General features: G+C 72.4%; 107 protein-coding genes, 5 tRNA genes, 1 pseudogene and 1 riboswitch (2 of these 114 running past the window's edge). Of the genes and pseudogenes, 46 read left to right on the forward strand and 67 right to left on the reverse strand.

Going from position 1 to position 110,166, the window contains the following annotated elements:
• On the forward strand, positions 1–292 hold the 3' portion of the coding sequence (locus ACZ66Z_RS09780; protein ID WP_469933453.1) for an IucA/IucC family protein. Its footprint begins 1,478 nt before the window's first position; only the last 292 of its 1,770 coding nucleotides appear in the window; the start codon falls outside the window, past its left edge; the stop codon is at positions 290–292.
• A gap of 187 nt (positions 293–479) precedes the next feature.
• On the opposite strand, the gene ACZ66Z_RS09785 is transcribed toward ACZ66Z_RS09780, so the two are convergent.
• A complete protein-coding gene (locus tag ACZ66Z_RS09785) occupies positions 480–2,108 on the reverse strand; it encodes a beta-N-acetylhexosaminidase (protein WP_469933454.1) in 1,629 nt (542 codons plus the stop codon).
• Between the two features lie 205 nt (positions 2,109–2,313).
• On the opposite strand from ACZ66Z_RS09785, the gene ACZ66Z_RS09790 reads away from it, so the two are divergent.
• A complete protein-coding gene (locus ACZ66Z_RS09790) occupies positions 2,314–2,589 on the forward strand; it encodes a hypothetical protein (protein WP_030210307.1) in 276 nt (91 codons plus the stop codon).
• 48 nt (positions 2,590–2,637) lie between these two features.
• Complete coding sequence (gene glmS / locus ACZ66Z_RS09795) at positions 2,638–4,455, forward strand: glutamine--fructose-6-phosphate transaminase (isomerizing) (RefSeq protein WP_469933455.1); 1,818 nt, start codon at positions 2,638–2,640, stop codon at positions 4,453–4,455.
• Positions 4,456–4,622: 167 nt separating this feature from the next.
• Here the strand turns inward: glmS and ACZ66Z_RS09800 are convergent, their stop codons facing one another.
• Together ACZ66Z_RS09800 and ACZ66Z_RS09805 are read right to left on the reverse strand one after the other, a co-directional pair.
• Entirely contained in the window at positions 4,623–5,186 is a 564-nt protein-coding gene (locus tag ACZ66Z_RS09800; RefSeq protein WP_469933456.1) for a GPR1/FUN34/YaaH family transporter, read from the reverse strand.
• 174 nt (positions 5,187–5,360) lie between these two features.
• Entirely contained in the window at positions 5,361–5,882 is a 522-nt protein-coding gene (locus tag ACZ66Z_RS09805) for a universal stress protein (RefSeq protein ID WP_015033782.1), read from the reverse strand.
• Positions 5,883–6,365: 483 nt separating this feature from the next.
• On the opposite strand from ACZ66Z_RS09805, the gene ACZ66Z_RS09810 reads away from it, so the two are divergent.
• The 6 genes from ACZ66Z_RS09810 to ACZ66Z_RS09835 all read left to right on the forward strand — a co-directional run bounded on the left by ACZ66Z_RS09810 (position 6,366) and on the right by ACZ66Z_RS09835 (position 10,919).
• Positions 6,366–6,731: a hypothetical protein gene (locus ACZ66Z_RS09810; protein WP_469933457.1), complete on the forward strand. Its 366-nt coding sequence runs from the start codon at positions 6,366–6,368 to the stop codon at positions 6,729–6,731.
• Positions 6,732–7,152: 421 nt separating this feature from the next.
• Positions 7,153–8,313, forward strand: a complete 1,161-nt coding sequence (locus tag ACZ66Z_RS09815; protein WP_469933458.1) for a helix-turn-helix domain-containing protein — start codon at positions 7,153–7,155, stop codon at positions 8,311–8,313.
• A gap of 284 nt (positions 8,314–8,597) precedes the next feature.
• On the forward strand, positions 8,598–9,023 hold the full coding sequence (locus tag ACZ66Z_RS09820; RefSeq protein ID WP_469933459.1) for a peptidase inhibitor family I36 protein: 426 nt from the start codon (positions 8,598–8,600) through the stop codon (positions 9,021–9,023).
• 107 nt (positions 9,024–9,130) lie between these two features.
• The gene (locus tag ACZ66Z_RS09825; RefSeq protein ID WP_469933460.1) at positions 9,131–10,072 is read left to right on the forward strand and encodes a hypothetical protein; all 942 of its coding nucleotides are present in this window, start codon (positions 9,131–9,133) and stop codon (positions 10,070–10,072) included.
• Positions 10,073–10,126: 54 nt separating this feature from the next.
• Positions 10,127–10,729, forward strand: coding sequence for an oligoribonuclease (gene orn, locus ACZ66Z_RS09830; protein WP_469933461.1), 603 nt, complete (start codon positions 10,127–10,129; stop codon positions 10,727–10,729).
• Positions 10,730–10,846: 117 nt separating this feature from the next.
• Positions 10,847–10,919, forward strand: a tRNA-His gene (locus ACZ66Z_RS09835).
• A 172-nt stretch (positions 10,920–11,091) separates the two neighbouring features.
• Here the strand turns inward: ACZ66Z_RS09835 and ACZ66Z_RS09840 are convergent.
• The 3 genes from ACZ66Z_RS09840 to ACZ66Z_RS09850 all read right to left on the reverse strand — a co-directional run bounded on the left by ACZ66Z_RS09840 (position 11,092) and on the right by ACZ66Z_RS09850 (position 14,834).
• Positions 11,092–12,600, reverse strand: coding sequence for a glycoside hydrolase family 18 protein (locus tag ACZ66Z_RS09840; protein WP_469933462.1), 1,509 nt, complete (start codon positions 12,598–12,600; stop codon positions 11,092–11,094).
• Between the two features lie 165 nt (positions 12,601–12,765).
• On the reverse strand, positions 12,766–14,139 hold the full coding sequence (locus ACZ66Z_RS09845; RefSeq protein WP_469933463.1) for a sensor histidine kinase: 1,374 nt from the start codon (positions 14,137–14,139) through the stop codon (positions 12,766–12,768).
• Entirely contained in the window at positions 14,136–14,834 is a 699-nt protein-coding gene (locus ACZ66Z_RS09850; RefSeq protein WP_469933464.1) for a response regulator transcription factor, read from the reverse strand. Before ACZ66Z_RS09850 ends, ACZ66Z_RS09845 begins: the two co-directional genes overlap by 4 nt.
• An 87-nt stretch (positions 14,835–14,921) precedes the next feature.
• On the opposite strand from ACZ66Z_RS09850, the gene ACZ66Z_RS09855 reads away from it, so the two are divergent.
• Positions 14,922–15,497, forward strand: a complete 576-nt coding sequence (locus ACZ66Z_RS09855; RefSeq protein WP_469933465.1) for a hypothetical protein — start codon at positions 14,922–14,924, stop codon at positions 15,495–15,497.
• A gap of 3 nt (positions 15,498–15,500) precedes the next feature.
• Here the strand turns inward: ACZ66Z_RS09855 and ACZ66Z_RS09860 are convergent, their stop codons facing one another.
• Both ACZ66Z_RS09860 and ACZ66Z_RS09865 read right to left on the reverse strand, forming a co-directional pair.
• Positions 15,501–16,367, reverse strand: coding sequence for a spermidine synthase (locus ACZ66Z_RS09860; RefSeq protein WP_469933466.1), 867 nt, complete (start codon positions 16,365–16,367; stop codon positions 15,501–15,503).
• Between the two features lie 70 nt (positions 16,368–16,437).
• Positions 16,438–16,881: a hypothetical protein gene (locus ACZ66Z_RS09865; RefSeq protein ID WP_469933467.1), complete on the reverse strand. Its 444-nt coding sequence runs from the start codon at positions 16,879–16,881 to the stop codon at positions 16,438–16,440.
• A gap of 225 nt (positions 16,882–17,106) precedes the next feature.
• On the opposite strand from ACZ66Z_RS09865, the gene ACZ66Z_RS09870 reads away from it, so the two are divergent.
• The gene (locus ACZ66Z_RS09870) at positions 17,107–18,396 is read left to right on the forward strand and encodes a tetratricopeptide repeat protein (protein ID WP_469933468.1); all 1,290 of its coding nucleotides are present in this window, start codon (positions 17,107–17,109) and stop codon (positions 18,394–18,396) included.
• 16 nt (positions 18,397–18,412) lie between these two features.
• Here ACZ66Z_RS09870 and ACZ66Z_RS09875 read toward each other — a convergent pair whose 3' ends face one another.
• A complete protein-coding gene (locus tag ACZ66Z_RS09875) occupies positions 18,413–19,009 on the reverse strand; it encodes a histidine phosphatase family protein (RefSeq protein ID WP_469933469.1) in 597 nt (198 codons plus the stop codon).
• Between the two features lie 143 nt (positions 19,010–19,152).
• Between ACZ66Z_RS09875 and ACZ66Z_RS09880 the strand changes: the two genes are divergently transcribed.
• The 7 genes from ACZ66Z_RS09880 to ACZ66Z_RS09910 all read left to right on the forward strand — a co-directional run bounded on the left by ACZ66Z_RS09880 (position 19,153) and on the right by ACZ66Z_RS09910 (position 25,505).
• Positions 19,153–19,992, forward strand: a complete 840-nt coding sequence (locus ACZ66Z_RS09880) for a phosphatase PAP2 family protein (RefSeq protein ID WP_469933470.1) — start codon at positions 19,153–19,155, stop codon at positions 19,990–19,992.
• Positions 19,925–21,049 carry a hypothetical protein gene (locus tag ACZ66Z_RS09885; RefSeq protein ID WP_469933471.1) on the forward strand — a complete coding sequence of 375 codons (1,125 nt, stop codon included), beginning with the start codon at positions 19,925–19,927 and terminating at the stop codon, positions 21,047–21,049. The genes ACZ66Z_RS09880 and ACZ66Z_RS09885 overlap by 68 nt, the downstream gene beginning before the upstream one ends.
• Positions 21,040–22,644, forward strand: a complete 1,605-nt coding sequence (locus ACZ66Z_RS09890; protein ID WP_469933472.1) for a hypothetical protein — start codon at positions 21,040–21,042, stop codon at positions 22,642–22,644. The genes ACZ66Z_RS09885 and ACZ66Z_RS09890 overlap by 10 nt, the downstream gene beginning before the upstream one ends.
• A 110-nt stretch (positions 22,645–22,754) precedes the next feature.
• A complete protein-coding gene (locus ACZ66Z_RS09895) occupies positions 22,755–24,086 on the forward strand; it encodes an AAA domain-containing protein (RefSeq protein ID WP_469933473.1) in 1,332 nt (443 codons plus the stop codon).
• A 170-nt stretch (positions 24,087–24,256) separates the two neighbouring features.
• Positions 24,257–24,613, forward strand: a complete 357-nt coding sequence (locus ACZ66Z_RS09900; RefSeq protein ID WP_391904247.1) for a hypothetical protein — start codon at positions 24,257–24,259, stop codon at positions 24,611–24,613.
• Between the two features lie 198 nt (positions 24,614–24,811).
• A complete protein-coding gene (locus tag ACZ66Z_RS09905; RefSeq protein ID WP_469933474.1) occupies positions 24,812–25,441 on the forward strand; it encodes a hypothetical protein in 630 nt (209 codons plus the stop codon).
• A tRNA-Lys gene (locus ACZ66Z_RS09910) sits at positions 25,432–25,505 on the forward strand. Before ACZ66Z_RS09905 ends, ACZ66Z_RS09910 begins: the two co-directional genes overlap by 10 nt.
• A gap of 50 nt (positions 25,506–25,555) precedes the next feature.
• Here the strand turns inward: ACZ66Z_RS09910 and ACZ66Z_RS09915 are convergent.
• Positions 25,556–26,806 (reverse strand): M6 family metalloprotease domain-containing protein, encoded by a 1,251-nt coding sequence (locus ACZ66Z_RS09915; RefSeq protein ID WP_469933563.1) that lies wholly within the window; start codon positions 26,804–26,806, stop codon positions 25,556–25,558.
• Positions 26,807–27,160: 354 nt separating this feature from the next.
• Between ACZ66Z_RS09915 and ACZ66Z_RS09920 the strand changes: the two genes are divergently transcribed.
• On the forward strand, positions 27,161–29,059 hold the full coding sequence (locus ACZ66Z_RS09920; protein WP_469933475.1) for a putative bifunctional diguanylate cyclase/phosphodiesterase: 1,899 nt from the start codon (positions 27,161–27,163) through the stop codon (positions 29,057–29,059).
• Between the two features lie 77 nt (positions 29,060–29,136).
• Here the strand turns inward: ACZ66Z_RS09920 and ACZ66Z_RS09925 are convergent, their stop codons facing one another.
• On the reverse strand, positions 29,137–30,831 hold the full coding sequence (locus ACZ66Z_RS09925) for a glycosyl hydrolase family 18 protein (protein WP_469933476.1): 1,695 nt from the start codon (positions 30,829–30,831) through the stop codon (positions 29,137–29,139).
• 241 nt (positions 30,832–31,072) lie between these two features.
• On the reverse strand, positions 31,073–32,164 hold the full coding sequence (locus tag ACZ66Z_RS09930; protein WP_469933477.1) for an LLM class flavin-dependent oxidoreductase: 1,092 nt from the start codon (positions 32,162–32,164) through the stop codon (positions 31,073–31,075).
• A gap of 294 nt (positions 32,165–32,458) precedes the next feature.
• On the opposite strand from ACZ66Z_RS09930, the gene ACZ66Z_RS09935 reads away from it, so the two are divergent.
• On the forward strand, positions 32,459–33,217 hold the full coding sequence (locus tag ACZ66Z_RS09935) for an IclR family transcriptional regulator (RefSeq protein ID WP_017237127.1): 759 nt from the start codon (positions 32,459–32,461) through the stop codon (positions 33,215–33,217).
• A 74-nt stretch (positions 33,218–33,291) separates the two neighbouring features.
• Positions 33,292–33,365 (forward strand) — tRNA-Lys (locus ACZ66Z_RS09940).
• Positions 33,366–33,440: 75 nt separating this feature from the next.
• On the opposite strand, the gene ACZ66Z_RS09945 is transcribed toward ACZ66Z_RS09940, so the two are convergent.
• The 6 genes from ACZ66Z_RS09945 to ACZ66Z_RS09970 all read right to left on the reverse strand — a co-directional run bounded on the left by ACZ66Z_RS09945 (position 33,441) and on the right by ACZ66Z_RS09970 (position 41,683).
• Positions 33,441–34,103 (reverse strand): response regulator, encoded by a 663-nt coding sequence (locus ACZ66Z_RS09945; RefSeq protein ID WP_469933478.1) that lies wholly within the window; start codon positions 34,101–34,103, stop codon positions 33,441–33,443.
• A complete protein-coding gene (locus tag ACZ66Z_RS09950) occupies positions 34,034–35,341 on the reverse strand; it encodes a sensor histidine kinase (RefSeq protein ID WP_469933479.1) in 1,308 nt (435 codons plus the stop codon). The genes ACZ66Z_RS09945 and ACZ66Z_RS09950 overlap by 70 nt, the downstream gene beginning before the upstream one ends.
• A gap of 73 nt (positions 35,342–35,414) precedes the next feature.
• On the reverse strand, positions 35,415–37,082 hold the full coding sequence (locus ACZ66Z_RS09955) for an AMP-binding protein (RefSeq protein ID WP_469933480.1): 1,668 nt from the start codon (positions 37,080–37,082) through the stop codon (positions 35,415–35,417).
• A gap of 81 nt (positions 37,083–37,163) precedes the next feature.
• Positions 37,164–37,757, reverse strand: coding sequence for a lytic polysaccharide monooxygenase auxiliary activity family 9 protein (locus ACZ66Z_RS09960; protein WP_469933481.1), 594 nt, complete (start codon positions 37,755–37,757; stop codon positions 37,164–37,166).
• 129 nt (positions 37,758–37,886) lie between these two features.
• Complete coding sequence (locus tag ACZ66Z_RS09965; protein ID WP_469933482.1) at positions 37,887–40,136, reverse strand: SPFH domain-containing protein; 2,250 nt, start codon at positions 40,134–40,136, stop codon at positions 37,887–37,889.
• A gap of 26 nt (positions 40,137–40,162) precedes the next feature.
• A complete protein-coding gene (locus tag ACZ66Z_RS09970) occupies positions 40,163–41,683 on the reverse strand; it encodes a peptidoglycan-binding protein (protein WP_469933483.1) in 1,521 nt (506 codons plus the stop codon).
• 184 nt (positions 41,684–41,867) lie between these two features.
• Here ACZ66Z_RS09970 and ACZ66Z_RS09975 point away from each other — a divergent pair.
• A tRNA-Lys gene (locus ACZ66Z_RS09975) sits at positions 41,868–41,941 on the forward strand.
• An 87-nt stretch (positions 41,942–42,028) separates the two neighbouring features.
• On the opposite strand, the gene ACZ66Z_RS09980 is transcribed toward ACZ66Z_RS09975, so the two are convergent.
• From ACZ66Z_RS09980 to ACZ66Z_RS10040, 13 genes are all read right to left on the reverse strand, one after another.
• The gene (locus ACZ66Z_RS09980; RefSeq protein WP_469933564.1) at positions 42,029–42,691 is read right to left on the reverse strand and encodes a class F sortase; all 663 of its coding nucleotides are present in this window, start codon (positions 42,689–42,691) and stop codon (positions 42,029–42,031) included.
• Positions 42,692–42,693: 2 nt separating this feature from the next.
• The gene (locus ACZ66Z_RS09985; RefSeq protein ID WP_469933484.1) at positions 42,694–43,296 is read right to left on the reverse strand and encodes a hypothetical protein; all 603 of its coding nucleotides are present in this window, start codon (positions 43,294–43,296) and stop codon (positions 42,694–42,696) included.
• Between the two features lie 74 nt (positions 43,297–43,370).
• Positions 43,371–44,150: an HAD-IIA family hydrolase gene (locus ACZ66Z_RS09990; RefSeq protein ID WP_469933485.1), complete on the reverse strand. Its 780-nt coding sequence runs from the start codon at positions 44,148–44,150 to the stop codon at positions 43,371–43,373.
• Positions 44,151–44,243: 93 nt separating this feature from the next.
• Positions 44,244–45,797: an alkaline phosphatase family protein gene (locus ACZ66Z_RS09995; RefSeq protein WP_469933565.1), complete on the reverse strand. Its 1,554-nt coding sequence runs from the start codon at positions 45,795–45,797 to the stop codon at positions 44,244–44,246.
• Between the two features lie 133 nt (positions 45,798–45,930).
• On the reverse strand, positions 45,931–46,992 hold the full coding sequence (locus tag ACZ66Z_RS10000; RefSeq protein WP_469933486.1) for a 2-aminoethylphosphonate ABC transporter substrate-binding protein: 1,062 nt from the start codon (positions 46,990–46,992) through the stop codon (positions 45,931–45,933).
• A gap of 14 nt (positions 46,993–47,006) precedes the next feature.
• Positions 47,007–47,804 carry an ABC transporter permease gene (locus ACZ66Z_RS10005; protein ID WP_469933487.1) on the reverse strand — a complete coding sequence of 266 codons (798 nt, stop codon included), beginning with the start codon at positions 47,802–47,804 and terminating at the stop codon, positions 47,007–47,009.
• Entirely contained in the window at positions 47,791–48,666 is an 876-nt protein-coding gene (locus ACZ66Z_RS10010; RefSeq protein ID WP_469933488.1) for a 2-aminoethylphosphonate ABC transporter permease subunit, read from the reverse strand. The genes ACZ66Z_RS10005 and ACZ66Z_RS10010 overlap by 14 nt, the downstream gene beginning before the upstream one ends.
• Positions 48,659–49,711 carry an ABC transporter ATP-binding protein gene (locus ACZ66Z_RS10015; RefSeq protein WP_469933489.1) on the reverse strand — a complete coding sequence of 351 codons (1,053 nt, stop codon included), beginning with the start codon at positions 49,709–49,711 and terminating at the stop codon, positions 48,659–48,661. Before ACZ66Z_RS10015 ends, ACZ66Z_RS10010 begins: the two co-directional genes overlap by 8 nt.
• On the reverse strand, positions 49,708–50,394 hold the full coding sequence (locus ACZ66Z_RS10020) for a phosphonatase-like hydrolase (RefSeq protein WP_469933490.1): 687 nt from the start codon (positions 50,392–50,394) through the stop codon (positions 49,708–49,710). The genes ACZ66Z_RS10015 and ACZ66Z_RS10020 overlap by 4 nt, the downstream gene beginning before the upstream one ends.
• Positions 50,391–51,512 (reverse strand): TIGR03364 family FAD-dependent oxidoreductase, encoded by a 1,122-nt coding sequence (locus tag ACZ66Z_RS10025; protein ID WP_469933491.1) that lies wholly within the window; start codon positions 51,510–51,512, stop codon positions 50,391–50,393. Before ACZ66Z_RS10025 ends, ACZ66Z_RS10020 begins: the two co-directional genes overlap by 4 nt.
• Before the next feature lie 114 nt (positions 51,513–51,626).
• On the reverse strand, positions 51,627–52,385 hold the full coding sequence (locus ACZ66Z_RS10030) for a GntR family transcriptional regulator (RefSeq protein ID WP_469933492.1): 759 nt from the start codon (positions 52,383–52,385) through the stop codon (positions 51,627–51,629).
• Positions 52,386–52,435: 50 nt separating this feature from the next.
• Complete coding sequence (locus ACZ66Z_RS10035; protein ID WP_469933493.1) at positions 52,436–53,362, reverse strand: hypothetical protein; 927 nt, start codon at positions 53,360–53,362, stop codon at positions 52,436–52,438.
• Positions 53,363–53,705: 343 nt separating this feature from the next.
• Entirely contained in the window at positions 53,706–54,791 is a 1,086-nt protein-coding gene (locus tag ACZ66Z_RS10040; protein WP_469933566.1) for an ROK family transcriptional regulator, read from the reverse strand.
• 68 nt (positions 54,792–54,859) lie between these two features.
• On the opposite strand from ACZ66Z_RS10040, the gene ACZ66Z_RS10045 reads away from it, so the two are divergent.
• Both ACZ66Z_RS10045 and ACZ66Z_RS10050 read left to right on the forward strand, forming a co-directional pair.
• Positions 54,860–55,948: a Gfo/Idh/MocA family oxidoreductase gene (locus tag ACZ66Z_RS10045; protein ID WP_469933494.1), complete on the forward strand. Its 1,089-nt coding sequence runs from the start codon at positions 54,860–54,862 to the stop codon at positions 55,946–55,948.
• Complete coding sequence (locus tag ACZ66Z_RS10050; RefSeq protein ID WP_469933495.1) at positions 55,945–56,421, forward strand: heme-degrading domain-containing protein; 477 nt, start codon at positions 55,945–55,947, stop codon at positions 56,419–56,421. The genes ACZ66Z_RS10045 and ACZ66Z_RS10050 overlap by 4 nt, the downstream gene beginning before the upstream one ends.
• Before the next feature lie 72 nt (positions 56,422–56,493).
• On the opposite strand, the gene ACZ66Z_RS10055 is transcribed toward ACZ66Z_RS10050, so the two are convergent.
• The 4 genes from ACZ66Z_RS10055 to ACZ66Z_RS10070 form a co-directional block, all read right to left on the reverse strand.
• Positions 56,494–57,351 carry a fumarylacetoacetate hydrolase family protein gene (locus tag ACZ66Z_RS10055; RefSeq protein WP_469933496.1) on the reverse strand — a complete coding sequence of 286 codons (858 nt, stop codon included), beginning with the start codon at positions 57,349–57,351 and terminating at the stop codon, positions 56,494–56,496.
• 137 nt (positions 57,352–57,488) lie between these two features.
• Entirely contained in the window at positions 57,489–58,208 is a 720-nt protein-coding gene (locus ACZ66Z_RS10060) for a YidC/Oxa1 family membrane protein insertase (RefSeq protein ID WP_469933497.1), read from the reverse strand.
• Between the two features lie 86 nt (positions 58,209–58,294).
• Complete coding sequence (locus ACZ66Z_RS10065) at positions 58,295–58,591, reverse strand: DUF6412 domain-containing protein (RefSeq protein WP_469933498.1); 297 nt, start codon at positions 58,589–58,591, stop codon at positions 58,295–58,297.
• Positions 58,592–58,696: 105 nt separating this feature from the next.
• Positions 58,697–59,227 (reverse strand): winged helix-turn-helix transcriptional regulator, encoded by a 531-nt coding sequence (locus ACZ66Z_RS10070; RefSeq protein WP_469933499.1) that lies wholly within the window; start codon positions 59,225–59,227, stop codon positions 58,697–58,699.
• A gap of 91 nt (positions 59,228–59,318) precedes the next feature.
• On the opposite strand from ACZ66Z_RS10070, the gene ACZ66Z_RS10075 reads away from it, so the two are divergent.
• Entirely contained in the window at positions 59,319–60,686 is a 1,368-nt protein-coding gene (locus ACZ66Z_RS10075) for an MFS transporter (RefSeq protein WP_469933500.1), read from the forward strand.
• Here the strand turns inward: ACZ66Z_RS10075 and ACZ66Z_RS10080 are convergent, their stop codons facing one another.
• On the reverse strand, positions 60,687–61,496 hold the full coding sequence (locus ACZ66Z_RS10080) for a class E sortase (protein WP_469933501.1): 810 nt from the start codon (positions 61,494–61,496) through the stop codon (positions 60,687–60,689).
• 63 nt (positions 61,497–61,559) lie between these two features.
• Between ACZ66Z_RS10080 and ACZ66Z_RS10085 the strand changes: the two genes are divergently transcribed.
• Together ACZ66Z_RS10085 and ACZ66Z_RS10090 are read left to right on the forward strand one after the other, a co-directional pair.
• Entirely contained in the window at positions 61,560–62,561 is a 1,002-nt protein-coding gene (locus ACZ66Z_RS10085; RefSeq protein WP_469933502.1) for an SEC-C domain-containing protein, read from the forward strand.
• 91 nt (positions 62,562–62,652) lie between these two features.
• Complete coding sequence (locus ACZ66Z_RS10090; RefSeq protein WP_469933503.1) at positions 62,653–65,790, forward strand: DEAD/DEAH box helicase; 3,138 nt, start codon at positions 62,653–62,655, stop codon at positions 65,788–65,790.
• Between the two features lie 21 nt (positions 65,791–65,811).
• Here the strand turns inward: ACZ66Z_RS10090 and ACZ66Z_RS10095 are convergent, their stop codons facing one another.
• Positions 65,812–66,525 (reverse strand): aspartate/glutamate racemase family protein, encoded by a 714-nt coding sequence (locus ACZ66Z_RS10095; protein ID WP_469933504.1) that lies wholly within the window; start codon positions 66,523–66,525, stop codon positions 65,812–65,814.
• A 178-nt stretch (positions 66,526–66,703) separates the two neighbouring features.
• Here ACZ66Z_RS10095 and ACZ66Z_RS10100 point away from each other — a divergent pair, with 178 nt between their 5' ends.
• Entirely contained in the window at positions 66,704–67,006 is a 303-nt protein-coding gene (locus ACZ66Z_RS10100; RefSeq protein WP_469933505.1) for a hypothetical protein, read from the forward strand.
• Between the two features lie 103 nt (positions 67,007–67,109).
• Here the strand turns inward: ACZ66Z_RS10100 and ACZ66Z_RS10105 are convergent.
• The 4 genes and pseudogenes from ACZ66Z_RS10105 to ACZ66Z_RS10120 all read right to left on the reverse strand — a co-directional run.
• Positions 67,110–68,378: pseudogene (locus ACZ66Z_RS10105) on the reverse strand (DUF445 domain-containing protein); the annotation flags it as partial.
• A 12-nt stretch (positions 68,379–68,390) separates the two neighbouring features.
• A complete protein-coding gene (locus ACZ66Z_RS10110) occupies positions 68,391–69,371 on the reverse strand; it encodes an ABC transporter ATP-binding protein (protein ID WP_469933506.1) in 981 nt (326 codons plus the stop codon).
• Positions 69,372–69,377: 6 nt separating this feature from the next.
• Positions 69,378–70,154 (reverse strand): ABC transporter permease, encoded by a 777-nt coding sequence (locus ACZ66Z_RS10115; protein WP_469933567.1) that lies wholly within the window; start codon positions 70,152–70,154, stop codon positions 69,378–69,380.
• 88 nt (positions 70,155–70,242) lie between these two features.
• Positions 70,243–71,043, reverse strand: coding sequence for an ABC transporter permease (locus ACZ66Z_RS10120; RefSeq protein ID WP_469933568.1), 801 nt, complete (start codon positions 71,041–71,043; stop codon positions 70,243–70,245).
• Positions 71,044–71,264: 221 nt separating this feature from the next.
• Here ACZ66Z_RS10120 and ACZ66Z_RS10125 point away from each other — a divergent pair, with 221 nt between their 5' ends.
• Positions 71,265–73,502, forward strand: a complete 2,238-nt coding sequence (locus tag ACZ66Z_RS10125; RefSeq protein ID WP_469933507.1) for a transglycosylase domain-containing protein — start codon at positions 71,265–71,267, stop codon at positions 73,500–73,502.
• On the opposite strand, the gene ACZ66Z_RS10130 is transcribed toward ACZ66Z_RS10125, so the two are convergent.
• From ACZ66Z_RS10130 to ACZ66Z_RS10140, 3 genes are all read right to left on the reverse strand, one after another.
• Entirely contained in the window at positions 73,496–73,816 is a 321-nt protein-coding gene (locus tag ACZ66Z_RS10130; RefSeq protein ID WP_469933508.1) for a DMT family transporter, read from the reverse strand. The two genes, ACZ66Z_RS10125 and ACZ66Z_RS10130, sit on opposite strands and share 7 nt — an antisense overlap.
• 32 nt (positions 73,817–73,848) lie before the next feature.
• Positions 73,849–73,910, reverse strand: a riboswitch (guanidine-III (ykkC-III) riboswitch).
• Positions 73,911–73,966: 56 nt separating this feature from the next.
• Positions 73,967–74,305, reverse strand: coding sequence for a GroES family chaperonin (locus ACZ66Z_RS10135; protein WP_030554720.1), 339 nt, complete (start codon positions 74,303–74,305; stop codon positions 73,967–73,969).
• Between the two features lie 46 nt (positions 74,306–74,351).
• On the reverse strand, positions 74,352–74,672 hold the full coding sequence (locus ACZ66Z_RS10140; protein WP_469933509.1) for a DUF3618 domain-containing protein: 321 nt from the start codon (positions 74,670–74,672) through the stop codon (positions 74,352–74,354).
• Positions 74,673–74,794: 122 nt separating this feature from the next.
• Between ACZ66Z_RS10140 and bcp the strand changes: the two genes are divergently transcribed.
• From bcp to ACZ66Z_RS10155, 3 genes are all read left to right on the forward strand, one after another.
• Positions 74,795–75,268 carry a thioredoxin-dependent thiol peroxidase gene (gene bcp / locus ACZ66Z_RS10145; protein ID WP_469933510.1) on the forward strand — a complete coding sequence of 158 codons (474 nt, stop codon included), beginning with the start codon at positions 74,795–74,797 and terminating at the stop codon, positions 75,266–75,268.
• A 131-nt stretch (positions 75,269–75,399) separates the two neighbouring features.
• Positions 75,400–76,896 carry a glycine betaine/L-proline transporter ProP gene (proP, locus tag ACZ66Z_RS10150; RefSeq protein ID WP_469933511.1) on the forward strand — a complete coding sequence of 499 codons (1,497 nt, stop codon included), beginning with the start codon at positions 75,400–75,402 and terminating at the stop codon, positions 76,894–76,896.
• Positions 76,897–77,044: 148 nt separating this feature from the next.
• Positions 77,045–77,674 (forward strand): HNH endonuclease, encoded by a 630-nt coding sequence (locus ACZ66Z_RS10155; protein WP_469933512.1) that lies wholly within the window; start codon positions 77,045–77,047, stop codon positions 77,672–77,674.
• A 133-nt stretch (positions 77,675–77,807) separates the two neighbouring features.
• Here ACZ66Z_RS10155 and ACZ66Z_RS10160 read toward each other — a convergent pair whose 3' ends face one another.
• Entirely contained in the window at positions 77,808–77,936 is a 129-nt protein-coding gene (locus ACZ66Z_RS10160) for a hypothetical protein (protein ID WP_469933513.1), read from the reverse strand.
• 223 nt (positions 77,937–78,159) lie between these two features.
• Between ACZ66Z_RS10160 and ACZ66Z_RS10165 the strand changes: the two genes are divergently transcribed.
• Together ACZ66Z_RS10165 and ACZ66Z_RS10170 are read left to right on the forward strand one after the other, a co-directional pair.
• Positions 78,160–78,558, forward strand: a complete 399-nt coding sequence (locus ACZ66Z_RS10165; RefSeq protein WP_469933569.1) for an HNH endonuclease signature motif containing protein — start codon at positions 78,160–78,162, stop codon at positions 78,556–78,558.
• Positions 78,520–78,595, forward strand: a tRNA-Leu gene (locus ACZ66Z_RS10170). Before ACZ66Z_RS10165 ends, ACZ66Z_RS10170 begins: the two co-directional genes overlap by 39 nt.
• Before the next feature lie 45 nt (positions 78,596–78,640).
• On the opposite strand, the gene rdgB is transcribed toward ACZ66Z_RS10170, so the two are convergent.
• The 4 genes from rdgB to ACZ66Z_RS10190 all read right to left on the reverse strand — a co-directional run bounded on the left by rdgB (position 78,641) and on the right by ACZ66Z_RS10190 (position 80,769).
• Positions 78,641–79,249 carry an RdgB/HAM1 family non-canonical purine NTP pyrophosphatase gene (gene rdgB, locus ACZ66Z_RS10175; protein WP_469933514.1) on the reverse strand — a complete coding sequence of 203 codons (609 nt, stop codon included), beginning with the start codon at positions 79,247–79,249 and terminating at the stop codon, positions 78,641–78,643.
• Between the two features lie 7 nt (positions 79,250–79,256).
• Positions 79,257–79,664, reverse strand: coding sequence for a hypothetical protein (locus tag ACZ66Z_RS10180; RefSeq protein WP_469933515.1), 408 nt, complete (start codon positions 79,662–79,664; stop codon positions 79,257–79,259).
• Between the two features lie 63 nt (positions 79,665–79,727).
• On the reverse strand, positions 79,728–80,459 hold the full coding sequence (gene rph / locus ACZ66Z_RS10185; protein ID WP_190160204.1) for a ribonuclease PH: 732 nt from the start codon (positions 80,457–80,459) through the stop codon (positions 79,728–79,730).
• 76 nt (positions 80,460–80,535) lie between these two features.
• Positions 80,536–80,769 (reverse strand): PTS sugar transporter subunit IIB, encoded by a 234-nt coding sequence (locus ACZ66Z_RS10190; RefSeq protein WP_123452717.1) that lies wholly within the window; start codon positions 80,767–80,769, stop codon positions 80,536–80,538.
• Positions 80,770–81,004: 235 nt separating this feature from the next.
• Here ACZ66Z_RS10190 and ACZ66Z_RS10195 point away from each other — a divergent pair, with 235 nt between their 5' ends.
• Together ACZ66Z_RS10195 and ACZ66Z_RS10200 are read left to right on the forward strand one after the other, a co-directional pair.
• Positions 81,005–82,321 (forward strand): PTS transporter subunit EIIC, encoded by a 1,317-nt coding sequence (locus ACZ66Z_RS10195; protein WP_469933516.1) that lies wholly within the window; start codon positions 81,005–81,007, stop codon positions 82,319–82,321.
• Between the two features lie 289 nt (positions 82,322–82,610).
• Entirely contained in the window at positions 82,611–83,876 is a 1,266-nt protein-coding gene (locus ACZ66Z_RS10200; protein ID WP_469933517.1) for a PTS transporter subunit EIIC, read from the forward strand.
• Between the two features lie 74 nt (positions 83,877–83,950).
• Here ACZ66Z_RS10200 and ACZ66Z_RS10205 read toward each other — a convergent pair whose 3' ends face one another.
• Positions 83,951–84,706: an MBL fold metallo-hydrolase gene (locus ACZ66Z_RS10205; protein WP_469933518.1), complete on the reverse strand. Its 756-nt coding sequence runs from the start codon at positions 84,704–84,706 to the stop codon at positions 83,951–83,953.
• Between the two features lie 202 nt (positions 84,707–84,908).
• Here ACZ66Z_RS10205 and ACZ66Z_RS10210 point away from each other — a divergent pair, with 202 nt between their 5' ends.
• On the forward strand, positions 84,909–85,385 hold the full coding sequence (locus ACZ66Z_RS10210) for a type II toxin-antitoxin system PemK/MazF family toxin (protein ID WP_469933519.1): 477 nt from the start codon (positions 84,909–84,911) through the stop codon (positions 85,383–85,385).
• Between the two features lie 13 nt (positions 85,386–85,398).
• Here the strand turns inward: ACZ66Z_RS10210 and ACZ66Z_RS10215 are convergent, their stop codons facing one another.
• The 8 genes from ACZ66Z_RS10215 to clpS form a co-directional block, all read right to left on the reverse strand.
• Positions 85,399–86,349: a PLP-dependent cysteine synthase family protein gene (locus tag ACZ66Z_RS10215; protein WP_469933520.1), complete on the reverse strand. Its 951-nt coding sequence runs from the start codon at positions 86,347–86,349 to the stop codon at positions 85,399–85,401.
• A gap of 5 nt (positions 86,350–86,354) precedes the next feature.
• Positions 86,355–86,633, reverse strand: coding sequence for a MoaD/ThiS family protein (locus ACZ66Z_RS10220; RefSeq protein WP_469933521.1), 279 nt, complete (start codon positions 86,631–86,633; stop codon positions 86,355–86,357).
• Between the two features lie 94 nt (positions 86,634–86,727).
• Positions 86,728–86,844 (reverse strand): putative leader peptide, encoded by a 117-nt coding sequence (locus ACZ66Z_RS10225; RefSeq protein ID WP_469933522.1) that lies wholly within the window; start codon positions 86,842–86,844, stop codon positions 86,728–86,730.
• Positions 86,845–86,944: 100 nt separating this feature from the next.
• On the reverse strand, positions 86,945–87,583 hold the full coding sequence (locus ACZ66Z_RS10230) for an HD domain-containing protein (RefSeq protein WP_469933523.1): 639 nt from the start codon (positions 87,581–87,583) through the stop codon (positions 86,945–86,947).
• Between the two features lie 222 nt (positions 87,584–87,805).
• Entirely contained in the window at positions 87,806–88,231 is a 426-nt protein-coding gene (locus ACZ66Z_RS10235) for a M67 family metallopeptidase (RefSeq protein WP_469933524.1), read from the reverse strand.
• A 98-nt stretch (positions 88,232–88,329) separates the two neighbouring features.
• Positions 88,330–89,766 (reverse strand): amino acid permease, encoded by a 1,437-nt coding sequence (locus ACZ66Z_RS10240; protein WP_469933525.1) that lies wholly within the window; start codon positions 89,764–89,766, stop codon positions 88,330–88,332.
• Positions 89,767–90,087: 321 nt separating this feature from the next.
• Positions 90,088–90,672 (reverse strand): DUF2017 domain-containing protein, encoded by a 585-nt coding sequence (locus ACZ66Z_RS10245; RefSeq protein WP_469933526.1) that lies wholly within the window; start codon positions 90,670–90,672, stop codon positions 90,088–90,090.
• Complete coding sequence (clpS, locus tag ACZ66Z_RS10250) at positions 90,672–90,977, reverse strand: ATP-dependent Clp protease adapter ClpS (RefSeq protein ID WP_041129438.1); 306 nt, start codon at positions 90,975–90,977, stop codon at positions 90,672–90,674. Before clpS ends, ACZ66Z_RS10245 begins: the two co-directional genes overlap by 1 nt.
• A 101-nt stretch (positions 90,978–91,078) precedes the next feature.
• Here clpS and ACZ66Z_RS10255 point away from each other — a divergent pair, with 101 nt between their 5' ends.
• Positions 91,079–92,407: a nicotinate phosphoribosyltransferase gene (locus tag ACZ66Z_RS10255; RefSeq protein ID WP_469933527.1), complete on the forward strand. Its 1,329-nt coding sequence runs from the start codon at positions 91,079–91,081 to the stop codon at positions 92,405–92,407.
• Positions 92,408–92,507: 100 nt separating this feature from the next.
• A complete protein-coding gene (locus ACZ66Z_RS10260) occupies positions 92,508–93,107 on the forward strand; it encodes a nicotinamidase (RefSeq protein ID WP_469933528.1) in 600 nt (199 codons plus the stop codon).
• 2 nt (positions 93,108–93,109) lie between these two features.
• On the opposite strand, the gene ACZ66Z_RS10265 is transcribed toward ACZ66Z_RS10260, so the two are convergent.
• Positions 93,110–93,421, reverse strand: a complete 312-nt coding sequence (locus tag ACZ66Z_RS10265; RefSeq protein ID WP_469933529.1) for a hypothetical protein — start codon at positions 93,419–93,421, stop codon at positions 93,110–93,112.
• Between the two features lie 122 nt (positions 93,422–93,543).
• Complete coding sequence (locus tag ACZ66Z_RS10270; RefSeq protein WP_469933530.1) at positions 93,544–95,952, reverse strand: immune inhibitor A domain-containing protein; 2,409 nt, start codon at positions 95,950–95,952, stop codon at positions 93,544–93,546.
• A 327-nt stretch (positions 95,953–96,279) separates the two neighbouring features.
• On the opposite strand from ACZ66Z_RS10270, the gene ACZ66Z_RS10275 reads away from it, so the two are divergent.
• The gene (locus ACZ66Z_RS10275; protein WP_469933531.1) at positions 96,280–96,537 is read left to right on the forward strand and encodes a hypothetical protein; all 258 of its coding nucleotides are present in this window, start codon (positions 96,280–96,282) and stop codon (positions 96,535–96,537) included.
• A gap of 53 nt (positions 96,538–96,590) precedes the next feature.
• On the opposite strand, the gene ACZ66Z_RS10280 is transcribed toward ACZ66Z_RS10275, so the two are convergent.
• On the reverse strand, positions 96,591–97,358 hold the full coding sequence (locus ACZ66Z_RS10280) for an RDD family protein (protein ID WP_469933532.1): 768 nt from the start codon (positions 97,356–97,358) through the stop codon (positions 96,591–96,593).
• A gap of 104 nt (positions 97,359–97,462) precedes the next feature.
• Positions 97,463–98,902, reverse strand: a complete 1,440-nt coding sequence (locus ACZ66Z_RS10285; RefSeq protein WP_469933533.1) for an RDD family protein — start codon at positions 98,900–98,902, stop codon at positions 97,463–97,465.
• A 311-nt stretch (positions 98,903–99,213) separates the two neighbouring features.
• Here ACZ66Z_RS10285 and ACZ66Z_RS10290 point away from each other — a divergent pair, with 311 nt between their 5' ends.
• Complete coding sequence (locus ACZ66Z_RS10290) at positions 99,214–99,705, forward strand: SsgA family sporulation/cell division regulator (RefSeq protein ID WP_469933534.1); 492 nt, start codon at positions 99,214–99,216, stop codon at positions 99,703–99,705.
• Between the two features lie 31 nt (positions 99,706–99,736).
• On the opposite strand, the gene ACZ66Z_RS10295 is transcribed toward ACZ66Z_RS10290, so the two are convergent.
• Positions 99,737–101,104, reverse strand: a complete 1,368-nt coding sequence (locus ACZ66Z_RS10295) for an FAD-binding oxidoreductase (protein WP_469933535.1) — start codon at positions 101,102–101,104, stop codon at positions 99,737–99,739.
• Positions 101,105–101,202: 98 nt separating this feature from the next.
• Between ACZ66Z_RS10295 and ACZ66Z_RS10300 the strand changes: the two genes are divergently transcribed.
• Complete coding sequence (locus ACZ66Z_RS10300; protein ID WP_469933536.1) at positions 101,203–102,594, forward strand: tetratricopeptide repeat protein; 1,392 nt, start codon at positions 101,203–101,205, stop codon at positions 102,592–102,594.
• A gap of 262 nt (positions 102,595–102,856) precedes the next feature.
• Here ACZ66Z_RS10300 and hppD read toward each other — a convergent pair whose 3' ends face one another.
• Positions 102,857–104,011 (reverse strand): 4-hydroxyphenylpyruvate dioxygenase, encoded by a 1,155-nt coding sequence (gene hppD / locus ACZ66Z_RS10305; RefSeq protein WP_469933537.1) that lies wholly within the window; start codon positions 104,009–104,011, stop codon positions 102,857–102,859.
• Positions 104,012–104,132: 121 nt separating this feature from the next.
• Here hppD and ACZ66Z_RS10310 point away from each other — a divergent pair, with 121 nt between their 5' ends.
• The 4 genes from ACZ66Z_RS10310 (at position 104,133) to ACZ66Z_RS10325 (ending at position 107,009) form a co-directional block, all read left to right on the forward strand.
• Positions 104,133–104,600, forward strand: a complete 468-nt coding sequence (locus ACZ66Z_RS10310) for an Lrp/AsnC family transcriptional regulator (protein ID WP_469933538.1) — start codon at positions 104,133–104,135, stop codon at positions 104,598–104,600.
• A gap of 111 nt (positions 104,601–104,711) precedes the next feature.
• Complete coding sequence (locus ACZ66Z_RS10315) at positions 104,712–105,293, forward strand: helix-turn-helix domain-containing protein (protein WP_469933539.1); 582 nt, start codon at positions 104,712–104,714, stop codon at positions 105,291–105,293.
• Between the two features lie 126 nt (positions 105,294–105,419).
• The gene (locus ACZ66Z_RS10320; protein ID WP_469933540.1) at positions 105,420–105,608 is read left to right on the forward strand and encodes a hypothetical protein; all 189 of its coding nucleotides are present in this window, start codon (positions 105,420–105,422) and stop codon (positions 105,606–105,608) included.
• A 27-nt stretch (positions 105,609–105,635) separates the two neighbouring features.
• Positions 105,636–107,009, forward strand: coding sequence for an MFS transporter (locus ACZ66Z_RS10325; protein WP_469933541.1), 1,374 nt, complete (start codon positions 105,636–105,638; stop codon positions 107,007–107,009).
• Here ACZ66Z_RS10325 and ACZ66Z_RS10330 read toward each other — a convergent pair.
• The 3 genes from ACZ66Z_RS10330 to ACZ66Z_RS10340 form a co-directional block, all read right to left on the reverse strand.
• Positions 106,942–107,736 carry a S16 family serine protease gene (locus tag ACZ66Z_RS10330; RefSeq protein WP_469933542.1) on the reverse strand — a complete coding sequence of 265 codons (795 nt, stop codon included), beginning with the start codon at positions 107,734–107,736 and terminating at the stop codon, positions 106,942–106,944. The two genes, ACZ66Z_RS10325 and ACZ66Z_RS10330, sit on opposite strands and share 68 nt — an antisense overlap.
• 186 nt (positions 107,737–107,922) lie before the next feature.
• Positions 107,923–108,564, reverse strand: a complete 642-nt coding sequence (locus tag ACZ66Z_RS10335) for an IclR family transcriptional regulator (RefSeq protein WP_469933543.1) — start codon at positions 108,562–108,564, stop codon at positions 107,923–107,925.
• 415 nt (positions 108,565–108,979) lie between these two features.
• Positions 108,980–110,166 carry the 3' portion of a DEAD/DEAH box helicase gene (locus ACZ66Z_RS10340; protein WP_469933544.1) on the reverse strand. The gene runs 610 nt beyond the window's last position, so the window shows 1,187 of its 1,797 coding nt (coding positions 611–1,797); the start codon falls outside the window, past its right edge — the gene reads right to left on this strand; its stop codon occupies positions 108,980–108,982.

Consider the following 110,166-nt stretch of genomic DNA (forward strand, 5'->3'; position numbering starts at 1 on the left):
CGTCTTCGACTGCTTCTTCCGCTTCCTGGGCTCGACCCTGGCGGCGGAGGGCGTCCTCGACGAGGACGACTTCTGGCGGACGGTCGCGGAGTGCGTGCGCGCCTACCAGGAGTCGAAGCCGGAACTGGCGGAGAAGTTCGCGCGGTACGACATGTTCGCGGAGACCTTCGCCCTCTCGGCCCTCAACCGCCTCCAGCTCCGCAACAACAGGCAGATGGTCGACCTGGCGGACCCGTCGGCGGCCCTCCAGCTGGTCGGCGACCTGGTGAACCCGATCGCCCGGTTCGCCTGACGTCGCCCCGAACCGATGCGAGCCCCGGCGGAGTACGGTCCTCCGCCGGGGCTCGCATCACCTTCGGGGCCTCACCGGCGGCGACCGGATCGAGCTCACCCGTTCCGGTGACGCGCGCGGCGCGGTGTCGGCGCCCTCCCCCGGCCGGGGCTCCCCGGCCGGGCGTTCCGCGTCTGCCCCTCGGCTCCTACTCCGCCGGCCAGGGCACCTCCGGCGAGCGGTACCAGGCGATGCCCAGCGCGTCGAAGCGGGGGGCCTGTTCGGCGAGGCGCTCCTTGTAGGCGTCCCAGTCGTGGGAGGACGCCGGGGACCAGCCGAGTTCGGCGATGCCCGGGAGGCGGGGGAAGGCCATGACGTCGAGGTCGCCGGTGGAGGCGAGGGTCTCGGTCCAGAGCGGGGCCTCGACGCCCCGGACGGCGTCCTCGGGGGCGCCGGGGAGGTAGGTGGAGGGGTTCCAGTCGTAGGAGCGTCGGACCTCGACGTAGCCGGCCCAGGCGAGGCCGAGCGGGGTGTCCTTGGTGTACTTCATGTCGAGGTACGTGCGGTCGGCGGGCGAGAGGATCAGGCCCGTGCCGTTGCGGGCGGCCGCGGCGACCCGTTCCTTCTCCTCGGCGGGGGTGCGGTCGAGGCCCCAGTACTGGACGAGGGCGCCCTTCGCGGGGGTGGCGCCGGTCAGCTGGTGCCAGCCGACGACGGTCTTGCCGTACTTGGCGACGACCGGCTGCACCTTGTCCATGAAGGCCACGTAGTCGGCGTGGCTGGTGGAGTGGGCCTCGTCGCCGCCGATGTGGAGGTAGCGGCCGGGGGTGAGGGCGGCCACCTCCCGGACGACGTCGTCGACGAAGTCGTACGTGACGGGCTTGGGCACGCACAGGGAGCTGAAGCCGACCTTGGTGCCGGTGTAGAGGGGCGGGGCGACGCCGTCGCAGGTGAGCTCGGCGTAGGAGGCGAGGGCCGCGTTGGTGTGGCCGGGCATGTCGATCTCGGGGATCACCTCCTGGTAGCGGGAGGCGGCGTACTCCACGATCTCGCGGTACTGCGCCTTGGTGTAGAAGCCGCCGGGACCGCCGCCGACCTCGGTGGAGCCGCCCTGGGTGGTGAGGCGGGGCCAGGAGTCGACGGCGATGCGCCATCCCTGGTCGTCGGAGAGGTGCAGGTGGAGGGTGTTGACCTTGTAGAGGGCGGCCTGGTCGATGAAGCGCTTGACCTCGTCGACGGTGAAGAAGTGGCGGGCGACGTCGAGCATCACGCCGCGGTGGGCGTAGCGCGGGGTGTCGGTGACGGTGCCGCCGGCGATCCTCCAGGGGCCCGGCTGGACGCTCTTGCGTTCGACGGCGGAGGGGAGCTGCTGGCGCACGGTCTGGAGGCCGCGGAAGAGGCCGGCGGGTTCGCGGGCGGTGAGGGTGAGCCCGTCGGGCGCGGAGCGGAGCCGGTAGCCCTCGGCGCCGAGGGCGGTCTCGTCGGGGTCGAGGCGGAGCCGGATGCCGTGGCCGACGGCGCGGTCGTCGACGACGGGGAGCGGGAAGCCGGTGGCGGGGCGGAGGAGTCCGGCGAGGTAGCGGCCGAGGGCCTGGGTCTCGCCGGAGTTCTCGTCGACGCCGATGCGGGTGGCGGCGGTGAGGGTGTAGGGCTCGCCCTCGGGGGTGACGGAGGCGGGCGCGGGCACGATGCGGCCGAGCGGGCGGACCTCGGGTTCGGCGGCGGCCCTGCCGGGTGCCTTGCCGTCGGTGCTGTCGGCGCCGGTGGCGGTCTCTCCGCAGCCGACGCCGGCGGTCGCGAACAGGAGCAGGAATCCGATCAGGCGCGGAATCGTCATGCGCTGTCTCACAGGCGGGCTCCCCTTCGGGTGATCGACACGTCCGTCGTTCTGTATATCCCTTCGGCCGTCCTGCGTACCGCCGCCCTCGCCCGGGGTCAAGGTCTGGACCAAGAAGCCGAAAAGCTGGACGGATCACGCCCTCCCTGCCCGAATTCGGGCAGGATTCTTGCGGAGGGCCGCGACGACCCCTCAGTATGCACGGGTGCTCGAACGCCGCCCGTCGCACGACGACCTCATCGACCACCTGGTCCGCAGCACCGCGCTCCAGCGCGGTGAGGCCGCCCGGGTGGTGCTCGACGTGCTGGCGTACTTCGACGAGACGACCGAGGAGTTCGTCCGCCGCCGCCACCGCGAACTGCAGTCCGGCGGCGCCGTGAACGCCGAGATCTTCGAACGGATCGCGGCGGAGCTGCCGCACCGGGCGGTGGCGCCGCCGGAGCTCTCGCTCCGGCAGCTGCGCCGCATCGTCTACGGCTGAGCTCCGTACGTCCGAGTACATCCACCAACCTGGAGGGGTTTCACCTTTATGTGCGGAATTGTCGGTTACATCGGTAAGCGCGACGTGGCTCCGCTGCTCCTGGAGGGCCTGGCCCGCCTGGAGTACCGCGGATACGACTCGGCCGGCATGGTCGTCACCAGCCCGAAGGCCTCCGGCCTGAAGATGGTGAAGGCCAAGGGCCGCGTCCGCGACCTGGAGGCCAAGGTCCCCAAGCGTTTCACCGGCACCACCGGCATCGCCCACACCCGCTGGGCCACGCACGGCGCCCCGAGCGACGTCAACTCGCACCCGCACCTGGACCCCGAGAACAAGGTCGCGGTCGTCCACAACGGCATCGTCGACAACGCCCAGGAGCTCCGCGCCAAGCTGGAGGCCGACGGCGTCGTCTTCGCCTCCGAGACGGACACCGAGGTCATCACCCACCTCATCGCCCGCTCCCAGGCCGAGACCCTCGAGGAGAAGGTCCGCGAGGCCCTCAAGGTCATCGAGGGCACCTACGGCATCGCCGTGATGCACGCCGACTTCAACGACCGCATCGTGGTGGCCCGCAACGGCTCCCCGGTCATCCTCGGCATCGGCGAGAAGGAGATGCTCGTCGCCTCCGACGTCGCCGCCCTGATCGCCCACACCCGCCAGGTCGTCACCCTCGACGACGGCGAGATGGCCACCCTCAAGGCCGACGACTTCCGCACGTACACCACCTCGGGCGCCTCCACCACGGCCACCCCCGAGACCGTCGAGTGGGAGGCCGCCTCCTACGACATGGGCGGCCACGACACCTTCATGCACAAGGAGATCTCCGAGCAGCCCGACGCGGTCGACCGCGTGCTGCGCGGCCGGATCGACGACCGCTTCTCCACCGTGCACCTGGGCGGCCTGAACCTCGACCCGCGCGAGGCCCGCACCATCCGCCGCATCAAGATCCTCGGCTGCGGCACCTCGTACCACGCCGGCCTCATCGGCGCCGGGCTCATCGAGTCCATGGCCCGCATCCCCGCCGACGCCGAGCCGGCCTCCGAGTTCCGCTACCGCAACCCGGTCGTGGACCCCGACACCCTCTACATCGCCGTCTCCCAGTCCGGTGAGACCTACGACGTGCTCGCCGCCGTCCAGGAGCTCAAGCGGAAGGGCGCCCGCGTCCTCGGCGTCGTCAACGTCGTCGGCTCCGCCATCGCCCGCGAGGCCGACGGCGGCGTGTACGTCCACGCCGGCCCCGAGGTCTGCGTCGTCTCCACCAAGTGCTTCACCAACACGGTCACCGCCTTCGCGCTGCTCGCCCTGCACCTGGGCCGCATCCGCGACCTGTCCGTCACCGACGGCAAGCGGATCATCGAGGGCCTGCGCAAGCTGCCCTCGCAGATCGAGGAGATCCTCAAGACCGAGGACCGGATCAAGGAGATCGCCGCGGAGTACGCCGGCGCCCAGTCGATGATGTTCATCGGCCGGGTGCGCGGCTACCCCGTCGCCCTGGAGGCCTCCCTCAAGCTGAAGGAGATCTCCTACATCCACGCCGAGGCGTACCCGGCCTCCGAGCTGAAGCACGGCCCGCTCGCCCTCATCGAGCCGGCCCTGCCGACCGTCGCGATCGTCCCCGACGACGACCTGCTGGAGAAGAACCGCGCCGCCCTGGAGGAGATCAAGGCCCGCAGCGGCCGCATCCTCGCGGTCGCGCACCAGCCGCAGGCGAAGGCCGACCACACCATCGTCGTCCCGAAGAACGAGGACGAGCTGGACCCGATCCTGATGGGCATCCCACTCCAGCTCCTCGCCTACCACACGGCGCTCGCCATGGGCCGTGACATCGACAAGCCGCGCAACCTGGCGAAGTCCGTCACCGTCGAGTAGGCCGCCCGGCCGAACAGGCCGCCCCGCCGTCACGGCCGAGGCGCGGCGCCCGGGCCTGTCCCCCGGACGCCGCGCCCCTCCGGGCCTGTCCCCCGGAAACCTCGGCCGGACACCGGCGGTCCCCCGTGCACACACCTCCCGTGCACGGGGGACCGCCTTTTCCGCGCTCAGCCCGCGGCCGGGGCACCGCCCGCCGAGCGGCGCAGGGCCATCGGCCAGCCGGCGACCGCGGCCGTGGCGCCGTACCAGGCCAGCAGGCCCGCCGCGGCGGCGACCCAGCCGCCCGCCTTCCCGAGGGCGCCGTTGTCGGCGAGGGCGCCGATGCCGAGCAGCAGCAGCGCGACGAACAGCAGCCCGTACACGCCCTGTCCGAAGAGCCCGCTGCCCGCGGCGGCCATGGTCAGCGTGAGCGCGAGGAGCGCCCACAGGAGCAGGAAGAGGCCCATGGCGTCGGCCGAGGCGTGCCCGCCGGCTCCGCTGCCCCAGGTGAACCAGAAGGCGCCGAGCGCCGCGTACGCCGTGCCTTCGCCCTTGGCGCCCGCGCGCAGGGCGAGCAGTCCGACGAGGAAGAGCGTCACGCCGCCGACCCAGGTGGCGAGACCCGCGGCATCCGCTGCCGCGACGTTGTCGATGACACCGGTTCCGCCCAGGCCGAAGGCCAGCAGGGTCAGTCCGAGTGCCAGGTGGCCGAGCGTGGAGGTGGTGTTTCCCGCGGCGACTTCGTTGTTCACGGCGGGCTCCCTTCAGGTGTGCAGTTGTCCTGCGTGAGCTGCTGTGTTCCGTGGCCTTTATGTACCCTTCACAAGCACACAATTCACCTGAGGAAGGCTGAATTTATGGCCGGATGACAGCAGTTGGGGGAGTGACCTGACGACCCGTACGGGACGGGGGGATCCGCGGACGCGTTACGGGATGACGATGACGGGCCGCTGGGCGCGGCGCGCGAGGCGGCCGGCGACCGAGCCGAAGATCCGGCCGACGATCCCGTGCGTGGAGCCGACCACGATCGCGTCGGCCGAGTACTCCCGGCCGACCTCCTCCAGCTCGTGGCAGATGTCCCCGCCGCGCTCGACCAGGATCCACGGCACCTCGGAGAGGTGCTCGGCGCAGGCCAGCTCCAGGCCGAGGACCTCGGTGCGGTGGTCGGGCACGTCGACGAAGACCGGGGGCTCGCAGCCGGCCCACACCGTGGTGGGCAGCCGGTTGGCCACGTGCACGATGATCAGGCCCGATCCGGAGCGGCGGGCCATGCCGATGGCGTACGCGAGGGCGCGCTCACTGGACGTGGAGCCGTCGAAGCCGACGACCACCCCGTGCCGGAAGGCCGGGTCGCAGGCATGACGTGGCTGTTCCACCGCGAGGGGGTCGACCGTGGAATCGGCGACGCGCTTGCGGTCCGCGGGTTCGGGGAATTCGTGACCGGCCATCGGTGTCTCGGCGAAGAGGGTCCTCGTGGGAAGGGACGGGGAAAGGGGGGACGAACGACGGGTGACGGCGGAGCTGTGTCCGGGAATCATCTTCCCAAGCCCATACCCCCAAGGGTACGGCGACACTCCTCTCCTGCCCAGAGCCCGCCGTGCCACCCCCGGCGTGCCCGCCGCTCGCGCGCGGCGTTCCAGGGAGCATGCACGAGGGGTTCGGGATCTGGCAATGCCGGATGTGCCCTACAGGCGTCCGTACGGGGGCCAAACGGACGTCGCCGAGAGTGACCGGAACGTTCCGCTCCTCGTTGCCACAGGTCCGACCCCCCACGGCCGCGGACCCGGCCCCACCGCCACCGCGGTCCCGTCCCCCCACCAGCGCAGACCCGCCCCACGCCCGCCGCGGGCCTCCGCGGAACCGACCCCACGGCCGTCCGAGACCCGGCCCCGCAGCCGCAGACCCGCCCCACCGTCGCAGGGAGACCGCCCGTGCCCGCACCATCGACCGCCGTCGGCCAGACCGCCCCCGCCCCCGGCACGTCCCGCGGCCGGCGCCGGGCCCCCGACCTCCCTCCGGCCGCCGGCGCGGACCCGGGGACGGGAAGGGGGACGGGAGCGGGGGGAGGCTCCGGGGCGGGCGCGGGCCCGGCGGACCAGGCCGGTGACGTCGTCCGCTGGGCGGTCTTCTGCTGCGCGCTGGTCCCCGTGGTGCTCGTCGTCTGCGGCGCCTCGCTCGGCGGGGCCGCCGGGACCGCGCTCGGGCTCGTCTCGGTGACGGCGGCCTGTCGGCTGCTGCTGCGCCGCTCGGAGTGCGGACTGCGGTCCGAGCGGGTCCGCACGGGGCGCCGGAGCTAGCCCCCGAGGGGACCGGAGCCGGCCCCCGCCCCCCTTCGAGTTGACAGGTTCGTACACCCGACCCCATATGTTTTCAGCCAACTTGACGTCGTCGGCGAGTCCTTGGCGGAACGGTTGGCCAAGCCCGGCGCCGAGGGCCCCGGAAGCCCCGTACCGGGGGCCCATACCCCCCGCGTACGGGGGCGTTCGTCGACCCGCCCCCTCCCCCGCGGCCGTCGGACGCCGGACTTCGCGATCGATCGCTTCACGCCAAGTTGCCTTGTCGACAATCCACCGGATGGAGAACTTGTCACGCCGGCGCCACGGGACGCAGTAGATTCGATCATGGGTACCGAAGACTGGGGTCTCGTGCAAAACCGAGGGGAAACGTGCAGGAGCGACACGACCAGGGAGACGCGAACACCGAGGGGGGCTTAGCGTCATGAGCCAGGACTCCGCCGCACCGGAGGCCGCACGGAAGCTGTCCGGGCGCCGCCGTCGCGAAGTCGTCGCGGTGCTGCTGTTCAGCGGCGGCCCCATCTTCGAGAGCTCCATCCCGCTCTCCGTGTTCGGCATCGACCGGCAGGACGCCGGAGTGCCCCGTTACCGGCTGCTCGTCTGCGCCGGCGAGGAGGGCCCGCTGCGGACCACCGGCGGGCTCGAACTCACCGCGCCGTACGGCCTGGAGGCCATCGGCCGGGCGGGCACCGTCGTCGTCCCGGCCTGGCGGTCGATCACCTCACCGCCGCCGCCGGAGGCGCTCGAAGCGCTGCGCCGCGCACACGAGGAGGGGGCCAGGATCGTCGGGCTGTGCACCGGGGCGTTCGTCCTGGCCGCGGCCGGACTGCTCGACGGCCGACCGGCGACCACGCACTGGATGTACGCGCCGACGCTCGCCAAGCGCTATCCGTCGGTCCATGTGGACCCGCGGGAGCTCTTCGTCGACGACGGGGACGTGCTGACCTCCGCCGGCACCGCGGCGGGCATCGATCTGTGTCTGCACATCGTGCGGACCGACCACGGCACCGAGGCCGCGGGCGCGCTGGCGCGCCGGCTGGTCGTCCCGCCGCGGCGCAGCGGCGGTCAGGAGCGCTACCTCGACAGGTCTTTACCCGAGGAGATCGGCGCCGACCCGCTGGCCGAGGTCGTCGCCTGGGCGCTGGAGCACCTCCACGAGCAGTTCGACGTGGAGACGCTCGCCGCGCGCGCCTACATGTCACGGCGGACCTTCGACCGCCGGTTCCGCTCGCTGACGGGCTCCGCCCCGCTCCAGTGGCTGATCACCCAGCGGGTGCTGCAGGCGCAGCGGCTGCTCGAGACCTCCGACTACTCGGTCGACGAGGTCGCGGGCAGGTGCGGCTTCCGCTCCCCGGTGGCGCTGCGCGGCCACTTCCGGCGCCAGCTCGGCTCCTCGCCGGCCGCGTACCGCGCGGCGTACCGCGCCCGGCGGCCGCAGGGCGAGGTCGGCACGGCGGTGCTCGAACCGGCGGTGCCGGCCCAGGGCCCGGCGGGACTCCGCAGGCCGCTTGAGCCGGGCAAGCCGCAGTCGGACGCGTACGCCTCCGGCCGGCCGGCCCTGCCGGGCCAGCGCAGCGCGCCGTAACAGGACCGCCGCCGCCACAAGCGGCGCGACGCAGGACCGACGGGCCCCCGGGGACACCTCCCCCGGGGGCCCGTCGGCGTCCTCGGCGGCATCGACGCGCGACCTCGTTCCCGGCCCGCCGTTCGCCCCTCCTGAACCCCGGTTCCTACCCGTGCGGCAGGAACACAAGCCTCCGCTCCCTATTGAAATGATCACCTTTCCGGGCGCCCGAAAGCGGTGACGTTGCGTCGTTTCCCCCGACATGGCCCCTGGTACTTTCGGGCTTTCCGATGAAAGGGAAATCGATGAACATCAGGCGCCTCTTCGCGTCCGGGGGCCTCGCCCTGGTCGTCGCCGCCGGGTCCACCCTCGCCCTCGCGGGCCCGGCCAACGCCGTCATCGGCTGCGCCGACTTCCACGCCTGCCTGTACTACAACTCCGACTACCAGGGAGCGATGTACAAGCAGGAGTACGACGTCCCGGACTACTACAACCGGTACTTCGAATCGAGCCTCGCCGGCAGCAATGGAAACGGAGTGGTGGTCAAGAACAATGCCGCCTCCGTGGACAACTGGGACAGGCTCAGCCGTATTCGCATCTACTACAACTCGAACTACAACGGCTCCTACGCCTACCAGACCATTGCGGCGAACGGCAAGGCGAACCTCAACGCCACGATGAAGAACAACAACGCCTCCGGAATGTTCATCGACTACGGCGGCAACAAGTGACGGTCTGACACAAGAGGGGCGTTCCGTCCGGACCCCGACGGGGTCCGGACGGAACGCCCCTCCCGCACTCTTCGCCCCGCACCACCGCCTCGAAGGAACCAGAACCCATGGGAACGCCCCTCCCCCGCGCCCTTTCGGCCGCCCTCCCGGCCGCGCTCGCGGCAGCCCTGCTCGCCGGCTGCGGCGGTCCCCCCGACGGGGCGGGCGGAACGGACCCGGGAATTCCCGCCGCGGTCACGGTGCCCAGAATCACCACGGCGGTGACCGACCCCGTACCCGTCGAGTCCTACCTGCTCTCCGAAGAGCAGTGGAACAAGCTCGGCAGGGCCGAATACGCGCTGCGCGCGCAGTGCATGCGGCGCTTCGGTTTCCCGTACGACGAACCCATGCTCACGGCTGATCCCTCCGGGCAGACCGTCTCCCAGTACCGCTACGGCAAGCTGGACCCCGCGAAAACCGCCGTGTACGGGTACAGGATGCCCCGAACCGATTCCGCCGGAAAGAAGGCCGCCGAGGAGCGGCCCGGGGAGATCGGCGCAAATGAGCGAATGATCCTCACCGGCACCGCGAATCCCGCGGAGAAGAGCGGAAAGGGCGGTCAGGACATCAAGGGTCAGAAGGTGCCCCGGGGGGGCTGCTTCGGCGAGGCGCGGCGGAAGCTGGGCGACTACGGGGACGCGCAGATCGCCGACGACGTGAATCTCGACAGCTTCGGGAAATCGCTCCAGGACGGGCGGGTGCTGGCCGTCTTCGCGAAATGGTCGCGCTGCATGGCGAAGAGCGGATACCACTACAAGAACCCGATCGAGGCGTCCGACGACGGGAAGTGGTCCGGCGAGACGGCCTCCCCGGAGGAGAGGACCGTCGCCACCGTCGACGCCGAGTGCAAGATCGAGCACAACGTGGCGGGCGTCTGGTACTCCGTCGACGTCGCCTACCAGAAGCAGGCGATCGAGGCGCACGCCGAGGAGCTCGACCAGGTGCGGAAGGCCATCCAGGAACAGCTGAAGGTCGCCTCCGAGGTCCTCGGGGGCCGAAGCGGCGCGTGATGCCGCGGCTCGCCCCCTGGGGCGAGACGCTGATCACGTCTTAGGGTAGGACGCATGAACGATCGCATGGTGTGGATCGACTGCGAGATGACCGGGCTCTCGCTGACGGACGACGCACTCATCGAGGTGGCCGCGCTGGTCACCGACTCGGAACTGAACGTGCTCGGCGACGGAGTGGACATCGTGATCCGCCCGCCGGACACCGCCCTGGAGACCATGCCCGAGATCGTGCGCCAGATGCACACGACCTCGGGGCTGCTCGACGCGCTCGCCGGCGGCACCACGCTCGCCGACGCGGAGGCCCAGGTCCTCGCGTACATCCGCGAGCACGTCAAGGAGCCGGGCAAGGCGCCGCTGTGCGGGAACTCGGTCTCCACGGACCGCGGCTTCCTCGCACGCGACATGCCCGCCCTGGAGAGCCACCTGCACTACCGGATCGTCGATGTCTCCTCGGTCAAGGAGCTGGCCCGCCGCTGGTACCCGAGGGCGTACTTCAACAGTCCGGAGAAGAACGGCAACCACCGGGCGCTCGCCGACATCCGCGAGTCCATCGCGGAGCTGCGCTACTACCGCGAGGCGGTCTTCGTCCCGCAGCCCGGCCCCGACTCGGAGACCGCGAAGAAGATCGCGGCCCGTCACGTGCTGCCCGCGGAATGACCGCCCGCTCGCGCCCCCGGAAGCCCCCGCGGAAAACGGTGGCGCGAGCACCCCTCGAAAGCCTGTAGACTTCTTCTCGGCCGGTCGGGGAAACCTTCGGGAAAACCGCCGGTCGTGGTGGGTATAGCTCAGCTGGTAGAGCACCTGGTTGTGGTCCAGGATGTCGCGGGTTCGAGTCCCGTTACTCACCCTGATGGCTCAGGCCCCGGTTCGGAAGAACTGGGGCCTGAGTCGTTCTCCCGTGCGGTCGCGCCGCCGAGGGGATGGGAGCGCGTCCACCCCCGGGAAAAGGGGACGCGCCCCGGTCGGCGGTGGGGTGGTTCCGGCCGGGGCGCGCGGTGTGGGGGGACTCGGGGGTCCGGTCACCGGTAGGCGCCGAAGGCCTTCGTGAAGGCCAGCGGCTGCTGGAGGATCGAGGAGCAGGTGGGGTCGGCGTAGGTCACGGCACCGGCCGCGCACTGCTTGTCACGGGCCGAGGACCACATCGAGAGCCGGCCGATCCCCTTGGCCCTCGCGAAGTCGACGAGCTGGGCGGCGTCCTCCACCGTGAAGACCTCGGACGAGACGTCGTTCACCCCGATCATCGGGGTGACGGCGACGGCCTTCCAGGCGGCCGCGTCGGAGAGGCCGAGGACGCCCTTGATCTGGGCCTGGGTCGCGGTCGCGGCCTGGACGGCGTACGTGCCCATGTCCCCGCCGTACGCCGGTCCGTAGTCCATCGCCATGACGTTGACGGCGTCGACGCGGACGCCGTTCCGCCGGGCGTCGGCCAGCAGGTCCACGCCCGGCTGGGTCAGGCCCTCGGGCATGACCGGCAGGGTGAAGGAGACGTCCAGGCCCGGGTGGGACTTCTGGAGCTGGGCGATCGCCTGGGAGCGGCGGGTGTTGGCCGCGGTGTCCGGCAGGGCCGCGCCCTCGATGTCGAAGTCGAGCTTGGTGAGCCCGTACCGGTCGACGACCTTGCCGTACGCGGCGGCGAGCGCCGAGGAGGTCGGGCAGTTCAGGGCCAGCTCGTGACCGGCGGCGCCGCCGAAGGAGACGCGGACGTCGCCGCCCTTGGCGCGCAGGGCGCCGATCTGGGCCGCGACCGCGTCGTTCGCGAGGTCGGTGACGCCGCCCCACAGCGGGGCGCAGGAGCCGCCGGAGGTGACGAAGGCGAGGTTGAACTCCTTCACGCCGGTGGCGTCGGCGGTCGCGAGCAGGTCGTACGCCGGGTAGAGCGAGGTGTCGACGTACGGGGCGTACAGGGCCCCCGTGGTCGCCGGAGGCGGCGCCGTGGTGGGGGTTCCCGTCGGGGTGGGCCTCACGGTCGCGGTGGCCGTCGGCTTCGGGGAGGCCGTCGTCGTGGGCTTCACGGTCGCGGTGGCCGTCGGCCTCGGGGGGGCCGTCGTCGTGGGCTGCCCGGTCGGGCGGCCGCTCGGGGTGGGGAGGGCGCCCCCGGCGGAACAGGCGGCCCCGTTGATGCGGCAGCCGACGGGATCGCCCGCCCGGCCTGCGGCGGAGGTGACGAAGCCGACGGTGACGGACCGGCCGGGCGCCAGCTGCTTGTTCCAGCTCGCGGGCTTCACGGTGACGTGGCCGCCGGAGACGGCGTGCTCGCCGTTCCAGAGGGAGCCGATGGTGGTGCCGGCGGGGAGGTCGAACTCCAGGGTCCAGTCGGACTGGACGGCGGACGTCTCGTTGGTGACGACGTACTGGCCGGTGTAGCCGCCGGTCCAGGAGCTGGTCCGGGTGTAGGCGGCGCCGACGGCGGCGGCCTGTGCGGTGCCGGTGAGCGCGAGGGCCGCGCCCCCGACGACGGCCGCCGCGACGACCGCTCCGACGACCTTGGTCCGTGTGCTCGTCCTGCGCCGGTGCGAACTGCTGCCCATCGCGTGCCTGCCTCTGCGTGCCGGGGTGTGGGGGTGGGGTGCGGCAGCACGCTAGCGACCGGAAAAAGGGCAAATGCCGTATCGGGGACGCCGGTCGGGATCCTTAGGCTCCGCTTAAGGGAGGCATCGGGACGCCGAAAGGTTGGGCCCGGAGGACCGGGGGCGTCACGCCCTGCGGCGGCGGCCGCGTCGGCCCCCGCCCCCGCCCGTACCGGCTCCGCGTCCGTCGAGGCTGATCCAGATCCGCACCTCGGTGCCGCCGAGGACCGAGTGGCCGATGCGGACGTCGCCGCCCGTCGACTCGGCCAGGCGGCGCACGATGTCGAGGCCGAGGCCGGTGGAGCCGTCGCGTCCGCTGCCCGCGCCCCGCGCGAGCGCGGCGGCGGGGTCGGCGATGCCGGGGCCCGCGTCGGAGACGAGGACGATGACGGCGTCCTCCCCGTTGTGGACGTCGAGGGAGAAGGCCGTGCCCTCGGGGGTGTGGCGGAAGACGTTGCCGAGCAGGGCGTCGAGGGCGGCGACGAGTTCGGGCCGGGCGACGGGGATGCGGACCGGGCGCTCGACGCCCGCGACCCGCACCCGGCGGCCCTCGTCCTCGGCGAGCGCCGACCAGAACTCCATCCGCTCGCGGACCACTTCGGCGGCGTCGCAGCCGGCGCCGGGGGCGGTGGCCTGGGTCTGCGGCTTCGCCTCGCGGGCCGTGCGGATGATGGTGTCGACCTCGCGCTCCAGCTGTTCGACGGCCGCGCGGGTCTGCTCGGCGGCCGGGGAGGAGCCGAGCGAGGCCGCGTTGAGGCGGAGCACGGTGAGCGGGGTGCGGAGCCGGTGGGAGAGGTCGGCGGCCAGCTCCCGCTCGTTGGCGAGGAGCTGCACGACCTGGTCGGCCATCGAGTTGAAGGCGACGGCGGCCGACTTGAGTTCGGGCGGCCCCTCCTCCGGGACGCGGGCGCCGAGCCTGCCCTCGCCGAGGTCGTGGGCGGCGCCGGCGAGCCGCTGGGCGGGCCGGACCATGCGGACGCCGAGGCGGTCGGCGACGGCGACGGAACCGACGACCAGGGCGACGCCGACGCCGGCGAGGACGAGCCAGGCGGTGGCGACGCCGTTGCTGACCTCGCCCTCGGGGACGAAGAGTTCGACGACGGCGACCTGGCCGCTGCTGAGCGCGGTGGGCTGGAGCAGGGCGAAGCCGCCGGGTACCTCGGCGATGGAGGCGCGGCCGAGGCTGCGGGTGGCGGCGAGCTCGGCCGGGTCGGCGCGCCGGGTGCCGATCTCCAGGGCGGTGCCGCCGGGTCCGGGGGCGGGCACGTGGATCGCGAGCCGGCCGACGGCCCCGTCCTCGGTGGTGGCGACGGCCTTGTCGAGTTCGTCGCGGTCGGTGGTGATCGCGAGGACGGGGGCGAGGCCGGCGGCCCGCCGTTCGGCGTTGGAGAAGGCCCGGTCGCGGGCCATCTCCTTGACGACGAGGCCGAGGGGGATCGCGAAGGCGAAGACGACCATGGCGGTGACGGCCAGGGACACCTTGACGAGCGCCCATCTCACGGCTGCGGCTCCCGGGGCGGTTCCAGCTTCACGCCGACCCCGCGCAGGGTGTGCAGATAGCGGGGCCGGGCGGCCGTTTCGCCCAACTTCCGCCGCAGCCACGACAAATGCACGTCGATGGTCTGGTCGTCCCCGTACGACTGCTGCCAGACCTCGGCGAGCAGTTCCTTGCGCGGGACGACGACGCCGGGCCGCCCGGCGAGGAAGGCCAGGAGGTCGAACTCGCGCCGGGTCAGGTCCAACGGCGTCCCGTCGAGCTCCGCCCGGCGGCGCAGCGGGTCGACGGTGAGCCCGCCGACGCGGAGGGCACGGGAGGGCGGTTGCTCGCCGACGGCGCGGGAGCGGCGCAGGACGGCGGCCATCCGCGCGGTGAGGTGGTCGACGGAGAAGGGCTTCACGAGGTAGTCGTCGGCCCCGGCGTGGAGGAGCCGTACGATCTCGGCCTCGTCGTCCCGGGCGGTCGCGATGATCACCGGGACGTCGGTGATCCCGCGCAGCATCTTGAGCGCCTCGGACCCGTCGAGATCGGGCAGACCGAGGTCCAGGATCACGACGTCGAAGCGGAAATGGGCGACCTCGCGCAACGCCTCCAGGGCCGTCCCGACGCTCCGTACGGTGTGGGAGGCTTCGGTCAGCTGCCGGATGAGGGCGGAGCGCACGAACTGGTCGTCCTCGACCACGAGCACACTTGCCATGGGCGGCACCGTACGCCATTCGGGTGAGGTCGTGAGCCATGTCCACCCTCCCGTACGGACCTTGGTCCGGTGGTGCACTATGTCCCGGTGCGAAGAGGACCCGTTCACGCCCTGGCCTGGTCGCTCGCCACCGGCGCGGCGGTCACCCTGTCCTGGTGGGGGGTGCACACGGTGCTGTCCGGCACGGTGTACGACCCGCCCCGCGCGCTGCCCCTCCCGGCCGGCCCCGTCATCGGGACGGCGGCCTCCGACGACGGCCCGGGGACCTCCGCCACCCGGCGGCCCGAGAGCGCCCCGCCCTCCGCGCCCGCCACCCCGACGCCCGTGCCGAGCGAGGTCCGCACGCCCCCGGCCGTCCCGTCCGCGTCCCCCTCGCGCCGCCCGGACCCCACGACGGGGCCGCCCGCCGCCCCCTCCTCGGGACCGGCCGCCGACTCACGGGTGAAGGCCTACGCCGTGGACGGCGGCCGGGTCACCTTCGACCTCGGGAAGACCTCGGCGGAACTGGTCTCGGCGACGCCCGCGTCCGGCTGGCGGATGCAGGTGTGGAAGCAGCCGACCTGGATCCGGGTCACCTTCACCCGGGACGGCCGCGAGCTGTCGGTCTTCTGCGTGTGGCACGACACCGCGCCCCGCGTGGAGGTCGACGACCGGCAGGCCTGAGCCTCAGCGGAAGGCGGACGCCGGGGGGACGGGCGAGGGCTTGGCGCTCGCGTCGGTGACGGGCGCCGCTCCCCCGGCGAAGTCGGCGAGCGCCCGGCCGTGCTCGACCCGGCCCGGGTGCGGGTCGGTGGCGACCCGGCGGGTCAGTTCGGCCACCGGCAGCTCGCGGTCCGAGGCGAGCAGCACCGCGTTGCCGAAGCGGCGGCCGCGCAGGACGGTCGGGTCGGCGGTGAGCGCCAGTTCGGGGAAGACGGCGGCGGCGGTGGCGATCTGGCCGCGCAGATGGGTCAGGGGCGGGCCGTCGGCGAGGTTCGCCGCGTAGAAGCCGCCGGTCCGCAGCACCCGCCGCACCTCGGTGAGGAACTCGGTGCTGGTCAGGTGGGCCGGGGTGCGGGCCCCGCTGAACACGTCGGCGATGACGAGGTCGGCCCAGCCGTCCTGGACCTTGGTGAGGCCGGCGCGGGCGTCGGTGGAGCGGACCCGGATGCGGGCCCCGGCGTCGAGGGGCAGTTCCCGGCGGACGAGCTGGACCAGGAGCGCGTCGAGCTCCACGATCTGCTGGGTGGAGCGGGGCCGGGTCGCGGCGACGTACCGGGCGAGGGTGAAGGCGCCGCCGCCGAGGTGCACGACCTGGAGCGGCCGGTTCGGCGGGGCGGCGAGGTCGGCGATGTGGCCGAGGCGCCGCTGGTACTCGAAGGTGAGGCGGGCCGGGTCGTCGAGGTCGACGTGCGACTGCGGGGCGCCGTCGATGAGCAGCGTCCAGCCGCGCGGGCGTTCCCGGTCGGGTATGAGTTCGGCGAGGCCGCCGTCGACGGTCTCGACGACGGGGACGGCCGTCGCCGCCCGGTCACGCTGCTTGTTCCTGGCCACGGGCCCATTATCGGGGCATGCCAGGTGGGCGGCTCAGTGGCGGTCGTCCGGGACGTGCCCGGCGGGCGGCTCAGTGGCAGCCGTCGGCCGCCTCGATGAGGCGGGCCGCCTCGCCGAGCGCCTCGCGCAGGACGGCGGGGTCGGTGACCGGGTCCGTGTCGCCCGGGGGCAGCAGCCAGCCGGCCGGGCGGGGCGCGTCGCCCGCCGGTTCGGGGAGCTCCGGCAGCTCGGGGAGGCGCAGGCCCCGCCCCGAGGTCCGCGTACAGGCGCTGCCCGGCATGTCCCAGGCGGCGGCGGTGCCGGGCGGCACCAGGAAGCCGAGGGTGTCGCAGGTGCCGTCGTGGACGACGGGGCCGACGGCGGGGACGGCGCCGCGGCGCAGGATGTCGACGGCCTCGAGTCCCTGACGGACCGGGACGGTCACCAGGTCCCAGGGCCCGGCGGCGGGCCGGGCCCCGTCGGCCTCCGGGGTGGACACGTGCCGCGTGGCCGCCTGCGAACCGATCTCCGACATGGGTGACCCCTCCTCGCTCCGGAGGAGACACGTTCCGTCTCTCCTCTACGGTTCAACGCCCGTGCGCGTCAACGGCTACGGCGGGATGCCGCCGCAAAGGATGGCAGTTCATGGCAGATCGCAGGCGAGATATCCGATTTGTAGCCAAACTCTGCGTAGGCGTCCGGTCACAGCAGGTACGTTCTTGCCGCCGGACATCCGGCAGCACCAGGAGAGGGCTCGGCCATGGCGATGTCACGGGCAGTTCCCAATCTCGCTTTCCGTCGGCTCCGCGGACAGCACTCCCCGGCGGAGTTCGCCGCGGCGGTCCGCCGGGCGGCGCGGGAGATCGGCGAACGGGTCGCGTGCGACGCCCGCTACATCGGGCGCGTGGAGGCGGGCGAGATCCGCTGCCCCAACTACGCGTACGAGCGGGTCTTCCTGCACATGTTCCCCGGTCTGAGCCTCTCCGACCTGGGGTTCTCCGCGCGGGAGACGGTGCGCGGCCGGCGGCAGGCCGTCCCGGCCGGGGCAGCGCCTCCCGCCGTCATCACCACCCGGAACGATGAGGAGAGCGACGTGCTGCGTCGCGCATTCATGACGAGCGGCTCCGCCACCCTGGCGGCCGCCTCGCTGGGACTCGGCGGCCCCGCCGTCACCATCCCCTCCCCCCGCGGCACCCACCGGATCGGCGAGACCGAGGTGCGGGCCGTCGAGGACGCCGTGCGGCGGATCCGGCTGCTCGACGACCGGCACGGCGCCGACGGGCTCTACAAGGTGGCCGCCCAGCCGCTCCGCACCGCGTACGCGCTCCTCGACGCCGGCACCATGGCCCGGCGCTCCACCGAGGACCGGCTGCACGCGGGCGCGGGCGAGCTCTCCCTCTCCGTCGGCTGGCTGGCCCACGACTCGGGCCGGCACGAGGACGCGCGCTCGCACTACGCGGAGGCGCTGGCCACCGCGCGCGTGGCGGGGAACGCGGCCCTGGAGGCGCACGCCTTCTGCAACACCTCGTTCCTGGCCCGGGACGCCGGCCGGTACCGCGAGGCGGTCCGGGCGGCCCAGGCCGGCCTGCGGGCCGCGCAGCCGCTGGACTCGGCCCGGCTGCTCTCGCTGCTCTCGCTGCGGGAGGCGGGCGCCTGGGCGGGGCTCGGCGACCGCTCCGCCTGCGAACAGGCCCTCGGCCGGGCGCACGACCACTTCGAGCGGGGCCCGGCCGAGGCCGACCCCGAGTGGATGTCCTTCTTCGGCGAGCCGGAGCGGGAGGCGCTGGAGGCCGAGTGCTGGTCGGCCCTCGGCGAGTGGGGCCGGGCGGCGCGCCACGCCCACCGGGCGGTGGTCCTGCAGAACCCGCACTTCGCCCGGAACCTCGCGCTCTACCGGGCCCACCTCGCCAAGGACCTGGCGCGCGCCGGCCGCCGGGACGAGGCGGCGGCGGAGGCGCGGCGCGTCGTGGACTCCCTGGACGGCATCGCCTCGGCCCGGATCCGCGACCTGCTCTCGGAGACCAGCCGGGTCCTGGCCGGCACGCGCTGACGCCCGGGCGCCCGGGTCACTGCTCCAGGTGGCCCGTGTCGTTCCAGCGCTCGATCGCCGGGGCGCCGTACGCCCAGCCGAGGACCGACAGGCTCGTCGGGTCCAGGCGGATGCAGGAGGCGAAGGAGACGTCCTCGCCGAGCCAGCGCGCGCCGATCGAGCGCAGGATGTGGCCGTGGGCGAAGACCAGGACGTCCCGGTCGGCGGAGCGGGCCCACTCCACGATCTCGTCGGCGCGGTCCGACAGCTGGGCGAGCGTCTCCCCCTCGGGGACGCCGTCGCGCCAGATGAACCAGTCCGGCTGGATCTTCCGGATCTCGGGCGGGGTCAGCCCCTCGTACGCCCCGTAGTCCCACTCCATCAGCGCGTCCCAGGGCCGGGCCCTGTCCCCGAAGCCGGCGAGCTCGCAGGTCTCGCTCGCCCGCACCAGCGGGCTGGTGCGCACCTCCACGTCGGGCAGTCCCTGCCAGGGGCCCCGGTGCAGGCGCTCGCCGAGCAGCTTCGCGCCGCGCCGCCCCTCGTCGAGCAGCGGTATGTCGGTCCTGCCGGTGTGCCGGCCGAGAAGGGACCACTCGGTCTGGCCGTGCCGGGCGAGCAGGATGCGCGGTGCCATGGGAAGGACGCTCCAGGGGTTTCACGGTGCGGACGTGCCTCTCCCATCATCGCCGACGTGAACGCGCGGTGGCGCCCGGGCAACCCCCGGGGACCGCCCTGCGTCCCCTCCCCCGGGCCGACCACCGACTGGGGGACACGTTCATGCGCAAGCCACGCTGGTGGGCGGAGCTGTCCCTGATCGCCGTCGTGTACGCGGCCTACTCGGGCGGGCGGCTCCTGGTGAAGGGCGACGAGCCCTCGGCCACGGCGCACGGGCTCGCGGTCCTGCGGTTCGAGGAGCGCCTCGGGATCGACGCCGAGCACCCGTTGAACCGGTTGTTCACGGACGTCCCCGCGCTCGGGGTCCCGGCGGACTTCGCGTACGCGTCGCTGCACTACCTGGTGACCCCGGCGGTCCTGGTGTGGCTCTTCCGCCGCCGCCCCGCGCACTACCGGGCCGCCCGCGCCTGGCTGATGCTCTCCACGTTGCTCGGCCTCGTCGGCTTCACGCTGCTGCCGACCGCCCCGCCCCGGCTCCTCGACGCGGCCCACGGCTTCACGGACACGATGGAGCGCTTCAGCGCGTACGGCTGGTGGGGCGGCGAGGCCAGCGCGCCGCGCGGGCTCGGCGGTCTGACGAACCAGTACGCGGCGATGCCCAGCCTGCACGTCGGCTGGGCGCTGTGGTGCGGGGTGATGCTGTGGCGGTACGGGCGGACGCCGCTCACGAAGGCCCTCGGGGTGGCGTATCCGCTGGTCACGTCCCTTGTCGTGATGGGCACCGCCAACCACTACCTGCTCGACGCGGTCGCCGGGGCGGCCGTGATGGGCGCGGGTCTGCTGCTCGCCCCGTACGCGCTGCGGATCGCCGACCGGATCGGCGGGAGGACGGAAGCGCTCCCGGTTGTCACCGGCGGATGCGAGACTTCCACGGGTGAGCGCATCCCTGGACAGCGGTCTGTCCCGAACACCGCAGACGACCAGCCGGCAGCAACTCGCTGAGCTGCGTGGACCGGGCGTCGTGCCGCGTCCGCTGGACGCGCGGGCCCTCGCGGCGCTGGCCGCCAATCCGGGCTGCCGGCGGCGGGCCGTCCTCGACGGGGCGGGCGTCGACAAGTCGGCGCTGGCCGCGAAGCTCGGCTCGCCGGCGCCGTTCGGGCAGTCGCAGTTCGCGATCGTGCGGGGCAACTCCTTCGAGGCGAAGGTCAAGGCGGACGGCGGGCGCGAACTGCTGCGCCTGATCGGCGTGGAGGAGCCGGGCGGGGTGTCCCTGCCCGACCTGGCGGCGGCCGGGCCCGAGGGACGGGTGGCGCGCACGGCGCTCGCCCTGCGCGAGGCGACGGACGCCGGGGCGTGGACGCTGCTCGACCACCCGCTGCTCGCCCTGGAGGTCGCCGGCGCCCCCGTCTACCTGGAGCCGGACGCGGTGGTGGTGCGCCCCGACGGCGGGTGGACGGTGGTGGAGATCAAGTCGTTCCCGATGATCGACGGTTCGGCCGACGCGGCGAAGGTGGGCGCGGCGGCCCGCCAGGCCGCCGTGTACGTGCTGGCCCTTGAGCGGGTGGCGGCGCGTACGGAGGGCGCGCGGGTCGCGCAGTCGGTGCTCCTCGTCTGCCCGAAGGACTTCTCGAACGTGCCGGCGGCCTCGGTGGTCGACGTGCGCAAGCAGCGGTCGGTGACCCGGCGTCAACTGGCCCGGCTGACCCGGATCGACGAGATCGCGCGGGCCCTGCCGGAGGGCATCAGCTTCGACGTGGTGGAGCGGACGCCGGAGGAGCTGACGGCGGCCGTGGAGTGCGTGCCCCACCAGTACGCGCCGGAGTGCCTGGCCGCCTGCGAGCTGGCCTTCCACTGCCGGGCGCGCTCCCGGGAGGCGGGCGCGGTGGAGACCCTGGGCCGTTCCGTGCGGGGGGAGTTGGGCGGCCTGACGACGGTCGGCGCGGTCCTGGCGGCGGCGCGCGGCGAGGAGGGCGACCCGGAGGACCCGGCGGTGGCGGCGCTGCGCCGGGCGCGGGCGCTGCGCGACGAGGCCCTGGCGGGGGTGCCGGGATGTCGCTGATCTCCACGCTCGCCCGGATGGAGGCCGTCGAGTCGGGCCGGGCTCAGCCGCTCGCCACGGTGCGGCACCGGCGGCTGTCCGCACGGCCGTTGGTCCTCGTGCCGCTGACGACGGCCGGTGAGGCGGGCGCCCCGCTGGGCGCGCTGGTCGGCACCGATCCCGAGGAGCCTCGGCTCCTGGTGGTGCCGCAACCCCGCGACCGTGACCTGCGGTTCGCGTTCCTCGCGGACCTGGCCGAGGAGGTCCTGCCGTACGTCGACTCGTTCACGGACGTCGTCGAGGCGGCGGAGCGCAACGAGGTCGACCCGGAGACCGGCAGGAAGGTGAAGGTCGAGGTCGAGCTGTGCGCCGACGCGCCGCAGCTGATCGTGCCGAGCCGGGCGGGCGTCGAGTACGTGCGGCTGCTCGGGCGGTCGACGCGGTTCCGGCGGACGGCCGAGCAGGACCCGGAGACGCCGTTCCCCGCGCCGCCGCGGGTGCCGCTGCTCGGCCGGTGGCTGACGCACTTCGGCGAGCGGGCCCGGGTGCCCGGCTCCTCGCTGCTCCTCGCGGCGACGGACCTGCTCAACCGGCACTGGGCGACCGGCCAGTCGTCCCTGGAGGACCAGCACCTGGGCGCGCTGCTCGCCTGGATCGACCCGTCCGACGCGGCGCGGGGCACTGCGGAGCCGGGTGCCGAGGCGGCGCTGCGGGCCGAGGTCGGCCGGGACGCCCGGGGGCAGCTGCTCTGCCCGCCCGCCGGTCCCGCGACCGATCCGGCCTTCGACAACAAGCTCCTCGCACCGGCGATCGAGCGGTACGACCGGGCCCGGCAGGCGCTCGGCGCGGCCGAGGACGGCGAGAGCGCCGACACGGGCCTCGCCGAGCTGCACGGGGCCGAGCGGGAGCTGCGCCGGCTGGTCCTCTCCCAGCTGAAGCCGACCTGGTACGCCGTCTGGCGGGCGATCGAGCTGCTGCGGGAGCTGCCGGAGGGCGCCAGGGTCGAGGACCGCTGGACCCGAGACCGCTGGTCCTTCACCGGCCACCGGGACCGGGTCGCGGCCGGCGAGCCGCCGCAGCCGCGCCGGGACGACGCCGTGACGGCGGCCTCGAAGCTCGCCGCCCGCGAGCAGGCGCAGGGCCAGCTGGAGGCGCAGGAGGCCCTGGACGATCCGCTGGTCCTGGCGGAGCGCCGCCTCGCGGGCGAGGCGTTCTCGGCCGAGGTGGTCGAGGTGACGATGGCGTGGACGGAGTCGAAGCGGCCCGCGCCGCGCCCGCTCCTCGCGGTCCGCACGGACGACCGGCCGCACCTGGGCGAGAGGACGCGGGTGTACCGCTCGCTGGACGGCAAGCCGCAGGCGGCGGAGTTCGTGCGGTACGAGGAGGACGGCTCGCTGCTCCTGCGGATCCTGGACCGGATGGGCCGGTCCAGGGAGCCGGCGGAGGGCTCGGTGCCGGAGAAGGGCGAGCGGATCGCCTGGACGCTGTTCGAGCACGAGCAGCGGGTCGGACCGAAGCTGCCGGCCCCGGAGGAGACGCCCTGGACGCACGGCGGCCCGCCCCGGGCGGACGCCGTGGAACCGCCCGACGCCGTGACCCCCGAGGACGTGCTGTGACCGCGCCCGGCTCCGTACCCCCCGAAGACCTGCCGTGACCGCGCCCGGCTCCGTACCCCCCGAGGACCTGCCGTGATCCTGTTCGACGCCGTGACCCCCGAGGACCTGCCGTGACCGTGTTCGACCCGTCCGCCGAGGCCGCCCGCGCGACCTCCGCCATCCTGGCGGACACCCTGCACGGCTCCGCGCGGGGCGTCGTCGTCGACTCCCCGCCCGGCGCCGGCAAGTCGACGCTCGTGGTCCGGGCCGCCCTGGAGCTGGCCGCCGCCGGGCGCCCCCTGATGGTGGTCGCCCAGACGAACGCGCAGGTGGACGACCTGGTGCTGCGGCTCGCCGAGAAGGAGCCGGAGCTGGAGGTCGGCCGGCTGCACTCGAGCGACTCCGACCCGTACGACAAGGCGCTCGACGACCTGGCGAACGTACGGAAGTCGGCGAAGGCGGGCGAGCTGGCCGGGCTGCCGGTCGTCCTGTCCACGGCCGCCAAGTGGGGGCACGTGAAGAACGTCGAGCCGTGGGCGCACGCGATCGTCGACGAGGCGTACCAGATGCGCTCGGACGCGCTGCTCGCCGTGGCGGGCCTCTTCGAGCGGGCGCTGTTCGTGGGCGACCCCGGGCAGCTCGACCCGTTCTCGGTGGTGGGCGCGGAGCAGTGGGCGGGGCTCACGTACGACCCTTCGGCGAGTGCCGTCTCCACGCTGCTCGCCCACAACCCGGAGCTGCCGCAGCACCGGCTGCCGGTCTCCTGGCGGCTGCCCGCCACGGCGGCGCCGCTGGTGTCGGACGCGTTCTACCCGTACACGCCGTTCCGCAGCGGCACCGGGCACGGGGACCGGAGGCTCTCCTTCGGGGTGCCCTCGGACGGTTCCGGTCCCGACCGGGTCCTCGACGAGGCCGCCGGGTCCGGCTGGGGCCTGCTCGAACTCCCGGCCCGGCACACCCCCCGCACCGACCCCGAGGCGGTCGGCGCGATCGCCCTGGTCGTGCGCCGGCTGCTGGACCGGGGCGGCGCGGCGGTCTCGGAGCGCTCGGAGACCCCGGTCCCGCTCACCCCGGACCGGGTCGCCGTCGGGACCGCCCACCGCGACCAGGCGGCGGCGGTCCGGGCGGCGCTCGCGGACCTCGGCGTCTCGGGCGTGACGGTGGACACCGCGAACCGGCTCCAGGGCCGCGAGTACGACGTGACGGTCGTCCTGCACCCGCTGTCGGGCCGCCCGGACGCGACCGCCTTCCACCTGGAGACGGGTCGGCTGTGCGTGCTGGCCTCCCGGCACCGGCACGCGTGCGTCGTGGTGTGCCGGGCGGGCGTGGCGGAGCTCCTCGACGAGCACCCGTCGACGGATCCGGTGCGGCTCGGGGTCGCGGTCTCGTTCCCGGACGGCTGGGAGGCGAACCACGCGGTCCTCTCCCACCTGGAGGAACACCGGGTCAGCTGGACGCCCTGAGCGCGATCGGCCCGGACGAGGAGTTCTTCGGCGGCCTGCGGCTGCTCCTGCCGGGTCTCGGCCGGACGGCGTAGGGGCGCGCGGAAAGGGCTTCGCGCTCTTGCGGGGCGCGGGACAATGGAAGACGGCCCGGGAGTCCGGGCCGTGCCTGTGCGAGGAGGAGAAGGACGATGGCGGAACCCGCGGAGCGGAGCGCACAGCGGCGGCTTCGGCCGGCACCGCTGATCTTCGAGCCTGCCGAGGCGACCGCCGATCCGGAGCACTTCTTCGACCTGGAGTCGATAGAGGACCCCCGCGAGCTGCTGTCCCGGGCGACGGAGCTGACCCTCGCGTTCCGGGCGGCGACGGACCGGGCGACCGAGTTCCAGGCGATCGCGGCCGCGCAGCTGGCGGATCCGCGCCGGTTCGACCGGCTGACGGCGGCGGACGTCGCCGAGCGGGCGGCGTGGACCGAGGACTACGCCCGGAAGATGATCGAGTTCGGCCGCGACCTGATCCGGACGAACGGGCAGCCGGCGGAGGACTGAGCCCCGGGTGCGGCCCGGAAGTCGGTGGGGAGGCCGAGCCGGCCGGAAAGGCCGTTCGCGTGGCTCGGAAGCGCACGTCTGACCGAAAAAGCACCCCTGGCATATGCCGAGGGGCACGATACCCCTCCCCCGCCCCTCCTGTCCGGGATTCCGGGAACCCTCGGCAATCGGGTGATCACACCCGGTAGACCTGGATCCATGACGACCTGGCTGCGCGACGAGACCCCGCACGACATCTTCCGGTTCCTCCGGCAGGGCGACGAGGGACGACACCAGACGGCCCGGGTCACCGCCGACGGGGCCGCCTGGCTCGCCTCGGCCGCCGGGGGCCGCGACGGCGCCGCGCTCACCCGCTGGGAGTCCCGCCCCGCCTCCCCGGCGGCGCTGCCCTGCGGGAGCGTCTTCGACGTCGTCAACGTGGACCCGGTCTTCGGTCGCCGGATGCTGGACCGGCTGTGGGAGGAGGGCCCGGGCTCGGGGCCCGTCGCGACGCACCGGGGCCGGATGATGCTGTTCGCCGCGCCGGGGACGGCCCAGCGGCTGCCGGCCCTGCTCGACTGGGAGGAGTGGAGCGAGGCGGTCGCCCGGCCGCTCTGTCACGGGCTCGGGGACGCGGTGACCGTGCCGGCGCTCGTGCCGTCCGGCTCCGCCGGGCCCCGCTGGCTGGTGGCCCCGGACACCCGGCATCCGTGGCTGCCCGGTCCCGAGGTCATGCTCTGGGCCTGCGTGCGGGCCGTCCGGGCGACCTCCGCCGCCGACGTGCGGGTATCGATTTTTCCTCCCGCCGATCCGGATGCTAATGTCTACGACGTCAGCAGGCGCCGCTAGCTCAGTTGGTTAGAGCAGCTGACTCTTAATCAGCGGGTCCGGGGTTCGAGTCCCTGGCGGCGCACAGACAGGAGAAGCCCCTCGCGGAAGCGAGGGGCTTCTCCGTCTTCCCGGTCACGCCCCTCCAGGAGGGGTGACCTTCACCGTCCAGACGCCCGCCCGGGTGCGGTCGGTGACCTCGACGCGGACCCCGGTCCCGGGCACGGTCAGGGTCTCGCCCTCCTCCAGGGGGGCGTCCGCGAGCGGCGGGTAGACGGAGCGCTCCGCGCACGCCTGGGTCGCCGGGTGGGCGTCCACGACCTCGACCGGGCCGTCGCCGGAGGCCGCGCTGCTGCGGACCCGGTAGACGAGCACGCCCTCGGTGCAGGTGCCGGCGTCGTTCCCGGCGCCGCTCCGGGCCTCGATCGCGAGGACGCTGTCGGGGCCGGTGCGGACGACGGCGAGCCGGGTGCCGAGGGTGCCGCCGGCCGGGGGCGGGGCGTCGACCGGCTCCAGGCTGACCAGCCGGGAGCCCGCGCCGTGGACGCAGGTGACCTGGGCGCGGGAGAGCCAGCCGAGCTTCCACTTGTGCCAGCCGAAGAGGTCCGGGGAGAGTCCGAACTGGCTGCCCATGACGTCCCAGTCACCCACATGGGTGTCCCAGTCGCCCTTGCCGTCCACCGGCCGGCGGTAGAGGTCGGGCAGGTCGAAGACGTGGCCGGTCTCGTGGGCGAGGACGTTGTGGTCGGGCGGGTGCCGCTCGAAGACGGTGACGACGCGCTTGACCTCGGTGCCGTCGGCCTCCAGCGGCTGCTCCAGGTTGACGACCTTGGTCGCGTCGGAGTCCACGCCGGGGGCGTCCGGGTCGGCGACCAGATAGACGATGTCGTACCGCGAGAAGTCGACGTCCTTGTCGGCGGCGGTGATCGCGTCGCGGAGGTAGGCGGCCCGCTTCCCGGCGTCCCAGTCCCGCCGTATGCCGTACTCCTCCGAGGAGTGCGGCATGCGGGTCCACTCGGGCCGGGGGTGCGGGCGCAGGTGGAAGCGCCCGTAGGAGGCGCGGTCGAAGTACTCGCTGGTGGCCGGGAAGTGGTCGGCGGCGAGTTCGGCCGGTTCGTTGAGCGGCGCGGAGTCCGGGAAGGACAGGAAGATCATGACCGCGTCGAGGTCCCGGTTCGGCCGGGAGTAGGCGCCGTTCCAGGTGTCGAGGCCGAGCGAGTGGTGGACGGCGGCGCGGGGCAGGGTGCAGGGACCCGCCGGGGACACGCCGACGGCGGGACCCGCGACGAGCCCCGTGGCGGCCAGGGCGGCGAGCGAGGTGAAGGCCGCCGCGCCGGCACGCAGGCGCGGCCGTTCCACTCCCCCGGGTGGCTGCTGAGCCCTCACGTGGACCTCCGGATCGGGAATGCGGGACACCCCACCCACCTTGGGATGGTTTGCGACGTTTCGCATGTTTCCGCTGCCCCGGTCGGGTGAGGGCATGCCACCGGGTCGACGCGACACGAGCGCACTTCAGCTCACGGAAAGTCACTTTCGATCATGCCCTCGACTGCCCGTGTCAGACCCGTGCAGAAACGATCGGGCGGGTCGGTCCGGTGGGCAGCCTCACAGCGCCGGAGGTCCCCCGGAGGCTCCTCGGAGCTGGAACGCTCCCCCGGCTGGCTCTATGATCGGCTCACTCTTCCTTGGCCGACCGTCCCGACCACATGTGACCGGCCCGACTGCACACGGGAGCGAGCGGTGAGCGGAACCCCCGAAGGACCGGTGCACCCAGAGCCACCGGAGACACACGCGGCCGAACCCGCACTCACGGAGCGTCACCTCGCGCGCCGGGCGGCCGAATTCCGCGACTACCGCGCCGCCTTCCGGATCGCCCAGCTCGCCATGGCCGTGATCGACGAGGACGGCGTCGTCATCGCCGCCAACGACTCCTTCGGCACCCTCCTCGGCGCCGAGCCCGCGGCGCTCCGGGAGCAGGCCGCGGCCGACCTCGTCGACCTCGCCTCCGACGGCCGCACCTGGCACGCCTACCGCGAGGTGCTCGGCGGTCGCCGCTCCCGCTTCCGCTGCACCCGCCGCCTCAAGCACGCCGACGGGCGCTCGCTGTGGGCCGAGGTCACCGTCGCCCCCGTGCCCGACAGCCGGCGCGTCCTGCTGTCGATCGCGGACATCAGCGAGCGGCGCGAGCTCCACGCCCGGCTGCGTCACCTCCAGATGCACGACCCGGTGACCCGGCTGCCCAACCGCGCGCTGTTCTTCGAGCGCCTCTCGGCGGCCCTGGAGGCCGCGGCCCAGGACGCCGCGGCCGCCGAGGCCCGTGGCCGGCACGGCTCCCAGGACTCCCCCCGGTCACATGAGTCGCATGAGTCCTACGAGTCGTACGGCTATGGCAGAACAGGGCGGATCGGTCTCTGCTATCTGGACCTCGACGGCTTCAAGGCGGTCAACGACACCCTCGGCCACCGGGTCGGCGACCGGCTCCTGGCCGCCGTCGCCACCCGGCTGACGGAGTGCGCGGACAGCGACGGCTACACCCGCAACGGCGGCCACCTCGTGGCGCGGCTCGGCGGCGACGAGTTCGCGATCCTGGTCGAGGAGTCCACCGGCACGGAACAACTGGCGGACCTGGCGCGCGCGGTGCTCGACGCGCTGCAGCACCCCTTCGACCTGGGCGGCCAGCGGCTCTCGGTCTCCGCCTCGATCGGCGTGGTCGAACGCGCGGGGGCCGGGACGACGGCGACCGCCCTGATGCAGGCCGCGGACACCACGCTGTACTGGGCGAAGGCGGACGGCAAGGCCCGCTGGACGCTCTTCGACCCGGAGCGCAACGCCCACCGCATGACCAGGCAGTCGCTCTCCTCCACCCTGCGGCCGGCCGTGGAGCGCGGGGAGTTCGCCCTGGAGTACCAGCCGCTGGTGGACCTGACCGACGGGGCGGTGCGCGGGGTGGAGGCGCTGGTGCGCTGGAACCACCCGCAGTTCGGCCCGCTCCCGCCGAATCGGTTCATCGGGATCGCCGAGGAGGACGGCTCCATCGTGGAGCTGGGCCGCTGGGTCCTCGCCACCGCCTGCCGCCAGGCCAGGCAGTGGCAGAAGGACCATCCGCGCGAGCGCCCGATCTTCGTCAGCGTCAACGTGGCGGTCCGTCAGGTCTGGGACTCCGACCTGGTCGCGGACGTGGCCGGCATCCTCGCGGAGACCGGTCTCGCGCCGCACCTGCTCCAGCTGGAGCTGACCGAGTCCGCGGTGATGGGCTCGAACGGCCGGCCGCTCCAGGCGCTCCAGGCGCTGAGCGACATGGGGGTGCGGATCGCGATCGACGACTTCGGCACCGGCTACTCGAACCTCGCCTATCTGAGCCGGCTGCCGGTCTCCGTGCTCAAGCTGGACGGCTCCTTCGTCCGGGGCTTCCAGGACGAGGAGCACGCCAACCCGGCGGACGAGCTGATCGTCGAGGCGCTCGTGCAGCTCGCCCACCGGCTCGGTCTCACCGTGACCGCGGAGTGCGTCGAGACGGCCGGGCAGGCCAGCCGGCTGCGCCGGATCGGCTGCGACACCGGGCAGGGCTGGCTGTACTCGCGGGCGGTGGCCCCGGACCGCATCGCCGAGCTGATCGGCACGGAACCGCTTCCCGTGTAGGAGCGGAGACGTGGAACTGCCCCCGGCCGGAGGGACATTCCGGGCGGGGGCAGTGGTTCGTTCGGGCGGTGGGGGGATCAGCAGGCGCCCTGGTCCTTCCAGACGCCCCACTCGCCGGTCGTGCCCGGCTCCTCGTTCTGGGTCCACCACTGGGCCTTCCAGGTGCGGCCCTTGTGGGAGACGAGCGAGCCGCCGGTGTAGACGGTGCCGGCCACGTACGGCGCGGTGGTGCAGCCGGTGGTGGGCGGCGTCGTCGGAGGCGTGGTCGGAGGAGTCGTCGGCGGGGTGGTGGGCGGCGTGGTCGGCGGGGTGGTCGGGGTCGTCGGGGACGAGCCGACCGCCGTCACGATGTCCTTGAAGAGCGTCGCGTTGGCGTCGAGGCCGAGGAGCGAGTACATCATCGCGCCGGCCAGGCCGCGGTTGTGGGCGTAGTCGGCGCGCGCCTGGACGGTGCGCTTGTCCAGGCCGGTGAAGAACTCGCCGTCCTTGTAGAAGTACGCGGACTTGGCCTGGTCGTCCCAGAAGGTGGTCGACGGGTTGTCGACGATGCCGCCGAGCTCCTTGTAGTACGCGATGCCGGCCGCCTGGCTCAGCGGGCGGGCGTTGGAACCGCCGGTCGCGGGCTGCGCGAGGCCGTTGGCGGCCCCGGCCGGGACGCCCTTCCAGCCGCGGTAGTAGAACTCGTAGCCGAGGGTCAGCTTGTTCGCCGGGAAGCCACCGGTGATGCCGTAGGCGGGCTTGCCGTCGATCCAGGAGTCGATCGCGTTCTCGATCGAGTACTTCTCGGTGCCCGGCTTGATGACGTCGGTCGGGTCGTTGGCGCCCGAGCGCAGCGGGGACTGGTGGTACGTGGGCCCGTCGCCGTCCCAGGCGCCGTGCATGTCGTACGTCATGATGTTCGCGTAGTCGAGGTACGCGCCGATCTTGTCCGTCTCGATGTTCTTGATCTTGTCCTGGCCGGCCGGGAGCGCGGCGGTCAGGAGGTACTTCTTGCCGCCGTGGGCCGCGCCGTACTCGTCGAGCTGCTTGCGGAACTCGGCGAGGAGGAGCGTGAAGTTCTGCTTGTCCTCGGGGGCGTAGTGGTTGCCGAGGTGGCCGTCGGGCGAGCCGGGGTACTCCCAGTCGATGTCGATGCCGTCGAAGATGCCGGCCGCGCTGCCGGGGCCGCCGTAGCCGCCCTCGACGGGCAGGTCGCCCTGGATGTACTGCTTGATGCAGGAGGCGACGAGCTTCTTGCGGCTCGCGTCGGTCCTGGCCGCGTCCGAGAACCACTTGGAGTAGGACCAGCCGCCGATCGAGATGTTGATCTTCAGCTTGGGGTGCTTCGCCTTCAGCTCCTTGAACTGGTTGAAGACGCCCACGATCGGCTGGTCCCACTTGTCGGCGACGCCGTCGACGCTGTCCGCCGCCGAGAAGGACTTCTGGTAGTCGGCGTACGAGTCGCCCGCGCCGTCGCCCGCGTTGGGGTTGTTGTCGTCGCCCGCGGCCTTGTTGGCCTCGAAACAGGTGAGGTCGGTCGGGTGGATGTTCCCGAACGAGTAGTTGATGACGTCCAGGCCCGCCGCGATGCCCCGCTCGTCGAGGTGCTTCGGGTAGAAGGCGTTCCCGTAGACGCTCCACTGGTCGTAGTACGCGATTTTCACGCCGCCCGTGGAGGCGGTGGTGCCGGCCGCGGCGGCCTGGGCGGAGCCGAGTCCGGCCGTGGCGGCGAGGGCGCCGGCGGCGAGGGCCGAGCTGAGGAGCGCGGCGATCAAGGGCTTACGGGGGTGCACGTGCTGCCTCCGGGAGGGGGTGGCGGTACGGAAGTTGGAGCAGTGATATCCGCCGCGCGAACAGCTCGTCAATGGTCTGAACCAGATTGAGGACTAGACCAATTCGACGAGGAAAGCCCTTGTCAGAGGGGTGAAGCACAAAAGAGAACCGCCCGCCACCATCGGTGACGAGCGGTTTAAGGTTCACTTAGGACGGGGGCGCGGCGCGTTCGGGGACGAACCACGCGACCCGTTTTCCCCGTTACTCCGGCAGCTCCGGCAGTTCGTACGCGTCGGCGATCAGCTCGTAGCTCCGGACCCGCTCCGCGCCTCCGTGCCCGTTGGCCGTGATCATCAGCTCGTCCGCACCCGTCCGCTTCCGGAGGTCGTCCAGGCCGGTGCGCACCTCGTCCGGCGTGCCGTGCACGACGTTCGCGAGCCAGCCGTCGACGAACTCCCGCTCGGCGGGACCGAACCCGTACGCCTCCGCCTCCTCCGGCGTCGGCACCAGACCCGGCCGGCCGGTGCGCAGCCGCAGCATCGCGAGCGCGCCGGCGAGGACCTGGCGGCGGGCCTGCGCCGCCTCCTCGGCGGCGAACGCCGAGACGCCGATCATCGCGTACGGGGCGTCGAGGGCCTCCGAGGGCCGGAAGGAGTCCCGGTACAGGTCGAGCGCCGGGATCGTGTTCCTGGCCGAGAAGTGATGGGCGAAGGCGAAGGGCAGTCCGAGCAGCCCGGCGAGGCGGGCGCTGAAGCCGGAGGAGCCGAGCAGCCAGATCGGCGGGCGCCCCTTCGGGCCCTGCACCGGCCCCGGCACGGCGTGGATCCGGGCGTACGGGTGCCCGTCCGGGAAGTCGTCGTCCAGGAAGCGGGTCAGCTCGGCCAGCTGCTCGGGGAAGTCGTCGGCCCCTTCGTTCAGCCCGTCGGACCTGCGCAGGGCGGCGGCCGTGGCCCCGTCGGTGCCGGGCGCGCGGCCGAGGCCGAGGTCGATCCGGCCGGGCGCGAAGGCCTCCAGGGTGCCGAACTGCTCGGCGACGACCAGCGGGGCGTGGTTGGGCAGCATGACGCCGCCCGAGCCGAGCCGGATGCGCCGGGTGTGGGCCGCGAGGTGGGCGAGGATCACGGCCGGGGAGGAGGAGGCGACCCCGGGCATGGAGTGGTGCTCGGCCACCCAGTGGCGGTGGAAGCCGCGTCGCTCGGCGAGCCGGCTCAGCTCGACGCTCGTGGCGAGCGCCTGGGTCGCGGTCCGCCCGCTGCCGACGGTCACCAGGTCCAGCACGGACAGCGGTACGGGCGCGCTGCCCCGCGCCTCTCCTCGAACAGCGTCGGTCACCTTCGGGACCCTCCTCGACATGCGTGCGGATACATCAGGACGACAACAGGAGGGTGTCTCCGCTTATTCCGCTCCCCCGCGGGCGGAAAATTTCTGCCGCCCGCCGATGGCCGAACACCACCGTCGACACCACCGCGCACGCCCCTGACCTGAGACTCTGCGCACCACTCATGACGTGGGCATATGCCAGGGTGTCGCGTCCCAGCCCAGGGGCCCGGTCCGCCGCATCATTCTCGCCAACAGCCGCCCCGTGAAAGGCCCTTGGCGGTTATCGTGGTACGAAAGCTTGCGGTCACAACCTGGTAGGGGGAAACCGTGGCGCTGAAGCCCGAGCCCACCGCGCCGTTCCACTCGGTGCAATACGCCCTGCGCGTCCTCGAGACGGTCTCACGGCACGGCGGCGGAGTGACAGACGTCCAGATCGCGCGCGAGACCGGCCTGCCCGTCGCCCACCTGTCCTCACTGCTCCTCATGCTCCGCCGCGAGGGGTACGTCGAGCAGGTCGCCGACGGCGCGTACGTGATCGGGGACTCCCTCGTCCTCCTCGGCTCCGGCCTGACCCGCCGCGAAGCCCTGGAGGCCAAGCTCCAGGAGACCCTGACCGAGCTCCGGGACTCCGTCGGCGCGGCGGTCTACATCAGCCGGTACATCGACGGCGAGGTGAAGATCACCCAGTTCGCCGACGGCCCGCGCACGCCCAAGGTCAACGAGTGGGTGGACTTCCGCTCGGCCGCGCACGCCAGCGCGGTCGGCAAGTGCCTGCTCACCCAGCTCGACCAGAACGGCCGCCGGGACCACCTCTCCCGGCACAAGATCGCCCGGCTGACCTCCCGGACGATCACCAGCGAGCGAATCCTCTTCTCGAAGCTCGACAGCCAGCCGGCGACCGTCCCCGTGCTCGACCTCCAGGAGTACGCGGTGGGCACGGTCTGCGCGGCCGTCCCGCTGACGGCGGGCTCGGCCGTGGGCTGCCTGGCGCTCTCCCTGCCGATCGAGCACGCCCACCGGCTGCGCGCGGCGGCGGACACGCTCAACCGGCGAGCCGCTCCGGTGGTGCTCTCGCTGGCGATCTGAGGCCGGGGACGGACGCGGTCCCGGGGTGGTCGGGAGCACCCCCCGGGACCGGGTAGTATTTTCTCTGTCAGCAGGCGCCGCTAGCTCAGTTGGTTAGAGCAGCTGACTCTTAATCAGCGGGTCCGGGGTTCGAGTCCCTGGCGGCGCACAGACGGGGAAGGCCCCTCACTTCGGTGAGGGGCCTTCTCGCATGCCGGGGGCCTTCCGGGGCCCGCGGGACCGGTCATGCCCGGAGGTAGGTGAGGACGGCGAGGACCCGGCGGTGGGTGTCCTCGGCCGGCGGCAGGTCCAGCTTCGCCAGGATGTTGCCGATGTGCTTGCCGACGGCGGCCTCGGTCACGACCAGACGGCGGGCGATCGCCCCGTTGGAACGTCCCTCCGCGACGAGGCCCAGGACCTCGCGCTCGCGCGGGGTCAGCGCCCCCAGCGGGTCCCGGTGCCGGCGCAGCAGCTGCCGTACGACCTCCGGGTCGACGACCGTGCCGCCGGCCGCGACCCTGGTCAGGGCGTCCGCGAACTCCTCCACCTGCCCGACCCGGTCCTTCAGGAGATAGCCGACGCCGGTGCCGTCGCCCGCGTCGAGGAGGTCGGCGGCGTAGCTGCGCTGCACGTACTGGCTGAGGACCAGGACCGGCAGGGCCGGCCGCTCGGCACGGAGCGCGACCGCCGCGCGCAGGCCCTCGTCCTGGAAACCGGGCGGCATCCGGACGTCGGTCACGACGATGTCGGGCTCGTGGGCGGCGACCGCCTCGCGGAGCGCGTCGGCGTCACCGACGGCGGCGACGACCTCGTGGCCGAAGCGGGCCAGGAGTCCGATCAGTCCCTCCCGGAGGAGGACGCCGTCCTCGGCGAGGACGACGCGGAGCCTGTCGGCAGTGCGGGACACGGGATCTCCACTCTCAGGAGGGTCGGCCCGCCCGGCGGGCTCATGATCGTCAGTGTGCCATCGAGGACGGCCATCCGGTCGGCGAGTCCGGTGAGACCGGAGCCGCGGGCCGGGTCCGCGCCGCCGTGCCCGTCGTCCTCGACGTCGAGCCGCAGGGCACCGCCCGTGTGCCGGGCGGTGATCCGCGCCCGGCGGGCGCCGCTGTGCTTGCCGATGTTGGCGAGGGCCTCGCAGCCGGCGAAGTACCCGGCGCTCTCGACGCTCGCGGGCAGCCTGGGCAGCGCGTCGACGTCGGTGTCGACGGGGACGGCGGAGCGGTCGGCGGCGTCGGCGAGCGCCGGGCCGAGCCCGTAGTCGGCGAGGACCTGCGGATGGATGCCGTGGATCAGCTCGCGGAGCTCCGTCAGGACCTGTCCGGCCTCGGCGTGTGCCTTGGCCAGCTGCTCGGCGAGCGGGCCGCCGGGCGGGGCGTCGAGCCGGGCCAGGCCCAGGGTCATGGTGAGGGCGACCAGGCGCTGCTGGGCCCCGTCGTGCAGGTCGCGCTCGATGCGGCGCCGCTCGGCCTCGAAGGCGTCGACGAGTCGGGCGCGGGAGGCGATGACCTCGCCGATCGCGCCCGGCCGCCCGGTCTCGCGCGGGGTGAGCAGGGCGCGGGCGAGGGCGGCGCGGGCGCCGGCGACGGCGGCGAGGGGGTAGGCGAGGGCGACGAGGAGGACGGCGCCGAGGAGGGCGGCGGCGAGGGCCTCGGGAGGGGAGGTGACGAGGTACGCCTTGACGACCTTGGCCTCGTGGCCGTCCACGGCGAGCTGGAGGGGGGCGCCGAGGAGGGCGAGGGGCAGGCCGACGCCCACGGCGAGGACGAGGAGGTCGAGCGGCCACAGGACGGTGGCGAGCAGCAGGGCGTACGCGAGCTCCCGCCAGGTGGCCTGCTCCGCCACCCGGGTCCGGAGCCAGGCGGCCAGGCCGGGCGCGGCGGGGACGCGGTGCGGGTCGGGGACGGGGTCCAGGTCGACGAGGCGGAGCCGCAGGCGCTCGGCGCGGCCGAGGGCGAGCCCGGAGAGGAGGAGCGGCGGCAGCCCGACGAGGAACAGCGAGAACACCCCGAGCACCAGGAGCACGGCCCCGGCCGCGGCCCCGACGAGCCCTCCGGACGCGAGGTATCCGACGGCCCTCCAGGGCCATGGCCCGAGCGGGAAGCGGGGACGGGTGAGTGCCTGCCAAGGGGTACGGGGGTCCATGAACGGCCACGGTAGGCGCGGGGGCGGGGGCGGGACGAGGGGGCTGGGGGGTGTCGCGGGGGTGGGGCCGGGCCTACCCGGCGGGCGGGGTGCGGCCGTGGCGGGCGTACTCCGCGCGGAGGGCCTCCCTCGCCGACGGGGTCAGGAGCTCGTAGGAGGCCCCCGGGCCCCGTCGCCACCAGACCGGGTCCTCGCAGTGGAAGCCCGCCCGGCGCAGGGCCACCCGGTGGATCTTGTTCGTGGCCGTGAGGGGCAGCTCCCGCGTCACGCGGACGAACCGCGGCGCCATCTTCGTGCCCAGGTCCGCCTGGACGGCCAGGAAGTCGGCGAAGGCCGCCGGGTCGAAGGCCCCGCCCTCCCGCAGGGCCAGCGCCGCCATGACCTGGTCGCCCGTCACCGGGTCCGGTATCGCGTAGACCGCGACCCCCGCCGCCCGGTCCCAGCGGGCGAGGATGTGTTCGATCATCGCCGCGGCCAGGTTCTCGCCGTCGACCCGCAGGCGGTCGTCCGTACGGCCCGCGAAGTAGAGGAAGCCGTCCGCGTCCCGGTAGAAGAGGTCGCCGGTCCAGTACCAGCCGCCGCGCAGCCGGGCCGCCTCCGCCTCGGGGTTGCGCCAGTAGCCCTCGAAGGGCGAGCGGCCCCGGTTGACGAGCTCGCCGACCGCCTCGGCGGCGTTGAGGAGCCGGCCCGTGGGCGAGAAGCGGGCCGGGGCGCACTCCTCGCCGGTGTCGGCGGCGACGACCGCCAGGTCGTCGCCCGGTGCCGCCCGGCCGATCGCGCCCGTCGGCGTGTCCGGGGTCCGCTGGATCGCCGCGCCGCCCTCGGAGGAGCCGTACCCCTCCACGAGCGGGACCCCGAAGCGTTCCCGGAAGCGGGCCGCGTCCGCCGCCCCCGCCTCCGTGCCGAAGCCGAGCCGCAGCGGGTGCGCGCGGTCGTCGGGGCCGGGCGGGGTGGCGAGGAGGTACTGCACGGCCCGGCCCACGTAGGTGAAGTACGTGGCGCCGAAGCGGCGCACGTCGGGAAGGAAGCGGGAGGCCGAGAAGCGGGCCCGCAGCGCCACCCCGGCCCCGGCGGCGAGCGCGGGCGCCCAGTCGGCGATCACGGCGTTGCCGTGGAACATCGGCATGCAGACGTAGTGGACGTCGTCCCGGCCGACCCCGAAGTGGGAGACGAGGGAGGCGCCGGCGGCGGCCAGGCGCCCCTGGCTGCACAGGGCCGCCTTCGGCGCGCCCGTCGAACCGGAGGTGAAGGAGAGCAGGAAGCGGCTGTCGGGACGCACGGGGCCGAGGGCGGCGTCGCCCGGCCGGGCGTCCCCGTAGGGGGCGAGGAGTTCCCGGTAGGCCTCGGTGTCCGTGACCAGGATCCGCAGGCCCGGCAGCGCGAGCCCGTCGAGGAGCGGCAGGTGGGCGCGCTGGGTGACGAGGATCCGGCACTCGGTGTGGAGGATGTCCCGGGCGAGTTCGGGACCGCGCCGGGTGGGGTTGATTCCGGCGACGGCGGCCCCCGCGAGGGCCGCCGCGCCGAGCCAGAGCGGGTACTCCGGCGTGTTGTCGAGCAGGATGCCGAGGTGTGGCTCACCCCCCGGCACGGCGGTGATCAGGTCCACGAGCAGTGCGGCCCGCGCGGCGGCGCCCGCGGCGACCTGGTGGTGGGTGAGGGTGTGGTGCTCGTCCCTCAGACCGGTCCGGTGGTCGCCCCACTGGCGCCGTACGAGCTCCGCGACGGTGTCCGCGCTCCTCATGGGCCGGACCATAACTGACGGCTCGTCAGAACTGAACCGTCGGAACCGAACCGTCGGAACCGACCTGTCGGAACCGGCCCGTCAGAACGTGACGTCCGAGCAGGCGTAGAAGGCGTTCGCGGTGTCCGCGATCGTCCACACCGCCAGGATCAGGTGCCGGCCCGTCTTGCCCGCCGGGATCGTCCCGGAGTGCGAGAGCGTCGCCGGCGGCTGCTGGTTGTTGTAGGGGACGGTCAGGAACGGCTGGGGGTCGAGCGCGGCCCGCGTCAGCTTCTGCGTCGGGTCCCAGCCGTTCCTGGTGATGTAGTACTTGAAGTCGGTGGTGCGGTGACGGGCCGTGAACTGCCAGCGGAAGCCGTAGCTCTGCCCCGCCGTGAGCCGGGTGGCGGGCCAGGCTCCGCCCCGCGGGTCGTCGAGCTGTGCGAACTGCGAGAGCCCGGCGGAGCAGATCTTCCCGTCGGCGGGACCGGCGGCGGGAAAGCCCTTCGGCCCCTCGACCGACTGCGGCTCCCACTGGATGGGGCCGCAGTTCGTCACGGTGCCGTTGGCGCAGAGCTTCTGACGGCTGATCGGCGAGTCGGTGTAGCCGTGGCTGCCGGCGGTGCCGGTGCCCAGGAGGGTGACGCCGGCGACGCCGAGCGCCACCACCGCCGCCCCGACTGACTTTTTGCGCATGCTGTCGCTCCAGGAGAACGTGGGGGAGTTCCGGTGGGCCGTGCGCGCGCGTACGGGTACTGCTTCACTCGTACTTTGGTCTGGACCAAGTACCAAGGTATGGACGGACGTCGGCCGTGTCCATCCCCCTCACGCCCCCTCGACCGGCCCCGTCCTGCCCGTGCAGAACGCCACCGTCAGGTCCTTGACCAGCGCCTTGCGCTCGTAGTCGTCCAGCTCCACCAGACCACGACTGGTCAGCCGGTGGACCACGTCGTCCACCGCGTCCACCACCGAGGTCAACACGCTGTCCCGGTGCTTCGCGTCGATCGCCGCGATCCGGCGCCGGCGCATCGCCGCCGCCACCTCCGGCGCGTACTCGATGCGCGTCGGCTGCGCCGAGAACACGTCCACGCCGACCGGCGCGCACTCCGCCGACAGCATCCGCGTCAGGGCCTCGCCGACCGCCTCCGCGTCCCGCAGCGTCGGGGCGTCCTCGTGGAACGCGTCCGCCGGAAGCTGCGACAGCACCCGGGCCATCGCCGCCTCCACCTGCTCCCGCAGGTAGTCCTCGTGCCCGTCGACCCCGAGCACCGCCCGGACCGTGTCCCGCACCCGCCACACCACCAGGACGGTCACGTCGAGCGCGGTGCCCTTCGCGTCCACCGCCGACAGCGGCTCGCTGCGCCAGTGCCGCAGCCGGACGTCCACCCGACGGCGGAGCAGCAGCGGACTGACCCACACCAGGCCCGTGCGGCGGACCGTGCCGCGGTAGTCGCCGAACAGGGACAGCACCCAGGCGTAACCGACCCGGCCCCGGCCGAGACCTCCCAGCGAGAACAGCGCGAGCACCACGCCCAGGGCCAGGAGGGCCCACTGGCCGAGGGGGATGCCGTGGTACGGACGCGTCGGCAGCCGCAGCATCCGCGCCGCCTCGGCGGGCACCGCCCCGACCCACCACACGATCCCCGCGCACCAGGCGATCGCCAGCGCCCCGGCGACCACTCCGACCCACCCGGGCAGCACCTGGGCGGGACGCTCCACGAGCGCGGGATCGGCGGTGGGCACGGGGCGCGGGGCGGCGGCCTTCGACCTCGGCCGGGGTTCCGGCCCGCCCTCGGGGAGCGGACGGGCCGGGGCGCGGAACCGCGGCTGCTTCGTGGAGTCCGGCCCGGTCCGGGGCGCGGGGTCCGGTTTGGCCGGCGTCGCCTGGACCTTCGACGGGGCCGGGATGGCGGGCTTGCGGCCCACCGCCGGCGGGGTCGGCACGACCATGGAGATCGTGTCGGGCCCGTTGTCGCCGTCCGCCGCGAGGGGGGCGGCGGTCCCCGGCTCGTCCCGGAAGAGCAGGTGCACCGGGATGGAGCCGGCGGTCTCGGCCCCGATCACGTTCTTCCGCCGCGCCACCCGCACCACGGCGGCGACGGGCACCGCGACGGTACCGATCCGCGCCCCGCTGATCCGCCGGAAGTCGAGCGCGTCGGGGGCGGGGGCAAGGGTGAGGGCGGGGAGGAGGGCAGGGGCGGGGGCCGGGGCGGGGGGCTTGTCGCCGCTTTCGTCGGCGGTCTTCTCGGCGGGGCGGTCGGGAGCCGGGGCGACGGGAGCCGGGGCGACGGGAGCCGGGGCGACGGGAGCCGGGGGCGCCGCCGACGCGCCGGGAACGGAGCCGCTCGCGACGGCGGGCATCTCGCCGGAGGCGGGCCCGGCCGGGACCGACGCCTCCGGGACGCACGCGGGTTCGGTCGCCGCCGAGACCTCCGGGACGGGCACGGGCCCAGACCCGGCGGGGATCACCGCCCCCGAGCCGGGCGCGGAGTCCGCCGGAACCGCTGTCTTCGACGCCGTGCCGGACACCGGCCCCGCCGCAGCGGGTCCCGTCGCGTCGGGCGCGGGCCCGGCCGGGGGCAGCCCCGGCGCACCCGTCGGGGTCACCGGGGTCACCGGGGTCACCGGGGTCACCGGGGTCACCGGGGTCACCGGTGCCGCACCGGACGCGGGCCCCGTCGCGGCGGGTTCCGCCGGCGTCTCCCCCTCCCCGACCGGCGTCGACCCTGCCGGGGACCCCGGTGCCGTGCCCGACTCCGGGTCCGGCCCCTTGCCCGACTCCGGGTCCGGCCCCTTGCCCGACTCCGGGTCCGGCCCCTTGCCCGACTCCGGGTCCGGCCCCTTGCCCGACTCCGGGTCCGGCGCCGTGCCCGACTCCGGGTCCGGCGCCGTGCCCGGCTCACGGTCGGGCTCCGTACCCTGCCCCCGGTCCGGTTTCGGGGTGGGCAGGGGGCGGTCCTGGACCGGTGGGGAGGTGCGCGGGAGGGTGCCGTCCGTCAGGCGTCTGGCCGTGCGGGCCGCGTCACGCGAGGCCGCCGCGCCGGAGTCCGCGGGGTTCGGGGTCGATGCCGTCATTCGGGGTCCACCTCATGCTCTCGGGTTCATCGGAACAAACGCCGCCAGGTCTCCGGGCCCGGGTAGCCGTCGGCCGCTCCGCCGCGCCAGCCCTGTGCCCGCTGGAACGCCTCGACGTTGCGGCGGTCCGCCTCCGTCCAGCGCGGACCGGGTCCCGACAGGTAGTGCTTGCCGAAGCCCCGCTTCACCAGTTGTTTGCCCAGCTTCTCCACATATGCGTTGGATTGGCCCGGACGGAAGGAGCCACGCCCGGGAAACCCCGTCGCATGCGCGCTCGGACCGCCCGAACCACTCGAACCGCCGATGTCCCTGCCTCCGCCGGAGACGAGGAGCCGCCAGGTGTGAGGCCCCGGCAGCCCGTCCGCCTCCGCGCCCTTCCAGCCCTGCGCGAGCTGGAACGCCTGGGTCGCCCTGCGGTCCGCCCCTCCCCACTTCGGGCCGGGGCCCTGGCGGTAGAACCTCCTGCCGCCGCGCTCGACGAGGAGCTGCCCGAGCCGGGTGACGTACGCGTTGTTCGTGCCCGGACCGAACCTCCCCGCTCCCGGGAACGGCGTCGCCTGCGTCGGTTCCGCCCCGCCGCCCGTGCTGCCGCTGACCACGCCCTTGTAGCGGTAGGGCACGTACCGGTCGGAGTTCTCCCAGTACGCCAGGGGCGTCGCCTGCTTCCGCGTGCGCGGCTTCGTCTGCTCGTAGGCGACGTAGGAGGTGTGGGTGTAGTCGGTCCAGCCGCCGAAGATCGTGACGTGCGAGCCGCGGGTCGGGTCGGCCGGGTTGTGGAAGAGCAGGATGTCGCCGGGCTGGAGCTCGGTGCGGTCGATCCGCTCGGCGAAGCGGTCGAGGCTGCCGGTCCACTCGTTGCTGCGCAGGTTCCAGGCCATGGAGATGTAGCCGGAGCAGTCCTGGCGGTACCCGTCCGACCAGTACTTCTCCATGGAGTACGGGACTTGTGCGGAGACCCACGTCTTGGCCCGGTTGATGATCTCCGCGCGGGTCGTCTTCCGCAGCGACTCCGTCGAGATCTGACTGGTCGTCGGGACGGAGATCGGGGTCGGGTCCGCGCCGGGCCCCGGCGCGCCGTGCAGCGGCCCCCGCCCGCCCTGCGGGGTGTCGTGCCCCGGCCAGGGGGTGTCGGCGGAGCCGGCGGAACCCGTCGAGCCGAGGGAGCGGGCGGCGGCCCGCTCCCTCAGGACCGCCGGGCCCGCCTCCGTCGAGCCCGTCTCCGCCGAAGCCACTTCCGCCGGGCCCGCCTCGGTCGGGGCCGTTTCCGCCCGGCCCGTTCTCGCGGGGGCGCCCGGCGCGTCCGCCGGGGCGAGTGGGCCGGGGGGGCCGGGCGGACCGGTGAGGGCCGTCGCCGCTCCGGTCCCGCCCCCGCCCAGCACCACGCCCGCCGCCGTCACCAGGACCAGCGCGCGGCGGGCGCCGTGTGCCGCCGGGTGTCCGCCCGCCCGGACGGGCAGGCCCAGGGCGAGGTCACGCCGCTGCCGGGCACAGCCCGGGCAGCCGCAGTCGGTCGCGGGTTCGAACTCCACGAAGACCGGCACGCTCATGCGATTCCCCTCCACACTCGTCAAGATCTTTCTGACCCTCGTTTCGGGCGTCAGTGTCTCAACTGTCTGGACAAATCGCATTTTGACGGATCGAAGGCCTGATACGACCATCCGACAGGCCGGAGACGGTCGGTATTGGTCAGGAGCACGTCTTCACGTCAGGTAGAGTTCTCTCTGTCAGCAGGCGCCGCTAGCTCAGTTGGTTAGAGCAGCTGACTCTTAATCAGCGGGTCCGGGGTTCGAGTCCCTGGCGGCGCACGCAGAGTCGAGGCCCCCTCACCGATGGTGAGGGGGCCTCGGTCTTTCTCGGGGCGCTGCGGAAGGGGCGGTGCGGGAGGGCGGCCCTCAGGTGGCCGCCCCCGTCAGGTACGCCGAGACCACCACGTTCGCCGTGTACGCCCCCGTCGCCCGGTCGAAGGTTCCGCCGCAGGTGATCAGGCGCAGCTCGGCGCGGCGGGGGTCGCGGGCGCCGTAGGCCCTGGCCGGGTCGAAGTCCTCGCGCGGGAGGACCCGGACGTCGTCGACGGTGAACTCGGCGACCGATCCGTCCGTCCGGGTGACGCGGACCTTCGCGCCGGGGCGGGCCGCGCTCAGGCCGTAGAAGACGGCCGGGCGGGTCTCGGTGTCGACGTGGCCGACGAGGAGGGCCGCGCCGGCCGCGCCCGGCCGGGTGCCGGAGCCGTACCAGCCGACCGTGTGGGGCATCTCGAAGGGCGGCGGGTCGACGGCTCCCGTGTCGTCCAGGCCGCGCGCCACGACGGGCGCGCTGATGCCCAGGGAGGGGACCTCCACCCGCCGGGGTTCGAGGGGCGGGAGCGGGTCGCGGGCCGGGGGCAGCTCGACGTCGGGGGGACGGCCGACCGCGGCGATGTCGCCGGTGGTCGGCGCGGAGCCGCCGGGGCCCTCGGTGGCGTCGCGGCCCCAGAGCCAGAGCCCGGACAACAGGACCGCCCAGGCCAGGCCGGTGACGAAGCGCCCGGCGCCCGCCGGGCGGGTGCCGGACGACACGGTCACTCGCGGTCGTCGCCGGTGCCGCGGCGGGAGCTGCGGAAGGCGACCGCGACGGCGGCGATCGCGGCCATGCCGAGGCCGAGCAGGGTGTACGGGGTGCCGAGGCCGTTCTCGGAGGTCGTCTGGGCGACGCCGGGGGCCACGGGTGCGGCGAAGGCGGCGGTGCCTCCCCCGCCGGCGCGGACGGGGGCGATCGGGGTCGCGTGGTGCGTCGGCTGCCGGGTCGGCTCGTGGGTGGGCTCCTGGTGGTGCCGGACCCGCACGGTGCCGGCGTCCCGGTGCTGGTGCCCGTCGCAGGTCACGCCGATCCTGTACGTGCCCTCCGCGAGGCCGGACCGGATCGTGGTGTCGCCGAACAGCGGGCCGCCCCCGCCGTCCCGGCCGGTGAGTTCCGCGTCGGCGACGAACGCCGGGGACGTGGCGGCGCCGGTCGTGCCCTTGCAGCCCTGGACGCGGACGTCGACGTCGGCGCCGGGCGAGGCGGTGGACGGGGTGACGGTGGCCTTCACCCCGTCGTGGGCGTACGCGCCGCCGGCCGCGGGTGCCAGGACGAGCACCAGGGCCGCCCCTGCGGCACGGAGAGCAGTGGAACCTGAACGCATCGTGACCTCCTGATACTGGCAGGGTCACCCGGATCGGCGCTTCTCGCATCCGCAGGGACGTCCTCGGGAGCCCCTTACACGCGGTCGACCAGGTCCGCGATCGACTTCACGATCTTCGAGGGGCGGAACGGGAAGCGGTCGATCTCCGTCTGCGTCGTCAGGCCGGTCAGGACCAGGAAGGTCTGCATGCCCGCCTCCAGGCCGGCCAGGATGTCGGTGTCCATCCGGTCGCCGATCATCGCGCTGGACTCGGAGTGGGCGCCGATCGCGTTGAGGCCGGTGCGCATCATGAGCGGGTTCGGCTTGCCCGCGAAGTACGGCTCCTTGCCGGTGGCCTTCGTGATGAGGGCGGCGACGGAGCCGGTGGCCGGGAGCGGGCCCTCCAGGGAGGGGCCGGTCTCGTCGGGGTTGGTGCAGATGAAGCGGGCGCCCGCGTTGATGAGGCGCACGGCCTTGGTCATCGCCTCGAAGGAGTACGTGCGGGTCTCGCCGAGCACCACGTAGTCCGGGTCGTGGTCGGTGAGGACGTAGCCGATGTCGTGCAGCGCGGTGGTGAGGCCGGCCTCGCCGATGACGTACGCGGTGCCGCCGGGGCGCTGGTCGTCGAGGAACTTGGCGGTGGCGAGGGCCGAGGTCCAGATGTTCTCGACGGGGACTTCGAGTCCCATGCGGGCGAGGCGGGCGTGGAGGTCGCGGGCCGTGTAGATCGAGTTGTTGGTGAGGACCAGGAACGGCTTCCCGGTCTCCCGCAGCTTCTTGATGAACGCGTCGGCGCCGGGGATCGGCACGCCCTCGTGGATGAGGACGCCGTCCATGTCGGTCAGCCAGGATTCGATCGGCTTGCGCTCTGCCATGGGTGCGGGACTCCTGCCGTACGGATGCACGCACGGGACGTGCGGTGTGCTGGGGGCGCCGCGACAGCGCTGTGGCGACGCCCCCCAGCGTAATCAGGATGTGCTGATCCTGACCCCGTCGACCGTCCAGTACCAGTTGTTGGATCCGGTGTACCGGAAGCGGAAGCTCACGCTGGAGGCGCCGGCGGGGACGGCGACCGTGAGGGACTGGGGCTGGGAGACGACGTCGGCGGTGTAGCTCTTGACGAGCGTGGGGGTGCCGCCGTTGAAGCTCGCGAGGATCCGGGCGCTCTGGCTGCCCTCCTGGCGGTAGAAGGTGGTGAAGTCGAGCCGTACGGAGGTCGCACCGGAGACGGTGTACGCCGGGGTGACCAGGGTCGAGTCGTACGTGCCGGAGAAGGACTTGTCGGCCCACTCGTCGGAGTCGGCGACGGCGAAGACGCCGCGGGCGCGGACGTTGAGCTCGCGGGACTGGTCGCGCTGGGCGCGGGACCAGAACTCGTCGGTGGCGAAGGACCAGCCGCGCCACTCGGTCGTGCCGCCGGTGCCCATGGCGTTGTTGATGACGGACCAGCCGCTGGGCGCGGTGTGGGTGAAGCCGAGGATCCCGGCGGGGATGCCGGTCTCGTCGACGCGGCCGGAGAGGGACGGGTAGAGGGTGTCGAAGGGGTCGGTGGAGCGCTGCTGGATCGGCTTGCCGTCGAGGCCCCAGGCCGGGTCGGGGACGATGCCGAGCTGCTGGAAGACGGTGGCGGCGACGTCGACGAGACGGGTGTCGATGGGGCGGGCGCCGGCGGCGATGCCGGGGCCCTGGGCGAGGACGAAGGTGCGGCGCTCCTCGATGCTGGAGCCGCCGTGGCCGCCGGCGTCGGTGTGGCCGTGGTCGGTGGCGACGATGACGGTCCAGCGCTCGTCGGCGTACGTGGGGCGGGCCCGGACCGCGGCGAGGAGCCGGCCGAGGTAGCCGTCCTGGACGTCGATGGCGTCGGTGTACTCGGGGCTGGCGGCGCCGTGGGTGTGGCCGATCTCGTCGGTCTCGCCGAAGTAGACGAAGAGGACGTCGGGGTTCTGGTTGCGGAGGACGTCCTCGGTGATCTCGGTGATCGTGAGGTCGTTGACCGCGTAGTCGTTGTCGTAGACGAGCTTGGCGTCGGCGCCGGGGGTGACCGTGCCGTACGTGTCGAGCTCGGGCCAGTCGACGGCGGCGAAGAGCGAGAGCCCGGGGCGGACCTGGTTCAGGCGGGCGAGGAAGCCGGGGTACCGGCCGTAGTCGCGGCCGGTGAAGGTGTTGTCCTTCACGCCGTGCTTGTCGGGCCAGACGCCGGTGGAGATCGTGGACCAGCCGGGGCCGGAGGAGGTGGCGGCCATCGGGTCGGCGTAGAGCAGGGAGCGGCCGTAGGTGCCGTTCGCCATCAGGGACTTGAGGGTGGGGGCCTGGGCGGCGTCGATCCGGTCGTACCGCAGTCCGTCCATGCCGACGACGAGCACCTTGTCCCGGCTGGTGCCGTTCGGGAGCGTCGGGGCGACGGTGGCGGCCCGGGCGGTGGGGGCGGCGGCGAGTCCGGTGGCGGCGACGGCCGCGGTGGCACCGGCGGCGGCGAGCACGGTGCGGCGGGAGAGCGGGGCGGAGATGCCGGTGATCGGCATGTCGGAGTCCTCCGTCAGAGGGGCGGTGAGGGCACGAACACGCGCCAACGCCCCCGATTCCTCGGGGGCGTTGGTCCGTACCCGTTATCTTTCCGCTACATGCGGAGACTTTCCAGGGTCGTACGGTGAACTCTTAGCTTCCGGTCGCGGACTTCCACGCGTCGACGTACGCGGTGAGGTTCTTGTCGATGTCGGCCCAGTCCGGTTCGAAGACCTCGACGCCCTCCATCAGCTCGGCCAGTGCGAGGGCGTTGGCGTCGGTGCCCTTGACGTCCTTGCGGGCCGGGAAGCCGCCGCCGATCGCGCTGACCTCGCGCTGGGCGCCCTCGCTGAGCATGAAGTCGAGGAGCTTCTTGCCGTTCTCGGTGTGCGGGGCCTTGTTCACCAGGCCGGCGGCGTACGGCAGGGCGAAGGTGGTGGGCTTGCCGCCGTCCTTGGCCGGGAACCAGATGCCGAGGTTCGGCATGGACTTGGCCTGGGCGAAGTTCATCTGGACGTCGCCGTTGGCGACGAGGAGTTCGCCCTTGTCCACCTTCGGGGCGAGCTTGGAGGTGGAGGAGGACGGACCGACGTTGTTGGCCTGGAGCCTCTTCAGGTACTCCATCGCCGGCTCCTTGCCGCCGAAGTCGTGCATCGCCTTGACGAGGACGGCGGTGCCGTCGCCCGCGACGCCGGGCGTGGAGTACTGCAGCCTGTCCTTGTACTTCGCGTCGAGCAGCTCCTCCCAGCTCTTCGGGGGCGCGGGGAGCTCCTTCTCGTTGTGGACGAAGCCGAAGTAGTTGTTGACGACGGAGGTCCAGCTGCCGTCGCCGGACTTGTCGCCGCCGTCGACCTGGTCGGCGCCCTTCGGCTCGTACGACTGGAGCAGTCCCTTGGAGCCGGCCTGCTGGATGAAGGGCGGCAGGGTGACGAGGACGTCGGCCTGGGTGTTGCTCTTCTCCCGGAGGGTGCGCTGCACCATCTCGCCGGAGCCGCCCTCGACGTACTTCACCTTGATGCCGGTCTGCTTCTCGAAGTCGGCGAAGACCTTGTCGTACCAGCCGTCGCCCGCCTCGCCCTTGAGGCCGTCGGCGCTGTAGACGGTGACGACCTTCTCGTCGGAGGCGGCGGAGGAGGAGCCGTCGCAGGCGGTGAGGCCGGCGGCGAGGACGAGGGCGCCGGTGACGGCGGCGACCGGCTTGGCGTGCTTGAGCATGACGTTGTTCTCTCCTAGCGGTACGAGGCTTTGGTGCGGATGCGGGAGACTGCGAGCAGGACGAGGAGCGTCGCGGTCATGAGGACCACGGCGAGCGCCGAGCCGGTGAACAGGGAGCCGCGGTCCGTGGCGGTGAAGATGAGCACCGGCAGCGGCGTCCAGTCCGGCGGGTAGAGCATCATCGTGGCGCTCAGCTCCCCCATGGACAGGGCGAAGCAGAGCCCGGCGGCCGCGGTCAGGGACGGCAGCAGGAGCGGGAGCTTCACCCGGAGGAGTACGTACGAGGGGCGGGCGCCGAGACTGGCCGCCGCCTGCTCGTACATCGGGTCCAGGCGCCGGAGGGCGGCCGAGACCGACTGGTGGGCGAAGGCCGTGACGAGGACGGTGTGCGCGAGGATCACGATCCAGCGGGTGCCGTTGAGGAGCATCGGCGGCTGCGAGAAGGCGACGAGGACGGCGAGGCCGACGGCCACGGACGGCACGGCGACCGGCAGCACGAACAGGGCGTCGAGGACCCTCTTGCCCTTCTTCCCCAGGGCGGCCGCGGCGAGCGCGGCCCAGGTGCCGACGGTCAGTGCGACCGCGCTCGCGGTGACGGCCGTGACCAGGCTGGTGGTGAGCGCCTGGAGCGACTCCCCGCGCACGGCCGCCGTGTGGTGGGCGGTGGTGGGTCCGGAGGGGAAGGCGCCGGACCAGTGAGTGGAGAACGAGGCGGCGAGGATGACGAGGAGCGGCAGGGCGAAGAGCGGGACGAACAGGACGGCGAACAGGGCCCGGGCCGTCCACCGGCCCGTACGGCTATGCACCAGCACGGCGGCTCACCCCCCGGTAGAGGACGTACAGGCCGACCGACAGGGCGACGTTGACGACGGCGACGACGCAGGCGGCGGCGTAGTCGGATTCGAGGATCGCCTTGGAGTGGACGAGCATCGGGAGGGTCGTGACGCCCTTGGCGCCGGTGAAGAGGACGATCCCGAACTCGTTGAGGCACATGACGAGGACGAGGCTGCCGCCGGCGGCGAGCGCGGGCAGCGCCTCGGGAAGGATCACCTGCCGGACGATCCGCAGCGGCCGGGCGCCGAGCGAGGACGCCGCCTCCAGCTGGGCGGTCTCCATCTGCGAGAAGGCGGCCAGGAGCGGGCGCATCACGAACGGCGTGAAGTACGTGATCTCGGCGAGGAGGACGCCCCACGGGGTGGTGAGGAACCGGAAGGGACCGGCCGGGTCCCCGGTGACGTCCGTCCAGATCCCGTTGGCCATGCCGACCGTGCCGTAGAGGAACAGCAGGGCGAGCGTGATCAGGAAGGACGGGAAGGAGAGGAAGACGTCGATGAACTTCGACACCGCCTTCCCGCCGGGGAAGGGCACGAACGCGATCACGAGCGCGAGGACGAACCCGAGGACCAGGCAGCCGACGGTGGAGGCGACGGCCAGCCACACGGTGGTGACGAGCGCGTCGCGGAAGGACGCGGAGGCGAAGACCTCGGCGTACGCCCCGGGGGCGAAGGACTCCTGGACGACGAGGACGAGCGGGTAGAGGAAGACGACGGCGAGGACGGCGACGGGGGGCAGGGCCCAGAGCGCCGTCGTGGACGTGCGTTCCGCGCGGGCGGAACGGGTGGGCACGGCCCCCGGTGCCGGGCGCCGTTCGACGGGACCGGCACCGTCAGCCATCGCTCACCCCCGCCGCCAGCAGCACCGCGTCCTCGGGCGCGAAGTGCACCGTCACCTCGGTTCCCAGCGGAGGCGTCTCCCGCAGCTCCCGCACGTCCGCCTTCACCCGGTGCCCGCCGACCTCCACGTACAGCCGGTGCGTGGACCCGCGCCACTGGACCTCGGCGATCCGCCCGCTCAGGGCGTTCGGCCCGGGGCCGAGGCCCACGAGGTGGGGCCGGACGCAGAGGGTGGCGGTGGCGCCGGGGACGGCCTCGGAGACGGGGACGTCGAGGGTGACGCCCTCGAAGGCGGCCCCCTTCTCCCCCACCGTCACCGGCAGCAGGTTCGCGTTGCCGACGAACGAGGCCGTGAACTCCGTGCGGGGGCGTCGGTACAGGTCCTGCGGAGTGCCGCAGTCCCGGAGCCTGGCCCTGTCCATGACGGCGATCCGGTCGGCGAGGGTCAGCGCCTCGACCTGGTCGTGGGTGACGTACAGGATCGACACGTCGGGGAGTTCGCGGTGGAGCCGGGCCAGCTCGGCCAGCATCCCGGAGCGCAGCTGGGCGTCGAGCGCGGAGAGCGGCTCGTCGAGGAGGAGCACGTCGGGGCGGACGGCGAGGGCGCGGGCGATGGCGACGCGCTGCTGCTGGCCGCCGGAGAGCTCGCGGGGGTAGCGCTGGGCGTAGGCCGCCATCCCGGTCGTCTCCAGGGCGTCGGCGACCCGCCCCGGGATGTCGCCCTTGGGCACCTTCCGGGCCTTCAGGCCGAAGGCGACGTTGGCCTCCACCCTGAGGTGGGGGAAGAGGGCGTACTGCTGGACGACCATGCCGATGCCCCGCTCGTACGGCGGGAGCGCCGTGACGTCGCGGTCGCCGATGAACACCCGCCCGGAGGCCGGCCGGACGAAGCCGGCGACGGCCCGCAGCGCGGTCGTCTTGCCGGAGCCGGAGGGCCCGAGGAGGGCCATGACCTCGCCGGGTTCGACGGTCAGGTCGAGGGAGTCGAGGACGGTGTTGCTGCCGTACGTGACGGTGACGCCGTCGAAGCGGATGCCGCTGGTCATGCCTCGTGCTCCGCCATCAGGGACGGGAGTTCCGCGACCGAGGAGAGGACGTGCGTGGCGCCGTGCTCCTTGAGCGCGGTCTCGTCGTGCGCGCCCGTGAGGACGCCGGCGACGATCCCGGCACCGGAGCGGACGCCGCTGAGCATGTCGTACGAGGTGTCGCCGGCGACCGCGATCTGTCGGACGTCGTCGACGGCGCCGGTGCGGAGGAGGGCGGCGAGGACCATGTCCGGGTAGGGGCGCCCCCGGCCGCCGGCGTCCGCCGGGCAGAGGGTCAGCTCGACGAGGTCCCGCCAGCCGAGGGCGTCGAGGATGGCGTCCTGGGTGACGCGGGCGAAGCCGGTGGTGAGGACGACCGTCCGGCCCTGCTCCTTCAGCCGGGCGATCGCGTCGGCCGCGCCGGGGACGGGGGCGACGAGGCCGTCGGCGACCAGCTCTCCGTACGCCGTCTCGAAGGCGTGGTTGGCCTCCCGGGCGCGGGTCTCGTCGCCGCCGAGGAGGTGGCGGAAGACGGAGATCTTGGACTCGCCCATGGTGGCGCGGACGTGGTCGATCATCGTGGCCGGGTCTTCGCCGAGGCGTTCGGCGGCGGCCGTGAAGGCCTGTTCGACGAGGCCGCCGTCGGCGACGGTCGTGCCGGCCATGTCCAGGACGACGAGGTTCTGCTTGTTCACGGTGTTCACCAGCCCAGTTCGTTCGCGGTCGTCTCGGCGACGGCGGGCGAGCAGGTCATGCCGCGTCCGCCGGGTCCGGTCACCAGCCACACGCCGTCGCGGACCCGCTGGCGGTGCACGACCCGGCTGGTGTCGACGCACTGCGCGTACACCCCGGCCCAGCGGCGCCGGATCTTCGGCAGCGGGCGGCCGAGGAAGGACTCGACGACGCGGGTGAGGTGCTCGTAGGGGTCTTCGAGGGTGTCGAAGGCGAAGGGGTGTTCGTACTCGTGGGTGTCGCCGATGGTCAGTCCGCCGTCGAGCCGCTGCACCATGAGCAGCTGCATCCTGTGGGCGGCGGCGGTCGGGTCCTGCGCCTGGCCCTCGTCGAGGGCGTCGAGGGCGGGGGAGGCGTAGGCCGGGTAGTAGCGGAAGGAGTCGGCGTCGGCGACGGAGGTGGTGAGCGGTTCGCCGAGGGGGTCGGTCTGCATCATCTGGAGCCGGACGCGGCGGACCGGGACCTCGCCGGCGACCTCGCGGACGAGGCCGGAGAGCCAGGCGCCGGTGCACAGGACGACGGCGTCGCCGGTGTGGGTCTCGCCCCGGTCGTCGCGGACGGCGTTCTCTCCGACGACGTCCCGGACCTCGCGGTTCGGCAGGAAGGTGTAGCGGCCGGTGGCGAGGAGGGCGTCGCGGAGGGCGAGCTGGGCGGGGCGCGGTTCGACGGCCGCGTCCCGCTCGCACCACAGGGCGGCCTCGAACGCCCCGCGCAGAGCCGGGTTGACCGCGCGCGCCTCGTCGGCGGTCAGCAGCTTGTAGCCGCGGGCGGCGGCGTCGGGGCGGGCCACGGCGGCCTCGGCGACGGCGCGTTCGAGCTCGTTGCGCACGGGGGTGAGGGAGCCGATGGCCCGGAAGCCGAGGCCGGGGACGCGGGCGCCGATGCCCTCCCACAGTTCGCGGGCGCGCAGGGCGGTGTCGAGCTCCTCGCCGCCGGCCCGTCCGCTCACCCAGATCTGGCCGAAGTTGCGGAGGGAGGCCCCGCGCGCCTCGGCCTCGCGCTCGATGTGTACGACCTCGTGGCCGCGTTCCACTGCGTGCCAGGCGTGCATGGTTCCCACCACGCCGGCTCCTACGACGATCACCTTCATGACGTCGACGGTCGCGGGGGCGGGTGGACCGGACGGATCCGGTGGGCGACGGGACGGTGAACGGACCGACAAGCTTGGACCAGACCCGTTACCGTCCCGTTATCTCCCGTGCGCTCAGCCCTGTCGGCCCAGGTGGGCGGTGAAGCTGAACCGGTCCCCCCGGTAGAGCGTGCGGACGCGCTCCAGGGGGCGCCCCGAGGTGTCCCGGGAGACGCGGTGGAGCAGCAGCATCGGCAGCGCCGGCGGCGTGCCGACGAGCAGGGCCTCGCGCGGGGTCGCGAGGACGGTCTCGATGCGCTCGTCGGCGTCGCCGAAGGAGATGCCGAGCCGGTCGTGGAGGTAGGCGTAGAAGGAGGAGTCCGGGTCGAACTCGGTGTCCAGCCGGGGAGCGCGGGCCTCGGAGACGTACGTGCTCTCCAGGCCGACCCGCTCGTCGTCGGCGAGCAGCACGCGCTCCATGTGCCAGACGGGCTCGCCCCGTTCGGCGCCGACCTCGGGGGCGAGCGCCTCCGGGCAGGGGAAGCGTTCGAGCGAGATCAGGCTGCGGCCGGGACGGCGGCCCTGCCGGCGCACGCCCTCCGTGTAGCTGGCGAGCGAGAGGGGCTGCTCCAGCTTGGGGCCGGCGACGACCGTGCCCCGGCCCTGGCGGCGCAGCCGTCCTTCGAGGAGCAGTTCGCGCAGCGCCTGTCGGACGGTCTCGCGGGACACCTCGTACCGCACGGCGAGATCGCGCTCGGTGGGCAGCGGCCCGCCCTCCCCCAACTCGTCGACCATCAGGGCGATCTTGGCCTTGACGGCGTAGTACTTGGGGACGCGGCCGTGCTCGGGGATGCCGGAGCGGACGGGGGCGCCGGGGCTGGTCTGGTAGTTCATCCGGGGATGGTCGCAGACCGGGATGAACGGGAAGGTGTACGGAGCATGGCTCAGCGGTGCCGGGAGCGGCGGGCGACCCGCACCAGCAGCGCGCCGAGCAGGAGGAGGCCCGCGGCGAGCGGGACGAGAACGTGCGCGTACCCCTCCGACTCCCCTCCCGTACCGGCCAGTTCGCGGTCCGGCAGCACGTCGGCGGGTTTCTCCGGGCTCCGGGTGGCGGAGGCGGTCGGGGTCGGCGGACGGCTCTTCCCGGTGGGCGGCGCCGAGGGACGGGGCGCGCGGCTCGTGTCAGGTGCGGGGGTCGCGGCGGGCGCGGTGGACGCGGTGGGCGCGGTGGGCGCGGTGGGCGCGGTGGGCGCGGTGGGCGCGGTGGGGATGCCGGGCGCGGCGGGGCCCACGGTCAGCCGGTAGTCGCCGGACTCGCCGACCCAGTCTCCGTCGTCGCCCTGGCGCTGCACGACCGCCGCGTTCACGACGACCTCGTCGGGCGCCGTCTCCGCCTCGAACGCCAGGCGTACGGGGACGGTGAGCGTCCGGCCCGCCGGTACCGCGAAGCCGCCGAAGCCGGTGAACGCGCCCACGTTCTCCGCGTCCTCGGTCGACTCGAAGACCACCTGGCGCCAGCGCGCCGACCCGGCGTCGTAGAACTCGAACCGGATCTGCTCCGGGCGCAGGACCCGGTCGCGGTCGGTGAGGACGAGCACCGGGTGCACGCCCGAGCAGGGGGCGTCGGTGGTGTTGGTGAGGTCGAGCTTCCAGCTCCGGAACGGCCCGCCCGCCGAATAGTCGTCCGGCCCCCCGTGGATCCGGGTGTCCAGCGGGAAGTCGCCGTCGTCGGGGGTGCCGCAGGCGGGGGCGGGCGGGTCGGGCGCGGGGGCGGCGAGGGCCGGGGCGGCGATCACGAGGGGCGCGGCCGTGGCGGCGACCACGGCCACGGCGACGCGGACGCCGCGCGGACGCAGGGGGTCAGGGGTCATGGGACGGGCGCCTTTGCTGCTGGGTCCTGGAGGGCATGGGAACGGCGGCGACGCTGCCACGCGGGAGGGATCGGGCGAAGCGGCGTCGCCGGGGGAGCCCCCCGTTGGGACGGACACATCCGCCCGATCGGCCTACTTTCCGATGATCGGAAGATCGGGTGCTTCGGCCGCTTCCCGACGATCGGAGGACCCGAGGGCTTCGGCTACCTCCCGACGATCCGAAGACCCGGGACTTCGGCGGCTTCCCGACGATCCGAAGACCCGGGACTTCGGCGGCTTCCCGACGATCCGAAGACCCGGGACTTCGGCTGCTTCCCGACGATCCGAAGACCCGGGACTTCGGCTACTTCCCGAACACCGGCGCCAGCGTCAGCCACGCCGCTCCCTCCGCCACGGCGTCCCGCCCGGTCGCGAGGCCCACCGGGGCCGTCAGGCCGAGGCCGGCCAGCACCTCCCGGACCCCCGCCGCGAAGACCTCGGGCGCGGCCAGCACCACCCGGCCGCCCAGGAGGACCTGGTCGATGTCGAGGAGCCGGACGAGGTTGGCCGCGCCCACGCCCAGGATCCGCGCGGCCTCGGCGAGTTCGCCGCGCGCGACGGCCGCCAGGCACAGGACCTCCAGACAGCCGCGCCCGCCGCAGCCGCACGGCGGGCCGTCGAGCCGGACGGTCTGGTGGCCGAGCTCGCCCGCCCCGGTCCTGTCCCCGCGCAGCGGCGCGCCGCCGAGGACGAGGCCGGCACCGAGGCCCGTACCGAGGTGGACGTAGGCGAAGGAGCCGGGGGCGGCGGGGCGCAGGGCGAGGCCGAGGGCGGCGGCGTTGGTGTCCTTGTCGAGGACGACGGGCAGCCCGAGGCGGGCTGCCAGCTCGTCCCGTACGGGACGGCCCGCCCACTCGGGAAAGCCGGTCACCCGGCCGGGCACCCCGGCGCGATGGTCCAGCGGCCCGGGCATGGCGACCCCGACACCGAGGACCCGCCCGGGGCGGGGCTCGGGGTCCGGCCCCCGCTCGTCCGCCGGGACCGTGGCGAGCAGCGCCCGCACCTCCTCCGTCACCGCGTCCAGGACCGGGCCCGGGCCCGCACCCAGGTCCGCGGGGCGGCGGCGCAGGGCGACGGCCGCGCCCGCGAGGTCGGTCAGGAGCACCGTCAGCTCGTCGCGGTCGAGGTGCACGCCGACGGCGTACGCGGCGGAGGGCTCCAGGCGCAGGACCGTGCGGGGCTTGCCGCCGGTCGAGGCGCGGTGGCCGGCCTCCGCGGCGAGGCCCTCGGCCCGGAGCCGTGCGGTGATCTTGCTGACGGCCTGCGGGGTGAGCCCGGTCCGCTCCGCCAGCTCCAGGCGGCTGATCCCGCCCTCCCCCGCCGTGCGCAGCAGATCGAGCACGAGCGCGGCGTTGTGGCTGCGCAGGGCCGGCACGTTGACTCCCACCAGGTCTTTCCTCACTCCCCCATTGTGGCGGTCGCTTGCACTTCGGCAACAGCGTTGCTTAAGTGGGAGGCATGACTGGCACCGACCCCCGCACCCCGCTCCGCGTCGGACTCGTCGGCTACGGCCTCGCGGGCTCCGTCTTCCACGCCCCGCTGATCGCCGCCTCCGAGGACCTCGTCCTCGCCGCCGTCACCACCGGCAACCCCGAGCGGGCCGCCGAGGCCCGCGCCGCCCACCCCGGCGTCCGGGTCGCCGCCCGCCCCGAGGAGCTGTGGGAGCGGGGGGCGGACGAGCTGGACCTGGTCGTCGTCGCCTCCCCCAACAAGACGCACGTCGCCGTCGCCACGGCCGCCCTGGAGGCCGGCCTCCCGGTGGTCGTCGACAAGCCGCTCGCCGGGACCGCCGCCGAGGCCCGCGCGCTCGCCGCCCTCGCCGAGGAGCGCGGCCTGCTGCTCTCGGTCTTCCAGAACCGCCGCTGGGACGGCGACTTCCGCACCCTGCGCCGACTCCTCGACGAGGACGCGCTCGGCGAGGTCCAGCGCTTCGAGTCCCGCTTCGAGCGGTGGCGTCCGCGCCCCAAGGGCGGCTGGCGCGAGTCGGGCGCGCCGGAGGAGATCGGCGGGCTCCTGTACGACCTGGGCAGCCACGTCGTCGACCAGGCCCTCGTCCTCTTCGGCCCGGTCGTCTCGGTGTACGCCGAGTCGGACGTGCGCCGTCCGGGCGCCGAGGCCGACGACGACACCTTCCTCGCGCTCACCCACGCGAACGGGGTCCGCTCCCACCTGTACGCGAGCGCCACCACCGCCCAGCTCGGCCCCCGCTTCCGGGTGCTCGGGCAGCGCGCGGGCTTCGTGAAGTACGGGCTCGACCCCCAGGAGGCCGCCCTCCGCGAGGGGCTGCGGCCGGAGCCGGGCGCCGTCTGGGGCGCCGAGCCCGAGGAGCTGTGGGGCCGGCTCGGCGCCGGCGAGTCGCCGCCGGCCGGCGGCGGCACCCCGGTGGAGACGCTGCCCGGCGACTACCCCGCGTACTACGCGGCCGTCGCCGCCGCCGTGCGCGGCACCGGCGAGAACCCGGTCACCGCGCACGAGGCGGCCGCCGCCCTCGACGTCCTGGAGGCGGCACGGCGGTCGGCCCGCGAGGGGATCGTGGTGAAGCCGTGACCGGGATCGCCGAACTGGAGGCCCAGGAGTCCCGTCTGACGCTGCCCCGGTTCACGTACGAGGACGCGTGGACGCTCGGCACCCTCCTCGTCGGCCTGGGCCGGGAGCGGAGGGCGCCCGTCGCGATCGACGTCCGGCGCGGGGCTCAGCAGCTGTTCCACTGCGCACTGCCGGGGTCCAGCGCGGACAACGACGCCTGGATCGACCGCAAGCGGCGGGTCGTCGAGCGGTACGGGGAGAGCTCGTTCCTGGTCGGGGCCCGTTTCCGGGCCAAGGGGACGACGTTCGAGGCGTCCTCGCGCCTCGACCCCGACCGGTACGCCGCCCACGGGGGTTCGTTCCCGATCGCGGTCGAGGGCGCGGGGGTGATCGGCTCGGTCACGGTCTCGGGCCTGCCGCAGGCCGAGGACCACGCCCTGGTCGTCGAGGCGCTGGAACGACTGCTCGGCTCGTACGCCGCGGGCGGGGCCTGACCGCGGCCGGAGCCGGGGGCGGGGCCTGACCCCGGCCATGGCCGGGGCGGCCGGCGCCCCGGCTCCACGGGATCAGGCGCCCTTGAGCTCCTGCCGCTGCCGGCCGAGGCCCTCGACCTCCAGCTCGACCACGTCGCCGGGGCGCAGGTACGGCTTGGGCTCCGGCTGGCCCATGGCGACGCCCGCGGGCGTGCCGGTGTTGATGACGTCGCCGGGGTACAGGGTCATGAACCGGCTGACGTACCGGACGACCTCCGCGACCGGGAAGATCTGGTCCGAGGTGTGGCCGTCCTGCTTGAGCTCGCCGTTGACCCACAGTTTCAGGCCGAGGTCCTGCGGGTCCGGCACCTCGTCGGCGGTGACGAGCCAGGGGCCGAGCGGGTTGAAGGTCTCGCAGTTCTTGCCCTTGTCCCAGGTGCCGCCGCGCTCGATCTGGAACTCGCGCTCGGAGACGTCGTGCGCGACGGCGTACCCGGCGACGTGCGCGAGGGCCTGCTCGTCGGTCTCCAGGTAGCGGGCGGTGCGACCGATCACGATCGCGAGCTCCACCTCCCAGTCGGTCTTCACCGAGCCGCGCGGTACGAGCACGGTGTCGTCCGGACCGACGACGGTGTCGGCGGCCTTGAGGAAGACGACGGGCTCGGCGGGAGTGGCCTGGCCGGTCTCGGCGGCGTGCCCGTGGTAGTTCAGCCCGATGCACACGACCTTGCCGATGCGGCCGACCGGCGGGCCGACGCGCAGCCCTGTGGCGTCGAGCGCGGGCAGCACGCCGGCGCCGGCGGCGCCCCGGATGCGATCGAGGGCGGAGGCGTCGGCGAGCAGACCGCCGTCGATGTCGTCGACGAGGGCGGACAGGTCGCGGAGGGTTCCGTCCTGGTCGAGCAGGGCGGGACGCTCGGCCCCCGGCGGGCCGACACGCAGCAGCTTCATGGTCTTCTCCCTGTGGTCGAGGGGGGCCCGGGAAGGACCCTGAGGTGCCCCGGCCGATGGAGTGCGGCCATCGGAGGATTGGTCGATCCTCCAAGACATCGGGTCACTCGGCAAGACCCCGTTCACACACTGGACCCTTACGCGGGAGTAACCAGGGCCGCCTGCGGCGCGTCACGGTAGAGGAAGGCCCGCTCGACGGCGGCCCAGGTGGTGCTGGTGACGATGTAGAGGGCGGCGGCCAGCGGCACGACGGCGACCGAGATCAGGGTCGCGAAGGAGAGCAGCGGCATGTACCGGGCCAGGCCCGCGGCCATCCCGGCGCCCGGCTGCCCGGGCTCGACCGTGACCGGCACGGGCTGCCGCTTGGCCCGGAGGTAGTTGTACGTGGCGACGGCGGCGACGATCGCGAAGAGCGCGAGGTAGACCAGGCCGGCCGGGCCGAGGGGTCCGCCGTGGGCGAGGGCGTCGGCGTAGTGGTCGCCGAGCGGGGCGGCGAAGAGGTCGTGGTCGGCCATCCGTCCGCTGGAGAAGAGGTGGTACATCAGGAAGAAGGCGGGCGCCTGGAGCAGGCTGGGCAGGCAGCCGGCGAGCGGCGAGACCTTCTCCCGGGCGTGCAGCTCCAAGATCGCCTTCTGCAGGCGCTCGGGATTCTTGGCGTGCTTCTTCCGGAGGGCGGCGAGCTGCGGGGCAAGCCGGGTGCGGGCCTTCTGCCCGCGGGCGGCGGCCCGGGAGAGCGGGTGGACGGCGAGCCGTACGAGCAGGGTGAAGAGGACGATCGCGGCGGCCGTGGCGGTGGTGGCGAAGAGCGGCTGGAGCAGGTCGGCGAGCCGCTCGACCAGGGAAGCGAAGACGTTCAAGGGAGCCCTCCGTGGGGTCTCGTCGTGCCGGGAGCAGGAGAATTCGGCATGACGGATCCGCGGAAGGTGCTTGCTGTACGGGCTCCCTACGCGGCCGTCGGGAGGGGACGGCCGGGAGCGCGGGGTCTGCGACGGCCGGCGGCGTCGGGGTCCCGCTGGGGCAGGAAGGCGGTGCGCCGCTCGCGGTCGCGGATGGCGGTGCGCACGGCGGTGGGCGGTACGGCGGGGGCCGTACGGGCGCCGAGGAGGGCGAGGACGACACCGGTCGCGGCGAGGGCGACGGCGGTGGAGAGGCCCGCGCCGTCGGAGAGGAGCAGGTCGGCGAGGGCGAGCAGGAAGAACAGGGGCGCCACGATGCGCAGGACCAGGGCCCTGATCGTCATCCCGTCACCTCCTCGTCTCGGTCGTCCGACGGTGAGGACGCACGACGGGGCCGGGAAGTTCCCTCGGGGTGCACCGTTCTCCCGGGAACTCGGAAAATCGGGAACTCAGGGGCTCACGTGCTCCAGGGGGACGAGGAGGCGGCGGGGCCGCAGGAGGGCGCGGCTGACGGGATCGGCGGGGTCGGGGTCGAGCCCGGCGCCGGGCCGCATCTCGACGTCGGCGAGCGGCACGGGGAGGCCGCAGGAGGGGCATTCGCCGTACGGGCCGAGTTCGGTGCCGCAGTCGGCGTGGTGGAAGTGGCGCAGCGGTGCGGCTCCGGGGACCTCGGCCCGGCCCCAGGTGGCGAGCGAGCGCAGGACGGGCCAGAGGGCGAGGCCGCGTTCGGTGAGCACGTACTCGTCGCGCGGGGGCGATTCCCGGTAGCGCCGCCGGTCGAGGACGCCGGCCTCGACGAGGGCCTGGAGGCGGGCGGCGAGGACGGCGCGGGGGACGCCGAGGTGGACGAGGAAGTCGTTGTAGCGCCGGACGCCGTAGAAGGCGTCGCGGACGACGAGCAGGGTCCAGCGTTCGCCGATGACCTCCAGGGCGCGGGCGATGGAGCACTGCTGCCGGGCGTAGTCCTTGCCGAGAGCCATGGGACCCATCGTACGCACAAAGGGTTCGGTGAACGAACCTTGGTGCTACCTTAAGGTTCAGTCACCGAACCTACAGGTGGAGGTCTCCGCCATGCCCCCGCTCACCGCCACGGCCCCGGCCGGGACCGCCCCCCGTGCCGGCCGCCCCGGCGCCACCCTCGCCGTCACGGCCGCCGCCACCTCGGTCGCACTGATGAACTACACGGCGCCGATGCTGACCCTCCCCGACATGGCCGCCGCCTTCGGGACGACGGCCTCGGCGCAGGCCTGGCTGCTCAACGGCACCCCGCTCGGCCTCGCCGTCCTCCTCCTGGTGGCCGGCAGCCTCGCCGACGCGCACGGGCGGCGCCGGGTCTTCCTCCTCGGCACCCTCGCCCTCGGCCTCACCACCGCGCTCGGCGCCCTCACCGGCTCGACGCTCGCCTTCACCCTGGCCCGGATCGCCCAGGGCGCGGCGAGCGCGGCCGTCCTGGCGGGCAGCCTGGGCCTCCTCGCCCACGCGTACCCGGCGGGCCGGGACCGGATCAGGGCCACCGGGATCTGGGGCGCCTCGGTGAGCGCCGGCATCGCGCTGGGCCCGCTCCTCGCGGGCGCGCTGAGCCTGGTCGACTGGCGGCTGGCGTACGGAACGCTGGGGGCGGCGGCCCTGGTGATCGCGGCGGCGGGGACACGGACACCGGCGGACGACGGGGCGCGGGAGACGGAGGCGGCACGCCCCGACGTCGCGGGAGCGGCCACCCTCGGCCTCGCGATGTCGGCGCTGCTCACCGCCCTCACGCTCGGCCGGGACGGCTGGCTGCGGGTCCCGGTGGGCCTGCTGCTCCTCGCGGCCGCCGCCCTGACGGCGCTGTTCGTGGCGGTCGAGCACCGGAGCCGGGCGCCCATGGTGGACCTGACGCTGCTGCGACGGCCCGCGTTCCTGGCGTCGACGCTGGGGGCGCTGTTCACGGGCCTGGCGGTGATCGGCCTGTTCAGCGTGGTGCCGGCGCTGCTGCAGGGCGGGGCCGGCATGTCGCCGCTGGGCGCGGCGTGGCTCTTCCTCCTCTGGTCGGGCACGGCGTTCGTGGCGGCGCTGCAGGCGCGCCGGCTGACGGGCCGGCTCTCCGCCGCACACCAACTGGCCCTGGGCTTCGCGCTGTCGACGGCGGGAATCCTCGGCCTCCTCGGCGGCCTGGAGGGCCCCTGGCCGCGACTCGTCCCCGGTCTCCTCCTGGCGGGCGCGGGCAGCGGCCTCCTGAACGCCGCCCTGCCCCGGCTCGCGGTCGACTCCGTGCCTCCGGAGCGGGCGGCGATGGGCTCGGGCGCCAACAACACCGCCCGCTACATCGGCTCCTCGGCCGGGGTGGCCCTGACGCTGGCGCTGGTGACGACGGGCCCGGACACGGCGCTCCTCGTCTCGGCGGCCCTGGCGCTGGCGGGCGCGGTCCTCACGCTCGTCCTGGGCCGGGGGCGAGCGTGATCACCCGGCCGGCACCAGCTTCGCCCAGACGACGAGCCGGTAGGAGCTGCTGAACTCGGGGGTGCAGGTGGTGAGGGTGAGATAGGCGCCGGGGGCGCCGTACCCGTACGAAGGCCTCACGAGGGACCGGGGGACGTCCCGGATGACCCCGACATCACGCGGAGAGGTGGCGGGCAGCACGAGGTCCACGCGATAGACGAAGGTGCGCGCCCGCGTGCGCACGAGGATCCGGTCCCCGGCCCCGAGCCGGTCGAGGTGCCGAAAGGGCTCGCCGTGGGTGTTCCGGTGCCCGGCGAGGGCGAAGTTCCCGAGGTGCCCGGGGCCGGCGGTGCCGGGATAGTGCCCGACGTACCCCTTGTCGAGGACGGACCGCTTGGAGACGCCTTCGGCGACGGGGACGGTGAGCCCGAGCCGGGGGACACGGAGGACGGCGAAGGCGGCGGAGGACCGGGACGGGGTCGCGGAAGCCGGGGGCGCGGCCCTCGAAGCCCCGGACGCAGGGGCCCCACCGCCCCCCTCCACGGCACTGCCGGCGCTGTCGGTGCTGTCGGCCGACGCACCGGGAGCATCGCCCCCGGGAGGGGCCGGGGGAGAGACATCCCACTCCCGCTCCAGGACGCGCACCTGGTCGAGGGCCTCGGCGCGGGCCTCCCGATTGGTCCACCAGAGCTGATGGACGACGAGGAGCAGGATGAGAACCCCGCAGGTGACGGCGGTCTCGGCGGCCAGCCACAGCGCGCGTGCGCCCGTACGGGACCGTCCTCGCCCCTGGACGACGACCGGCACCCGCTCCCGCTGCGTGACGCGCACGCGGGGCACGATAAGCGCTGGGGCGCCAACTCTCCAGGCCCGTACAGCAGTACGGTGGAGGGCATGCGCCCAGACACGCCTGCCGCCCACACCACCGAAGCCGAGCGTCTGCTGCGCACGGCAGCGCAGTACCCCGGAGACCGGGAACCCCTGCACCTCCGGGCCGCGGCCCATCGCGAGCTGGCGGGAGACCGCCCGGGCGCGACGGCCCTCTACGACGAGCTCCTCGCCGGGGAGCCGGCGAACCCCCACCTGATCAGGGCGCTGAAGGCGGCGAACCTGTGGGAGTACGGCCACGAGGCCGAGGCCCGGGCGATCATCGACGGCATCCGGCGGACGAGGCCGTCGGACGCGGCGGCGTGGGAGATCACGGCGGAGACGCTGGAGGCGCACGACGAGCTGGAGGCGGCGGAGTCGACGCTCACGGAAGCGGCGACCCTCCTGATCGCGTCCCCGTCGGAGGACCTCCCCCACGCCATCCGCTCCCTGATCACCACCCGGCACCGGATCCGCCGGATGCTGGCGCTGGAGCACGACGCCTGGGACGACCTGGCGGACCGCCTGCACACGGCGGCGGTCCCGCTGGACGAACTCCACGACCCGAAGCGCCTGTGGTCGCTCGGCTCCTCGGACCCGGCGGAGCTCCAGGCGGAGATCGCCCGCCTCCGCTCGGAACTGGGCACGTACCGCACGGCCCTCTCCCGCCCCTTCCCGGTCGCGGTCCTCCACTGGCCGGAACCGGAACTGGACGAGCTCCTGGCGGCCTACCCGGAGCTGGAGGCCGAGTACCCCACGTACCGCGCCCACCTGACGGACATCGAGGCCTCCCTCCGCGAACTGTCCCAGGCGGGCACCCCGAACCTGGGCATCGTCCGCGCCACGGTCCCCTCCTACGAAGCCTTCGCCGCCTCGGAATCCACCCACCCCTCGAACGCCGACCTCCTCCCCCAGTACGCCACCACCCTGGCGGCCCGGGGCCTCGCAACGGCCTGGCCACCGCTCCGGGGGGCGGAATGCTGGTGCGGATCGGGACGGACTTATGGGGGGTGCCACGGGGCGGAGTGATCAGCTCGCCAGCCATCGGAGTCGCGCATCACCGGGTGTGTGTCGGTGACGCCTGGTACCAATGGTGCGGTTGATCAGGGAGGGGAAAACGATGAGCGGGTTGTCGGACTCCAGCGGACCGGTTTCGGGGCTCTACGAGCAGTTGATAACCCTGCGACTCGAAGCACAGCTCAAGGAGCTCGCGGAGCGTGGTCGGCATGCGATCGACGATGTCGTCGGCCCCGAGTCCTCCCCTCGCGTCCTTGCGAAGCACGTGTCCGATACGGTGCGCCGCATCCTGGAGCAGCTTCCCGCCTCCGAACACGTCCATGCGGCCAACCACATCCTCGAATCGATGAACACCATCGAAGGCGCCCGCGAATGGGTCGAGCTCGTCGCCGATGGCCCACGCCAGCTCCTTGCAGTCGCGGAGCAGGAAGCCCAAGGCGTCTATCGAATCCGACCTGCGACCCCGCTGGCGGAGGCCGCCCTTCTCACCAATGCGCCGGAAGACCCCAGCCTCGGGTTCGAATTGCGGGCAGAGTTGGCCACGGCTGACCGGGTGGACCTCCTCTGCGCCTTCGTGAAGTGGCATGGTCTGCGGGTCATAGAGCAGTCGCTTGAAGCAGCTCACGCACGGGGTGTTCCGATCCGGGTCATCACGACGACCTACATCGGGGCAACCGAGCGGCAGGCCCTTGACCGGCTCGTGCAGCGCTTCAACGCCGAGGTGAAGGTCAATTACGAGCTCCGCTCGACCCGCCTCCATGCCAAGGCATGGCTGTTCCGCCGAGACAGCGGATACGACACGGCGTACGTCGGCAGCTCCAACCTGTCGAAGGCGGCGCTCCTCGACGGACTGGAGTGGAACGTTCGTCTCTCATCCGTGGCAACACCGGACGCGGTCCGCAAGTTCGAGGCGACCTTCGACGCCTACTGGAGTGACCCCGCCTTCGAGACGTACGACCCCGATCGCGACGCCGCGCGACTCAGCGAAGCACTCCGGGTGGCCGGCCACGGCAAGGGCGCGGCAACGGATCAGCCGATCACGCTCTCAGGTCTGGAAGTACGGCCGTACGCGCACCAGCGGGACATGCTGGAACGCCTTCAGGTCGAGCGCGAGGTCCACGACCGGCACCGGAACCTCCTCGTCGCGGCCACCGGCACGGGAAAGACCGTCATGGCCGCGCTCGACTACAAGCAACTGCGACAGCAGCACGGCCGCGACCTGCGCCTGCTGTTCGTCGCTCACCGGCAGGAGATCCTGCGCCAGTCCCTGCGCACGTACCAGGACGTGCTCGTGGACGCCAACTTCGGCGAAGAGCTGCACAGCGGACTCGAGCCCGCCCGTTGGCAGCACGTCTTCGCGAGCGTGCAGTCACTGAAGTCGCAGCGGCTGGAGCAACTGCCGCCTGACCACTTCGACGTCATCGTCATTGACGAGTTCCACCACGGGGTCTCTTCAACGTATCGAAAAATCATCGACCACTTCCGTCCCGTGGAGTTCCTGGGACTCACCGCGACTCCGGAACGCATGGACGGCCGCAACGTCCAGGACGAGTTCTTCGACGGACGCATCGCTGCGGAGATGCGACTGTGGGAGGCGCTGGAGAACGACCTCCTGAGCCCGTTCCACTACTTCGGAATCACCGACACCACTGACATGAGCGCGGTTGCGTGGAAGCGCGGTGCCTACGACTCGGCTGCGCTCAGCGATCTGTTCACGGGCAATGACGCCCGAGCGCGACTCGTCGTTCAGGCGGTACGGGACAAGGTGGCCGACCCGGGCGCCATGCGTGCTCTGGGATTCTGCGTCTCCGTCGCCCATGCCACCTTCATGGCAGAGTTCTTCCGGCGTGCCGGCCTCAAGGCGGTCGCACTGTCCGGCGAGACGCCCCAGGAGGACCGAAAGTCCGCTTTGGCCGCTCTGCGTGCCGGCGAGATCCAACTGATCTTCTCGGTGGACCTCTTCAATGAAGGCCTGGACATTCCGGACGTTGACACCCTCCTCCTGCTGCGTCCGACCTCCAGCGCGACGGTCTTCCTGCAGCAGCTGGGCCGCGGGCTCCGACGCACGCAGGACAAAGCGGTTCTCACGGTCTTGGACTTCATCGGGCAGCACCGCAAGGAGTTCCGCTTCGAAGAGCAGTTCCGCGCGCTGACCAACCTGACGCGGAACCGTCTCCTCGCCAACATCGAGCACGACTTCCCCCAGCTGCCGTCCGGCTGTCAGATCATCCTTGAGTCGAAGGCCAAGGAACTGATCATCGACAACATCCGCAGCCAGATCAGCGTCAACGTCACGCAACTGGCTCGCGAGGTAGGTCAGTACGGGGAGACCCGGCTCGCGGAATACCTCGTCGAGAGTGGACGTGAGCTCAAGGAGATCTATCGGGGCGGCAACTCCTGGACCGGCCTCCTTCGCCGTTCGCGCTTGCTCCCCAGCGTCGGCCCCGAAGGCGAAGAAACGCTCCTGAAGCGTGTATCCGCGCTCCTGCACGCCGACGACCCCCGGCGAGTCGCCGCCTACACGAAGCTCCTTGCGGATGACACCCCTTCCTACGATGAACTCACCGAGATCGAGCGCGCATACGCCCGCATGTTCTACTTCTCGCTGTGGCCCTTGGGGGGTGGCTTCTCCCACTACCAGGAGGCACTGGACTCGCTACGTCCGCAACACGCCTTCCGTGATGAACTTCGTCAGGTCTTGGGCTACGCCCTCGACCGGACCGATCACGTCCCGGTCCCGCTTCTCGGCCCCCTCGCCGACCTTCCCCTGACGATCCACACCTCCTACAGCCGGGAAGAAATCCTTCCCGCCCTTGGGCAATCGTTTATTGGCGGCTTCATGCCGGGCCACTTCCGTGAGGGGGTCAAGTGGTGCGAGGACATCCAGACGGACGCCCTGCTGATCACGCTGGAGAAGGACGAGAAGGACTTCTCCCCACAGACCCGCTACCGCGACTACGCACTGAATGACAGGCGCTTCCACTGGGAGTCCCAGAACCAGACCTCGGAGGCGTCCCCCACGGGCATCCGTTACCAAACCCACAAGAAGAACGGTTCCCACGTCCTCCTCTTCGTCCGCCGCTACAAGAAGACGGACATCGGCGGCCCTCAGCCGTGGATGCTCCTGGGACCGGCCGAATACGTCGAGCACGAGGGAAGCAAGCCCATGGGGATCACCTGGAACCTGCGCCACGAAATCCCCGCCGACGTCTGGACTTACTCTGCCATCGCAGTCGGATAGCGCGACGCAAGACATACGCGTTTACGCCCGTAGCGGCAGCGTCTCGCCGGAGAGGGCAGTCCGTACGGCGGCCGCGGCGTGGAGGCGGGCGGTGGGGAAGATCGGGACGGGGCTGTCCTCGGCGCCGATCAGGAGCTCGATTTCGGTGCAGCCCAAGATGACGCCTTCCGCGCCGCCCGCGACCAGGTCCGTGATCACCTTCTGGTAGGCGGCGCGGGACTCCTCCCGCACGATGCCCAGGCAGAGCTCCTCGTAGATCACGCGGTGAACGATCGCGCGCCCGTCAGCGTCCGGGACGCGCACGTCGAGGCCCCCGGCCTCCAGGCGGCCTCGGTAGAAGTCCTGCTCCATGGTGAACGCGGTGCCCAGCAGGCCGACTCGGTGCAGGCCGGAGGCCCGTACGGCCTCCGCCGTCGCGTCGGCCAGGTGCAGCAGGGGGATCGAAACCGCCGCCTCGACCTGGTCGGCGACCTTGTGCATGGTGTTGGTGCAGATCAGCACCATGTCCGCGCCGGCCGCCTCAAGAGCCCGAGCAGCCACGGCCAGGATCTCGCCCGCCTCCGCCCAGCGGCCCTGGGCCTGCAACCGCTCGATCTCCGCGAAGTCCACCGAGTAGAGCACGCACCGCGCCGAGTGGAGGCCGCCGAGGCGTTCGCGCGTGAACTCGTTCAGCAGCCGGTAGTACTCCGCCGTCGACTCCCAGCTCATCCCACCGATCAACCCGATCGTCTTCATCGCCCCACCCCTTGCCTCGATAAGGAATCGAGCATGGCAGGCCCCCCTGCATAAGCCTCGCTTGGAGTCGGTCACTCACACGAGCGGCCCTCACCCACCGTGACGGCGCAGGCGCCTTCGGCCGACCGGCTCCCGTACGCTCGGAGGACGACCCCCCGTCGACCAGGAAGGCCCCGTCATGCCCCGCATCCCCTCCCCCGCCATAGCCGCCGCCGGGCTCGTGGGGGGGTACGCCGTCGCCCGGTGGACCAAGAAGCGACCCCTCGGGGGTGTCGTGCTCGCCGTGGCCGGCGGGGCGGCCGCGCGGGAGTGGCAGCGGGCGGGCGGGGTCAAGGCCTCCGTGGGGCTGACGAGCGCCTATGTCGCCGCCTTCGCCGGGTCCCACCCGCTCGCCAAGAAGATCGGTGCCTGGCCCGCCGTGTTCTCCGTCGCCGGGGGCGTGGCCGCCGCCTCCTGGGCCGTGACGCGCGGGAGGGACTGACCCGCCCCCGGGGCTGACGCGCGGAAGGGACTGACCGCCCCCGGGTCTGACGCTCAGGAGGGACTGGCCGCCGCCTCTGGGCCGTCACCCGAGGGAAGTAGCCTCAGCCCCCCACCGCCCGGCTCACCGTGTAGATCAGGAGCCCCGCCAGCGCGCCGACCACCGTGCCGTTGATGCGGATGAACTGGAGGTCGCGGCCGATGTTGGCCTCGATCTTGCGGGAGGTCTGGGTGGCGTCCCAGCCGGCGACCGTGTCGGTGATCAGGGACGTGATCTCGTGGCGGTACGTCGTGACGACGTACGCCGCCGCGTCCTCCGCCCAGCCCTCGACCTTCGCCTGGAGGCGGACGTCCGTCGCCAGGCGGGTGCCCAGGGAGATCAGGGACGCGCGGGCGCGGAGGCGGAGCTGGCTGTGGTCGTCCTCGGCCGCCGCGATGATCAGGGACCGGATCGACGACCAGGCCGAGGCGATGATGTCCTGGATCTCCGGACGGGCCAGGAGGTCGGCCTTCAGGCGTTCCACGCGGGCGCGGGTGTCCGTGTCCGCCTGGAGGTCGGCCGCGAAGTCGGCGAGGAAGCGGTCGATCGCGCCGCGCGCCGGGTGGCCCGGCATGTCGCGCATCTCCGTGACGAAGCGGAGGAGCTCCTTGTAGACCCGCTCGCCGATCCGGCGGTCCACGAAGCGCGGGGTCCAGCCCGGGGCGCCACCCTGGACCGCGTCCATCACCGAGTCGCCGTGCGTGACCAGCCAGTCGTGGGCCCGGGTGCAGATCAGGTCGACCGCCCTGCGGTGCGCCCCGTCGGCGACGATCCGCTCCAGGGTCTTGCCCAGGCCCGGGGCGATCTCCGCCGATTCGGCGCGGCGGGTGATCGCCTCCCCGACGACCGCCTGGACGTCCGCGTCCCGGAGCACCGTGAGCGCGCCCCGCAGGGCCGTCGCCGACTCCGCCGTCACCCGGTCCGCGTGCGCCGGGTCCGCCAGCCAGGTGCCCAGGCGGCTGCCGATGCCCAGGGCGTGGAGCCTGCCGCGCACGACGTCCGCCGAGAGGAAGTTCTCGCCCACGAACGTGCCCAGCGACGCGCCCAGCTGGTCCTTCTTCGTCGGGATGATCGCCGTGTGGGGGATGGGGAGTCCCAGGGGGCGCCGGAAGAGGGCGGTGACCGCGAACCAGTCCGCCAGGGCGCCGACCATGCCTGCCTCCGCCGCCGCCGCGACGTAGCCGGCCCAGGCCCCCCAGCCCTCGTTGCGCGCCCACGTCGCCAGGCCGTAGATCACGGCCACGGTGAGCAACAGGGACGTGGCCAGCGTCTTCATGCGGCGGACGCCCCTGCTCTTCTCCTCGTCCGCTGCCGTGTACGAGAAACTCACCATCGACTCGACCTCCTACATCAGGGACTCCCGGCGCTCGTCCCGAGTTCCCCCGTACATCTTCGCGATCACCGCCTCGATGTCCGGCTCCCGCACCGAGAGGTCGAGGAGCGGATGTCTCGCCGCGACCGCCGCCACCAGGGGCGCCGCCGAGGCCGAGGAGGGGAACGCCAGCCACTGACGCGGTCCCTCGGCCCGGACGAACCGGGCTCCCGGCACGTCCGTGATCGGGGGCAGCTCGCGCTCCAGGTCCACCACCAGGAGCCGTTCGCCCTCGCCCACCGCGTGCAGGCCGGCCAGTTCGCCGTCGTACACCAGCCGCCCGTGGTCGATCACCATCACCCGCGAGCAGAGCTGTTCTATGTCCGTCAGGTCGTGCGTGGTCAGCAGGACCGTGGTGCCGCGGGTGGCGTTCAGGTCGCGGAGGAACTCCCTCACCCTCGCCTTCGAGACCACGTCCAGGCCGATCGTCGGCTCGTCCAGGTACAGCACCTCGGGGTCGTGCAGCAGCGCCGCCGCGATGTCGCCGCGCATCCGCTGGCCGAGGGAGAGCTGTCGTACCGGCACGTCGAGGAGGTCGCCCAGGTCGAGGAGGTCCACGCAGCGGGCGAGGTTCTCCTCGTAGCGGGCGTCGGGGATGCGGTACATGCGGTGCGTCAGCCGGTACGAGTCCTTCAGCGGCAGGTCCCACCAGAGGGTCGTGCGCTGGCCGAAGACCACGCCGATCCGCCGGGCGAGCCGGGTGCGCTCCCGCGCCGGGTCGATGCCCGCGACCCGGAGCCGGCCGCCGCTGGGGGTGAGGATGCCGGTGAGCATCTTGACGGTGGTCGACTTCCCGGCGCCGTTCGGGCCGATGTAGCCGACCACCTCCCCGCGCTCCACCGTGAAGGAGATGCCGTCGACCGCCCTGACCTCCTTCTTCTCACGGCGGAGCAGGCCGGCCTTCCGGCGGACCGTGAAGGTCTTCTCCAGGGCGTCGAGCTCGATGAAGGGCATGGGCGTTCAGCTTCCCGTCGATCGGTACGAACGGACTCCGGCGCGCCACGCGAGGCCCGCGACCCCGCAGCAGACCGCCGCCACCAGGGGCGACGCGAACGCCCCCCACTCCGGCACCCCCGCCGGGGCCAGCCGCCCCAGCACGTACAGCGCGGGCAGCCAGCTCACGAACGCCAGCGGTACGACGTACACGACGCCCCGCACCAGCTCCTGCGCGAAGATCGTCGGCGGGTACTGGAGGAGGGTGTTGCCGCCGTACGTGAAGGAGTTCGTGACCTCCGCCGCCTCCTGCATCCAGAACAGCGTCGCCGCCCCCGTCACCATCACCGCGCCGAAGATCACCGCCCCGCACACCACCGTCACCGGCAGCAGCAGCGCCTTCAGCGGCGTCCACTCCACGTCGAGCAGCAGCAGTCCCCACACCAGGACCATCAGGCCCTGCGCGACCCTGCCGAACCGCCGCGGCGCGAACTTGTCCGCCGCGATCTGCGCGAGCAGCGGCGCCGGACGCATCAGGAAGGTGTCGAGCGAGCCGTCCCTGATCCGCCTCCCCATCCGCTGGAGCGAGCCCATGGTCAGGTCGGCGATCCCGAAGGACGTGCCGGCCGTCCCGTACAGGAGGGCGACCTCCGCGAACGAGAAGCCGCCCAGGCCCCGCACCTGACCGAACATCAGGAGGATGACGACGAAGTCGAAGAAGGTGACGCAGAAGCTCGTGACGAGGGTCAGGGCGAAGGAGGAGCGGTACGCCATCGTGGAGCGGATCCACATGCCCGCCACCATCCGGTACGTGCGCCAGGAGCCGCCCAGGAGCCCCGGCTCCCGGTACGTGCGCCAGGAGTCGCCCGCTCCCCGGTCCGTACGGGCCGTCTCACCCACCCTGCACCACCACCTTCCGCGTCGCCGCCGTCTGCGCGATCCGGCCCGCGCCGAGCAGGACCAGCGCCCAGCAGCCCTGGAAGGCGTACGCCCCCGCCAGTTCCCAGCCCTCGTACCTGCCCAGGTACACGTCGACCGGCACCTGGAGCAGCGACGCCCACGGCAGCAGCCGCGCGAGCTCGCCCAGCGTGCCCGGGAAGACGTTCAGCGGGAGCAGCATCCCCGAGAAGAACAGGCCCGCCAGCCAGGCCACCTGCACCACGCCCTGGCCGTCGAGCAGCCAGAACGCGCTCATCGCCACCAGGTACCAGATCGCGAAGCCGACCACCGAGCCCAGCGCCACCGCCGCCAGGAACGCGAGCCACGCGCCCGGCCCCGGGGGCAGGGTGAAGTCGAAGACGAGCGCGCCGATCGCCATCGGGGCGACGCCGCGGCCGAGCAGCTGGTAGGCGGAGCGGCCGGCGTTGGCCGAGAACCACCAGGCCTGGAGGTCGGCGGGGCGGTAGAGGTCGACGGCGATGTCACCGGTCCTGATCCGTTCGATCAGCTCGTCCTCGAAGCCGCCGCCCATCAGTCCGCAGACGGTGATCAGCGCCTGGCCGATCCAGACGTAGGCGAGGGCGTCGTCCATCGAGTAGCCGCCGAGTCGCGGCCGTTCGTCCCAGAGGGCGATGTAGGTGGAGGAGAGGACGAAACCGAAGACGGAGTTGGTGAAGACGCCCGCCGCCGTGGCCATGCGGTAGGCGGCGAAGCGCCGGAACCCGCCCGCGGCCACCATCGCGTACAGCCGCAGCATCCGTGTCCTTTCCGGCGCGCATGACGGGATTCCGTGAACGGGCTTCCGTGGACGGGGTTCCGTGACGAGGAGGGCGAAGCGCACGACCCTAGTGGCTCCGTCCGGCGCGCCGCGAGCGGTTTTCGCGTCACCTTCGGGTCGCTTGAGGGAGTTTTGGTGCATTCCGTGCAGTATGTGATGCCATGTCCCCTTCCTCCGGTGCGAACGATGCGAGCGGCATGACCGGCACGAGCGGCACGAGCGACGACGACCCCCACCCGAGCGGCTGGGAGCCGAGGGACCCCACCCTCGCCGACCCCGGGCCGCCGAGACGCCCCCACCGCGTCCTGCGGGCCCTCCTCGGGCTCCTCCTGCTCGGCGGACTGCTGCTCCTCGGCGGCTTCGCCGCCGGCTACCTGCTGGTGGAGATCCCGCCCGCCAACGCCGCCGCCGTCGCCCAGTCCAACGTCTACCTCTACCGGGACGGCACCCCGCTCGCCCGCGACGGCGAGGTCAACCGCGAGAGCGTCCGCCTCGACCAGGTCCCGCTCCCCGTCCGGCGCGCCGTCCTCGCCGCCGAGGAGCGCGACTTCCAGACCTCGCGCGCCGTCGACCCCAAGGCCATGGTCCGCGCCGCCTGGAACACCGTCACCGGCAAGGGCCGCCAGTCCGGCTCCACCATCACCCAGCAGTACGTGAAGAACTACTACCTCGGCCAGGAACAGACCCTCACCCGCAAGGCCAAGGAGTTCTTCATCTCGATCAAGCTCGGCCGCGAGAAGAGCAAGGAGGAGATCCTCCAGGGCTACCTGAACACCAGCTACTTCGGGCGCAACGCCTACGGCGTCCAGGCCGCCGCCCGCGCCTACTACGGCAAGGACGTCCAGCAGCTCGACACCGCCGAGGGCGCCTACCTCGCCTCCCTCCTCAAGGCCCCCAGCGCCTACGACGTCACCACCCACCCCGAGAACCGGGCCAAGGCCGTCGCCCGCTGGCGGTACGTCCTCGACGGCATGGTCGGCGAGGGGTGGCTCAGCCCCGCGGCCCGCGCCGCCGCCCGCTTCCCCGCCCCCCAGACCGCCCGCGCCACGAGCGCCCTCTCCGGCCAGCGCGGCTACCTCGTCCAGGCCGTCGAGGAGTACCTCACCGGCCACGGGATCGTCGACGAGAAGACCCTCGCCGGCGGCGGCTTCCGCATCACCACCACCCTGGAGCCCGCCACCCAGGAGTCCCTCGTCCAGGCGGTCGAGGACCAGGTCGTCTCCCGGCTCGACCCGGCGCGCGCCCCCGCCGACCGGTACGTACGGGTCGGGGCCGCGGCCGTCGACCCGGCGACCGGCAAGGTCCTCGCCATGTACGGCGGCGTCGACTACACCCAGCAGTACGTCAACAACGCGACCCGCCGCGACTACCAGGTCGGCTCCACCTTCAAGCCCTTCGTCTTCACGGCCGCCGTCCAGAGCGGAGCCCAGACCCAGCAGGGCCGGCCCATCACCCCGTACACCCTCTACGACGGCACCAACCGACGCCCGGTGGAGGGGTGGAACGGCGAACCGTACGACCCCGCCAACGAGGACGACGCCAGCTACGGCGAGCTCAACGTCGGCGCCGCCACCGGCTTCTCGGTGAACACCGTGTACGCCCAGATGGCGGTGGACGTCGGACCCGCGCGCGTGCGGCACACCGCGATCGCCCTCGGCCTGCCCGGCTCCACCCCCGACCTCACCGCCTCCCCGTCCATCGCCCTCGGCTCCGCCACCGCCAGCGTCCTCGACATGGCCTCGGCGTACGCGACGCTCGCCGCGCACGGCCGGAACGGCACGTACTCCCTCGTCGAGGGCATCAGCAGGGGCGGCCGGGAAGTGGAGCTCCCGACCGTCCCCCGCCGGCAGGCGGTGAGCCGCGAGGCCGCCGACACGACCACGTCGGTCCTGCGCGGTGTCGTCGACACGGGCACGGGCACGGCCGCACAGGCGGCGGGACGTCCGGCCGCCGGCAAGACGGGCACGGCGGAGGACGACAAGGCCGCCTGGTTCGCCGGCTACACCCCGGAGCTCGCGACGGTCGTCGCGCTCATGGGGCAGGACCCCGAGTCGGGCGCGCAGGAGCCGCTGTACGGCGCCCTGGGCCAGCCGCGCGTGAACGGCGGCGGGGCCCCGGCCGAGATCTGGGCCCGGTTCACCCGGGAGGCGCTGTCCGGGACGCCGCCCCGGGACTTCGAGCTCCGGCTGATGCCGGGCGCCGAGCCGGTGCCGTCGGCGCCGCCGGCACCGGAAGGGACGGACGGAACGGACAGCACGGAGGGACCGGACAGGCCGGACCGGACCGAGGGCCCGGACCGGACCGAGGGCCCGGACGGGACGGACAGGACCGAGGAACCGGACGGGACGGAGGACTGGTACGAGACGGGCGAGGCGGGACCGGGTGCGGCACCGCGCAGCCCCGGCCCCGGCCCCTCCCGCACCACCGGTCAGTGACCGCTCGTCGCCTTGAGTCCCACCACGGCGACGAGCAGCAGACACACGAAGAAGATGCGGGCGGCGGTCGCCGGCTCACCGAGCACCACCATGCCGAGCACCGCCGCACCGGCCGCACCGATGCCGACCCACACGCCGTACGCCGTACCGATCGGCAGCGTCTTGGCCGCCTGCGACAGCAGCACCATGGAGGCGACGATCCCGACACCGGTCAGGACACTGGGCCAGAGGCGGGTGAAACCGTCGGTGTACTTCATCCCGATGGACCAGCCGACCTCCAGCAGACCGGCGACGACCAGCAGAACCCAAGCCATGACGAGACACCTCCGCGAGACGGATCAACAGGGGTGCGTCGTCTTGTCGTCAACCCGGTACGGCGCGTCTCGTCGGGGTGTCTCCAGGCTAACAAAGAACGGGCGAGGGCCCCGGTGACTCCGGTCACCGGGGCCCTCCCGCGCTTCTTCCTACAGATAGAGCCCGGTCGAGTCCGACGTCCCCTGGAACCGGTCCGCGGCCACCGCGTGCAGGTCGCGCTCCCGCATCAGGACGTACGCGACGCCCCGCACCTCGACCTCGGCGCGGTCCTCGGGGTCGTACAGCACCCGGTCGCCGATCTCGACGGTACGGACGTTCTGGCCGACCGCGACCACCTCGGCCCAGGCGAGGCGGCGGCCCACGGCGGCCGTCGCGGGAATCAGGATGCCGCCGCCGGAACGCCGCTCCCCCTCCGGGGAGTCGGTGCGGACGAGGACCCGGTCGTGGAGCATCCGGATGGGCAGCTTGTCGTGCGTGTTCTCGCTCACCCGTCGAACCTACCTGCCCGGGTGCGTCGCCCGTACCCGGGGAGGCTCACGCCTTGTGCCGCCGCGAGGAGGAGACGATCAGGCCCACGACGGCGAGGGCCACGACGGCCACCGGGACGACCCGCTCCAGGCGGGGCGCGCCGTCCTCGTGGGTGAAGCGGGCCTTCACGTCCGAGACGACCCGGTTGACGGCGACGAAGGCGCGTCCGGCCGTCTGATCGACGGTCGAGGCGACCTTCGCCTTGGCGTCCCCGATGATCGTCTTCGGGTGCATCCGAATGCCGATCTCGTCGAGCGTGATGGCGAGCTGCTCGCGCCGGCGGACGATGTCCGCCTCGATCTGCGCAGGGGTCCTGGCCTCCGACACCGCGCTGCCTCCGTAGTCGTGATCCGGTCGTTGACGGCCAGTCTGTCAGTTCTGCCGCCATCGGGTCGCCTCAGACCCCCATTAGGCTCTGGACGCGTAAGCGAACATTCCCGAGGAGAGCCATGAGCGAGCGACTGCAGCCCGGCGACACCGCCCCCGCCTTCACCCTTCCCGACGCGGACGGCAACGAGGTCTCCCTCGCGGACCACAAGGGCCGCAAGGTCATCGTCTACTTCTACCCCGCGGCCCTCACCCCCGGCTGCACCAAGCAGGCCTGCGACTTCACGGACAACCTGGACGTGCTGGCGGCCGCGGGCTACGACGTCATCGGCGTGTCGCCCGACAGGCCGGAGAAGCTCGCGAAGTTCCGCGAGAAGGAGAACCTCAAGGTCACCCTGGTCGGCGACCCGGAGAAGACGACCCTGGAGGCGTACGGCGCCTTCGGCGAGAAGAAGCTGTACGGCAAGGTGGTGACGGGCGTGATCCGCTCCACGGTCGTGGTCGACGAGAACGGCAAGGTGGAGCACGCCTTCTACAACGTCAAGGCCACCGGCCACGTCGCCAAGATCATCCGGGACCTGGCCATCGAGGGCTGACCCGGCCGTCGGGGACCGAAGCCCCCACCGGTGTGACGGACGTCCCATCCTGGGACCGGTTCCGTTTGTGATCGGCGTGACCGTGCAGGAGTGCCTCTGGAGTGTGCTCCCCCAAGAGAGGACGTACGGTCATGCCGGCCACAGACCGCGACCCCGCGGCCGACCCCGAGGCCTTGAGACGCCATCCGCGCCTGTTCAAGGCCGCCCTCCGGAGCCGGCGGCCCAAGCTGCGGCGGACCGACATCACGGTCACCGACGAGGCGGCGGTCAAGCGGGCGGTGAAGGCGGCCTCCCTGGGCAATGCCATGGAGTGGTTCGACTTCGGCATCTACGCCTACCTCGCCGTCACCCTCGGCCACGTCTTCTTCCCGGCCGGCAACGACACGGTCCAGCTGCTGTCCTCGTTCGCGACGTTCGCGGTCGCCTTCCTGATCCGCCCGCTCGGCGGCATGGTGTTCGGCCCGATGGGTGACCGACTGGGCCGTAAGAAGGTCCTCGCCCTGACCATGATCCTCATGGCGGTCGGCACCTTCGCGATCGGCCTGATCCCCTCGTACGCCTCGATCGGCTTCTGGGCACCGGCGCTCCTCGTGTTCTTCCGCATGCTCCAGGGGTTCTCGACCGGCGGCGAGTACGGCGGCGCCTCGACCTTCATCGCCGAGTACGCCCCCGACCGCCGCCGCGGCTACTTCGGCAGCTTCCTCGAATTCGGCACCCTGGCCGGTTACGTCGGCGCGGCGGGCCTCGTCACCGCGCTCGGCGCGTGGCTCGGCAGCGACACGATGGAGGCGTGGGGCTGGCGCGTGCCGTTCCTCGTGGCGGGCCCCCTGGGCCTGGTCGGCCTCTACCTGCGGCTGCGGCTCGACGAGACGCCCGCCTTCCAGAAGCTGGGCAACGAGTCGGCGCGCGCCTCGGAGGCGGCGGACCCGGTGGAGACCTCCACCAAGGGCGACCTGGCGAAGATCTTCCGGCAGCAGTGGCCCGCGCTGGTCCTGTGCGTCGCCCTGGTGGGCGCGTACAACATCACCGACTACATGCTGCTGTCCTACATGCCGACGTACCTCTCCGACGAGCTCGGCTACAGCGAGACCCACGGCCTGCTGATCCTCCTGCTCGTGATGGTCCTGCTCATGCTGATCATCACTCAGGTCGGCCGTCTCAACGACCGCTTCGGCCGCAAGCCCGTCCTGATGACCGGCATGCTCGGCTTCCTGCTGCTCTCCCTGCCCGCCTTCCTCCTGATCGGGCAGGGCGGCGTACCGGCGATCACCGCGGGCATGCTGATGCTCGGCCTCTCGCTGGTCTGCATGCTCGGCACCATGTCGGCGGCGCTCCCGGCGCTCTTCCCGACGGACGTGCGGTACGGCTCCCTGTCGGTGGGCTACAACCTGTCGACCTCCCTCTTCGGCGGTACGACCCCGCTCGTCATCACGGCCCTGATCGGCGCGACCGGCAGCAATCTGATGCCGGCGTACTACGCGATGGGCGCGGCGCTCGTCGGCGTGGTCGCGGTGGCCTGCATGAAGGAGACGGCCCGGCGCCCCCTGGACGGATCGCCGCCGTCGGTGGAGACCCCGGAGGAGGCGGCCGAACTGATCCTGGCCCAGACCCCGGAACCGAGGTTCTGACCCCTCTCGACCGTTGGATCGGCCCGCACCGGAGTACGTCCGGTGCGGGCCGTTCCGCTTCTCGTACGCGATACGCACGCGATATGGCGTGACCGTCCGATATCCGGGTCGTTGATCTGTACGGGATCCGTCCGGGGGAGGGGGCTCGATGGGGACGAGCGCGTACACGAAGGACGTGCTGGAGTCGGCGGCGCGAGGGGCGCGGACGCTGACGGAGGCGCTGGAGCAGTTGGGGGTGGACCCGAGGAGCGGGTCGCGACGCTATCTGCACGACCGCATGCGGAAGCTGGGGGTGGACACGTCGCACTTCGAGCGGGAGGGGGTGCGGTGGACGCGGGAGGTCTTGGCGGAGGCGGTGGCGGCGTCCACGAGCGTCCAGGAAGTGCTGCGCCGGTTGGGCATCGACACGGTCGGCGGACACCACACGCACATCAGCCGCCGCCTCACCGCCCTGGGCATCGACACGTCCCACTTCGCGCCAGCACGGCGGGGACGTGTGAAGAACACGGGCGGAAATCCGCTCCGGTTGCGCGGCCCAGAAGGCGGCAGGGTTCCGGGGCAGCGCCTCAGGCGCCATCTTCTGCGCCTCGGGGTCGAGGAACGCTGCGCGGAGTGCGGCACAGGCCGGGAATGGAACGGCAGGCCTCTGCAGCTGGAAGTGGACCACATCAACGCCGAATGGTGGGACGACCGACCAGAGAACCTCCGCTTCCTGTGCCCCAACTGCCATGCGGCGACGGACACGTACAGGGGTCGCAAGCGGAGGGGCCGGAAATGACCGCACAGACGTACACCCGCGACCTGCTCGCCCGAACCGCTGCGGAATCCACGAGTCTCGTCGACCTGATGCGTCGGCTGGGTACGCCAATGGCCACCGGTCCACGCGGCTACCTGAACAAACGGCTCAGGCATTACGGCATCGACACGTCACACTTCCGCGAGGAGAGCCTGCCCGAGCGGCCGCGCCGCTCGTACACGAGAGAGCTGCTGGCGGAGGCGGCCGCGCACTCGCACAGCATCCGCGAAATGATCGAGTTCATGGGGTACTCCCCGCGCGACTGCCCTTACGGGCACATCCGCAAGCAGCTCGACCGGTTCGACATCGACACGTCTCACTTCCGTAGCGGACGCAGGTACGGCCGCGGGGTTCCCGCGCGGGACGAGCTCGTCCAGGCCGTGGCATGCTCGCAAAGCTTCGCAGGCGTGCTGAAGCGCCTCGGCATCCCCGACAGCGGTGCGGCCCGGACGCGTGTGAAGCGAGGCATGGCCGCCTACGGCATCTCTTGTGAGCACTTCGTAGGGCAGGCCCACCAGCGAGGCGTCCCCTCTCGGACGCGTAAGACGGCGGCCGAGATCCTCGTACGCCTGGAACCGGGGGCGCATCGCACCAGGACCGCACAGTTGCGTCGTGCACTGGACGAGTCGGGCACACCGCATGTCTGCCAGGCGTGCGGCATCGGCGCCATCTGGCGCGGCAAGCGACTCGTCCTGGAGATCGACCACGCCAACGGCGACCGGCTCGACAACCGCGTCGAGAACCTGCGGTACCTGTGCCCGTCGTGTCACAGCCAGACCGGCACCTTCTCGAACCGCCGCGGTGGGGCACAGTACAGTGGGCGCCGCGGGTCCGTACCCCAGCTGGCCGAGAGGGCGCCGGTTTAGGTCCGGTGTGTCGTGGGTTCGAGTCCCACCGGGCCCACATCGACGGCGCGGCACTCTCGGAGTACCGCGCCGTTTCCATGCCTCAGCCCACCAGCTCCCGCACCACCGGCACCAGCGCCCGGAAGGCCTTGCCGCGGTGGCTGATCGCGTTCTTCTCCGACGGGGTCAGTTCCGCGCAGGTCACGTCGTGGCCCTCCGGCTGGAGGATCGGGTCGTAGCCGAAGCCGTTCGTGCCCGTCGGGGCGGGGCGCAGCACGCCCTCCAGGCGGCCTTCGACCACGCGCTCCGTGCCGTCGGGGAGGGCCAGGGCCGCCGCGCAGGCGAAGTGGGCGCCGCGGTGTTCCTCCGCGATGTCCGAGAGCTGGGCCAGGAGCAGGTTCAGGTTGGCCTTGTCGTCGCCGTGGGTGCCGGCCCAGCGGGCGGAGAAGATGCCGGGGGCGCCGTTCAGGACGTCGACGCAGAGGCCGGAGTCGTCGGCCACCGCCGGGAGGCCGGTGGCCCGGGCCAGGGCGTGGGCCTTCAACAAGGCGTTCTCCGCGAAGGTCACGCCCGTCTCCTTGACGTCGGGGACCTCCGGGTACGCGTCCGCGCCGACGAGTTCGAGGTCGAGGCCCGCGTCGGCGAGGATCGCGTGGAGTTCGGTGATCTTGCCCGCGTTGCGGGTGGCGAGGATCAGTCGCTGTCGGGTCATGCCCCGATTATCCCGGGGTGCAGACCTTGGCCACCTCGCCGGCCGCGTCGGTGATCGGCGTGATGTCCGGGGTGGCGTCGCCGTTCTTGACGGCCGTACGGACGGAGTCGACGCCCTTCGTCAGGTCGTCGACCGCCTTCGAGAGGTCGGCGTTGTCCGTCGTGTTCTTGAGGTTGCCCAGTTCGGTGGAGATCTGGTTCAGGGACTCCTCGATCTGCGTCACGTCGTTGGAGGCGTTGGAGACGGCCTGCTGGAGGTTCTGTACGGACGTGGCTATCGCGTCCGCGGTGTTGACGCAGTCCATGGCGGTGTCGAGGGCTCCGCAGCCGCTCAGGACGGTGGTGAGCGCGGCGGCCGTGGCCGTGGCGAGTGCGAGACGGCGCTTCAAGGCGGGTCCTCCCCCAGATACGTACATGACAGTCTTCGGGCGCACGGATCGTATCCGTGCGCCCGTTGCCCGTCAGGACGCGGTGGGGCGTCAGAGGGTTCCTTCGAGGGCCTTGCGCTGGATCTCGGCCAGTTCGGCGCAGCCGCCGGAGGCGAGGTCGAGGAGGGCGTTGAGCTCCTTGCGGTCGAAGGGCTCGGCCTCGGCGGTGCCCTGGACCTCGACGAAGCGGCCGTCGCCGGTGCAGACGACGTTCATGTCGGTGTCGGCGCGGACGTCCTCCTCGTAGCAGAGGTCGAGGAGGGGGACGCCGTCGACGATGCCGACGGAGACGGCGGCGACGGTGCCGGTGAGGGGCTTGCGGCCGGCCTTGACCAGCTTCTTGCCCTGGGCCCAGGCCACCGCGTCCGCCAGTGCCACGTACGCGCCGGTGATGGCGGCGGTGCGGGTGCCGCCGTCGGCCTGGAGGACGTCGCAGTCGAGGACGATCGTGTTCTCGCCGAGGGCCTTGTAGTCGATGACGGCGCGCAGGGAGCGGCCGATGAGGCGGGAGATCTCGTGGGTGCGGCCGCCGATCTTGCCGCGGACGGACTCGCGGTCGCCGCGGGTGTTGGTGGCGCGGGGGAGCATGGAGTACTCCCCGGTGACCCAGCCTTCGCCGCTGCCCTTGCGCCAGCGCGGGACGCCCTCGGTGACGGAGGCGGTGCAGAAGACCTTGGTGTCGCCGAAGGAGATGAGGACGGAGCCCTCGGCGTGCTTGCTCCAGCCGCGTTCGATGGTGACGGGGCGGAGCTGTTCGGGGGTACGGCCGTCGATGCGAGACATGGGACGAGCCTAGCCGGACATGACGAAGGGCCCGTTCCCCTGCCGGAACGGGCCCTCGTCGATGTGAGTCAGCGGCTCACATCAGGTCTTCGATCTCCGCGGCGATCGGGTCGGCGTCGGTGCCGATGACGACCTGGATGGCGGTGCCCATCTTCACGACGCCGTGGGCGCCGGCGGCCTTCAGGGCGGCCTCGTCGACGAGGGAGGCGTCCACGACCTCGGTGCGCAGGCGGGTGATGCAGCCTTCGACCTCTTCGATGTTGTCGATGCCGCCGAGCCCGGCGACGATCTTCTCAGCCTTGCTGGCCATGCGTTTCTCCCTGTCCGTTCCGTTCGCGAGCACGCGAATCTCGGCGCACCTGCGGTCCGCTTTGTCACGGTAACCCACGGTTGGCCCAACTTCGCGAGCAAGGACAGCCGTTCTGCCGAATGATGACGATCACCGGCGGCCTGTCCTCAGCGGGCTCCCGGAGCCTACCGCAACTGGTCTACACCAGTGTGCAACGAGATGCGGGCCCGGTCTGTTCCGGGCAGGGAGGACGCCGATGAGTACCGACAGCGCCGCGGCACCGGAACCGGCACCGAAGCCGAAGGGGTCCGTCTCCTGGGGCGGCCTCTTCCAGGGCCTCCAGAAGATGGGCCGCAGCCTCCAGCTCCCCATCGCCGTCCTCCCGGCCGCCGGCATCATCAACCGCCTGGGGCAGCCGGACGTCTTCGGCGCCGAGGGCCTCGGCTGGGACAACGTCGCGAAGGTGATGGCGGGCGCCGGCGGCGCACTGCTCGACGGCAACCTCGGTCTGCCCCTGCTGTTCTGCATCGGCGTCTCGATCGGCATGGCGAAGAAGGCGGACGGCTCGACCGCGCTGGCCGCGGTGGTCGGCTTCCTCGTCTACTACAACGTGCTGCGCCAGTTCCCGAAGGACTGCCCCGCGGGCACGAGGGACATCAACGGCGGCTGCCTCGCCCCGGACGAAGCCTTCGTCGGGTACACGTACCAGAATCCGGGCGTCTTCGGCGGCATCGTCATCGGCCTGCTCGCCGCCTGGTTCTGGCAGCGCTACCACCGGAAGAAGCTGGTCGACTGGCTGGGCTTCTTCAACGGCCGCCGCCTGGTCCCGATCATCATGACGTTCGTCGCGATCGTGTTCGCCGCGCTCTGCCTGTGGGTCTGGCCGCCCATCGGCGACGCCCTGGAGAGTTTCAGCGACTGGCTGGTCGGGCTCGGGGCCTGGGGTTCGGGCATCTTCGGCGTCGCGAACCGGGCACTGCTCGTCATCGGCCTGCACCAGTTCCTGAACGTGCCGATCTGGTTCCAGTTCGGCACGTACACCAAGCCGGACGGCACGGTGGTCCACGGCGACATCCCCATGTTCCTCGCGGGCGACCCGAACGCCGGGCAGTTCCTGACGGGCTTCTTCCCGATCATGATGTTCGCGCTGCCCGCCGCGGCGCTCGCGATCACCCACACGGCGAAACCGCACCGCCGCAAGGCGGTCGGCGGCCTGATGCTCTCGGTCGCCCTGACCTCGTTCGTCACCGGGATCACCGAGCCGATCGAGTACTCGTTCCTCTTCGTCGCGCCGCTGCTGTACGCGATCCACGCCGTGCTGACCGGTGTGTCGATGGCGGTGACCTGGGCACTCGGCGTGAAGGACGGCTTCAGCTTCTCGGCCGGCCTGATCGACTACGTGATCAACTGGAACCTCGCGACGAAGCCGTGGCTGATCATTCCGATCGGCCTGGGATTCGGGGTCGTGTACTACGTGATCTTCAGGTTCGCGATCACCGCGTTCAACCTCCAGACGCCCGGCCGCGAGCCGGAGGAGGTCGAGGAGGAGATCGAGCGCGACAACGTCAGGTGACCCGGCGGTCACCCCTCGGAGCCCGGCCGTCCTCGGAGGGCCCTCATCCCGCGCAAGCCCCGTGGAAGGCCCCTGGACCTGACCGTCCGGGGGCCTTTCGCCGTGCATTTCCGGCTATGGCTGAGCGCACAGAATTCACAGGTTCCTTATCTAAGTCTCACGTGCTACAACTGGTCTACACCTCTCATTGGTGTAGACCACGCGGTCCAGACCACCGCGTTCCACGAGACGCCGCCGTCACCCCCTTTTCATGTCCTCTGGCGGCGCCTTGCCTTACTGGAGGAAGTTGATGAGTACGGCCACCGCCCAGGCCGCCGCTCCCGCGAAGAAGCGCGGATCCGGCCTGTTCCAGGGCCTGCAGAAGGTCGGTCGCAGCCTGCAGCTGCCGATCGCCGTGCTGCCGGCCGCGGGTATCTTGCTCCGTCTCGGCCAGCCCGACGTCTTCGGCGCCGAGGGCCTCGGCTGGGACAAGGTCGCCTCCGTCTTCGCCACGGCGGGCGACGCGGTCTTCGCCAACATGCCGCTGCTCTTCTGCGTCGGCATCGCCATCGGCTTCGCGAAGAAGGCCGACGGCTCCACCGCGCTCGCCGCGCTGGTCGGCTTCCTGGTCTACAAGAACGTGCTGACCGCGTTCCCGACCTCCGAGGCCGTCGTCAACACGACCGCCAACAAGGGCGTCGACGTCGCCGCGACGTACAACGACCCCAAGGTCTTCGGCGGCATCGTCATGGGTCTCCTGGCCGCCGTCATCTGGCAGCGGTACCACCGCAAGAAGCTGGTCGACTGGCTCGGCTTCTTCAACGGCCGCCGGCTCGTCCCGATCATCATGGCCTTCGTCGGCACCCTCATGGGCGTCCTCTTCGGTCTCCTCTGGGAGCCCATCGGCCATGTGATCACCGACTTCGGCAACTGGATGACCGGCCTCGGGGCCGTCGGCTCCGGCATCTTCGGCGCCATCAACCGCGGTCTGCTCCCGATCGGCATGCACCAGTTCGTGAACACCGTCGCCTGGCAGGAGATCGGCACCTTCACCGACTCCACCGGCGCCGTCTGGCACGGCGACCTGCCGCGCTTCTTCCACGGCGACCCGTCGGCCGGCCAGTTCATGTCCGGCTTCTTCCCGATCATGATGTTCGCGCTGCCGGCCGTCGCCCTCGCGATCACCCACACCGCCCGCCCCGAGCGCCGCAAGGTCGTCGGCGGCATGATGTTCTCGCTCGCCCTGACCTCGTTCGTCACGGGCATCACCGAGCCCATCGAGTTCGCCTTCATGTTCCTGGCGCCCCTGCTGTACGTGATCCACGCCGTGCTCACCGCCGCCTCGATGGTCATCACCTCGGCCCTGGGCGTGCACCACGGCTTCACCTTCTCCGCCGGCGCGCTGGACTACTTCCTGAACTGGACGTACGCCTCCAAGCCGTGGCTGATCATCCCGATCGGCCTCGTCTTCGCGGCGATCTACTACGTGGTCTTCCGCTTCGCGATCACCAAGTTCAACCTCGCGACCCCGGGCCGCGAGCCCGAGGAGGAGATCGAGGACCTCACCAAGGCGTGAGCCCCGGCCGCACGGCGGAAGGGCCCCGGAACCGTACGCACGGTTCCGGGGCCCTTCCCGTGTCCTCGGGCTCCTCAGACCTCGTAGACCGCGCCCGGTCTCGCCAGCTCCGACGGCCCGCCGTAGACCTCGCGGGCGTCCCGCAGGTTCCGCTCGCCGTCCGTCCACGGCGGGACGTGGGTGAGCACCAGGCGGCCCACCCCCGCCCGGGCCGCGTGGGCGCCGGCCTCCCGGCCGTTGAGGTGGAGGTCCGGGACGTCCTCCTTGCCGTGGGTGAAGGAGGCCTCGCAGAGGAAGAGGTCGGTGCCGTCGGCGAGGTCGTGCAGCGCGTCGCAGACCCCGGTGTCCCCGGAGTACGTGAGCGAACGGCCACCGTGCTCGACCCGGATGCCGTACGCCTCGACCGGGTGGCACACCTTCTCCGTGCGGACGGAGAACGGGCCGATCCGGAAGCCGTCGCCGGACTTCAGCGTGTGGAAGTCGAAGACCTCGCTCATCGAGGTGGCCGAGGGCGTGTCGGCGTACGCCGTGGTCAGCCGCTGCTCGGCGCCCTCCGGCGCGTAGACGGGGAGCGCGTCGCAGCGCCCGCCCTCGTGCCGGTAGTAGCGGGCGACGAAGTACCCGCACATGTCGATGCAGTGGTCCGCGTGCAGGTGGCTGAGGAAGATCGCGTCGAGGTCGTACAGACCGATGTGGCGCTGCAGCTCGCCCAGGGCGCCGTTGCCCATGTCGAGGAGCAGCCGGAAGCCGTCGGCCTCGACGAGGTAGCTCGAACAGGCCGAGTCCGCGGACGGGAACGACCCGGAGCAGCCGACGACGGTGAGCTTCATGGAGCGAGGACCTCCGTGGACGGGTGCGGAAAGCGCGCTGAGGGAGGGGAGGCTGTGCGGTCAGTCGAGCGTAAGGCGCACCCGGGCCCGCCGCTCCTTCGCGGTGGCCCGTTGTGGGCGAACTCACGGGCTCTGTCACCGGTTCGGATGGATGACGGGGCGCGGCGGCGGGGTGCGGCGCGCCCGGGTACCTTCTTGAGGTATGGACACGTCGTGGTGGCCCGCGCTGGTCGCGGTCGTGGTGATCGCACTGGTGGTGGTGCTCGCCGACGGGTGGAGGCGGTCGGGGCGGGGCCGTCCGGCGGGGAGGCCCTCGGGCAGGACCCGGCCGCCGGGCCGGCCCGCGCCGCGCGGGCGGGTGCCGGAGCGGCTGCCGCGGGCGGGTGAGATCTGGTGGGCGGACGTGCCGTACGAGGACGGGCCGGGCTCCAAGGACCGCCCGTGTCTGGTCCTCGCGCGGCGCGGCGACGGCGCGCTGGTGGCCAAGATCACCAGCAAGCACCACGACGAGCGGCCGGGGGTGATCGCGCTCCCGCCCGGTTCGGTGGGCGACGCGCAGGGACGGCCCAGCTTCCTGGAGACGGACGAGCTGCGGGAGGTGCCGGTGCGGGGGTTCCGGCGGAGAGTGGGAGAGGCGGACCCGGCCGTGTGGGACCGGGTCCGCCATCTCGCGCGCTAGCGGGGCAGGGGGCTCACGCCCAGAGCTGGCCCTGGACCGTCTCGATCGCCTCTTCCGTCGTCCTGGCCGTGTAGAGGCCGGTCGACAGGTACTTCCAGCCGCCGTCCGCGACGACGAAGGCGATGTCGGCGGACTCGCCGGCCTTGAGCGCCTTCCTGCCGACGCCGATGGCCGCGTGCAGGGCGGCACCGGTGGAGACGCCCGCGAAGATGCCCTCCTGCTGGAGGAGTTCGCGGGTGCGGGTGACGGCGTCGGCGGAGCCGACCGAGAAGCGGGTGGTGAGGACGGAGGCGTCGTACAGCTCGGGCACGAAGCCCTCGTCGAGGTTGCGCAGGCCGTAGACGAGGTCGTCGTAGCGCGGCTCGGCGGCGACGATCTTGACGTCGGGCTTGTGCTCGCGGAGGTAGCGGCCGACGCCCATCAGCGTCCCCGTCGTGCCGAGACCGGCGACGAAGTGGGTGATGGAGGGGAGGTCGGCGAGGATCTCGGGGCCGGTGGTGGCGTAGTGGGCGCCCGCGTTGTCCGGGTTGCCGTACTGGTAGAGCATCACCCAGTCGGGGTGCTGCCCGGCGAGCTCCTTGGCGACCCGTACGGCCGTGTTCGATCCGCCGGCCGCGGGGGACGAGATGATCTCGGCGCCCCACATGGCGAGCAGCTGGCGGCGCTCCTCACTGGTGTTCTCGGGCATGACGCAGACGATGCGGTAGCCCTTGAGCTTGGCGGCCATGGCGAGGGAGATGCCGGTGTTGCCGCTGGTCGGCTCCAGGATGGTGCAGCCGGGGGTGAGGCGGCCGTCCTTCTCCGCCTGCTCGATCATGTGGAGCGCGGGGCGGTCCTTGACCGAGCCGGTGGGGTTGCGGTCCTCCAGCTTCGCCCAGATGCGGACGTCGTCCGAGGGCGAGAGCCGGGGGAGGCGGACCAGCGGCGTGTTGCCGACCGCTGCCAGCGAGGAGTCGTAACGCATGTGGATCAGACCATGCCGCCGGCGACGGCCGGCAGGATCGTGACGTTGTCGCCGTCGGTGAGCTTGGTGTCGATGCCGTCGAGGAAGCGGACGTCCTCGTCGTTCAGGTAGACGTTGACGAAGCGGCGGAGCTTGCCGTCGTCGACGATGCGCGCCTCGATCCCGGCGTGGCGGGTCTCCAGGTCGGCGAAGAGCTCGGCGAGGGTGCCGCCCTTGCCCTCGACGGCCTTCTCGCCGTCGGTGTAGGTGCGGAGGATGGTCGGGATGCGGACCTCGATGGCCATGACGTGGGCTCTCCTGTCGGAAGTGGCGTGATGGGGCGCGCTGCTGTGGCCCCGCGCGGAGGGGGTCGTGCGGAGAAGTGCGCTCAACCGTCGTTCAGAGCGCAGCGCGGGCCGTACACATCGCGCTGGTGAGGCGGCACAGGTCGACGTGCAGGCGTGCCACGAGCAGGGTGGTGCTCGGAGTCTCTTCGCTCACGTCGTGGGAAACCATGGGCTCATCGTATCGATTCCCGGTCCGGGTTCCGGAATGTGATCTCACATCGTGGATGATTCCTGCCCGACTGGCGGACCCTCCAAGTGGAGGATGCCCTTCACTCGGGCCGGGCGGAGTCCCGGATCGTCGTCACGAAGTCCCCGGGGGCGAATCCGGGCACGAAACGGCGCAGGACGTCGGCTTTGACGTTGCCGAAGGTGGTGTCCGGTTTGGGCGAGATGCCTTCCGCGAAGGCCGCCAGGACGCGGCGCTTGAAGTCGGGGCGGGGGTGGGCGGCGACGATCGCGGCACGGTCCTCGGGGGCGACGGCGGCGGGGTCGTCGTAGCCGACGCCGAGGACGTCGTACTCGACGCCGGCGGTGACGAGGGCGACCTCGGGCTCCATGAGCCCGGGGACGCCGGGGGTGGTGTGGAGGGCGATCGCGGTCCGGACGCGGCGGACGGCGTCCTCGTCGGCGCCGTGGGAGCGGAGGAAGGCGGCGGCCTCCTCGGCCCCGTCGACCTCGAAGCGGCGGCCGCTGCTCCGGTGGGCCTCGCCGAGGCCGAGATCGTGGAACATGGCGCCGACGTAGAGGGGTTCGGGGTCGAAGGCGAGACCACGGGCGCGGCCCTGGAGGGCGCCGAAGAGGTGGACGCGGCGGGAGTGGTCGTAGATCAGCTCGCTCGTCATGTCGCGGACGAGTTCGGTGGCGGCGGTGGCGAGCCTGCTGTCGGGGACGAGCGTCATCGGGTTCATGGGGCGAGCCTCGCCGTCGGGGCCGCGGGCCCGCCGTGTCCTCGTGGACGGGTGTCCCACAGAATCGGACACATGACGACGCACGACGTGTGGGTGTTCGCTTTCGACGGGGTCCGGCTGCTCGACGTCCGGGCTCGGCAGTGACGAGAGCCTGCGGAGGGCGTTCCCCCGGCACGTCGGGGTGACGCCCTCCGCCTGTCTCGCGCGCTTCCGGACGACGTCCTATTCGTAGGCCTCCACGACCTCGACCTCTTCCTCCGTCACGACGCCGTCGACGATCGAGTAGGAGCGGAACTGGAAGGGGCCGGCGCCGTCGGCGTCGGCGGTGGAGACGAGGACGTAGTGGGCGTTCGGCTCGTTCGCGTACGAGATGTCCGTGCGGGAGGGGTAGGCCTCGGTCGCGGTGTGCGAGTGGTAGACGACGACGGGCTCCTCGTCCCGGTCGTCCATGTCGCGGTAGAGCTTGAGCAGGTCGCCGGAGTCGAACTCGTAGAAGGTGGGCGAGCGGGCGGCGTTGAGCATCGGGATGAACCGCTCGGGGCGTCCGCTGCCGACGGGACCCGCGACCACGCCGCAGGCCTCGTCGGGGTGGTCCGCGCGGGAGTGCTCCACGATCTGGTCGTACAGGGCCCGGGTGATGGTCAGCATGCCGACAGGATAAGCAGACGGGCCGTTCCGTACCGGTGTTCGGTACGGAACGGCCCGCATGCTGAGACCGTGCAGGTCAGGTGGTTACGGGGTCCGGGTCAGGCCCGCTTGGCGAAGGCCGCGCCCTGGGGGTTGCGGGCCTTCAGGACCAGGTAGGAGACGGCGAGGATCAGGCCCCAGACCGGAGCACCGTACAGCGCGACCCGGTTGTCCGCGTCCATGCCCATGGTCACGACGACCATGCCGATGAAGGCGAGCGAGAAGACGCTGAACCAGATGCCGCCCGGGGCCTTGAAGGAGGACTGGGGCAGCTCGCCGCGGTCGGCCTTGAGGCGGTAGCGGATCTGGCAGATCAGGATGACGATCCAGGCCCACATGCCGGAGATGGTGGCGAAGGAGACGACGTAGTTGAACGCCTCGCCGGGCCACTGGTAGTTGACCCAGACGCCGACCATCATGAGCGCGGCCGAGACGGTGGTGCCGACCAGCGGGGTGCCGGACTTCGTCAGCTTGGTGAAGACCTTCGGGCCCTGGCCGTTGAGCGCGAGGTCGCGCAGCATGCGGCCGGTGGAGTACATGCCCGAGTTGCAGGAGGACAGGGCCGCCGTGAGGACGACGAAGTTGACGATGGCGGCGCCGATGCCGAGGCCCATCTTCTCGAAGGCCGCGACGAACGGGGAGACACCGGGCTTGAACGCGGTCCACGGGACGACCGAGAGGATCATGATCAGCGCGCCGACGTAGAAGACGGCGATGCGCCACGGCACGGTGTTGATCGCCTTCGGCAGGACCGTCTTCGGGTCCTTCGACTCGCCCGCCGTCACGCCGACCAGCTCGACCGCGAGGAACGCGAACATGACCATCTGGAGGGTCATCAGGGTCGAGCCGATGCCGTTCTCGCCGGCGAAGAAGCCGCCGAGGTCCCACAGGTGGGTGACGGAGGCGGTGTCCCCGGCGTCGGAGAAGCCGAGGGTGAGGATGCCGGCGCAGATCAGGATCATGCCGACGATCGCGGTGACCTTGACCATGGAGAACCAGAACTCCAGCTCACCGAAGAGCTTCACGGAGATCAGGTTGGCGGCGTAGAGGATCACGGTGAAGACGAGGGCGGAGAGCCACTGCGGGATGTCCCACCAGTACGTCATGTAGGTGGCCGCGGCGGTGACCTCGGTGATGCCGGTGACGACCCAGAAGAGCCAGTACGTCCAGCCGGTCGCGAAGCCCGCGAAGGGTCCGATGAACTCGCGGGCGTACTCCGAGAAGGAGCCCGACACCGGGCGGTACATGAGGAGCTCGCCGAGCGCCCGCATGATGAAGAAGATGACGAGGCCCGCGATGGCGTACGCGAGGATCAGGCTGGGTCCCGCGATGGAGATGCCCTTGCCCGCGCCGAGGAAGAGCCCGGTGCCGATGGCGCCGCCGATCGCGATCATCTGGATCTGGCGGGCGCCGAGTGCCCGGTGGTAACCCTCGCCCGAGGCGGAGTCCGCGGCCTCATTGCCGTCGTGCTGCTTGTCGACCTGCACTGAGGTCATGGTGGTGCGCCTTTCTCCATGCTGATCCGCGCGACTGCGAGTGCGTCTGCCGCGGATCAGATCCTGATCCCCCCGGATGTGGATGGAGTGCCACCGGCGGTCAGCCGGTCCAAGCGCCCTCGGGAACAGGGGTGGCGTGCCCGAGCGGTCGTGAAGATTTATCACGACGCGAGGGGTGATCGACGGAGGTGCACGTGACGCACGCCACAAAAAAATACGGACGAAGGGTGCACAAGATGGCCGGACGGACGCTCGGATAACGCATTCGTTATCCGGATTTGAGCGTCCGCTGAGCGAACACCGTGTCGCGCGGGGGTGGCGCTACGGCATCAGGGTCGTGACGAGGGACTCCTGGAGCGCTCCCAGCCAGAGGTACGCCATCACCATCGGCTTGCGCGGATCGGAGTCCGGCAGCCGGTACAGCTGCTCGCTGTCCTCGTCGTCCGTGACCTCCAGGCGGGTGCCGATGGTCAGCCGGAGGTCGTTGAGCGCGCCGAGCCAGGCCCGGGACTCGTCCGGGGTGAGCTTCAGGACCGCGCCGCCCTCCCCCGCCGCACCGGCGGAGAGGGAGTCCAGGGCGCGCACGACCGCGAGGGCGTCCTCGCGCTTGCGGGTCCGCAGGTCGTTCTCGGTGTAGCGGCGGAAGTCGGACGCGGCCGCCCGCAGCTCCTCGCTGTCGTCCCCGTACGCGTCGGGGAAGAGGCGCCGGAGGGCGGGGTCGGACGGCGGCTCGCTCGGCCCCTCGGCGAAGAGGGCGGCCAGCGGGTCCTCGTCCGCGGCGGGCTCGTCGCCCGGGCCGATCAGCTCCATGAGCTGGACGGCGAGGGAGCGCAGGATGGAGATCTCGACGTCGTCGAGCGCGACGGCCGCGCCGCCGCCCGGGAGGGCCTCGAACTGTCCGGCCATCAGAAGCGGTCCTGGGAGAGGGTCGCCCACAGGCCGTATCCGTGCATCGCCTGCACGTCCCGTTCCATCTCCTCGCGGGTGCCGCTGGAGACCACCGCGCGGCCCTTGTTGTGCACGTCGAGCATCAGCTTGTGCGCCTTGTCCTTGGAGTATCCGAAGTACGACTGGAAGACGTACTCCACATAGCTCATCAGGTTGACCGGATCGTTGTGCACGAGGGTCACCCAGGGCACGTCGGGTTCGACGACCGCGGAGACCTCCTCGGCCGATTCCGTACGTTCGATCTCAATAGGCGCGACGCTCACTCACCCCATGTTGTCACCCCTGGGGGCCCGTCGCGCAAACGGGGCACGCACACGGACCCACTATTCGTCACTCTGACGATTTCTGCGCTAGCATCGCTGACATGAACGCTGCGGACCTTGGGCTGCCGGTGGACGTGCCGTCGACCGCGCTCTTCACCGATCAGTACGAACTGACCATGCTCCAGGCGGCCCTGCGGGCCGGCACCGCCGACCGGCGCTCCGTCTTCGAGGTCTTCACCCGGCGGCTGCCCGAGGGGCGGCGCTACGGCGTCGTCGCGGGCGTCGGCCGGGTCCTGGACGCCGTCGAGAACTTCCGGTTCGACCCCGCCGTCCTGGGCTTCCTGCGGGAGCGCTCCGTCGTCGACGAGCCGACCCTGGAATGGCTCGCCCGCTACCGCTTCTCCGGCGACATCTGGGGCTACCCCGAGGGCGAGGTGTACTTCCCCGGCTCGCCCGTGCTGCGCGTCGAGGGCTCCTTCGCGGAGTGCGTGCTCCTGGAGACCGTGATCCTCTCGATCCTCAACCACGACTCGGCCATCGCGGCCGCCGCCTCCCGCATGTCGGCCGCCGCCGGCGGACGGCGCCTGATCGAGATGGGCGCCCGCCGCACCCACGAGCTGGCGGCCGTCGCCGCCTCCCGCGCCGCGTACGTCGGCGGCTTCGACTCGACCTCGGACCTCGCGGCCGGCTTCCGCTACGGCATCCCGACCGTCGGCACCTCCGCCCACGCCTTCACCCTCCTCCACGACGACGAGCGGGACGCCTTCCGGGCCCAGGTGGAGTCCCTGGGGCGCGGCACGACCCTGCTCGTCGACACCTACGACGTGGCCGAGGCGGTCCGGACCGCCGTCGAGGTCGCCGGGCCCGAGCTGGGGGCCGTACGGATCGACTCCGGCGACCTGCTGCTCGTCGCGCACCGGGTGCGGGCGCAGCTCGACGAGCTGGGTGCCCGGGACACGAAGATCGTGGTCACCTCCGACCTCGACGAGTACGCCATCGCCTCGCTCGCGGCGGCCCCGGTCGACGCGTACGGGGTGGGCACGCAGCTGGTCACCGGCAGCGGCCACCCGACCTGCTCCATGGTCTACAAGCTGGTCGCCCGGGCCGTCTCGGCCGACCCGAAGGCGCCCCTGGTGCCGGTGGCCAAGAAGTCCCTGGGCGGCAAGGCCTCCGTCGGCGGGCGCAAGTGGGCGGCGCGCCGGCCCGACGCGTACGGGGTCGCCGAGGCGGAGGTCGTGGGCACCGGCCCGGTCCCGCCGGAGCTCGCCGACCACCAGCTGCTCGTCGAGCTGGTCAGGGGCGGCGACGTGGTGGCCAGGGAGCCCCTGGAGGCCGCCAGGGCGCGGCACATCGCGGCCCTCGCGGGGCTGCCGATGTCGGCGGTGCAGCTGTCGCGGGGCGAGTCGGTCCTGCCGACCGAGTACGTCTGACCCCCTGCCCGCAGGAGTCCTCGGTGACGCCCCCTCCCGCCGGGAGGGGGAAGTCTCTAGGCTCGAAGAATTCCCTCCCGACCCGCTAAGGACACCCGCCATGCACCGCGCATTGATCGTTGTGGACGTTCAGAACGACTTCTGCGAGGGCGGCAGCCTCGCGGTGACCGGCGGTGCGGACGTCGCCGCCGCCATCACCGACCTGGTGGGCCAGACGGCGGGCACCTCCTACCGGCACGTCGTCGCCACCCGCGACCACCACGTCGACCCGGGCGCGCACTTCGCCCCGGCCGGCGAGGAGCCGGACTACGTGTCCTCCTGGCCGGTGCACTGCGTGGCCGGCACGGAGGGCGTCGGCTTCCACCCGAACTTCGCGCCCGCCGTCGCGAGCGGGGCGATCGACGCCGTCTTCGACAAGGGCGCGTACTCGGCGGCGTACAGCGGCTTCGAGGGCCGCGACGAGAACGGCCGGACGCTCGCGGAGTGGCTGCGCTCGCGGGACGTCACCGAGGTCGACGTGGTCGGCATCGCCACCGACCACTGCGTCCGGGCCACGGCCCTGGACGCGGCCCGGGAGGGCTTCCGGACCCACGTCCTGCTCGACCTGACGGCCGGCGTGGCCGGGGAGACCACGGACCGGGCCCTGGAGGAGCTCCGGACGGCGGGCGTGCGCCTGACGGGCAAGCCGGTCGTCGCGTAGGGCTACGCGGCGGGCTCCTTCGGGAGGGACCGCACGGAGTGCCAGAGCTCCTGGGCGGCGCCCGGTGTGGACCTCCACAGCAGGCCCTCCGGGTGGTGCAGGACCGCCGTGACCTCGTCCGGGGTGGGCGGCTCGGAGTTGCCGCGCAGGTAGACCGCCCGCAGCCCCAGGTTCCGCAGCCTGGTCAGGGCGCGGGCACGGTTGGCGGCGTGGACCAGGAAGCGGACGGTGACGCCGTCGCCGGCCGGGCTGGGCAGCCCTATGGCGACGACCACGCTGCCTCCCGGCAGCTTGCAGAACCCTCCGTTGGGCATGCGGAACCACTCCCCCGTGGATCAGATGTCAATAAGAACCGCGTCAGACGCACCTAAACACGATCGGCCGCCGCCCGCTAGGGGGCGACGGCCGATCATGCTTTGACCTGCGGCTTTACCAATTACTTGGTCGAGGGACCGACCTGAACCGTGATCGTCTGGCCATCCTTCGGCTCCTTGACGACCTGGATCTTGGTGTTGGTGTCAGTTACCTGGACACCGGCGCGCGGGTTCTCGGCGAACCAGTAGACGCCCTTGCGGTCGTCGAAGGTCGGGTTGCCGGCCTGGGACGGGACCCAGGTCGCGACGCCCTTGTTGTGCAGCTGGAAGCCGTCCGTACGGGCGATCGTGAACGGCGAGTCGTACGACTGGACGCGGGCGCGCATCAGCTCGCCGTTGGACCACTTCAGCGGGCTCGGGTGCGAGTCGATCGGGAGGATCAGACCGGCGCCCGGGTGCTGGGAGGTGTTGTTGTCCTTCTGGGACAGGTCCCACTTCCAGATGAGCAGACCGTTCTGGTACGGGTAGTGCTCGACCCAGCCGGCCTTGTCACCCGTGAACCCGAAGTTGTACGGGCCGGTCTTGAGGGTCGTGTCGTACGAGACGTACTGGCGGTTCTCCGCGATGTAGTACTGCTCGTACTCCTTCGTGAAGCCCTTGCCGACCCGCGAGAAGCCCTTGGCGACCCAGCCGTTGTCGCCGTTCTCGGCGCCGTCGGCGAAGACGGAGGCACCGTCGGCGGTCACGTTGATGGCGTCGGCGGTGAAGCCCTTGCCGCCCGCGCCGCCGTCCGTCTGGTAGCGGAAGCGGAGGTCGACCTTCTTGCCCGCGTAGGCGCCCAGGTCGTAGACGAGCTTCTTGTACTTGTCCGAGACACCGGTCAGGCCGGGGGCGCCGGAGGCGTCCTTCGGGATGGCCACGCCGTCGGCGGTGCCGTCCAGGGCCTTCCAGTTGGCGCCGCCGTCGGTCGACACCTCGGCGTAGAGGTAGTCGTACTCGGCCTCGATGTCGTACCAACCCTGGAGCTCCAGGGAGGCGGACGTCTTGCCCGTGAGGTCGAGGGAGCGGGTCAGGGTGTTCTTGAGGTCGTCACCCATGTTGCTCCACCACTGCGACGCACCCTCGGCGGGCGCGACGATGTCGGTGGTGACCTGCTTCTTCGGCAGCTCGACGACGAGCGCCTGCGGGTTCTTGGTGTTGTACTCCGAGACGCCCAGCTTGTGGGTGGTCTTGGTGGAGCGCTGCCAGTCGTTGACCTTGGCGTAGTTCAGCCAGCCGAGCTGGAGCTTGTCCCAGGAGCTCATGTCGCCGGGCAGGTCGCCGATGGCGTCCTTGCCCTGGCCGAGCCACGAGCCGGAGGACATCAGGTCCCAGAACCCGGTCGAGTTCTCGCCGCCGGCGGTGTCGTAGTTGTCCGGCAGACCGAGGTCGTGGCCGTACTCGTGCGCGAAGACGCCGAGGCCGCCGTTCTCCGGCTGCATCGTGTAGTCGCCGACCCAGATGCCGGTGTCACCGATCGGGGTGCCGCCGGCCTTGTTGTTCTCCGGGCCGGTCTTGCCCGCGTTGGTGCCGTAGGCGTACCAGCGGTGGGCCCACAGGGCGTTCTTGCCCTCGGCGCCGCCGCCGGCCGACTCGTCCTCGCCCGCGTGCACGAGCTGGAAGTGGTCGATGTAGCCGTCGGGCTCGTTGAAGTTGCCGTCGCCGTCGAAGTCGTAACGGTCCCACTGGTCGTACGAGGCCAGCTGGGCCTTGATCTGGGCATCGGTCTGGCCCTTGGCCTTCTGGTCGGCGACCCAGGCGGTGAGACCGTCGCGGACGGTGTCCCAGACGTTGGCGCAGTTGGTCTGGCCACAGTAGTTCGAGCCGTAACGGGCCTCGTTGTACGGGACCTTGACCCAGTCGGAGACCGCGCCGTCGACCGAGTAACGGCCGGACGAGGTGCGCTCGTAGAAGGTCTTCAGGGAGTGCTTCGGCTGGCCCTTCTTGTCCTTGCCGGTGCCGAAGTACAGGTCCTGGAAGTGCTGCCGGTTGTAGTCCGCCTGCCAGGCCGTGGAGTTGTCGTGCGCACGGTCCGGCTGAGCTATGCGGTTGTGCAGCGGGCCGGGCGTGCCGCCGTACTTCGGCTTGGGCTCCGGCGTGTCGTCGTCCTTGCGGTCGACCAGGGTGGTGTTGTCCACCTGGTCGCCGAACTCGACGAGGATCGTGAAGATCTTGTCGGTCTTCTCGCGGCCCAGCTCGACGTACTTCTTGGCGCCGAGCTTGACGACCTGGGAGCCGCCACGGTTCTCGATCTTGGCGTCGCCGTTCAGCACCCGCTCCAGGGCAGCCTTGCGCTGCTGCTCCTGCTGGTCGCTGTAGGGGCCCTCGAGGTCGTGGTCGACCGTCGTCTTGTCGACGGTCTGGATGCCGGCCGGCGTGCCCGGGCCCTTGTCCTCGGCCCAGGCGGTGGTGAAGGTCGAGGCGGTGGCGGCGGTGGCCGCGAGCGCCACGACGACTGCGGACGCTCTGATAGCCCGTCGTCTGTTGGTCACTTGATGTTGTCCTCCCCGGCGCCCGCGCACTCGGACCGAAGGTGGGGTGTCCGTCCAGCGGGGTCGCGCGTCACAAGTGACGACATTCGACCGGAGTGGGGCGAGAAAAGACAGATCTTGACTTGCACGGGTCAACTGCACTATGCAGGATCCGATTTCCGATTATCGAACACTTGGCGGGCGCACCGTTAAGGAAGATTGACGATTCCGTGACCCCGTGCGCCCCCCGTGCACCCGCGCCGTGGGTGAGGTCACGCTTACCCGTCACGCCCTCCGGGCATCCACCGTCGTAGAGTCGAACCGGAGTCTCGAGGGGCGGTACCCGTCATGCAGCGTCCGAACGGCGCACAGCTCACCTACGGTTCGACCACCGTCGTCCTCGCGACCGTCGCCCTGCTGCTGCTCTCCGGCGCGACGACGACCCTCGGCATCGCGGTGGCCTGCACCGCCGGCCTGCTGCTCGGCGCCCTCGTGGCGGTGACGATGCCGGTGCGCGGGCGACCCGTCAATACCCCCGCGGACGAAGAGATCCGGGTGCCGGCCGAGCGCGTGGGCGCGGGGGCCGAGACCCGGATCGGTTCGTGACGCTCCGTCCGCCTCACCAAGGGTGATGCGTCCGTATCGCCCCGGTTTCCGCTCTAGCGGGGGACGCTGACGACCACCGTCTTCGCCGCCTTGTCGTGCAGACCCTGCTTGTACGGCTTGTCGACCACGATCAGGATCAGGATCAGCAGCGGCCACAGACAGGCGCAGCAGATCAGCGCGGGAAGCCAGAGCACGACGGCGCGCAACAGCGACTGGCTCATCGGCGGCGTCGTCCCGTCGTTGAGCATCGCGACCCGCAGCTTCATCAGCTTCTTGCCGACGGTCTGGCCGTTCCTGGCCGTCAGCACGGTGTCGTACGCGACGTACGCGACGATCGTGATGAGCTGGAAGACGAGCTGACTGCCGCCGTTGAGGCTGTTGACCGTGTCCCCGAAGTCATTGCCGTCCTCGGTCGCCCGCCGGTAGATGTCGAAGGGGATGCCGATGATCGCGAGCGGCACCGCGACGATCACCCAGTCGATCAGCCGGGCGAGGACGCGCCGGCCCGTCTCCGCGAGCGGCGGCATCCCGGAGAGCGGATCGTTCCCGCCGTAACCACCGCCGTAACCACCGCCGTACGGGGGCGGGGGCATGTTGTCGTACGGGGAGCCGCCGCCGTACGGGGAGTCGTACGGGCTCCCCGGCGGAGGGCCGCCCGGCGGGGGACCGCCCGGGGGCGGCCCCGGCGGCGGTCCTCCCGGGGGCGGGCCTTCCGGCGGCGGTCCTCCCGGGGGCGGCTCCGACGGCGGCGGCTCCGGAGGCCTCTTGCTGAAGGGGTCGTCCTCGGGCGGCTGGCCGGACGGCGGCTGGTCGGTGCTCATGGGGGCAGTGCATCCCGGGCGGGACGGCCCCGCAAGGAATCACCGCCCGTTCGGGGGACGGCGGGCGTTCGGGGGACGGCGGGCTCGCGGGGGACGGCGCCCGTTCAGCGCGCGACGAAGGTGCGGGCCGCCTTGTCGTGCCAGCACTGGCGCCAGGGGCGGTCGAAGAGGCACCACAGGACGTTGAGGATTCCGATGGCCAGGAGCCCCAGGACGCTGTAGACGAGCCAGCGGCGGAGCGCCTTCCCGAACCTCGGCGGCTCGTGCGCCTCGATGTCCCGCACCTCGATCCCGCACAGCTTCTTGCCCAGGGTGCGGCCCCACTTGGCGGTGGGCAGCGCCTCGTACAGGACGCCGAGGACGAACAGCGCGGCGAGCACGATGCCGAACTGGACGGAGGTCGTGGAGTCGAGCAGCCAGACCTGGACGGTGGTGCCGGACTGCCTGGCCGCCTCGATCTTGTCCTCGATGTGGTCGACGGCCGCGGTCACGAAGGGCACGGCGGCCGCGCCGACCAGCGCGCCCAGGACGACGCTGTCGATCAGCCGGGCGGCCAGCCGTCGGCCGAGCCCGGCGGGGCGCGCGGCGGCCTGCGCCCGGGCGGCCTGCTGGAACACGTCCTCGACGGGCGGCTTCCACGGGACGACGGGCTGCTGTTCCTGGGGCTGTTGCTGGGGCTGTTGCTGGGCCCATGAGGGAGCGGAGGGAGCGGAGGAGGCGGGCGGGGTGGACGGCGTCGGTGCGGGGGCGGGGGCCGGAGCTGCCGCAGCGGGGGCCGGTGGGGGGTGGGGCTGGGAGTGGGGCTGGGGCGCCGGGGAGGGCGTCGGGATCGGGGTGACGGGCATGCCTCCGAGGCGTGCCGCTCCCCCGGTCGCCCGGGGGTCCGCGGCGGGCGCGGGCGCCGGGGTGACGGGCATGGGGACGGGGGCGGCGGGGTGCTCCTCCTCCGGCTCGCTCCCGCCCGCGACCGGCCACTCCGCCGGGGTGCGCGGGTCGGGCGTGCGGGGCGCGCCCCAGGAGACCTTCTGGTCGCGGTCGCCGCCGAAGCCGGTCTGACGGGAGGAGTCCGCCTGCCAGGCCGACGCGGGCTCCGGCGCGAGCGGCTCCTCGTCGAGGAAGACGGGCCCGGTCTCCTCCACCGTGGGCACGGGGGCCGGGGCGGGCTCGGGGGCCTGTGCCTGGGCGGGCACGTGCGCGGGGGCCTCCTGCACCCGTGCGGGCGCCCGGACCTGCGCGGGGGCCGCGGCGGACTGCGCGGGCGCGGTCGGCTGCACGGGCGCGGCGGACTGCGCGGGCGCGGCGGTCGCCGGTGGCGCGGCCTGTGTCGCGGCCGGGGCCGGGGCCGGGCCGGAGGCCAGGATCGGGCCGGCCGGGATCGCCGAGGCGGGCGGGTGCTGCGGGACCTCGCCGTCCGCGGGGGCGGGCCGGCTCGTGCCGGGCACCCACGCGCCCCCGTTCCAGTACCGGATGTATCCGGGAATGGACGGGTCCGGGTAGTACCCCGCCTGCGGTACCTCCCCGCCGCCTCCAGGAGGAGTAGCCACTGCCCCGACTCCGTTCAGTCACAACGCCTTTGATCCGCACGGCCGCGCGCCGGGCGTGCCGCACCCAAGGAGGACAGTAACGAAGAACGTCCCCGAGGGAACAAAGAGCCCGCGAGAAAGCCCGCCTTCGGGGGGACACGCACCGGAACCGATCACTCCCCGTGATGTTCGGGCCGTTGCATCCTGCCCGGAGGCCCCCTCGGGAAAACTTCCCGAAAAAAACTTCCCGAAGTCGCGTAATGAACCGCGCCCGTCCTGCTCTCTCCGGACGAAGGCCCGTCGAAGGCCCGTCCACGAGAAGGAGCACGACCGTGCAGAACACCGACAACACCGCCGTCGAGCGCGAGCTGGAGCTGAAGCTGGTGCTCTCCCCCGAGCGCTCCGTCCCCGTCCCCGCCCGGCTCGTCTACCGGACCGACGACCCGTACGCCGTCCACATCGCCTTCCACATCGGCACGGACCACCCGGTCAACTGGACCTTCGCGCGCGAACTGCTCGTCGAGGGCGTCTTCCGGGCCTGCGGCCACGGGGACGTCCGCATCCGGCCCACGAAGGTCGAGGGCCGCGGCGTCCTCCTGATGGCCCTCTCCTCCCCCGACGGCGACGCCCTGCTCGAAGCCCCGTCCCCGCAGGTCTCCGCCTGGCTGGAGCGGACCCTGCGCGCGGTGCCGCCGGGCACCGAGTCCGAACGGCTCGGCATCGACGACGGGCTCGCGGAGCTCCTGGCGACCACCGTGGTCGCCGACGAGCTGTGGCTGCGCGACCCGTGGCCGTCGGACGAGGCCCAGGACGGCGAGCTGTGACCCCGTACGCGTGCGCGTGGACCCGATGGGTTCAGAAGAGTTTTCCGGGGTTGAGCAGCCCCAGCGGGTCGAAGGCGGCCTTGATCCCGCGCTGGAGCTCCAGACCGACCGGGCCCAGCTCCCGTGCCAGCCACTCCTTCTTGAGGACGCCCACGCCGTGCTCGCCGGTGATCGTGCCGCCGAGCGCGAGCCCGAGCGCCATGATCTCGTCGAAGGACTCCCGCGCCCGTCGCGACTCGTCCTCGTCGGTGTGGTCGAAACAGACGACGGGATGGGTGTTGCCGTCGCCCGCGTGCGCGCAGACGCCGATGGTCAGGCGGTACTTGTCCGCGATCGCCGCCGTGCCGTCGAGCATCTCGGCGAGTCGCGTCCGCGGCACGCACACGTCGTCGATCATCGTCGCGGACTTGATCGTCTCCAGAGCGGTGAGGGAGAGCCGGCGCGCCTGGAGGAGGAGTTCGGACTCGGCGGCGTCCGCGGCCGGGACGACCTCGGTGGCGCCCGCCGCCGTGCACAGCTCCCCGACGGCGGCCAGGTCGGCGGCCGGGTCCGGGGTGTCGAAGGCGCACAGCAGCAGCGCCTCGGTGGTGTTCGGCAGCCCCATGCGCGCCAGCTTGTTGACCGCCTGGACGGTGGTGCGGTCCATGAGTTCGAGCAGCGAGGGGGTGTGTCCGCGCTCCATGATCGCGCAGACGGCCTCGCAGGCGGCTGCCGCGGAGGGGAACTCGGCGGCGAGCGCGAGCTGTGCCGGTGGCTGCGGTTTGAGCGCGAGCACGGCCCCGACGACGATGCCGAGGCTGCCCTCGGAGCCGACGAAGAGCCGGGTCAGGTCGTATCCGGCGACGCCCTTCGCCGTACGGCGGCCGGTGCGCAGGAGCCGTCCGTCGGCGAGGACGACGTCGAGGCCGAGGACGTACTCGGCGGTGACCCCGTACTTGACGCAGCACAGGCCGCCGGAGGCGGTGCCGATGTTCCCGCCGATGGTGCAGGTCTCCCAGCTGGAGGGGTCCGGCGGGTAGTACAGGCCGTGTTCGGCGACGGCACGGGACAGCACGGCGTTGACGACGCCCGGTTCGACGACGGCGATCCGGTCGACCGGGTTGATCTCCAGGATGCGGTCCATCTTGACGAGGGAGAGCACGATGCAGCCGTCGGAGGCGTTGGCGCCGCCCGACAGGCCCGTGCGGGCGCCCTGCGGGACGACGGGGACGCGGAGTTCGGTGGCGGTGCGCATGACGTGCCGGACCTGTTCGACCGTGCGCGGGAGCACGACGGCCGCGGGGGTGCCGGCCGCGCAGAAACTCGCCATGTCGCGCGCGTAGGAGGCCGTCACGTCCGGATCGGTGAGCAGCGCCTCGGCGGGAAGCCCGGCGCGCAGCCGCGTCAGAAGATCGTCCATGCGTCCAGCGTGGCACCCGGGGCCATCGGTGTGAACCCGCCGGAGGGAGCGCTTCGTGTGCTCTTCGTACAGGCGGACGGGGGCGCATGGTGGGCGCCATGAAGACCGAGAACGTGTCGCGGACGGTCCTGGCGGCCGGGGTGGCCGCGGTGCTCGCGGCGACGGCCCTGCTGTACGTCCCGGAGTTCACCGGCCAGGGCCCGCCGCCCCCGCCCGGACCGGCGGAGCGGGCGACGATCGCGGCCCACGCGGGCGCGCAGGCCGCGCTGCCGGACCTGACCGCGCTGATCACCGACCGGGAGAAGTGGCTGCGGGCCCGTCCGGACGACGAGGCGTCCTGGGCCGAGCTGGGCGCGGCGTACACGGAGCGGGGCAGCCGGCTCGGAGACGTACGGGACTACCCGCGGGCCGAACGGGCACTGCGCCGCTCGCTCGCCGAACGGCCCGCCGCACGCGGCAACCTGGACGCGCAGCTGGGGCTCGGGGCGCTCGCCGCGGCGCGGGGCGACTGGAGGACGGCGAAGGAGTGGGGCGAGCGGGTGCGGAAGGCCGACCCGCGCCGATGGTCCGTCTACCCGGTCCTGATGGACGCGTACAGCGGCCTCGGGGAGTACGCGGCGGCCCGGAAGGCCATGGAGGGCCTGGAGGAGCTCCACGCGGGCGCGGTGGTGCGGGCCAGGGCCGCGCAGACCTACCGCGACCGGGGCTGGCGCGAGGACGCCGACGCGGCGGCCCTCGACGCGGCGGCGCTCGCGGGGACGGACACCGAGAAGGCGGGGGCCCTCGCGCGGCTCGGGGACCTGGCGTGGGAGCGGGGCGAACCGGAGGAGGCCCTCGGACGGTTCGGGGCGGCGCTGCGGCTCGTGCGCGACCACGGGCCGTCCCTCGCGGGCCGGGCGCGCGCGCTCGCGGCCCTCGGCCGCGCGGACGAGGCGGTGCGCGCCTGGCGGGCTGCCCTGGCCCGGCTGCCGCTGCCGGAGCACCTCCTGGAGGCGGGCGAGCTGTACGAGTCGCTGGGCCTCGACGGGGACGCGCGGGCCCTGTACGAGCGGCTGCGGGCCGGCACGTGGCCGGGCGCGGAGGCCGTCCTGGGGCTGCTCGACGCGGACCACGGCGACCCGGCGGCGGCGGTCGCCCGGATGCGGGCCGAGTGGGCGCGGGGCCACCGCTCGGTGCGGGTGGCGGACGCGCTGGCATGGGCCCTGCACCGTTCGGGGGCGTCGAAGGAGGCGCTGGGGTACGCGAGGACCGCCACGGAGGAGGGACTGCGGAGCGCGCTCTTCACGTACCACCGGGGCGAGATCGAGCGGGCGCTCGAACAGACCGGCCCGGCCCGCCGGCACCTGGCGGAGGCCCTGCGGATCAACCCGGAGTTCTCCCCCCTGCACGCCCGACGGGCGGAGGAGTCCCTGACGGCCCTGGGCGAGCCCCCGGACGACCTCCCGGCGGAGTTCCGCCCGAAGCCGGCGGCCCCGCCCCACCGCACCTGAGGGCCCGGCCCGTCCCCCGCACGGGCCGGACCCCGCTCTCCCACCCCCTGTTGTGGGCAATCGTTCCGCCGGGGCTGCGCCCACCCGTTGTGGGCAATCGTTCCGCTCGAGCAGGGGGGACCCCCTCGCCCAGCGGGACGATTGCCCACACGGGCGAGGGCAGGGGGCACCGCCCAGCCGGACGCGGGCCCACGCGGCGGGGACGGGAGCGCATGCGTGAGGGGCCCCGGGGCCGGGCCCCGGAGCCCCTCACCGTCGGCGGCTAGAGGTTGCCGCGCTTCTCCTGCTCGCGCTCGATCGCCTCGAACAGCGCCTTGAAGTTGCCCTTGCCGAAGCCCATCGACCCGTGGCGCTCGATCATCTCGAAGAAGACGGTCGGGCGGTCCTGGACCGGCTTGGTGAAGATCTGCAGCAGGTAGCCGTCCTCGTCGCGGTCGACGAGGATCTTCAGCTCGCGCAGGATCTCGACGGGCACGCGCGTCTCGCCCGCCCACTCGCCGAGCGTGTCGTAGTACGAGTCCGGGGTGTCGAGGAACTGCACGCCCGCGGCCCGCATCGCGCGCACGGAGGCCACGATGTCGTTGGTGGCGAGGGCGATGTGCTGCACGCCGGCGCCGCCGTAGAACTCCAGGTACTCGTCGATCTGCGACTTCTTCTTCGCGATCGCCGGCTCGTTGATCGGGAACTTCACCTTGAGGGTGCCGTCCGCGACGACCTTCGACATCAGCGCCGAGTACTCGGTCGCGATGTCGTCGCCCACGAACTCCTTCATGTTCGTGAAGCCCATGACCTTGTTGTAGAAGCCGACCCAGTCGTTCATCTTGCCGAGCTCGACGTTGCCGACGCAGTGGTCGATGGCCTGGAAGGTCCGCTTGGCCGGGGGCTCGACGATCGGGTTGGCGGAGACGAAGCCCGGCAGGTAGGGGCCGTCGTAGCCGGAACGCTCGACGAGGGTGTGGCGGGTCTTGCCGTACGTGGCGATGGCGGCGAGGACGACGGTGCCGTTCTCGTCCTTCAGCTCGTACGGCTCGGTGATGCCGGTGGCGCCGTGCTCGACGGCGTAGGCGTACGCGGCGCGCGCGTCCGGCACCTCGATCGCCAGGTCGACGACGCCGTCGCCGTGCTCGGCGACGTGCTCGGCGAGGAAGCGGCCCCAGTCGGTCGTGGCCTTGATGACGGAGGTGAACACGAACCGGGCGGCGCCGTTGGTGAGGACGTAACTGGCGGTCTCGCGGCTGCCGTTCTCCGGTCCGGAGTAGGCGACCAGCTTCATGCCGAAGGCCGTGGAGTAGTAGTGCGCGGCCTGCTTGGCGTTGCCGACCGCGAAGACGACCGCGTCCATTCCCTTGACCGGGAAGGGATCGGCCTCACGCGCGGTGGAAGGGTTGGGGTCGATGGTCATCGAGGTATCTGCCATGGCAGCAATGTCCCGCCGTTCGGCAAGGTGCGCAAGAGTTTGCTGATCCCCTGGTCAAGGTGTACAGCGACCGGCGAGTATGGCCGAGCGACTTGTACATCCTGACCATGGGGAGGCCACTGTGGCGATCGATCATTTGGACGGCCGGCTGATCGCGCTCCTCGCGCGCGAGCCGCGCATCGGGGTCCTGGAGGCCTCCCGGCGCCTGGGGGTGGCGCGCGGCACGGTGCAGGCGCGGCTGGACCGGCTCCAGGCGAGCGGAGTGATCCGCGGGTTCGGGCCGCAGGTGGACCCGGCGGCGCTCGGGTATCCGGTGACGGCCTTCGCGACCCTGGAGATCAAGCAGGGCCAGGGCGCCGACGTGCGGGGGCACCTGGCGACGGTGCCGGAGGTCCTGGAGCTGCACACGACGACGGGCCACGGCGACATGCTCTGCCGGCTCGTCGCCCGCTCGAACGCGGACCTGCAGCGGGTGATCGACAAGGTGGTGGCCTTCGAGGGGATCGTCCGGGCGTCGACGGCGATCGTGATGGAGAACCCGGTCCCGCTGCGGATCATCCCGCTGGTGGAGCAGGCGGCGAACGAGTAGGCCCACGGGCCGACACGGAGACATGGAGGGGACGGTGCAAAAAGAGCTCTGCAAAGAAGGAGTTGCAAAGAACCTCTTGCAACTCCTTCTTTGCAACCCTACGATTCAGATATGTCCGAGCCCGAAGAGCACCTGAGCAACGCCCTGGACCCGCGCTCCCTGCGCGGGCTCGCCCACCCGCTCCGGATCCAACTGCTGCGCCTCCTGCGCCGGAGCGGTCCCGCCACCGCCTCCCAACTGGCCGAGCGGCTCGGCGAGTCCAGCGGTGCGACCAGTTACCACCTGCGCCAGCTCGCGGCCCACGGCTTCGTCGAGGACGACCCGGCGCTCGGCAAGGGCCGGGAGCGCTGGTGGAAGGCGTCCCTGCGGACCACGACCTTCGACGAGTCGCTCTACAAGAACCCGGACCCGGAGGTCCGGGGCGCCATCGCGGTCTACACCCACGAGATCGCGAACATCCACACCCAGGAGCTGCACACCTACCTCGGCACCCGGCACGACTGGCACGAGAGCTGGCTCGGCGCCTCCGACATGAGCGACTTCACGCTGCGCCTCCCGGCCGAGAAGCTGCGCGAGCTCGACGAGCGGATACACGCGCTCATCAACTCGTACCAGGACGTCGCCGAGAAGGACGCGCCGGACGCCGAGCGCGTACGGATCCACTTCCACGCGTTCCCGCAGCGCGAGGACTGATCCGGGCCCCGCCCGCGCCGCCCCGCACCAGCCGCGCCGCCCGCACGAGCCGTACCACCCGCACGCCCGCACGCCCGCACGCATGCCCGCACCGTCACCGCCCGCGCCCCCGGAAGGACCCGCATCATGCATGCCGACATCCACCTCCAGCTGCACGCGCTGACCGCCGAGGAGCTCCGGCACGAGGCCGCCGCCGTCCGACCGGACGTCCCCGCGCGCCTCCCCGCCCTCCGCGCCCAACTGGGCTGGAGGCTCGTCGAACTGGGCCTGCGCATGGTCACGCCCGCCCACCACCCGGCCGCCCTGGCCGCGTGACCTGACCGGGGGACGGGGGGACACCACGTGACGACGGAACGGAACCACCGCACGCCGCTGACCGGCGTCCTGGCCGCCAACGCCGTATCGGTCACCGGCAATTCGCTCACGCTCATCGGCGTCCCGTGGTTCGCGCTCGAGACCACGGGAAGCCCCGGCAAGGCCGGACTGGTCGCCTTCTGCGCGGCCGTCCCCGTCGTGCTCGCCGCCGTCGCCGGCGGCCCGGTCATCGACCGCCTCGGGCGCCGTCGGGTCAGCATCACGTCCGACCTGGTCTGCGGCCTCGCGCTCACCGCGATCCCGCTGCTGCACCAGACCGGACTCCTCCGCTTCTGGATGCTCTGCGCGCTGATGGCGGTCACGGGCCTGTTCCACGCGCCCGGCGAGATGGCCCGGCACGTGCTCGTCCCCGATCTGGCCGGACAGGCCGGGACCTCGCTCACCCGGGCCGCCAGCCTGTACGACGCGGTGGCGCGCGGGGCCCGGATGACGGGCGCCGCGATCGCCGGACTGCTCGTCGCGTTCCTGGGCCCCGGCACCGTGCTGTACGTCGACGCGGCCACCTTCGCCGTCTCCGCGCTGCTCGTCGCGGCGACCCTGCGCGGGGTGCCGTCGGCGGAGCCGCTGCGCGACGGACCGCGCCTCTCCGCCGCCCGCTACCGCGCCGACCTGCGCGAGGGGTACTCCTTCCTGTTCCGTGCCCGGTTGATGCTCGGGATCATGGTCATGGTGATGGTGACCAACGGCCTCAACCAGAGCTGGGGTTCGGTACTGCTGCCGGTCCACTCGCGGGAGGATCTCGGCGGACCCGCCGCGCAGGGCCTGCTCGTCTCGGTCTTCGCCGGCTGCGCCCTCGCGGGCGCCCTGCTCTACGGGGCGATCGGGGAGCGTTTCCCGCGCCGGGTCGTGTTCACCGCGGGCTTCCTGATGGGCGGCGCCCCGCCGTACGTGGTGGCCGCCCTCACCGACACCACCGCGCCGCTCCTGGTGACGCTCGCGGCGTCGGGGCTCGGCGTCGGGGTCCTCAATCCGATCCTGACCACCGTCGCCTACGAGCAGGTGCCCGACGAGCTGCGCAGCCGGGTCGTGGGCGCGAGTACGGCGGGGGTGCTGCTCACGACCCCGCTGGGCGGGCTCGTGGCGGGCCTCCTGGTCGAGCGGGTCGGAATGACGGCGACACTGCTCGGGATCGGGGCGCTCTACTTCCTCGTGACGCTCTCGCCGATGGTCTTCCCGGCCTGGCGCGGCATGGACGCCCCGCCGAAGACCGGCCCCACCGGCCCTTCCGGACCAGCCGACGGCGCCATCGGCGCCGCCGGTCCCGCCGAGGACGTCAGCAGGACGGAACCTTCGACTCCTGCCCCTGCTCCAGGGCCCGCAGGGACGCCACCGCGTCGCTGAGTTCGGTGACGGGCACCAGCCGCAGGCCCTTGGGCTGCTCGGCCAGGGCGTCCGAGCACTCGTTCTTCGGAACGAGGAAGACGGTGGCACCGTCCCGGGCGGCGGCCTGTGTCTTCAGGGAGACCCCGCCGACCGCGCCGACCGCGCCGTCCGGTTCGATCGTCCCCGTGCCGGCGACGGTCCGGCCGCCGGTGAGGTCACCGCCGTCCCCGTCGCCGTCGAGCTTGTCGACGATGCCGAGGGAGAAGAGCAGCCCGGCGCTGGGCCCGCCGACGTCCGCGAGGTGCAGGGTCACCTTCACCTTCTCGGGATCCTTCTTCAGATATCCGAGCGCGGCGAGGGTGGCGGCGTCCTGCGACTCCTTCATCTGCCCGAGGTTGTGCTTCTCGATCTCGGCGTCGGACTTCCCCGAGGGATAGACGGAGTCGTGCGGCAGGACGGCACGGTCGGTACGGAACCAGGCGTCGACCACGTCGCCGAGGTCCACGTCGGTGGACGGCCCGGTCGCGATGATCGTGGTCATCCGCAGCTGCCCCCTGGTGGGGTGGACGGGAGCGCCGGTGATGGTGATGACCTCCCGCCCCTGGTCCTCGCCGAGCACGTCGGCGGTCGTGCCGGGCTGCGCGATCGCGTACGGCAGCGGCGCGAGCCCGACGACGGCGAAGAGGGCGGCGACGGGCAGGGCGCAGACCGCGAGGGCACGGGGACGGGAGAGGCTGGAGAGCACGCCCCCAATCTACTGGGGCGCGCGCCGGGGCCGGGCCGGGGGCGCGGGCACCCGGAACCGGCGACCGAAGAAGTCCCCCACCCCGCGCCGTACGAGGGCCGTCGCCGCCGTGTCCCCCGCCCCGGCGCCGCGTCCCCCGCCCCGACGGGCCCGGACCGCGTGCGGAAGGGCGCGTCGCCGCGCGCCCTAGCGCAGCGCGTCCGCGACCTCCCGGGCCGCGTCGACCACCCTCGGCCCCACCCGCTCCGGCACCGCGTCCGCGAGCATGACGACGCCGACGCTGCCCTCGACGCCGGTGACGCCGACCAGCGGCGCGGCCGCGCCGCTGGCGCCGGCCTCCAGTTCGCCGTGGGTGAGGGTGAAGCCGGGGTCGATCAGTCCGCCCTGGCGTGCGGCGAGGATCGCGCGGCCGGCGGCGCCCCGGTCGAGCGGGTGCCGGAAGCCGGCCCGGTAGGCGACGTGGTAGTCGGTCCAGGTCGGTTCGACGACGGCGACGGCGAGCGCCTCCGCGCCGTCGACGAGGGTCAGGTGGGCGGTCGCCCCTATGTCCTCGGCGAGCGAGCGCAGGGCGGGCAGCGCGGCCTCGCGCACCAGGGGGTGGACCTGGCGGCCGAGCCGCAGCACGCCGAGGCCGACGCGGGCGCGTCCGCCGAGGTCGCGGCGGACGAGGGCATGCTGCTCGAGCGTGGCGAGGAGCCGGTAGACCACGGTCCGGTTGACACCGAGTTTGTTGGACAACTCGGTGACCGTCAGACCGTGGTCGGTGTCGGCGAGCAGTTTGAGGACTCTGAGTCCCCGGTCGAGCGTCTGGGAGGTCTCCGCGGTCACGACGCCCTCTCCTTCAGGGTGAGTGGCGGCGGGCTCTCACGGAGTTACGGCGCCGGTCCCGCGGCGACGCACGTCAGAGGCCGCCGGCAGGAAGGGGTACACCGGCTGCGCTCCGCGGCGGCGCTGCCACGGGGCGAATGCTTGTGAGCCGGGACAGTAGCGGCGCGCTCCGCTGAGCGGAAGACCTCGTCCAGAATCCGGGCGCAGGCGACCGGATGAAGACGTTTCGGGACCTTCGTCGGTCGGACGAGGGACTTTGGCGGACAAGATCGGCTATGTCGTGCCCGTAGCGTGGAGGCGGCAGGAGGCCGGCCGTGGGGGCCGGTCTCCGGGCCCGCTCCCGTCCTCATGGGATGCGCGAGGCCCGTACGCGCGGCGGCGTACGGGCCTCGATCACACTTCGGGGGGCCGGGGGTCAGCGCATCCGCGTGGCCCACTCCTGGACCTTCTTGATCCGCTCGCGGATCTGCCCGGCCGTCGCCTCGGCGCTCGGCGGCCCGCCGCAGACCCGGCGCAGCTCGGTGTGGATCACGCCGTGCGGCTTGCCGCTCTGGTGGACGTACGCACCCACCATCGTGTTGAGCTGCTTGCGCAGTTCGAGCAGCTCCTTGTGGGAAACGACGGGACGCCGTTCCGCCGGAAGCTCCAGGAGGTCCGCCTCGGTGTCCGGCTTCTTGCGGCTGTGCGCGATCTGCCGGGCCTGGCGCTTCTGGAGGAGCAGCTGCACCTGGTCGGGTTCGAGGAGGCCGGGGATGCCGAGGTAGTCCTGCTCCTCCTCGCTGCCGGGATGGGCCTGCATGCCGAACTCGGCGCTGTTGTACAGGACGCGGTCGAAGACGGCGTCGGACTCCAGCGCCTCGAAGGGCAGCATGTCCTGCTCGCCGGTGTCCTCGTCCTGCTGGCGCTCGGCCTCGGCCATCTCCTTCTCGGACTCGGCGTACGGGTCCTCGTCCTCGCCGGCCTTCTTCGGCCTGTCGAGGACGTGGTCGCGCTCGACCTCCATCTCGTTGGCGAAACCGAGGAGGCTGGGGATCGTGGGAAGGAACACGGACGCGGTCTCGCCGCGCCTGCGGGATCGTACGAAACGGCCGACGGCCTGGGCGAAGAAGAGGGGGGTCGAGATGGTGGTGGCGTACACGCCGACGGAGAGGCGGGGGACGTCGACGCCCTCCGACACCATCCTGACCGCGACCATCCAGCGGTCGGTGCTCTCGCTGAACTCGTCGATGCGGTTCGAGGCGCCGGTGTCGTCGGAGAGGACGACGGTGGCCTTGGTGCCGGTGATCTCGCGGATCAGCTTGGCGTACGCGCGGGCCGAGTCCTGGTCGGAGGCGATGACGAGGCCGCCGGCGTCCGGGATGGACTTGCGGACCTCGGTCAGCCGCCGGTCGGCGGCGCGCAGGACGTTCGGCATCCACTCGCCCTTGGGGTCGAGCGCGGTGCGCCAGGCCTGCGAGACGGCGTCCTTGGTCATCGGCTCGCCGAGGCGGGCGGCGATCTCGTCGCCGGCCTTGGTGCGCCAGCGCATGTTGCCGCTGTAGGAGAGGAAGATGACCGGCCGGACGACGCCGTCGCCGAGCGCGTTGCCGTAGCCGTAGGTGT

The organism is Streptomyces sp. NPDC107498 (genome assembly GCF_055582805.1).

Excerpts from the sequence above, each read along its gene's own strand:
- ACZ66Z_RS10255 (WP_469933527.1), top strand. The coding sequence starts at position 91,079 with ATGAACGCTGCGGACCTTGGGCTGCCGGTGGACGTGCCGTCGACCGCG.
- ACZ66Z_RS10055 (WP_469933496.1), bottom strand. The coding sequence starts at position 57,351 with ATGAAGCTGCTGCGTGTCGGCCCGCCGGGGGCCGAGCGTCCCGCCCTG.
- ACZ66Z_RS10245 (WP_469933526.1), bottom strand. The coding sequence starts at position 90,672 with ATGGCCGGACAGTTCGAGGCCCTCCCGGGCGGCGGCGCGGCCGTCGCG.
- ACZ66Z_RS10280 (WP_469933532.1), bottom strand. The coding sequence starts at position 97,358 with ATGAGCACCGACCAGCCGCCGTCCGGCCAGCCGCCCGAGGACGACCCC.
- orn (WP_469933461.1), top strand. The coding sequence starts at position 10,127 with ATGAACGATCGCATGGTGTGGATCGACTGCGAGATGACCGGGCTCTCG.
- ACZ66Z_RS10220 (WP_469933521.1), bottom strand. The coding sequence starts at position 86,633 with ATGGCCATCGAGGTCCGCATCCCGACCATCCTCCGCACCTACACCGAC.
- ACZ66Z_RS10230 (WP_469933523.1), bottom strand. The coding sequence starts at position 87,583 with ATGAACCCGATGACGCTCGTCCCCGACAGCAGGCTCGCCACCGCCGCC.
- ACZ66Z_RS10130 (WP_469933508.1), bottom strand. The coding sequence starts at position 73,816 with ATGGCTTGGGTTCTGCTGGTCGTCGCCGGTCTGCTGGAGGTCGGCTGG.
- ACZ66Z_RS09965 (WP_469933482.1), bottom strand. The coding sequence starts at position 40,136 with ATGACGGCATCGACCCCGAACCCCGCGGACTCCGGCGCGGCGGCCTCG.
- ACZ66Z_RS10160 (WP_469933513.1), bottom strand. The coding sequence starts at position 77,936 with ATGAACTCGATCATTTCGCGGATGCTGTGCGAGTGCGCGGCCGCCTCC.
- ACZ66Z_RS09950 (WP_469933479.1), bottom strand. The coding sequence starts at position 35,341 with ATGGACCCCCGTACCCCTTGGCAGGCACTCACCCGTCCCCGCTTCCCG.
- ACZ66Z_RS10215 (WP_469933520.1), bottom strand. The coding sequence starts at position 86,349 with ATGCGTTACGACTCCTCGCTGGCAGCGGTCGGCAACACGCCGCTGGTC.
- hppD (WP_469933537.1), bottom strand. The coding sequence starts at position 104,011 with ATGGCAGATACCTCGATGACCATCGACCCCAACCCTTCCACCGCGCGT.
- ACZ66Z_RS10300 (WP_469933536.1), top strand. The coding sequence starts at position 101,203 with ATGAAGACCGAGAACGTGTCGCGGACGGTCCTGGCGGCCGGGGTGGCC.
- ACZ66Z_RS10260 (WP_469933528.1), top strand. The coding sequence starts at position 92,508 with ATGCACCGCGCATTGATCGTTGTGGACGTTCAGAACGACTTCTGCGAG.
- proP (WP_469933511.1), top strand. The coding sequence starts at position 75,400 with ATGCCGGCCACAGACCGCGACCCCGCGGCCGACCCCGAGGCCTTGAGA.
- ACZ66Z_RS09985 (WP_469933484.1), bottom strand. The coding sequence starts at position 43,296 with ATGCGTTCAGGTTCCACTGCTCTCCGTGCCGCAGGGGCGGCCCTGGTG.
- ACZ66Z_RS10165 (WP_469933569.1), top strand. The coding sequence starts at position 78,160 with ATGGCCGCCTACGGCATCTCTTGTGAGCACTTCGTAGGGCAGGCCCAC.
- ACZ66Z_RS10265 (WP_469933529.1), bottom strand. The coding sequence starts at position 93,421 with ATGCCCAACGGAGGGTTCTGCAAGCTGCCGGGAGGCAGCGTGGTCGTC.
- ACZ66Z_RS10155 (WP_469933512.1), top strand. The coding sequence starts at position 77,045 with ATGGGGACGAGCGCGTACACGAAGGACGTGCTGGAGTCGGCGGCGCGA.
- ACZ66Z_RS10035 (WP_469933493.1), bottom strand. The coding sequence starts at position 53,362 with ATGACCCCTGACCCCCTGCGTCCGCGCGGCGTCCGCGTCGCCGTGGCC.
- ACZ66Z_RS09990 (WP_469933485.1), bottom strand. The coding sequence starts at position 44,150 with ATGGCAGAGCGCAAGCCGATCGAATCCTGGCTGACCGACATGGACGGC.
- ACZ66Z_RS10235 (WP_469933524.1), bottom strand. The coding sequence starts at position 88,231 with ATGCTGACCATCACCCGGGCCCTGTACGACCAGATCGTGGAGCACTCC.
- ACZ66Z_RS09865 (WP_469933467.1), bottom strand. The coding sequence starts at position 16,881 with ATGTCGGAGATCGGTTCGCAGGCGGCCACGCGGCACGTGTCCACCCCG.
- ACZ66Z_RS10320 (WP_469933540.1), top strand. The coding sequence starts at position 105,420 with ATGCATGCCGACATCCACCTCCAGCTGCACGCGCTGACCGCCGAGGAG.
- ACZ66Z_RS10075 (WP_469933500.1), top strand. The coding sequence starts at position 59,319 with ATGCCCCCGCTCACCGCCACGGCCCCGGCCGGGACCGCCCCCCGTGCC.
- ACZ66Z_RS10045 (WP_469933494.1), top strand. The coding sequence starts at position 54,860 with ATGACTGGCACCGACCCCCGCACCCCGCTCCGCGTCGGACTCGTCGGC.
- ACZ66Z_RS10295 (WP_469933535.1), bottom strand. The coding sequence starts at position 101,104 with ATGGACGATCTTCTGACGCGGCTGCGCGCCGGGCTTCCCGCCGAGGCG.
- ACZ66Z_RS10195 (WP_469933516.1), top strand. The coding sequence starts at position 81,005 with ATGAGTACCGACAGCGCCGCGGCACCGGAACCGGCACCGAAGCCGAAG.
- ACZ66Z_RS10025 (WP_469933491.1), bottom strand. The coding sequence starts at position 51,512 with ATGAAGGTGATCGTCGTAGGAGCCGGCGTGGTGGGAACCATGCACGCC.
- ACZ66Z_RS09850 (WP_469933464.1), bottom strand. The coding sequence starts at position 14,834 with ATGGCAAGTGTGCTCGTGGTCGAGGACGACCAGTTCGTGCGCTCCGCC.
- rph (WP_190160204.1), bottom strand. The coding sequence starts at position 80,459 with ATGTCTCGCATCGACGGCCGTACCCCCGAACAGCTCCGCCCCGTCACC.
- ACZ66Z_RS10110 (WP_469933506.1), bottom strand. The coding sequence starts at position 69,371 with ATGCCCTTCATCGAGCTCGACGCCCTGGAGAAGACCTTCACGGTCCGC.
- ACZ66Z_RS09875 (WP_469933469.1), bottom strand. The coding sequence starts at position 19,009 with ATGGCACCGCGCATCCTGCTCGCCCGGCACGGCCAGACCGAGTGGTCC.
- ACZ66Z_RS10210 (WP_469933519.1), top strand. The coding sequence starts at position 84,909 with ATGGACACGTCGTGGTGGCCCGCGCTGGTCGCGGTCGTGGTGATCGCA.
- ACZ66Z_RS10275 (WP_469933531.1), top strand. The coding sequence starts at position 96,280 with ATGCAGCGTCCGAACGGCGCACAGCTCACCTACGGTTCGACCACCGTC.
- ACZ66Z_RS09890 (WP_469933472.1), top strand. The coding sequence starts at position 21,040 with ATGTCGCTGATCTCCACGCTCGCCCGGATGGAGGCCGTCGAGTCGGGC.
- ACZ66Z_RS10190 (WP_123452717.1), bottom strand. The coding sequence starts at position 80,769 with ATGGCCAGCAAGGCTGAGAAGATCGTCGCCGGGCTCGGCGGCATCGAC.
- ACZ66Z_RS10240 (WP_469933525.1), bottom strand. The coding sequence starts at position 89,766 with ATGACCTCAGTGCAGGTCGACAAGCAGCACGACGGCAATGAGGCCGCG.
- ACZ66Z_RS10000 (WP_469933486.1), bottom strand. The coding sequence starts at position 46,992 with ATGCTCAAGCACGCCAAGCCGGTCGCCGCCGTCACCGGCGCCCTCGTC.
- ACZ66Z_RS10030 (WP_469933492.1), bottom strand. The coding sequence starts at position 52,385 with ATGAACTACCAGACCAGCCCCGGCGCCCCCGTCCGCTCCGGCATCCCC.
- bcp (WP_469933510.1), top strand. The coding sequence starts at position 74,795 with ATGAGCGAGCGACTGCAGCCCGGCGACACCGCCCCCGCCTTCACCCTT.
- ACZ66Z_RS10010 (WP_469933488.1), bottom strand. The coding sequence starts at position 48,666 with ATGGCTGACGGTGCCGGTCCCGTCGAACGGCGCCCGGCACCGGGGGCC.
- ACZ66Z_RS09930 (WP_469933477.1), bottom strand. The coding sequence starts at position 32,164 with ATGTCGAGGAGGGTCCCGAAGGTGACCGACGCTGTTCGAGGAGAGGCG.
- ACZ66Z_RS09955 (WP_469933480.1), bottom strand. The coding sequence starts at position 37,082 with ATGAGGAGCGCGGACACCGTCGCGGAGCTCGTACGGCGCCAGTGGGGC.
- ACZ66Z_RS10090 (WP_469933503.1), top strand. The coding sequence starts at position 62,653 with ATGAGCGGGTTGTCGGACTCCAGCGGACCGGTTTCGGGGCTCTACGAG.
- ACZ66Z_RS09820 (WP_469933459.1), top strand. The coding sequence starts at position 8,598 with ATGAACATCAGGCGCCTCTTCGCGTCCGGGGGCCTCGCCCTGGTCGTC.
- ACZ66Z_RS09995 (WP_469933565.1), bottom strand. The coding sequence starts at position 45,797 with ATGCCGATCACCGGCATCTCCGCCCCGCTCTCCCGCCGCACCGTGCTC.
- ACZ66Z_RS09970 (WP_469933483.1), bottom strand. The coding sequence starts at position 41,683 with ATGAGCGTGCCGGTCTTCGTGGAGTTCGAACCCGCGACCGACTGCGGC.
- ACZ66Z_RS10200 (WP_469933517.1), top strand. The coding sequence starts at position 82,611 with ATGAGTACGGCCACCGCCCAGGCCGCCGCTCCCGCGAAGAAGCGCGGA.
- ACZ66Z_RS10205 (WP_469933518.1), bottom strand. The coding sequence starts at position 84,706 with ATGAAGCTCACCGTCGTCGGCTGCTCCGGGTCGTTCCCGTCCGCGGAC.
- rdgB (WP_469933514.1), bottom strand. The coding sequence starts at position 79,249 with ATGACCCGACAGCGACTGATCCTCGCCACCCGCAACGCGGGCAAGATC.
- ACZ66Z_RS10125 (WP_469933507.1), top strand. The coding sequence starts at position 71,265 with ATGACCGGCACGAGCGGCACGAGCGACGACGACCCCCACCCGAGCGGC.
- ACZ66Z_RS09870 (WP_469933468.1), top strand. The coding sequence starts at position 17,107 with ATGGCGATGTCACGGGCAGTTCCCAATCTCGCTTTCCGTCGGCTCCGC.
- ACZ66Z_RS09900 (WP_391904247.1), top strand. The coding sequence starts at position 24,257 with ATGGCGGAACCCGCGGAGCGGAGCGCACAGCGGCGGCTTCGGCCGGCA.
- ACZ66Z_RS10065 (WP_469933498.1), bottom strand. The coding sequence starts at position 58,591 with ATGACGATCAGGGCCCTGGTCCTGCGCATCGTGGCGCCCCTGTTCTTC.
- ACZ66Z_RS09880 (WP_469933470.1), top strand. The coding sequence starts at position 19,153 with ATGCGCAAGCCACGCTGGTGGGCGGAGCTGTCCCTGATCGCCGTCGTG.
- ACZ66Z_RS09785 (WP_469933454.1), bottom strand. The coding sequence starts at position 2,108 with ATGACGATTCCGCGCCTGATCGGATTCCTGCTCCTGTTCGCGACCGCC.
- ACZ66Z_RS10095 (WP_469933504.1), bottom strand. The coding sequence starts at position 66,525 with ATGAAGACGATCGGGTTGATCGGTGGGATGAGCTGGGAGTCGACGGCG.
- ACZ66Z_RS10015 (WP_469933489.1), bottom strand. The coding sequence starts at position 49,711 with ATGACCAGCGGCATCCGCTTCGACGGCGTCACCGTCACGTACGGCAGC.
- ACZ66Z_RS09905 (WP_469933474.1), top strand. The coding sequence starts at position 24,812 with ATGACGACCTGGCTGCGCGACGAGACCCCGCACGACATCTTCCGGTTC.
- ACZ66Z_RS10115 (WP_469933567.1), bottom strand. The coding sequence starts at position 70,154 with ATGGTGGCGGGCATGTGGATCCGCTCCACGATGGCGTACCGCTCCTCC.
- ACZ66Z_RS10225 (WP_469933522.1), bottom strand. The coding sequence starts at position 86,844 with ATGGTTTCCCACGACGTGAGCGAAGAGACTCCGAGCACCACCCTGCTC.
- ACZ66Z_RS09815 (WP_469933458.1), top strand. The coding sequence starts at position 7,153 with ATGAGCCAGGACTCCGCCGCACCGGAGGCCGCACGGAAGCTGTCCGGG.
- ACZ66Z_RS10180 (WP_469933515.1), bottom strand. The coding sequence starts at position 79,664 with ATGTACGTATCTGGGGGAGGACCCGCCTTGAAGCGCCGTCTCGCACTC.
- ACZ66Z_RS09840 (WP_469933462.1), bottom strand. The coding sequence starts at position 12,600 with ATGGGCAGCAGTTCGCACCGGCGCAGGACGAGCACACGGACCAAGGTC.
- ACZ66Z_RS10070 (WP_469933499.1), bottom strand. The coding sequence starts at position 59,227 with ATGGCTCTCGGCAAGGACTACGCCCGGCAGCAGTGCTCCATCGCCCGC.
- ACZ66Z_RS10100 (WP_469933505.1), top strand. The coding sequence starts at position 66,704 with ATGCCCCGCATCCCCTCCCCCGCCATAGCCGCCGCCGGGCTCGTGGGG.
- ACZ66Z_RS10315 (WP_469933539.1), top strand. The coding sequence starts at position 104,712 with ATGTCCGAGCCCGAAGAGCACCTGAGCAACGCCCTGGACCCGCGCTCC.
- ACZ66Z_RS10085 (WP_469933502.1), top strand. The coding sequence starts at position 61,560 with ATGCGCCCAGACACGCCTGCCGCCCACACCACCGAAGCCGAGCGTCTG.
- ACZ66Z_RS09805 (WP_015033782.1), bottom strand. The coding sequence starts at position 5,882 with ATGGCCGGTCACGAATTCCCCGAACCCGCGGACCGCAAGCGCGTCGCC.
- ACZ66Z_RS09825 (WP_469933460.1), top strand. The coding sequence starts at position 9,131 with ATGGGAACGCCCCTCCCCCGCGCCCTTTCGGCCGCCCTCCCGGCCGCG.
- glmS (WP_469933455.1), top strand. The coding sequence starts at position 2,638 with ATGTGCGGAATTGTCGGTTACATCGGTAAGCGCGACGTGGCTCCGCTG.
- ACZ66Z_RS09960 (WP_469933481.1), bottom strand. The coding sequence starts at position 37,757 with ATGCGCAAAAAGTCAGTCGGGGCGGCGGTGGTGGCGCTCGGCGTCGCC.